The sequence below is a fragment of the Nocardia jejuensis NBRC 103114 genome (assembly GCF_001613145.1).
Taxonomy (GTDB): domain Bacteria; phylum Actinomycetota; class Actinomycetes; order Mycobacteriales; family Mycobacteriaceae; genus Nocardia; species Nocardia jejuensis.
This window is the reverse complement of sequence record NZ_BDBU01000012.1, coordinates 170,196-284,005: the sequence shown is the minus strand read 5'-3', so window position 1 is coordinate 284,005 and position 113,810 is coordinate 170,196. Positions and strand designations below refer to the sequence as shown.

Genomic DNA, 113,810 nt, shown 5'->3' with positions numbered 1-113,810 from the left:
AGCCCGGCGTCAGATCGGCGCGACCTGCCACCATTGATCTCGCGTCTCATCGAAAGTATGGCCGGGCCAAGAGATTTCGATGAGAGTCTGGTCGAACGCGGGCGCTGTCGAATAACCGGCCAGCGTGAACGGTGAACCGGCGCCGGTGGGCCGGTACAGCCCCAGGTTGCCCGCGGTCGAGAACTCGCGCTCGCTCACCCGCGCCGCGCGCGCGTCCAGGTAGCCCTGGACGTCCTGCGCCCGGCTGTACCGCGTGTACCAGGCGATCAGGCCGTCGGAATCGGTGCACATGATCTGACGCTCGGGCACCGGATCACCCGGTTGCACCACCACCATGCCCACCGCCGAGCACTGCGCCCCGCGCCACCCGGCTCCGGCCGGGTTCGCCGGAATCAGCTGCGGTAGCAGTGCCGCGATGGATTGGTGCGCACCCCAGGGCATCGCCTCGGGCCGCGGCCGCAGATACTTCCAGTACACCCCGGCCGCCCCGACCGTCGCGACGGCCAGCAGTGCCAGCACGATGAGCAGCACCGACACCGTTCGCCACCTCCGCGACACCGCGTCCGGCCGCACGCTCGCGGCTCGGGTCGCCTCGGAGGTCCACCCCGGCTGCCGGGAATCGTACGTCGGCCCCACCGGATCTCCGGCAGACCGCTGCGAGGCGTCTCGCGCGGATCGATCGGTGAATTCGTCTCGGTTGTCGGCGATTTCCTCGCCGAGGTTGTTTCCGAGGTGTGCGCCGGAGCCCTGCGTCGATCGGGGGTGCGAGGGTACGGGCCCGCTTCTCACCGTCACCGCCGACCGCGTCGTCGCATCGCTCCGAGGCGATGCGTGCGGAACGGGTTCGGCACGCATCGAACTGTCGGCCGGGTGCGCGGATTCGTTCGACCATGCACCGACCGGGGCGCGCGGTATGCCCTGCGGTGGAAGGCGCTCCGTCGCGGGACGATCCAGCGCTTCCACCGCCGCCTCGGCGAATTCGCTGCAGCTGGAATATCTTTCGTCGGGAGTCTTCGCCATCGCCCGCGCGATCACCGCGTCGATCGCGACCGGCAGCCCCGGCACCATCGCACTGACCGCGCGCACCGGATGGGTCAGATGCGCGACCACCATCGCGCCCGGGTCGGTGGCCGGAAACGGCGCCTGTCCGGTCAGCAGCGCGAACAGCGTGCACCCCAGCGCGTACTGATCGACCCGGTGATCCACGATCGCGCCCGAAAGCTGTTCGGGGGCGGCATAGGCCAGCGTCGCGCGCAGATCCCCGGTCTTGGTGAGCTGATTCTGATCGTCGAGCAGCCGGGCGATCCCGAAGTCGCTCAACAGCACTCGGTCCCCGCCGCGTCCGGCGGTCAACAGGATATTGGCGGGCTTCACATCTCGGTGCAGCACACCCCGCTCGTGCGCGTAGTCCAGCGCTTCGGCCGTCTGCCCGATGATCCGCGCCGCGCGAACCGGATCCAGCGCGCTCCCGCCGAAGGCGGCCGCGTCCGACCCGTCGACATACTGCATGGCGATCCACAGCTGTCCGTCCTCGACTCCGCGATCGAGCACCGCCACGATATTCGGATGGTCCAGTCGCGCGGCCACATCCGCTTCCCGCGCGAATCGCCGCTGCACGTCCTCCTCGCCCTGCACGTCGCGATTGAGCAGCTTGAGCGCGATGAGGCGCGGCAGCCGAGGGTGCTGCGCCAGGTACACGGTGCCCATTCCGCCCCGGCCGAGCACCCGTTCGATCCGATGCCCCGCGAACACCGCACCGGCGACGAGCCCCAGTTGCATCGAAAACCCTCCCCAGCCCGGTGAACCGCCTCCACCCTACGAGGCCACCCCCGCAACCGCGAACTCTCCCGGGTCCCGCGAACGCCGTGCGAACCGTCCCCGCCGTGCGGACACCGACTTCCCCGTGAGCGAGCGGCCGAGCCGACTGTAACCCCGACCGGGCGGACGTCGATGACGTGGTCGGCCTGGGCGATGGGCTCCGACGATGGCGAGTTGGCGCCTTCGGCGGCGGAGGGACTGATGGAGGTGGCCACGAGCAGGGCGTGTCAACGCCGCGGCAGCGCGTGCTGAGGAGCCGCTTGCGCCGACTCGAGCGCTCCTTCCGGTTGCGCCGCACGGACTTTGCGTCCTTGCTCACCGCACGGACTCCAGGCACGTCCGCTCTGGCCGCCCATAAACTCGGCGCTGCGGCGGGTGCGGGTGTGCCGCTCAGCCGGTGCGGGAGAGGCGGAAGGGCCCTCGGTCCCAACGCCATCCGTGCCGCAGCACCATGGCGGACAGATCGAGCGGGTCGATCCCGGTCTCGTCCCGGTACCGGCGCAGCTCGTCCCAGTCGAGCGGTCCCTTCGCGAGCCGGTTGCGCAGGATGTTCTCGTGGCGGGTGCTCACCTTGCGACCGGCCAGGTCCGCGACGCCCAGCGCGCTGCCGGTCCACACCAGCCACCCCCACCCGTGTGCGTGCGCGTACGCGCGCCCCGCGATCGATTTCACTCGATTCGGATGGAATGCCACGTGCGGCAGTGGAATCACGTCGATCAGCGCGGTGCGCCCGTCGGTGAAGCGGGCCGCCACGGTGGGATGGTGCAGGCGTTCGAAGCCGTCCACCTCGTAGGTGACGGCGGCGGGTAGCTCCTGGAACGTCTCGACCTGCTCGCTGGCATCGAGCAGCCGCAGCAGTCGCGCTTGCAGCGCCGAGTCGAAAGTGATTTCCCGCGAAAGCTTTTCGGAGAACGTGGAGCCACGCCCGTCATCGTCCAGATCGAGCGTGCGGGCCGGAGCGGCGGGCAGGGGAGCGGGGGTCCCCGCACCCCATTCGACCCGGCTCAGCCACGGATTCAGCAGCCCCTCGGGTAGCTCCTGCGGATGCACCGGCGGCAACAGATGCCAGCGCCCCTTCTGCTGCCACCCCGCGATGCGCTGGAACACGAACCCCGCCATGCGTTTCGCGTCCTGCAGGTCGTGCCCGGCGAGGCGGAGCTTCAGATACGACCAGTCCTGCGCGGCGATATCGGTGTCGGAGGCATAGGTTTCCGCGAGCAGCGTGCGTACGAGGCGCTCGTCGCTCCAGCCGAGCGGATAGCGCTGGGCGAACACCGTCAGATCGGGGAGCCCGGTGGCCTGCGCCTGGCGCACGAGGTTGCCGATGGCGCGGGTGTAGAGCTGACGCGCCCGATCCCGGGACACCCCGAACCGCGCGCCCAGCAGGGTCAGCGTCTCGGGATTCTCCCCGTCCAGCCCGAGCCGGCAGGTGATGAGTTCCCCGTCGCGCGGCCGCTCGACCGCCGCTTCGCCCACCATGGCCGCGAGCACCTCGGTGAGGTCCTCGAGCCCGAAGGACGCCTCGTCGGCGAGGTCGTCGCGCAAGCCGCCGTCGCGCCCCAGCGCTCCGCCGTGCCCGAGTCCGCCGCCGGAAGCCCGTGCGCCACCCACCTCGCCGCGTGCCCTGCCCGTCTCGGGCGCACCCGTGCCGCTCGTCGTCAACGTGGCCCCTACTCTTCGCCAGTCTGTTCGACCCAGTCCGTTCGACAGAGCCTAGCGCCGGGCACCGACAGTTCGGGACGACCGCGCCGAGCGGCGGGTCAGGTGATGACGGCGTTCATGATGGTTCCGGCGCTGGTGGCGATGACGCCGCCGATCATGGCGCCGGCCACCATCTTCGGCGAGGCCAGGCCGCCGCCGCTCCACTTCTCCCAGGCGAAGCGACCACCCGCGTAGGTGATGCCCATGACGCCGGACAGGATAACGAACCAGGTGAAGTAGCGGACGAGCTTCATGAGCTTCTCCGCCGCCGGTGGCGCCTCGGGGGTGGGGTTCCCGACCTGGGCGAGCACAGTGTCGTGGAAGGCGCTGAGCAGGGTCACGGTCACACTATGACCGTACCCTGAAGTCGGACTTCAGGCTTGGGGAATGTGTTCGAGATCTACTGTGCGCGAGCAGGATTCACCGAGGATTCGGACACCGCTCATAGGAGACCGATCGGTCGGGGCAGTCGCGGGAAAACAGGAAACCCCGGACCATCGAATGGTCCGGGGTTTCATTGAGCGGATGACGAGATTCGAACTCGCGACCCTCACCTTGGCAAGGTGATGCGCTACCACTGCGCTACATCCGCATGCAGTCCCTACGGGGCGTTTGCCCGTTCGGCTTACGAGAAGAAACATTAGCCGACCCGCTGCTGAACTTCCAAAACGGCTGGTGAACGGCCATCCTCGCGGATTTACGCCATCGCGGCCCGATCTGTGCATCCGGTCCCCGTGCTCGCTGCCCGCCGAGCACCACCTGCTGCCGGGCAAGCATGACCCGCTGCCCGGTGAACATGACCGTCGCGACCACGATCGCCGCACCGGCGAGCCCCGGACCCCCACCCGCTACCGGGGCGGCGCGCTCTCGTCCGACGCGGGCACGATCGCCGAGATCAGCGTTCGATCCCCGCTCACCGTCGTGATGACCAGCTGCGCCGGCCAGGTCTTGCGCGAGGCGTCCGGATGCGTCTCGCTGACCACCATGATGTGCTGCCCGTCGAACGGCCCCGGCGCGATCTGCACGCAGTACGTGGTGCCCGCCGGAACGGTGTCGATCCCGGCCTGGATCTGTGCCGCCGTGGGCGCGGCGGCATCGGGTGCGAACATCTCCCGCACCGCCTGCCCGGACCGATCCACGTAGTACCGGTTCTGCAACGCCAGGATGGCGTTCGGCCCCGAGGTGGTGCCGCCTGGTCCGTTGCCCCGCAGACTGGCTCCGCTCGCCTCGTTCGGGCACAGCTCGGCCGGTGCGGCGGCCGCCGGTTGCGCCGTGGTGCTCGCGGGCGGGGGAGTGGCGACCCCGGGCGCGCGCTGCGCGGTATCGGAGGAGCCGGATTTGGCGATCTGCACACCCACCGCCGCGGTGACCGCGAGCACGGCCAGCACCCCGAGCAGTGGTGCGAGCCAAGCCTTTTCCCCGTCGGACTCCGGTGACGAGGATCCCAACCGGCGCAGCCCGTCCCCGAATCGTTCCCGGGTCGTCGCCGAGTACTGCTGCGTCCCGCCGCCGCGCCGATGCCGAGCCGCCGGTGCGAGCCGCCGCTGCGCGGCCAGTCGCTGCTGCGCGGGCGACCCGAGCCGTTGCGGCGCGGTCGAATCGGTGTGCCGGCGCGCTGCCACCTCGACCCGCCCCTGCCCGTCCGCTCCGGTCCGCCGCTGCCCGCGGTCCCCGGTCCGGTCCGCCGCCGATCCCGCCGGGGCCTGCGCCGTGCGATGACGCCGCGTCGGCACCAGCCCGTCGAACGTCTCCTCGTCCTCGGCCCGGCGATCGACTCCCGGCCCGTGCCCGGACTCGAATTCCGGTTCCTCGTACTCGGATTCGCCCCATGCGGGCTCGTACGAGGCGCCGTGTGCGCCCGTCCCGTGCCCGTAGTCGTCCTCGTCGTCGTAATACTCGTCGTCGAATTCCGAATCCCCGTATGCCGGAGCCGATCCGGAGGGTGCGCGCGCATCACCTCCCGCCTTGATCCAGTCGGACCAACTGCCGGTGTATTCCTCGGAAACCTCCGCTGGGGCAAGCGGTTCCGCCTCGGATGTACTCATTTCAGCACCTGCGGTTGCGAAGTCGGGACGACGATGAACCCGCCGAGTTCGGGCGCGCTGGTGGTGGTGAGCGGCGGTGCGCTGGTGGTCGCCCCGGACTGCTCCCCGCCGAGCGGGAACTGCCCGTTCGAGGTGGTGGTGGGCGCGGTGGTGGTCGGCCCGAAATCCAGTCCGGAGCTGGGCTTGTCGCTACCGCCGCGCGGGACGTCCCCGGGCGATTTCGTACTCGCCAGATCGTGCGCGAGCGCCGCGAACCACGCGCCCGCGTACTGCGCCGGGCTGTCGCCGAATCCGGCGCCCTGCGCGTGCGTGTAATCGTGCTTCTGCGCGGTGTTCCAGTACCGCGCCCAGGTGGTGATATCGAGCAGATCCTTGTTGTCGGTGACATTCTTGACGATCGCGGTGTACGCCTGACCGGTCAATTTGCTGATGGTCGTGGGCGGCACCAGATCCACCACCGCCGAGACCACTTTGGTGCCCAATACCGCGAGTCCCGCGAGCGGATTGGCGAGTCCGGCCGTGGCGATCTCGGCGATATTGTTCACGGTGAGCACGTTCTTCACCACGGCGATCACCGAATTGAAGGCTATGGTCCCGATTTTCACCAGAGCCTGCAGCGCTCCCGGCAGATTCACCGAGGTCGCCGGATTCGACGCGTCGGCGATCCGTTCGGAGATCGACTTCTGCGAGGAGATCGACAGATCGGTCACCGTCGTGCCGGAAATATCATTGTTCACGACCGAGGTGAAAGTCTTGATCGAGGTATAGGCGACCGCGTCGACAATGGATTTGAGCGAGGCGATCGGATCGCCGCCCGACAATTCCACCTGGCTCGCGAGATTGGCCACGGTGCGCACCAGCGGCGAGTCGGTCGGTGCGTCACAGGCCAGATCGCCCGAGGTGCAGAAGCTCGCGACCCGTCCGGCCAGCGTGCCGAAACTCGTCGAGATCTGCTTGTCGGTGCCGATTCCCGCACCGGTCGCGGGCTGATCCGGCGACATCGGCGTGGTCAGCGCCGCCACCGCCGTGCCCTGGGTTCCCGGTGCGGCATCGGGCGCGGTCTTCCCGGCGGCCCCGGGAAACAGCGAGGATCCCGAATTGCGCGTCGGGTCACCGAACAGCGCGACCCCGGCGACCTTGTCCGCCGTCACCGCGCCCTTGCTCGCCCCGACCTTCTGGGCGAACAGCGAAACCACATGCGCGCCCTGCGAATACCCGGCCAGCGCGAGCCGCGTGTTCGGGCAGCGATCCACCACCTGCTTCGCCATGGACTCGAGCCGGGTGAGCCCGTCGTCCACCGATTGCGAATACGGGGTGAGACTGCTGGCGACCGCACCGCCGAACGACGCCTCGTACGGCACGTACGCGCGATCGACGAGTCCGGCGTCGCTGGCGTCGGCCAGCATCGGCCGGAACACCGCCGACAGCATGCCGGTATCGGTGCTGACGGCCGCGTCCGGTGAGGATTCCCCGGTGCCCTGCACTCCGAGCGCGTAGAGCGCCGGACAGGTGTCGATCGAGAGCTGAGTACTCGGCGCGTTGTCGGCCATGGCCACGCCGATACTGGCCACCGTGAGACCGCAGACGGTGACGAGCAGCGCCGCGGTCCGAATCCTTGCCCTGGTCAGCTTGTATGCCCTGGTCAGCAATTTCCGACCCTCCTCGTGAACCTGGTGATCAGCGGCGTGAGCCCGCGCGGTGGCCTCAGCCGGCCTCGCGGTGTAGAGCGTGGTTCCCGGAGTGCTTGCCTCCGGAGTGCGCCGGGCGAGCGGCGGGCGCCGGTTCGCTCGGGGGGTGCACCGGTTCGCTGTCGAGTCGTGGTGCGTCATCGGGTAGGTGGGTCAGCAAGAGCGCGCCCGCGTCGCGGGCCGCGGCGAAGAGCGCTCCGGCGACCTGCCGGACCGGGGCGGGCGGGGTGCGCGTGGCATCGACGTCCTCGATCGGGCCGGGGCGCGAATCGGGTGACCAGGTGGCGAGTTCGTGCGGTTCGAGGCCGCGCCACTGTTCGATCCACGGCAGCTTCCACACCGGCGCACCGATCTCCGCGGCCATCGACTCGATGACCTGATGGCGTTCGGCCGCCGAGGTGGGCAGCGGCCGTGCGGAATCGGCGATGGTGATGATGCCGACCACCAGTGTTCCGGCCGGAGTGGCTTGGTGCGCATGCGATTCCAGCGCGCTCTCGAGGGCGATCAACCCGCTCAGATGGGTGCGCGCCACCAGCACCACCAGCGGCGAGTCCATATCGCGGACCAGTCCGATGCGTCCGGGCCAGCGTCGCCCGGCGTCTCCGGCCCAGCGCAGCGTCGAGGCCAGCGAGGTCACGCCCGCACCGCCGTGCACGCCGATCAGCCACACCAGCGGTGGCTTGCCGAACTGCCCGGGGACCGCGCGATGCCACATCGGCACCGGCGGCCATTGCGGATCGGTCATCGCAGCACCCCCAGCAGGGTGAGGTACGCGTCCCGGGTCTCGGCCGCGAGCCGATGCCAGGAGATGAGCCCGCCGCCGGCCAGATGCATATCGAACGGGACGGTCACCACCGAGCGCACGAAATCCCCGAGGTGGGTGCGCACGTGCGAGGTCGCGGCGGCTCCGGAATCCTTGACCTGCTCGGTCAACACGATCACCGCGTCCCCGATCAGGAATTCGCCGTACTGCTCGTCGAGCCAGCGCAGTGCCGGTTGCAGCCGGTTGATCGCGTCGGGCCGGGCCGCCACGGTCAGCACCAGACCCATGCGCGGATCGGCCAGCAGCGGTGCGGCCTGGCGGCTGGTCACCGGTGCGCCCGCGTCGAAAACGGCCAGCAGCCCGGCGGTTTCGAGATGCCGAGCCGCCGAGACCAGGGTTTCCCGGCGCGGCAGCGGATCCGGACTGCGCGGCAGCACCCGCACGCCCGTGGAGGTCTGACCGCTGCACGCGCCGACCACGGCGGGCAGTTCCGGATGCGGGCTGTTGAGCCATTCCTGCAGGGTGCTCACCGGCACCGCGGCGTCGCAGCCGCGCAGTGCGGTGTCGCCGCCGCCGAGCGTGGCGTCCACGACCACGGGCCAGAGTTCGCCGTCGCTGTCGGCGACGGCCGCCGCGGCGAGTCCGAGGGCGGTGGTGGTCGCGCCGGACGCGCCCGCGCTGCCGAGCACCACCATGGCGGGCATCTCCGCGCGCACCAGTCGTCCGCGTCCGCCGTGCAGGGGGACCGAATCGGTGGGGGAGCCGGGCGTGGGAGCCGCTGTGAGCGAGACGAAGTCGGCGCGTTCGCTCTCGGCCTTCTTATCGGCCAGGGTCTCGATCAGGTCGGGTATTCCGGTCATCGCTCATCCTCCCGACGAGACGATGGACGTGATCAGGGCTCGCCCGTCCCGCACGGTCGTGGTGACGACCTGCTCCCAGGACACCAGCGTTCCGTCCGTGTGCTTCTCGTCGATCTTCACGCTCCACCGGTCGACGCCGAGCGCGGCCACCGCGACACAGTGCTGCGTGCCCGCCGGAATCGACGCGATGGCATCGCGGGTCGCGGCTTCGGAGGCGACCCGGGCATCGGGGGAGAGCATGCCGCGCACGGCGATCGGATCGCGCAGGACGTACCAGGCGTACTCCAGATGCAGGATGACCCCCGCTCCGGTGGAGGGGTCGCCGTCCTCGGCACTCACCAGGCGGTCGGCGTTCTCGCTGGGTGCGCACCATGCACCGGTGGCCGAGGCGTCACCGGAGAATCCGGCCGAGCTCGCGACAGTCTGGGGCTGGGCCGTGGTTCCGCTGTCCCGCATGGAGATCCAGATGACGCCCGCGACGATGGCCAGCACCGCGGCCAGCCCGCCCGCGAGCATGGCGCGGGTGAGGATGCGCTGACGCCTGCGCATGGACAGGGTGCGACGGCGCGCGTCGGCGGCCAGCGGAGCCATCGGATCCTCGACCTGCAGCCGTCGCGGATCCATCGAAAGGTACTGCGTCTTCTCGAGATCCACCGGCTGCTGCGCGGTGGTCTCCGGCTCGCGCGGGTCCCCGTCCTCGAGCCACACCGACCACGAGGCCGTGTCCGGACCCGCCGACTGACCCGAACTGTCGGGGGTCAGGGCGGGCATGGTGGCCCGTCGGTTCGTGATCTCGCGCTCCTCGGGCACCGTTCTCACTCCAAAAAAGTCGTCACTGACCGCTCGGCGCCTGCACGGCCGCCACCAGGCCGTTGACGACATCCGCGGCGGCGCCGAAGGTCTCCGGGCTCAAGGTGGGCATGTTCGCCACGGCGGACCGCAGCGAACTCACCGCAGCCTCCCCGATCGGGGACGAATCGGCAACAGCCTCGACGGTGTCCGAAACCTGGTTCGACACAGCGGCAATGGGCTCGGCCAGCTGCGGGGCAGCTACCTCGACGGGGGCGTAGACGGGCTGGGCGGCCTCGACCACGGGAACTTCGGCTGCGACAGGAACTTCCGCGGCTGCCTGTTGCGGCGCCAGCGCACCACCGGCAGCTCCGCCTGCTGCTCCACCGAGCAATCCGCCGCCTACCGCCCCGAGGCTTCCGCCGAGGGCCGAGCCGGGTACACCGCCGATGAGGCAACCGGCGATTCCGCCGATGATCGCACCCGGGATGGCACCGACACCGCCGGTCGGGAGCCCGCCGATCGCGAAGCCCGCGACGCCGCCGACGGCAAGACCTGCGGCACAACCGCCCGCCCAGCCGATTCCCGCACCGACGCCGCCGGCCGTGATCGTGCCCGCGGATGCGCCGATCCCCGCACCCGTCAAACTCGATGCCGCCATGCGGTCGGAATCTTCCCGGGAGAACCCGAGATTGTCGTACGTCGCGGCGATGTGCCATTCGGCGGAATCGACGTCGGCTTGCAGCTTGTCGCGTGAACGGACATCGATCACGTCCGGCAATTGCACGGTGTTGAGGCCGACTCGAAGCTTGTGCGGATCCGACGGGATGACGACCGGCGCCTCTTCGGCGGGTGCGGCTTCTTCCGGCTCGGTGTCCGCCTGCGGCGTCTTCGGCTGGACCAGCGTGTCCACATCCGGCTGCGTCTGCTGCTTGGGACGCGGGCGCGCGGGCGGAGCGGGCGGGTCGGGAATGAAGTCGGCCAGGCCCGGACTCGGTGCCGGCGGCGCGGCCGCGGGCGGCTGCGCGGGCACGCTCAACCCCGGTTGCCCGTCACCCGGTACCGCGAGCCCAGGTTGTCCGGGCGCGGCAGCGGCAGCGCCGGTTCCCGCCGCGAGCAGGGCGGGCAATACCGAGAGCACCGACAACTTGCGTGTGGTGTTCATTCCGAATCCCCTTTTCCCGGCGCACGCGTGCCGAGTGACATAGGTGTCGTCATACCCATTCCCCTTCCCGAATGGACAGCGCCGAGCCGCTTCGCCCGAAACCCCCGGACGCCTTGGCTTTCCACACCGCTGGCCGACACCTCAGGCAGTCCACCGGACCGCGATCGCGATGACCCATGATTGACCCCACCACCTGCGATGATCATGTTGCGCTCCGATCTTACCCGGATCCGTGCCCCTCACAACCTGATACGGGACAGTCGGGACGAAGAATTCACCCTATTCGACCATGCGCTTACGATCGACCCGATCCTCCCACAAGCGCGGTGTCGCGCAACACCTCTCAGACGCCGACCGTCGCACCGAAGGAATCCCCATGCGCGCCAACCCCGCACACTCCGCGCAACTTCTGGCAGCGCTGCTGCTCGCCGCGACTCTATCCGCCTGCGGTGCCACGAATTCCGCCGTGACGACCCCCACCACCGCACCGGTGGATCCCACTCGCCCGCCCGAAAACCTGCGCTGGGAGCCATATCAGGGCGTCTCGCTACCGATCGGCGCACAGGACGGCCCCAAGCAATTGGCGACCATAGCCTCCGGCTATTCCCACACTCCGCAGGGCGCGGCGCTGGCCGCGATCAACAGCAGCACCCGAATGTCCCTGGCACCGGACGACACCTGGCCCACGGCGGCCTCGCAATCACTGATGCCCGGCCCCGGCAAAGACGCCTGGGTGATGGCCCGCGCGCAGATTTCCATCACCGCCCCCGCCGCCGCGGCAACCGCCCCGCACATCACCGCGTACAAGGTCGTCAACTACACCCCCGCCACCACCGACCTGGTCGTCTACGCCACCTACTCGGACAACAGCATCACCGCATCGGCCCAAACCGTCACCTGGTCAGCGGACGACTGGCGACTGGTCCTCCCGAACCCGGCGTCCAAACTCCAGACCATTCATTCGATCCCGGCAATCCCCCCAGACGCCGTGAACCTCAATCCCCCGAAATAGCGCACAATCCGTGCGCATTCTCCGGCGCGCAGATTCGGCCCGGCCGAATAGCGCGCACAAACCGTCCGCCCCGAATTCTCGAGCCGCCAATGCGGCTCGGCGGTTCACCGCCGCCGATTCACCCACGAATCGAACAGCACCAGCAAAACCCCCGCCGACACCAACCCCGCCGGCAACCCCACCGACCCGAAGATGATCGCCGAAATCACGGTCGGCAAAACCAGTGCCGACACCGGAGCCCATACGAACGGGTCAGGCCTCCCGAAGACCTGTCGAGAACGCCCATCTGCACCAGCCATACCGCACCACCTAACAAAGTCGATCTTCCCCAAACCATAGCCACTGCGCTCCGACCCCGCCGCCCACGACCCATCCGCCCAGCTCGGGTGGATGAGTCGCGAACAGGCGAGACCTGCCGCGAGTCGCCCCTCGGCAACGGCCCGGGATCCCGCGTGCGCCCCTGGCGGGTGGCCAGGCATCCCGCCGCCGCCTGCCAGGTGGCCTGTGAATCCCGTGATGCGTCCTCGTGGCGGGTGGTCTGAGATCTCGTGATGCGTCCTCATGGCGGGTGGTCTGAGATCTCGCGATGTGCCCTCGTGGCGGGTGTCCTGGAATCTCGTGATGTGCCCTCGTGGCGTGCGACCTGGGATCCCGCGATACGCCCTCGTGGTGTGCAGCCTGTGGATTCCGTGATGTGCCCCGCGGCGGTGGTCCTGGATCCTTCGAGTTTCCCCGTCGCGCAGCCCTTTCCGTCCCGAGGTGTCGGTCACTGTCGCACCCGAGCCCGGCCACCGGAAATTCCATTCGACCCGCTCAGTGTCCGGTCGGCGGCCGAATCTCCAGGGCTCGGCGCAGACGCGGGCACTCCCGCTCGCAACTCCTGTGCAGCGCAACCACTTCCAGCGCCTCCCGGTAACTCATCACGTCCCCCGGTCGAATCTCGCACCCCGCCAACTCCAGCGCTCGGGGACTCACGTACTCCATGACGCCCTCAAAACCGTGGAGTCGCGGGCACCAACTGCCCCGCCTCCACCAGTCGAGTCCGAGCCTGCGCCTTCCGTCGGCAGGTAAGCACCAGACACAACAGATGCTCCTGCATGTCCGAATGCGCGAGTTCAACAGTCATCACAGGTCGGGCGCTGTGATCGATCGGTGGGAGAGTGCACATGGCGATCCTCCAGTTCGTCGAATTGCATTGTGGTGGAAAGGGTGTGACGTCTTTACGAAACGGTGACAGACCTCAGTACACACCTGTCAGAATCGAAGTGGCTTATCCACGACAGCTAATCCACCACGTGAAAGCCGAACTTCCATTGCGGGACATTCCATGTGCGGCACAACCGGATAGGGAGGCTAACGAGATGAACACCGGCAGTACCCTCGCGCGCAGGGCGATGGGTCGTGAATTGCGTCGAATGCGAGAATCCGCCCGTCTGTCTCAGGCGGCGGCGGCCCGGGTTGCCGAGGTATCCCAGCAAACGATCGGGCGAATGGAGGAGGGGCGACCGACGCAAGTGAGCGGGCTGCATATCAATGCGCTGTGCAACGCTTTCGGAGCCTCCGACGAGGAGCGCCGGACGGTCCTGGACCTTCTCCGGGAGGTCAAGCAGGCACGGGAGTTGGGCGGCGGGTGGTGGAAGAGTTTCGCTGACACCACGCCCGAAGGGTTCGATCACTACCTCGGCCTCGAAGACGCTGCCAGCAAACTGACCACCTGGAAGATCGCGGTGGTGCCCGGTTTGCTGCAGACCCCGGAGTATCGACGCGCGCTGATCTGGGCGGAGGATCCCGCACGCTCGACCGGGGAGGTCGAAAAGCGCATCGCGATGGCGACTCAGCGTCAAATACGTTTACAGGAGCCAGGTTTCACGATGGAAGTCCTACTCGCTGAGTCGGTGCTTCGTGACGAGATCGGCGGTCGTTCCGTGATGGGGGCGCAACTACGACACCTGTCGGCCGCCGCGCTCCTGCCGAACGTATCCATTCGAGTCGTCCCCTTCGCCGCCCCCGGTCATCTCGGCTCGTTCGTTGGTTCTTTTGTGCTGCTGCAGTTTCCGCCCCTGGTCGTATCGAAGCTGAACGAACCTCCGATCGTGTACGTCGAGGGCTACGTCGGAGATCTGTACCTGGAGCGTGATCGCGAGGTGCGTCGATATCAGGATGCGCTGACGGAGATTCGCCGTGTAGCTTTGGACGAAACGGACACCAGACAGCTGATATCGGCCGTGGTGAAGGAGTTCGGGGCGTGAATGTCGACCTATTCGAGGCGAACTGGTTCAAATCGAGCCGCAGCGGCCCAAGTAAGGAATGCGTCGAAGCCGCGCACCTGACGCGAGGCCGCGTCGGCATCCGTGACTCCAAGGACCCGACCGGCCCAGCCCTGATCTTCACCCCGGCGGCGTGGGACACCTTCCTCGTATTCGTATCGTCGGCCGAATCCGCCGCGTAAGGCCCGGCTACACAGCTTCACTTCCCGGCCGGGTGGCGCGTGATCACCGGCGGGCCTAGCGTCGGGGTATGACCCAGAGCGGCGCAGCGCCTGTCACGTTGATCACCGGCGGTGGGAGCGGGATCGGAGCCGCGACCACCCGCCGATTGCTGGAGCAAGGCCATCGGGTGGCGATCACCGGGAGGCGTAAGGAGCGGCTCGACGAGTTCGCCGCCGAGGTCGGGGCGGGGGAGGCGCTGCTCACCATCGCCGGGGATGCCGCGGACCACGAGGCCGTGCAGGCCGCTGTCGATACCACTGTCGCCACGTTCGGCCGGCTCAGCGGGGTCGTCGCCAATGCGGGCATCTCCACTCATGACTCACTCGTCGACGGGGATCCGGCCGAGTGGCAGGACATGCTCCTCACCAATGTGCTGGGTCCGGCGGTTCTCATCCGTGCGGCCCTTCCCGCCCTGCGTGACACCCAGGGGCGAATTGTGTTGGTGGGCAGCACCGCCGGTGTCAAGAACACCCCCGGAAACATGTACTCCGTCACCAAGTGGGCGGTCTCGGCGCTGGCGGAGAACGCCCGTGTCCTCGTCACGGGCTCCGGCGTGGGCGTAACCCTGGTTGCTCCCGGCCGGGTCGACACTTCCTTCTGGGATTCTCGCCCTGACGGCGTCCCCGATGGCCCCATCATGACTCCCGAGAACATCGCCACCTCGATAGTTTTCGCGCTCTCCCAGCCACCGGGCATCGAAATCAACTCCTTGGTCATCCGCCCCTCCGGTCAACTCTTCTGACCCGCGGAATCCGTGCGCAGATGCGCGAACCGGCTCGACCGACCGGGCGGCGTGACTACCATCGAAGTCGATTCTTCCCGTGGCATCGATGGTCCAGGAGGTCGTGCGATGGTGACTACCAAGTTCGCGCTGATCGCAGCCGCGGCGGTGGCGGCGATGACGATATGCGCGCCGTCGGCGGGCGCGGCTCCCGAGGACGAGTTCATCACCTTGAATTCCGTGGTCACCTCCGCACCGGATGGCCTGCAAGCCACCGGCACCTACCGCTGTGAGGCCGGTATCGGCTTTCTCGACGTCTCCGCGCAGATGAACACCAGCGGCAGCGGCACGATCGCGCTCACCAGCTCCCCGCCGGGGGCGACCCTGCAGTGCACGGATCGCATCGAGACCTGGTCCGCCGTGCTGAAGCCGTCCAACGGCCAACCGGTGCTCGTGCCCTACACCGAGGGCACCGGTACCGCGCAGCTGAACAGGAAATACTGGAAGACCGATTCCGGTCAGGTCGCGCTGCACCTGGGATGATCCGGTGCGCACGCGGCGCGGCCGGTCTACCAGCCGCGCCGCGTGGCCAACGGCCCCTGGCTATTTCATCGAGAGGCTGACCTCGTGCGCCCGAAGGGCCAGATGAAGCTCGGCCGCTCCCAAGGGTGTGGACGGGTTGTGCCCGGTCAGCGTCGCGATCCGATTGATCCGGAAGCGCAGGGTATTGCGATGGCAGAACAGCTTTTTCGCCACCGCCCCCGCTTCGCCACCGCCCTCGAACCACATGCGCAGGGTGTGCAGCAGCACATCGCGATCGCCGGGAGGAAGCCCCAGTATCGGCCCCAGCCGCATATCGGCGATGCGCGCGGCGAGATCGGGCGCCCCGGCCAGCAGCACCGATAGCAGCACCTGATCGTGGCGAACGACGATGTCCGCCATCGATTCCGCGGCGATCGCCGCCAACCCGCTCTGGCGCAGCGCCTCGGGCGCCGCGGTCAGCACGGGAAACACGGCACTGATCCCGGTCCGCCCCAGTGTTCGTTCGGCCAGGAGGTCGTGCAGCCGATCGATGGTGAAAGCCGTTGTGAGAGCGACGATTCCCACATGGCTGTCCAGCCTCACCCGCCACGCCGAGCGCACGCCAAGCGCCGTGATCGCCGCGCCGATTCCCGGAATCGTCTCGGCCGCGGTGCGTGTCGATCGCGCGTACACGACGACGAAGTCGCCGTAGAAGGGCAGCCGCAGTCTGTCGATGTGCTCGCGCTGGCTCGCCACGTCGGTCGTCCCGGCCAGCACCGCGTCCACCGCGACTTCGAGCAGCCTGCCGTCGTGCTGAGCTTGTTCGGCTTGCCACTCTTGATATCCGAGCGTCAGCGCCTGGGAGTAGTCGTCGGCCAATCGCCAGATCTCGGAGGCCGATTCCAGCAGATCCTGGGTGGCCCGCGGATCGTTGCCCACGAGCACGACCAGCCGATCCCAGGTGACGCGCGTCGCGATGCGATACGCGCGAAGCACCGCCGTCAGCGGAACTCCGAGTTCTGCGCGTCGGCGCCCGGTGGCCCGTGCGGTGGCGAGTCCCAGCTGCGTATTGCCCCCCATGTACTCCAGCGCCGACTCGAGATTCTCCCGATTCGACGCCATCAATTCCTGATGCGAGACCGAATCGAACGTCCCGTACGCGGGCTCGCTCGCTTCGATCGCGTGCGCGACTTCGGCTACCAGCGAATCGATTTCGGTCAACAGCGTGCGTCGGGCACGGCCGATGAATGGTCCGGGAACGTCGCTCATGAGGCGATGCTCCCACCCTTCGCGGGCTCGCCCCGGTGCGAAACCGGAGCGAACCCGCGTGGAACAGCCATCAGTCCATGACCGGTTGGGGGCGGCTGTGCTGCTGCTCTGCCGGGCCGGAAACAGTGCCGGCAGGTGCGTGCGGCGGCAGCGGCCCAAGCAGCAGGAGCTTTTCGACCGCCGTGGGCAGATACCAGTTCCACTTGCCCATGAGCGACACCGTCGCCGGCAGCAGCAGCGAGCGAATCACCGTGGCGTCCAGCAGGATTCCCAGCCCCAGACCCACCGCCATGACCTTCTGATCGGTGCCGGGGCCGGTGGACAGCGCCGCGAAGGACAGGAACAGGATCAACGCGGCACTGGTGACCAGGCGCCCGACCCGGCTCAACCCCGCGATGACAGCCTGATCGGTGGATCCGGACGCCCGGTACTCCTCCTGAATGCGAGCGAGGATGAACACCTCGTAATCCATCGACAGCCCGAACAGGAACGCGAACACCATCGGCGGAATCCACACCGCGACCGCGTGGGTGGCGGTGATGCCGTACACCAGCTCCGAGCCGACGCCGTCCTGCCAGAAGTACACCATCGCACCGATCGCCGCGGCGAGCGAAAGCAGGTTCATCACAACGGCTTTGAGCGGCAACAGCAGCGAGCGGAACGCTCGCACCAACAGCAGGTATGTCAGGATCGACAGCACGAGCAGCACCAGCGGGAAGTTGTCGTACACCGCGTGCTGGAAGTCGGTCTGCGCGGTGCCGACGCCGGTCACGCCGACGACGCCGTCCAGTCCCGCCGCGGTGTCCTGCACCCGCTCCACGACCGCCACGGTCCGCTGATTCACCGTCTGATCACGCGGGATGGCCAGCACCATCGTCACCGTCGGCCCCGTGCCCGACAGCGGCCGGTTGAGATGCCCGTCCCCGGCCTCGGCGACCACCACGTGCGCCACACCCTCGATGCTCGCCAGCGCGTCGGCGACCGCCGGAGCCCGATCGCTGCGGGTGAGCACCTCGATCGGGGACAGCGTCCCGGCGGGAACGCCGCTGTCCTTCAACGCGCTGTACGTCTCGTACGCGGGCCCGCTCTGCGCGAGCGAATCCGCCGAGGAGAAACCGATATTGGCGTTCGTGAACGGAACCATCAGCAACCCGAGCACCGCCAGGGCCGCCGCCGCGGAGATCCACCGCCGTCGCACCACCAGGGTGGTCCAGCGCGTCCACCCCTTCCCCTCGGCCCGGTGCGGTCCCCGCGTGTCCAGCCACGGTCCCGCCATACTCAGAATCGCAGGAGTGAGGGTGAGGGTCGCGAGCACCGTCACCAGCGGAATGAGCGCGCCCGCGATGCCGATGCTGCGCAGGAACGGCACCGGGAGCACGACCAGCGACAGCAGCCCGATGGCGACCGTGACGCCGCTGTGCACCACCGCTGTTCCGGCCGTGCGCATCGCGGTGAGGATCGCCGCGTCGTTGTCGAGTCCGCGCCCGCGCTCCTCCCGCCAGCGGGTGACGACCAGCAGCGAGTAATCGATACCGAGACCGAGCCCGACCAGTGAGATCAGGTACTGCACGATGAACGAGTAGTCGCTGATGTAGGTCAGCGGCAGCAACAGCAGCAGCGCCCCCGGGATCGACACCGACGCGACGATCACCGGCAGCACCGCGAGCCGAGAGCCGAATACGAAGGCCAGCACCACGAGTGCGCCGCCGCCCGCGATCAGCAGCTCCAGGATCACTCCCAGCCCGATGCCGCTGCCCTGGCTCGCGGCCAGCGCGTCGGTGCCGGTCATGCCCAGCGTGGCCCCGACCGGCAGCAGCGGGGTGATCGCGGTGGCGACCGTATCGGCCGGTGTCGTCGGTGTGGGAGTCCGCGTGATCGGATAGAACACGTACGCCATGGCCGTGCGATCGTCCGCGGTCACGAACGCCGACCGATCCGCGCGATCGACGGTGTTGTAGGCGTCGAAAACCTGCACCGGCTGGTCGTACATGCGCACCGTCGCCAGCGACTCGAACGCCGACTTCAGTTCTCCCGCATGGTCGCCCACCCGCTGCCCGTCCGCCAGCGTGACCGCGACGATCAATGGCGAACTGTTCTGTCCCGCTGTCCCGAAGGTCGAGATCACCGCATGGGAGGCGGTGTCGCCGGGTTGACCCGGCAGCGCGAAGTCGACGGTCAGACGATTGGTGGTGAACGTCGCCAGCGCACCGCCGACGATCAACGTCAGCAGCCAGGCCGCGATGATCCGCCGGCGATGTCTCAGCGCCGCCTGGGCGATTTTCTGCACGATGGTTCCTTCTCGGTGCCGGAGTTCGGGACGCTGCCGCGGGTCGGGACGCCGCGGTTCACGACGCCCCCGCGGTGCAAGACACTGCCGCGGTTCAGGACGCCGCCGGAGCGGGGTCGCGCCGCCCGGTGACGGTGCCGGTCCCCGGGATGATGCGGGCCCGCACGGTCCCGGACAGCTCGTCCCCCTCCACGACGGTGGTGAAGATCAGGTTGAGCCGCATGGGATTGCGGATCGACTGATGCCAGACGAGCGAGTTGCCGGAGACCTCGACCTTCGCCAGCGGCGCGAGTTCACCGGATTTCGGATGACGCGCATTGCCGCTCACCGAACCGTCCGGGGCGGTGGTGAATTCGATGATCGCGGTCTGGCGGCCGATCTGCGAGTCGATGGACAGGGTCCAGGTGCCGTCGAGTGTCATGATCGAATGTCCTTTCAGCGCAACGTGAGCGAGTGGTGGTCGGTGAGGCCGGCCACACTGTCGTGCAGGGCCTCGACGTGCTTCTCGAAGCCCAGCCGCAAGGGCGTCCGGTCATCGAGACGCAGGGTCAGGGCGAGGCAGTCGTAGCGGCACCCGTCCTCGCTGTGCCAGCCGGGAAGGTAAGCGCTGGCGACGAATCCGCGGCCGCGGGCGTCCGGCGTGCAGAGTTCGGCGATGACGTCGCGCTTGTCGGCCAGCACGTACACCGTGAGGTGCTCGACCAGCGCCGGCGCGTGGTCGACGACCTCCCACAGCAGGCGCCGCACGTCCGCGGGGCTCGTCGCGTCGATCTCGCCGATCACCGCGGCGTTGCTGGGCTCGAAGAGCGAGAAGGCGATTCGCCCGTGCTGCGACTCGTGCAGGTATCGAGTCGAATGCGCCGCCGCGATCCGCGTCGGATAGGCGCCGGTCGCCGCGCGCCCGACCATGGCCCGCAGCTCGGTGTCCAGGAGGCTGCCCGCGATCACCAGCGGATCCGACGGCAGGATGCGCAGCGGCGGATGCACGGGATTGAAGGAGCCGCCGATCAGATGCTCCTCCCGATTGTCGCCGACCCGGTGCATACCGCCGTCGGTGCCGGTCCAGTGGATGCTGTAATCGATGCGCTCGAACAGATATCGAGCGCGCTCGCTGCGGGCGTACCCGTAGATCAGTTCGTTCTCCGGGCGCGCGATGGCATCGTCCACGGTGGCGTTGAACAGCACCGCGAAGTTGCCGCGACCGGCGTATTCCAGCCTGACCGCCGCGCGCCCGAGCTCACAGGTGCCGTTCACCGAATCGGGAACCGCGACACTGGATCCCACCACGACGCCGTCCGCCGTCGCCAGGAACCACGAGTAGTCACGTTCGGTGAGAACGGCGCTGATGACCGCCGGGTTCGTGCATTCGACGAGTGGATACCTGCCCCGGTAGACCCGGTCGTACAGCTCGGCGATGCCTTCGGCGTCGTCGGGAGTGGCGCGACGGAATTCCAGCGGGGTCGTGGACGCCTCGGCAGGGTTGAATTGAATGGTCATCGAATCACGCCGATTCCGTTGTCGCGGTGCGAATATCGAGGTGCAGGGCGAGCGGGCGGCGCGGTGCGGGCACCAGATCGGGAGTGAGGGGCCCGGCGACCGCCCGGAACACGATGGCCAGCGGCGCGTCGGTATCGGCGACCAGGACCTTGCGGAATTCCGCCATCCGAGTGTCGATTTCGGCGCGCTCCTCGGCGGTGAAGACCTCGCCCTCGGGCACGCTGAGCATCTCGGCCTCGAACATGAGCGAGGTGGTGGGATGCACGCCGACCCCGAGTGCGGTGGCCGCGAGCCACATTCGCTGCACGGCCCGACCGGCCTCCACGAAATCGCGGCGGGTGTCCCCGGCGGCGGTGATCGCACCGACCGCGGAGGCCCCGGCCGCCCAGGTGCGGGTGTATTCGAGGAGCCCGGCCCCTTCGCCGCGCTCGTGCAGGAACTTGGCGACCGTGGGGCGACTCAGGATTCGCAGCGCGATGCGCTCCGGCAGGAGGATGCCCAGATTCTCCAGTGGCACACCGTCTTCGCGGTCCGGTTCATCGGAGCGGAAATAGAATTCGTCGAAGGTCTCGGTATGCATTTCCGCCACGAGAGTGCGCAGCCGGTTGCCGACCGCGGTGCCCTCGCCGTAGACGTGCTTGACCTCCTCGTCGCCGCTGAGCCACAGTCGGGCGGAGTACGCCGCCACGGCCTCGTGCAGCGCGGATACCTCCGAGTCGGTGAGCGCCCGGCCCGCCTCACGGGTGCGCTCGCTGTAGCGGTTGCTCAGTGCCGCACCGAGTGCGACCTCCGCCGCGGTGGCCTCGGGGCCGCTCTCGCCGACCGTGACCCGGGTGTAGACCAGCGAATCCGGGCCCTCGGGGTCGTACTCGACCTCGACGGTCAGCCCCCGGGCTCGCGCGCCGACGACGATGCTCTCGGTCACCGCTCCGAGCACCACCCGGCGCACGGTCTCGCGACCGTCGAAGAGCCGGTGGGTGATCGAGCGCTCGGGCATGTGCACGACGTCGATCACCCGTCCGCACACCGCGAACCGCCACTGCTGGGTGTTGCCGCCGGACGGCGAGCGCATGGCCAGTTCGAGGATGGCGCGAATATCCTCCGGCAGTTGCCCGACCGCCGCTTCGGGCTCGGGAACCGATGCCGGGGAGAGGCTCTCGTGCGGCGTGCGCCCGATTCCGTAGGGCAACTCCACATGCCGCCGCCCCGACGGCACATCGTGACCGAGCAGGATCGCGCGCGCCACGGTGGCGACCACCGCGCCGCCGTGATTGACCTCCGAGGCGAGTTGCGGCCAGGTGGTCAGCGTGGCATCCATCTCGACCACCGATACCGCTGTGCGGTCGGAGATGTCGTCGACGCCGACGATCGTGGCCATCGCCGCGAGTTGCCCGTCGCGGTCCATGGTCGCGAGTTCTTCGGTGGTGAGGTCACCGACCAAGCCGTGCAGCAGGGGCCTTTGCGGTTCCAGGTCGAAGCGCTCGATATCGAGCATGCCGCGATCGCTGGCCTCCATCAGCACGGGAATGCCGCGCTGACGGGCATGCTCGCGCGAGAGGATCTTGATCCACGGCATATCGCACTCTTCGACCAGGATGTCGACCGCGCGGCCCGCGTCGAAGAAGGCGTCGACATTCAGATCGTCGATGCCCTCGTGGAAGACCTCGACCTGAAGGTACGGGTCGAGCTCGGCGATCTGACGAGCCGCCAGCACCGCCTTGTTCACGCCGAGATCGGAGACGTTGGCCCGCAACCGATTCAGGTTCGACAGGTCCAGCTCGTCGAAGTCCGCGAGCTTGATGCCGCCCACGCTGCGTTCGGCGGCGACGGTGAGGGCCACGGCATTGCCGACCGAGAGACCCAGGATGCCGATCGTCTTGCCCGCCAGTGCCCGCTGCTCCTGGGAGGTGAGCTTGTTGCGGTTGGCCGCGGTGCGGACCTGCACGAACTCGGGTTCGTCGAGGATGTGCACCAACTTGCCCGACCACGGGTAGAACACCCATACGCCGATCTCGTCCCGGGGCCGCCCCCCGACGAGCTGCTCGAAGACATCGTCCCGATCACCCATGCGCCCGCGTTCGGGAGTGCGGATCTTGGCCAGATTCTCCAGCTGCAGGGTGAGCATGTCGTGCCGGGCGGCGATCGCGCCGGACTGTTCGAGCTCGGTCAGCGCGGCGACGTCCGCGGCATCGGAGAGCCGAAACAGGGTTGGCGGAACATAACTTTCGATATAGTCCGACAGTGCGGGACCAGTGAATTGCATATGTTTCCTCCGAGATTCGGAGCCCATGTCATGAGCGCGTGACCGCACTGCATCGGTACCGGCATGCAGGCAGGTTTCATCGAGCACATCGTTGTGCGCCAGGAGATGTGGGATAGCTGCCGTGTGCGACGAGCGGTGAATGCTCGGCTCCGGGCGCAGGGGCTGGACTGCGTGCTGGAGCAGGGGTGGAGCGCGTGAGCTCCACTGCGCACGACGAACAAGCTCATCGTGTGTCGCCACGCGTCGCGCTGCAATGGGCCCGTGCACACCCTGCGTCGAATATCGTTGTGGTGCTTGCACAAACGCGCGGTTCCGGTACGCACGGCGTCACGGGTTCGCCCGGAGTGTGCCGCGTCACTGTGCGCGGTGACTCGGGTCCTTCGGCGGGCGCGCGAAATTCCCGGCTACCGAATCGGCAACCGGAACCCCGCGATGCGAACGCGGCCACTCTTATGCGACGGGTGACCTGCGCCGCGCAATACTGAGGACATGGGAAATCGCTGGTCCGGAGTAACGATCGACTGTCTCGACGTGACCCGGGTATCAACCTTCTGGAGCGCCCTGCTCGACCGCCCGCCGGGCCCCTCCGAACCGGGCTGGGTCTACCTCGGCCACCCCGAGGACCCCCAACCCCGCCTGGTCTTCCAGCCGGTCTCCGAGCCCAAGACCGGCAAGGTCCGCCTACACCTGGACATCACCGTCGACGACCTCGATCACGCTGTCTCCCAAGTGATCTCACTGGGCGGCCACCCCACCGGCGAACGCCACGACTACGACGAGGGCACGGTCGTCGTCATGACCGACCCCGAGGGCCACGAATTCTGCCTCGTGCACTACCGCTGATTCGCCCGGCTCGTGCCCGGACACCCACCCCGGGCCGCACATGCCCCGAAGCCCCCGGCGCAGCCGTCCGCGCGAAAGCCCAGCGATACCGCGGGCAGCTGGAGCCGGGGCCACGACATGGTGAGGCTGCGTCGATGCCTGTGGGCTCCAACGCTTTTGCCGACTCGAAGGGCCGGTTGATCCTTGTGCGGTGGTGCTCGAGCGGCCAGCCGCGGTCGACAGGTGCTTCAGTCGACGACGTAGCGGAGCATCACCGCGGTCTTGAAATTCCTCGTTTCGACCAACCGGAGCCCGACGCGTTTGTCCAGGGACGGGAACATCGGGGTGCCGCCGCCGAGGATCACGGGGGAGACGTAGACCTGGTATTCGTCGATGAGCCCGTGCGGAATCAGTGACGCCGCGAGGTTCGCGCCGCCGACCTCCATGACGCCGTCGCCCGAGGCTTTGAGCCTGCGGACTTCCTCGACGGCGTTCTCACTGATCAGTGTGCTGTTCCACTGGACTTCGGTGAGCGTCCGCGAGAACACGAACTTGGGCTTGGACGTCCAGAGTTCGGCGAACTCGTGCTGGATCGCGGGCGCGTCCTGCGGCACGTGCGGCCAGTACTCCGCCATCAGCTCGTACAGCCTGCGGCCGTTCAGCGAGATGTCGATCTCGCGGAACCTGTCGTTGTGGAATTGATGCAGCTCGTCGTCCGGATCGGTCCAGTCGATGCCCCCGTCCCGGTCATTGACATAACCGTCCAGAGACACGCCGAACCCATAGTTCAGTTTCCTCATATCGGGTAGACCTCCTCCACACTCGAAACTCATCGATCCTCACCGAATCACACCAGCAATCGCGGGATATTCGCTGGATCCGAGCATCCCGCGTTGCACGTGCCGCCGGGAAGGCCCAGTTCGTCGCTGGGTGTGTGCGTTCGGTCGACAGCGCACTACCACTCGCACCGAGCAAGCAGCGCACCCGAATTGGACAAGCCTCAGCTCACCCTTCAAGATCAGTCTGGCTTTTCATCGGAAGCCTTCTGGGAGGGGAGATCTGTGATGTCGGTATTTCGAAGGGCAGCGGCGGTAGGGGTGGCGACCCTCGCTCTGGTGGGAATGAGCGGCGCGGCGGCCAACGCCGAACGCGGTCCGGACGGAAAGTACTACGGTGCGATCGCCACCGGCGAGCTCGTCCAGGACGCGAACATCCCCGGCGGTTTCCGCAGCAACTTCGGCACCACCTGGAACTACCCCGATCAGGCATCCGCCGAGCGCGACGCCATCGCCCACTGCCGCTACAGCTGCAAGATCGCTGTCAGCTGGTCGAACGGCTGCGCCTCGGTAGCCGAAGCCGCCGGCTCCCTGGTCCAGCGCACAGGCCTGGGCGCGACCGCCGAGGAAGCCGAACGCAACGCCCTCGCCGAACTCGACGCCTGGCTGGCCCCGATGCTCAACGACCCGGTCTGGAAAACCTACGTCCGCGGCCCCAACCACGTCCTGGCCACCCAGTGCACCGGATGAACCGACCTTGCGGCCTTTACTTCTGAGGGGATCGGCGTCGACCTCGGAGTGTCAGGAGCCCCGAATCTTTGCCGTCGAGATTGGGGGAATCCGCTCATGCGGAGTGCTGCGTGAACCGTAATGCTCAGTGAGGCTGAGCATTACGGCGCAGCGAACTCGACGTTAGGACGTGCATGTCGAAACCGACCACTCCGAGATCGGTCCTTGTCACCGGTGGCAACCGCGGCATCGGCTTGGCTGTCGCCCGGCGGCTCGCCGAGGACGGTCACCGGGTCGCGGTCACGCACCGCGGACCCGACGCCCCCGAAGGACTTCTCGGTGTGCGCTGCGACGTCACCGACGCCGCCTCCATCGACGCGGCCTTCACCGAAATCGCCGAGCACCACGGTGAAGTCGAAGTGGTCATCGCGAACGCGGGTATCACCGACGACATGCTGTTCACGCTGATGAGCGAGGAGCAGTTCGAACGCACCCTGGACACCAATCTCACCGGAGCGTTCCGCGTCGCCAAACGCGCGAGCCGTTCCATGCTCCGTGCCCGGTGGGGTCGGCTGATCTTCCTCGGCTCGGTCGTCGGCATGGCGGGAACCCCCGGCCAGGCGAACTACGCCTCCTCCAAGGCGGGCCTGATCGGTTTGGCTCGATCGATCACCCGTGAACTGAGCTCCCGCTCCATCACGGCAAACGTCGTCGCCCCCGGCTTCATCGACACCGATATGACCCAGGCTCTCGACGACAAATACCAGCAGCTGGCCCAGCAGGCGATCCCCATGCAACGCATAGGCGCACCCGAAGAAGTCGCCGCCGTGATCAGCTTCCTGGCCTCCGACGAATCCAGTTACGTCTCCGGCGCCATCATCCCGGTCGACGGTGGTCTCGGCATGGGTCACTGACACTCGTCGCCGGCAACGTTCCCGAACACGGAAAGGCCCGCGCCCCGAAACCATCTCGGGGCGTGGGCCTTCCATCGAAGTCGGATCGAATCAGCCGACGCGGCACAACCATTCGGTCCCGTAGTGCGCGGCATTGCCACCGTCGAGATGCACCCAGTGGCCGCCGTTGTCCCCGCAGGGTTCGCCCTCGACGTGCGCCGGTCCGGGCGGCGGCGGGTTCGGGGTCACGCCCGCGCTGCCGGTGAACAGGCCGTCGGGCAGGGGGATCGAGATGCCGGGTGCGGGCTGCCACACATCGGCGTGTGCGGTGGTCGCCGCGATCAGCGGCATCGCGACCGCGCTCGTCACAATCGCCGTCATCAGTGCGAAACGCTTCATTACCGGGTGCCCTCCTCGGAACGGATCGATCATCGGATCAAATCGAACTGGTCGCTCATCACATCATCGTGCAGCTACCTGTCAAGCATTAGCTAATTTCACGCAAACCTAACCATGGTCCGCGTCACCGCGCTCCGACCGGCCGGGTGCGGGTCGGTCGCGAATTTCCAGGAGATGCCCCGGCCAGGCCGTGGTGAGACGGGTGCCGGTGCGCGACTCGTGCGACACGGAGGATAATGATCTTGTTTCGTTGATCTTCTGCTTGCGTTGAGTGCGTGATCCCATCCCCGAGACAGGGCGGAGCCACCGACGATGACCATCACAACGAGCACGCAGGATCGGATGAACCTTCTCGACGACCTCGACGACGCGGTGCGGCGGATCGCCGCGGGCCGGGCGGTGATCGTGGTCGATGACGAACTCCGGGAGAACGAGGGCGATCTCATCATGGCCGCCGAACTGGCCACCCCCGAGCTACTGGGATTCTTCATCCGCTACACCGGCGGCGTGGTGTGCGCCCCGATGCCGGCCGACCGCGCGGACCTGCTGGGTCTGCCACTGATGACCGATCTGCACCAGGACTGCAAGGAAACCGCGTTCACCCTCACCGTCGACGCCAAGGCCGGAGTGGTCTCGGGCATCAGCGCCGCCGACCGCGCCGCCACCGTGCGCGCCCTGTCCGACCCGGCCACGACCGCCGCGGATCTGCAGCGCCCCGGCCACGTGTTCCCGCTGCGGGCGCACCCCGGCGGGCTCGCGGCCCGGCAGGGCCACACCGAGGCGGGCGTGGAGCTGATGCGGCTGGCGGGCTTGTCGCCGGTGGCCGTCATCAGCGAGGTCTGCCATGACGACGGCTCGGTGATGCGCCTGCCCGCACTGCGCGCATTCGCCGATACCCATGGGCTGGCGCTGATTTCGATAGATCAGCTCATCGCCCGGCAAGCCGAGGTCCGGTCCCCGGCCGTCGTTCGCGCATGACCGATCGCATCGCAGCGGTCCTGTTCGACCTGGACGGGACTCTTGTCGCGACCATGGACCCATGGGACCGCTGCTGGACCGACTACGCCGCCGACCACGGCCACACCTGGACCGACGCCGACCGCACCCGAACCCACGGCCACGGCGACTGGGCGCGGTATCTCGCCGCGGTCTGCGGACTCGACTCACCCGATCGGGTGACCGAGGACTGCGTCGATCTCATGCTCGACCGAATCGACGCCGGCCAGATCCCCCTGTTGCCCGGCGTCCCAACCCTTCTCGCCACCGCGACCACTCACGTCCCCACCGGCGTGGTCTCGGCGTCCCCTCGCCGCTTCGTCCACGCGACCCTCGCCCACTTCGGCCTCGCCGACACCCTGTCGGTCATAGTCGCCCGCGAAGACCACCCCGACACCAAACCCCACCCCGCCCCCTGGCTCCATGCCGCAACCCTCCTCGGCGTGCGACCTGAATCCTGTGTCGCGGTGGAGGACTCGGCCCACGGCATCCGCTCCGCCCACGCCGCCGGCATGCGGGTCTTCGCCATCCCCAGCTGGCCCGCGACCCGCCGACCTCCCGAGTCCGACCTGGCCCATCACCTCGCCCCCACCGCCGCCCGGGCCACGCTGTGGCTGCACGGAGCCCTCACCGAAATGACCCCCGCCCGCTGATCCAGCACGCAGTCTGCGCCCGCCTCAGGAACCTCCCACCCGTGTGAGCTGGTGTCGCAGCCACATTCGATACTCGTCGTCGGACCAGCCGCAGGTAAGAACGAAATGCTGGTAGGCGTTCGTATCCGTGACGAAGGCGAGAACGTCGGCGACCGTGCCCTCACGACCGGGCTCGGCGAGACCGTGCGCGACGAACCATGCGGCCGCCGTGTGCAATTCGTCTCTTCGCATGCGTTCGAGTTCTTCCAGGCGCCGCGCCACGGTGGCGTCGATTCCGGCCGCGTCGCGCACGACGCCCCACAGTCGAGCGGACCGGGCATGCGCCGAGGTGAGGAAGGCGGCGGCGGTATCGAGGGCGCGGCCGGTGTCGGGATCGGCGAAGGCGCCGCGCAGGTCGTCCGTGTCGAGAACCGCTCCACCGCCGGTGAATTCGCGCATGACGACCTCGAGGAGGAGCGTGCCCTTCGTGCCGGCCCCGTGGACCGTGGCCCCCGCGACTCCGGCGCGGTCGGCGATGTCCGTGACGGTCGTGGCGGTGAATCCTCGGGTGGTGAACAGCTCGCGCGCGGCATCGAGTATCCGCGTGCGGGTGTCGGCGGCCCGGGCCGCGCGTCGGCTCCTGTCGTAACGGCGTGGCATATGTCCTCACTTTCGATATAGTCGACTCTATCGAAAAGGGGGTTGGGATGAGTCGATACCTGTTGTGCGCCACTCCGGCTGGGGGACATGTACATCCGGTACTGGGCGTCGCGTCCGGTCTGCGGGAGCGTGGCCACGAGGTCACCGTTCTCACCGGATCGCGATTCCGTTCGATTGTCGAAGACGCGGGAATCGACTTTCGGTCCTCGAGCGGTGCCGCTGACATCAACGACCGTGACCCCGACTCGTTCCTGCCCGATCGTGATCGCTACCGCGGGCTGGGGCTGGCCCGGTATCAGTTGCGTCGAATGTTCATCGACCCGATCCCGGCTCAGGCGCGGGACGTCGCCGCCGCGGTCCACGACCTCGACCCCGACGCCGTGGTCGTCGATTCCATGTTCCTCGGTGCGCTGCCCATGCTGCGCGGTCCGGGGCGTATGCCGGTGATCGCCCTCGGCGTGTCCCCGGTGTCGATGCCGGGACCTGATGTCCCGCCGTACAACTCGGGCCTGGTGCCCGCAGCGGGCGCGCTGGGGCGAGTCCGCAATCGCACCCTGAACGCAGTCACCGCCATGGCATTCCGGAGTGTGAATCGCGCCGCCGACGATGCGGTCCGATCCGTGGCCGGGCACGGGTTGGACGGCGGGCTGTTCGGCATCGCCCGGCACTACGACCGTTACCTGCAGTTGGGACCCGCCGAGTTCGAGTATCCGCGCCGCGACCTGCCGCCGGGATTCCGATTCGTCGGCTCCCTCGGCCTCGATTCCGCACCGGCGCGGGTGGCCCTTCCGCGGTGGTGGTCCGAGCTCCCGGATCGCCGCGTCGTGCACGTCAGCCAGGGAGCCGCCGCGAACGCGGATCTCGCCACGCTGATCCGCCCGACGATCGACGCACTCGCCGACTCCGATCTGCTCGTTGTCGTCACCACCGGAGGTGAACCGGTCGAGCGCCTCGGCTCACTTCCGCCCAATGTCCGTGCCGCGGAGTTCATTCCGCACGCGGCGCTGTTTCCGTGCACCGATCTCTTCGTCACCAACGGCGGCTACGGCGGTGTGACCACCGCGCTGGCTCACGGCGTTCCCGTCCTCGTCGCCCCCGGTGGCGAGGACAAACGCGAAGTCGCCGCACACGTTCGCTACTTCGGTGTCGGGATGGACCTGTGCACCGAACGCCCGGCCGTCGAACAGATCCGCGCGGCCGTGCGGCGGATTCTCGACGAGCCCGAACACCGCGCCGCCGCCCGCACCCTCGCGCTCTCGTGTGCCCGATATCGCCCACACGACGCGATCGCCGAGGAACTCACCGCAGCCGTCGCCGACCGGCAAGGCACCACCTGACCGATCCGCCGTCGCTCGGCGCACCTCTGGCAAATTCGGGGGTGGACGGCGTCGACCAGCTCGACTACATTGTCTGGGACAGCATGTCGCAGCCGGTTCCGGCCTGATGTTTGCGGGGTTCAGGCCGGCACCCGTGGCGAGCGAGCCACCGGCAGGGCCGGGACTCGTGCTGCTCAGCGGAGTTCCTCGACCAACCCGATGATCACCCCGGCCGGTCCGCGAAGGTAGCAGTAGCGGCAGATGTCCTCGTATTGCGCTATCTCACCCACGAGTTCGGCACCGTGGGTCCGCAGGCGCCCATAGGTCTCCTCGACGGCGTCGACGACGAAGGTGAGGCGGGGGATACCCGGGACGTTGACCGGTGCGCGAGGTGCGGGGGTACTGGTCCGCGGGGAGTTGAACGTGGAGAGTTCGACGCGGCCGTGGCCGTCGGGAGTGCGCACGAAGGCCAGGTCCGCGCGCACGTCCTCCAGGCCGATGAGTTGGTCGACCCATTCACCCTCGACGTTCGTGCGGCCCTCCAGCTCGAGCCCCAGTTCGAGGAAGAAGGCGATGGCGGCTGCGAGGTCCTCGACCACGATGCCGACGTGATCCATGCGATGGACGGTCATGTTTTCTCCTGGGTTCGTTGCGGCTCGTTCAGGTTTCAGGCGTGCTGACGCTCGGCGCGCTGCTGGATCAGTTCCTCGACCGCGCTGGGCAGCGTGGTCTCGAAGTCGATGAGCTTCGCCCACGTCGGGGTGATGACGATCCGGACCATCCCGTCGTACAGCGAGCGCACTTCGGCCTCCCACTCGACACGCTGCTCGGCGCTCATCTCGTAGCTGCCGTTCATCTCCAGGTACTCGTGCGGAATACCCTCCACCACATCCAGTTCGGCCCGCCCGCGCACGAGCAGGATCTTCGGCGGATGCACCTCGGTGTCGATCGTGAGCGCGACCTGCGGATTGTGCCGCAGCGCATGCAGTTTCGCGGCGTTCTTCGTGGTGCACAGCACGATCTCCGAGCCGTTCCACGCGAACGCGATCGGGATACTGCGCGGCGTGCCGTCCTTGGCGACGTACGCCATGCGCAGCAGGTCGCGGGCCAGCAACTCCTGACTGATCGGACGGTCCAGGATCTCGGTGATCCGGTGCTGCTCCATGGCGATCGCTCCTTCGTCGGTATCGATCAGGCTCTGTGCCTGTTCCTACCCCTGGGACGGAGCCCCTCGACGGTTCTCGACATCCACGGCGAAAAAACTTTTCGCGCAGACGTCATCTCGCCGCTGCCGCAGGTCCGCGAACTACTTCGCGACGCTGATGTCGTGCGCGTGCAACGCCAGATACAGTTCCGCGGCGCCCAACGGCGTAGCGGGATCGAACCCGGTCAGCTCGGTCACCCGATTGAGCCGGAAGCGCACGGTATTGCGATGGCAGAACAGCGTTCGCGCCACGGCCGACACCTCGCCCGCGCAGTCGTACCAGGCTCGCAACGTCTGCAGCAGCACGTCGCGATCATTGCCGGACAACCCCAGCAACTGCCCGAGCCGTGCGGTCGCGATGCCGCTCGCGAGATCAGGCGCGCCCGCCAGCAGCACCGGCAACAGCGCCTGTTCGTGACGCACGACCAAATCAGGCATGGATTGCGCTGCGAGAGAGGTCAATTCGGCGAGCCGCAGGGCGTCGGAGAGTCCGCTCAGCCCCGACTGCGCCGGGCCGATGCCCGTGGGTCCGAGCGTGCGTTCCGTCAGCGCCGCCTGCAGACGTTCGACGGTGAAGGTCGCGGTCAGCGCGACGATCCCGACCTGGCTCTCGGGCCGGACCCGCCAGGCCGAGCGGACCCCGAGCGCGGTGAGCGCGGCCCCGATCCCGGGAATCGTCTCCGTCGCGGTGCTGGTGGAGCGCGCGCAGATCACCACGAAGTCCCCGGTCTGCGGCAGCCGCAACCGATCGGCGCTCTCACGCCGGCGAACGGCGTCGGCGTTGCCGGACAGCAGCACGTCCACCGCCGCGTCCCGCAGCCGCGCGTCATGATGGGCCTGCGCGGTGACCCACTCCTGGAACCCGAACGTCAGCGCCTGCGAGACATCGTCGACCAGTCGCCAGATCTCGCTCGCCGAGTCCAGCAATTCCTGCTTCGCATCCGGATCGTCCCCGGCCATCGTCACTATGCGGTCCCACACCGCCCGCGTGCCGAGCCGGTAGGCCCGCAGCACCGCCTCCAGCGGTACACCCAGCTCCGCCCGGCGGCGCCCGGTGGCACGGGCGGTGTCCAGACCCAGCTGTGTGGCTCCGCACAGATGCTCGAGCACCGCCACCAGATTCGCCCGATTGGACTCGGTCAGTTCCCGATGGTCGATCAGATCGGATGCTCCGTAAGCGGGTTCGGTGCCCTCGATGACCGCGGCCACCTCGACGACCAGATCGTCGACTCCGGCCAGGAGCGTGCGACAGGCACGGACGGTGAAGGAGTCGGGGTCGTCGTTCATGGGCGCGATGCTATCGCCGCAGCTCTGCGACAGTCCCTACGGCACCGGTGATCGAAGAGGGCGGCATTGCGGGGAGGTGATGGGAGCCGAATTCGAAACCCGAGCGGACTCGTACCCGCGGAATCTCGCCGAAGCGAACGAAAAGTGGTGCGCGATACTGGGATTGAACCAGTGACCTCTTCCGTGTCAGGGAAGCGCTCTCCCGCTGAGCTAATCGCGCGGGTGTGGGTGTTTCTAGAGCGGATGACGAGATTCGAACTCGCGACCCTCACCTTGGCAAGGTGATGCGCTACCACTGCGCTACATCCGCATTCGCTTGCCGGGGCTCCGGGGGCCGATCGGCTTGCGAGAGAGAACATTAGCGTACAACCGGGTGATGATTGCAAATCGCCTGGACAGCGGGGGAATCGGCGTGTCCTGCGAGGCAGCCACTTCCGTGATTCCGGTAGTCGCGCCGACTGCCGATCAGCGCAGCGCCCGGGCGGAAAAATAGAGCCCGGCCCCGGCCGAACTCTTTCTCCCATTTCACTGTATATCGCACCCGCCCCCTTGTGGCAAGACCCCGGTGGAGGTCTATAACTGCTGGTCGAGACGAAATCGAGAGGGGTTCCGATGCGTGTTCTGCTGTCGACCATCGGGTCGCGCGGGGAAGTGCAGCCGACGCTGGCACTGGGCGTCGAATTGGTGGCGCTGGGCGCGGAGGTCCGCGTGTGCGCACCACCGGACTTCCGCGAACTGATAGCGGGATTCGGGTTGCCCTTCGTGCCGGTCGGGCCCGAGGTGCGCAAGGTCGATCAAACGCGAGGTCTGCCCACGCCCGAGGAACGTCGCGCGATGATTCGGGGCACCGTAGAGGATCAGTTCGACGCCCTCGGCCCGGCGGCGCGAGGGTGCGCGGTCGTAGTCGGTTGCGGCGCACTGCAGATCGCCGCGCACACCATCGCCGACCAGCTGGGAATCCCGTACGTCTATGCCGCCTTCGCGGCGAACACCTTGCCCTCGGACCACCTGGCGCCGCCCCCGCTGGGGCTGGGCGTGGACACCACCGCCGACATCCCCACCCAATGGCAGCAGGACGCGCAACGCTGGAACGACGTCTGGTTGGAGGCCTTGAACCTCCACCGCGAGCAGGCCGGATCCGAACCGATCACCGACGTGCAGCCCTACATCTTCACCGACCACCCGTGGCTCGCCGCGGACCCCGTTCTCGGCCCCTGGCCGACGCCCTCGGCGCTGAACGTATGGCAGCCGGGTGCCTGGCTGGCCCACGACGAGCGCCCGCTCTCGAGAGAGCTGCAGGACTTCCTCTCGGCAGGAGATCCGCCGATCTACTTCGGCTTCGGCAGCATGCAGGTCGCCCCCGAGACCGCCCGCGCGGCCATCGACGCGGCCCGCGCGCTGGGCCGTCGCGCGATAATCCTGCGCGGCTGGGCCGAACTCGGCCTCGTGGACGACGCACCCGACTGCCTGGCGGTCGGCGAGGTCAACCACCGCGCCCTGTTCCCTCGAGTCGCCGCAGCCGTGCACCATGGCGGAGCGGGCACCACCGCGACGGTCGCGTCCGCGGGAGCGCCCCAGGTGGTAGTTCCCCAGCGCTTCGACCAGTTCTACTGGGCGCAACGAGTCGAGGACCTGGGAATCGGCGTCGCCCACGCGGCCGGGCAACAACCCACCACGGACTCGCTCACCGACGCCCTGCGCCGAGTCCTGACCCCGGAGATCGGCGACCGCGCCCGATCCATCGCGCCCACCGTGCGTGCCGACGGTGCCGTCCAAGCCGCGAAACGAGTAGTCGAACTGGGAACCCGCTGAGCCGCAACGGATCTCAGGTCCGGCGCTGAACCGGTCCCGACATGCGCAACGCGGGTCCCCGGAATCGAACCTGAACCCGCGCCGGGCGCGGGGGAGGGGGCGCATCCTGCTTGGGCACCGCCGGCCCGGGAACCCGTTTGGGGGCAACCTGATTCGGCTGCGAGTCGCTCACCCGGCGCACCTCGTAGCCCAGCAGGTGCTCCGCCTCCTCGATCCCGCCCTGCAGATCGCCGACGATATTCATCTTCGACAGATCCAGGTTGATGGTCACCAGCGTCAGCGCGATCTCCGGAGACACACCGGTGATGATGATGCTCGCACCCATCAACCCGGAGGCGTCGATGGTCTGCGCCAGGTGATTCGCGACCGTCGCGTCGATCGTCGGCACACCGGTGATGTCGATGACCACCACCTTGACTCGATTACCCCGAATCGCCGACAGCAACTGCTCGGTGAGCTGCCGCGCCCGCTGACTGTCCAGCACCCCGATGATCGGCAGAATGAGCAACTGCTCACGCACCTGAAGCATGGGCGTCGACAGCACCCGAATCGCTTCCTGCTGTTGACGAATGATCCGCTCGCGTTCCTCCACGAACGAGACGTCCACGGTATTGGCGATGCGATTCGCGGCCGGCTCGTACGCGTCCAGCACCCGGTTCAGCAGCTCGAAGTCGGACTGATACTTCTCGAACAGGCTGCGCGCCAGCACATCCCGCAGCAGCAGGATGATCCCCAGCACCTCGTCGGTCTCGACGCCGCGCGGAATGATCCGCTCGGACAGGTTCCGCGCGTAGTTCCGCAGCGCCTCGACCGCGCCGGTCTCGAGCACCTCGACGTAGTTGTCGTACACCGACGTCGCCTCGGAGAAGATCTCCTCGGCGGTCATGGCGGTGAGCAGTTGCGCGTCCTTGATCCGCATCGCCCACTCCTGACGCAGGGCGGTGCGATTCTGGCGCAGGTGCTCGACGAGCTCGGAGAGCAGTCGACTGGGCGCGGCCGGGGGCGTGGCGTCGGAGGGCATCACTGAGGAAGGTACCTGTCTCGGCACATCCGGCATCGTCCGTCTCTCTGTAGAGTCCGCTCCCAGTATCGCGGTTCGGCGGCGGGCGAGGTCGAGCAGCCCACCGACCCGCGGCACGGCACCGTGCTGGTCGACGCCGAGAATCCGCCGTCCGATCGAGGTCATCCTTGCAGGCATCCTAAGCCGCCCACCACACGGGCCGTCCTCGTTTCCGATGCCGAACGGTCGGAATCGGTTCCCGGACAACGAAAAGAGCCCCAGTCGAAACCGGGGCTCTTCGTTTTACTGTGCGCGATACTGGGATTGAACCAGTGACCTCTTCCGTGTCAGGGAAGCGCTCTCCCGCTGAGCTAATCGCGCTTGCTTGTGCCTCTAAAAGAGGCGGCGACGGGAATCGAACCCGTGTGCACGGCTTTGCAGGCCGTTGCCTCACCACTCGGCCACACCGCCAAGCAAGGCCGGGTTATGGCCTTCGAGCGGATGACGGGATTTGAACCCGCGACCCTCACCTTGGCAAGGTGATGCGCTACCACTGCGCTACATCCGCATTCGTCCCCGGGGGGCCTCTCGGCTGGTCCCGCTGACGGGATAGAACATTAGCCGACTACCTGTGTGGACAACAAATCGCCTGGTGAGAGGGGGTGAATATGAACTACAGGGGTGTGGTTCGGTGGGTTCTGGAAATCGAGTTTTCCGGTTAATGCCTATTGATCCGGTGGGTCTCCGGAGACGCGGTCACGCGTGCAATGCCGGGTTTCCTGAACGTGTGCGAGCCAGCCGGGCGGGCATCGGCGCCGGGTCGGATGTCACTGTCAGGGGTTCGCCAGGGATGCAGGGGAGTTCGGCGGCTGGTGCACACGGCGAGGTGCGCATCTGCTGCGCAAGGGTTGGGCTGCATCTACTGGGCAAGGGGGCGGCCACTGCACAAGCCGGGGCGCGACCGGAACATGAGGCGAATCGCGCGGACGCTGCGCAAGGCGAGCCCCAATCGCCCGCAGGACCCGCGCGTCCCTCCCTCCCGCCCACCGTCTCGAAAACCGGTCAGTCGCATTCATCCCACACCGCGTGTCCCACCCGATCCCCCCGTGAAAGCCCGGTTTCACCCCGTTTTCCAGCCGATTTGGTAGCACGCGGGTGGTGCATGTTAATGTTCTCTCCCGTCAGGAACGGCACGAAAAACGCCGCGAAAGACACCCGCCTCGGTCTCATAGCTCAGCGGGAGAGCACTCGCCTCACACGCGAGGGGTCGCTGGTTCGATCCCAGCTGGGACCACTCTAGAAGAAGCCGCAGGTCACTGACCTGCGGCTTCTTTTGCAATATTTCGGGCTAATTGTCCCTGAGTCGCAAGAATGGTGGCCGGTCAGGTAACCAGGCGGGTTTGCGACTCCCAGGTTCGGTACGCCTGTTGGGTTCTAGCCGAGTGCGGGCTACAGCCCGAAGGCCGTAGCGCGCTGGTGGCTTGCGGAGGGTGCTCTCGAGCGTCACTTCCCGACCATCGATCGATGTCTAGGCACCTGTGAGCGCTCGGATCGCGCGTGCGATCTCGGGTGCGTCGGTGAGGTCGACGAGAACCACGTCGGCTGTTGTCAGCTCCGCAGTGGGCGTTCCTCCTGCGGCAACGGCTATCACTCGTGCGCCGCCCTGGTGCGCGGTCTCGATATCGCCGAGGCTGTCGCCGATCAATACGGTGTTGTGTCGGTTGAACAAGCCGCCGTTGCGGCGGGCCGCACGGGCTTGTGCGATCGGGACCAGTGAGGGTCGGTGTCCGTCGTCGTCGCCGTACGCACCGGTCTCGAGGTCGAGGTATTTGTGCAGCCCGAAGGTTTCGAGCTTGATTCGTGAGACCTCACGCGTATTGCCGGAAAGCACCGATTGTCGGATTCCGGGCAGTGAGTCGAGGTGGGCGAGTGCGTGTTCGGCGCCGGCCGTAGCGCGCCCTTGTTCGTGTAGCTGCTCCTGTCGCTCGATATAGGCCGCGGCCAGCGCCTCTGCGAACAAGGGGAACGGCGGCGGCTTTTCGAGACCGTGCAGGGTGGCGGTGGCGGCGTAGATGTCGGGCTCGGTGCGGCCGGTGATGTGTGGCATTCGTTCCAGAGGACGGCCGGTTACTTCCTCGAATGCGGCAGCGAAGGATGCGCGTCCGACACCGCGTGTTTCGATCAGCGTGTGGTCGATGTCCCACAGGACAAGGACGCTATCGATCCTGTTCCGAGTGAATTCCATACGGATCGGCACCTCCAGTCTTACTGTGGCGTACATGGCCAAAGCGCCACGGCCCAATGACGATATCGGTGCACGGGTACGCCTGCACCGCGAGCGATCGGGCAAGTCGCAAGCCGTCGTTGCCGGGCTCGCGGGCATCAGCGAGGACTATCTCGGTCAGATCGAGCGCGGCCGAAAACGCCCCAGTGCCTGCGTGATTCAGGCACTCGCGGCCGCTCTTCGTGTTCAATCGGGTGTGCTGCTCGGTGACGTATTCACGGACACGGCGGCGCCTGCGACAGGAGGCGGTGACCGCCTGGCGCTCGCGCTCATGTCCGGCGGAGGCGAAGTCGTCGACCTACCCGAACTCGCGACGCGCATGCAATCCGCGTGGACGACATGGCAGAGCAGCGGCCACCGCTACAGCGAGGTGCTGCCCGTACTGCCCGCATTGATTCGGGATACCGAAGCAACATTGCGAGGCCGACGCCATGATCCCGAGCACCACAAGGTCGCCGCAGTCGCCAGCGACCTGTACGGCCTGCTGCGCACCGTCACACGCCGAGTCGGGCGATCCGACTTGTCCTACCTCGTGGCCGATCGCGGGCTTCGAGCGGCCGAGGATACCGACGACCCGATTCGACACGCGGTGGCACGCTGGAATCTCGGACACACACTGTTGATCTCCAATGAGCACGAGGCCGCAATCGAACTCGCCACGCACGCCGCGGCGATCGTCCTTGCCGAGGCTGGGGCGACCCCGGCGGCGATTGCCATGACGGGTGCTCTGGAGTTGGTCGCAGCGATGGCAGAGGCTCGGGCCGGTCGCCTGTGGGCTGCGCGCGAGCGATTGAACAAGGTGCGTCCAGTCGCGGTGCTGGCGTCCCCGGCCGGCAATGTCGGACACACCATGTTCGGCGCGCTGAATGTCGGTTTGCACGCCATTGCAATCGAACTGCAGGCCGGGGATGCGATCGAGGCGCTACGAATTGCCGAGCACCTCGACACATCCGAATGCCCTTCGGTAGAGAGGCGATTCACGTTCGCGCTGGACCTGGCGCGCGCCTATGAGCTCCGCCGCCAGGAAACGGGAACGCTGCTTCATCTGCTCGATGCCGAGCAGGTCGCGCCCGAGGATCTGCAGTACAACCTGGCCGCGCACGACATGGTGCGCCGGCTTGTTCAGGGCACACGCTCTCCCATGCGCTCGCAAGCCGTACAGCTGGCTGATCGTCTCGGCATTCCGGTCTGACCCGGTCTACGAGACAACCCGGTCTCAGGGACCGGGTCGTCACTTCGTCCTCGGCCTACCTTTCATTTGTCCCCGGTGCGCGGAGCGACCAGACAACCCTCTGCGGTCATCGTGACTGCCTCGCAACCGTCGATCGGAGAGGCCCTATTCGCCGGCACCGGGCAGACATCACTGCCCAATTGCCGAGACCTTCTGGGAGGGAACAGAAATGGACGCAATCGTTGTGCTTGCCGGCGGGCTATTCGTCCTGATCTTTGCGATCCTGGCCGTCACGCATTTCCTGGACCGCACGGCGCGCCATCGCGAATCTGGCACCGCTTCGACCGTCAGCCAAATTCGGTCTCGTCTCGCGACCGAAGCCAGGTACGCCGCGATTCCTGTCGCTAACCGCTGGAGGCAACAGCCATGGCGCTGACAGAACACGAAGCAAGGGTATTGGGTGCGTTGTCCGGCGCCGTGCTTCCCGGCGCGAAAACCGTTCGTGAGTTGAGCTATTCGACCGGCTTGACCGAGAGTTCGACTCGCAAGGCGCTGATGCGACTTTCGCGAACGGGGCTGGCTCTGGGAACGCGGCAAGGGTTGGCCAGGTGGCGGCTTACCGATCGGGGGCGACTCACGATCAAACTGCCCGCCTACAGCGAGTACGGGCCGGGGCAGAAATGACGATCCGGCCGGCAATCGGGCATATCCAGCGCTGTCAGACCGCAGTCGGATACATCCTGCGTGCGGCATCGGGCGACCACCGCCAGCATGATGAGATCGAGATACACAATGCAGCAGGGAAACTCGGGTATGTCGTAGCGGCGATCGTCTACGACGTGTCTCGTCGGGGTGACCCGCTGATGCAGTTGAAGAACATCGTATGGAGCGAGGACGCGGCGGCGATCATCACGCCCAGCTCCCGCCATCTCACGCGCCGCGACGTCGACGAGATTCTCATCTCGACATCCGACGTGATCTACCTCGACCTCGCTCAACGCATCAAACAAGAACGAGGAGAGGTGAAAGTCATGGATCTCTGGAGGCAGGGACCGAACGGCTGGAATCGGGCCGTGAACGAAGCTGCCGACGGTCAGGACGGGGCCGAGCAAGTCGGGCGTCTGTAGAACGTATCGCCTGCTCGAGAACCCCTGGGGTCGTGTCCTCATGGAGGAGCTTGGCTGTGCAGCATCGATGACGGCTCTCCCGCGTTTGGTCCTCTACCACGAGATGGCTTACATCTACGACTATATGAACGGCGACTTCGATGCAGCCACGTACGCCGGAGACGACCTGCGCGATCCCGGGATCAGTCAAGGAGAAGGAGTCGCCGCCGGCCTACCGGTCGATCACGATCACGATCCGAATACCCGGAACGTATCGACCCCGACCACGCTTCGAGCTGACCGAGAACGGGTTACACCAGGAGATGGGTGCACCACATCGTGAAAAGTATTGATTTGCGTTCGGCCGAAGGACAGTTCGGTGCGAGGATACGGGCCTGTGCGGCGAGTATTTTCTGTGCAGTGCTGCTCACCGCTTGCGGCACCTCAGCAGGCGGCGGATCCGAGCCGGGTTCGCTAGCAGGCGGAGCCCCACTCCCCGTCGAGATAGCGTTCGATGCCGACATGACAAGCGTTGCCGGGGACCTTGCCATTACCTGGCGCGTGGTCAACCAGAGCAACCTCGAATTGGTAGTCCCAACGCTCGTCTCACATAAGGGTATTGCGCCGGAGGGGACCGCATATGTTGTCCCGGCCGGCGATAAGGTTGAAATCGCGCAGCGGTTTTTCGATTGGCCCGACGAAGTTCATGAACTCGCGACGTCGCCGTCCGTGGGGGTACTGCGCATTCGCCCCGGCACCACGGAATCACGCACCATCCGTGTGCCCCGTCCCTTGACGGCCTACCACCCTTTCGGTGGAGGCTTCGATAGCGGTTCACCTGAACTTCCGTCCGACCCTGTGGGTGTCGTCTTCTGCCTCGGGGTCGTACCACAGCCATACCCGCCCGCTCTGGGACTCGAGGAGGCGGGCGGTGTCGAGTTCGCGGTCCACGGGCGGGTTTCCTACACGCAACAGCACCGGTTGTGCACGGACCCAGTGGCTTTCAAATGATCACCGAACCGTGTTGTGCCGGGCGAATCGCTTGCCGGTTACGGGTTGTTCGGATCGGTCGAGAACTGCTGGCGCAGTTTGAATTTCTGCAGTTTCCCGGTCGCCGTGCGCGCCAATTCGGTGCGGAACTCGATGCGCTTGGGGCATTTGTAGCCCGCCAGATGGATGCGGCAGTGCGCGATGAGCTCCTCGGCGGTGATCTCACTTGCGGTCACGACCAGGGCGGTGACGAGCTCGCCCCACTTCTCGTCGGGTGTACCGATGACCGCGGCCTCGCGGACCGCATCGTGCAGCAGCAGCGCGTCTTCGACCTCGATGGAGGAGACGTTCTCACCGCCGGTGATGATCACGTCCTTCTTGCGGTCGGTGATGGTGAGGTAGCCGTCGGCGAGGGTGCCGCCGTCCCCGGTGTGGAACCAGTTGCCCGCCAGGGCTTCTTCGGTGGCCGCAGGATTCTTCCAGTATCCGAGCAGGTTGTGGTTGGACTGCGCCAGCACTTCGCCGGTCGGATCGATATCGACTCGCACCCCCAGCACCGGCGCCCCCGCGCGGCCCAGCAGCCGGGCCTGCTGTGGTGCGGGTAGCTCGTCCCATTCGCCGCGCATGCGCGACATGGTCAGCAGCGGTGAGGTTTCGGTGAGCCCGTAGATCTGAATGAACTCCCAGCCCAGTTCCGCGCGCACCTGTTCGATGACCCGGGTGGGCGGCGGGGCGCCCGCCACGATGGCCCGTACACGGTCACGACCGGGGATCTGTCCGTCCCAGGTGCGTGCGGCCTCGAGCACCGCGCTGATCACCGCGGGTGCGGCACACAGGTAGGTGACGCCGTGGTCCCGGATCCGGTGCAGGATCTCCGCGCCGTCGATCTGCCGGATCACCACCTGCTTGACGCCCATCGCGGTCGCCGCGAACGGCTGACCCCAGCCATTGGCGTGGAACATCGGCAGTGTGTGCAGGTACACGTCGCGATCGTTGACCCCGACGTGCCAGCCGAACACGCTCGCGTTCAGCCACAGATTGCGGTGCGTGAGCTGTACGCCCTTGGGTCGTGCGGTGGTGCCGGAGGTGTAATTGATTGTCGCGGTGTCGGATTCGGCGATATCGGGCCGGACGAGCGGCTCACCGGTGTCGTGCCAGATCTTGTCGTCGTCCGCGCCGAAGATCAACTTCGCCCGGCAGTCGACCTGATCGACGACCTCTTTCAACGCGGGGTCCACCAGCAGCACCTCGGCCCCGGAATGCTCGACGATGTAGGCGATTTCGTCGGTCCCGAGTCGGAAGTTGACCGGCACCAGCACCCGGCCCGAACCACTGACCCCGAAGAAACTGCTCAGCAGCCGCGCGGAGTTCTGCGAGACCACGGCCACCCGGGCCCCGATGCCCACGCCGAGCCGATCCAGGCCGCGGGCCTGCGCAGCTGCCCGGTCGGACAGCTGGGCGTAGCTGATCTCACCCCACGATGTCGCGGGCTGGTCCGGTTCGTCGACGATCGCCACGCGGTCCGGATAGACGGTGCGTGCGCGATCGAGGAAGTCGTTGACGGTGAGCGGAAACTGCATCGGGAGTCCTCCGAACAGGGTTGTGCAGGTGGGGTATTCGCCGGTGCGGCCGACCGTTCACAGTGTCGCCCGACTTCGGCCCATGGACTGCTGAATGAACGGATCGTGCTGGGCCGGTCGGTTGATCGCCGCGTGATCGTCATGGTCGCTGACGGCGGCAGCTGGTCCTAGCGACGCGGGGCTCGGCCACGGCGACGATTCTGCCGACACGGGCGTCGTCGCACGCCTCCATCAGCGCGCGTCATCCGCTCACATCCGCTTCGGTGAGATCTCGCACGGGCCCGTCTCGCCGAAGCCGCGGATCGCCGATCGCCGATCGCTGATTTTCGGCCGACTCTTGCGCACCCGTCTGAGACGGTTTATTTTGATGATGAAACCGTCCACTAATTCAGTGCAGATCACGATGCTGTCGGCACCGGTCGTGCACTTCCGACAAAGGGGTCGATGCATGGCATGTTCGAATCTGGCTGCTGTTGGCCGATGGGTGCGTCAGTCATGACGGTCGTGGTGGTGACCGGTGCCGGCAGTGGGATCGGCCGCGCGATTGCGGTACGTTTCGCCGCCCGGGGAGCGACGGTGATCGTCGCCGATATCGACGAGCGCGGGGGCAACGACACGGTGGCCCGGGTGCGGGAAACGGGTGGGCGAGCAGAATTCCGCCGCCTCGACGTGGCCGACGCCGCCGGGTGGGAGGACTTCGCCGAGCGAATCGTGCGCGATCACGACGTCCCGGACGTGGTCGTCAACAATGCCGGGATTCTGATCTCCGGGGGATTCCTGGAGCAGAGCGGCGAGAACTGGCGGCGCATGATCGCCGTCAACATGATGGGACCGCTGCTGGGTTCACGAGTGTTCGTGCAGCGCATGGTCGATGCGGGCAAGGGTGGCGCCATCGTCAATATCTGTTCCGTCGGCGCTTTCCTGCCCACCGCCCTGGGACCCTCGTACGTGACGGCCAAGGCCGGTGCGTGGATGGGCACGCAGGCGTTGCGTGCCGAGTTCGCCGGGCAGGGTATCCGGGTGAGCGCGGTGTGCCCCGGGCTGATCGCCACCGATCTCTCGGCCAACGGCACCAGGGCGGGCGCGGATGCCGCCGCGGAGGCGGATTGGGCCGCGAAACTCGCTCGGGGACAACAGATATTCGGCCGGTCTCCGGATCGGGTGGCGGCCGCGGTCGAACGCGCGATTCGCTGGAATCTGGCGACCGTTCCGGTGGGCATCGAGGCCTGGGCCGGGTGGTACCTGTCGCGACTGTCACCCGGTGTGATGCGCGGGGTCACCGGACTGGCGCAGATGCCGTTGGCGGAGAAGGTCATTCGGATGTCGAGCCGGGTGCTGGGTGGTCAGCGATGAGAACTGCGATCGTGACAGGCGGCGGTGCGGGTATCGGGCGCGAGACCGCGCGGCTGCTCGCCGAAAGCGGCTATCGGGTGGTGGTGGCCGATATCGACGAGACGGCCGCACAGGCGGTCGCCGATGAGATCACCGCCGCCGGTGGGCGCGCCCACGCCTATCTGCTGGATGTGGCGAGTGAAGCCCAGTGGGACAAGGCCGCGGAGTGGGTGCGCGGAGAGTTCGGACCGGCGCATGTGCTGGTCAACAACGCCGGGATCATGGATACCGGCGGATTCGTGGAAACCGGTGCGGCGCAATGGCAGCGCACCGTCGACATCGATCTGATGAGCGTGATCTACGGCTCCCGCGTGTTCGCCCGGCAGATGATCGACGCCGGCATCGAAGGCCACATCGTCAATCTGGCCTCCGGCGCGGCGTTCTTCCCGGCCCGCTACATTCCCGCCTACGCCGCGGCCAAAGCCGCGGTGCTGATGGCCAGTCAGGCGCTGCGAGTGGAGTTGCGCTCCAAGCGGATCGGTGTCACCGCCATCTGTCCCGGGGCCATCCGCACCGATCTGCTCGCGCACGGCACGCGGGCCGGGCTCGATGCCGCCGAACAGGAGGCCTGGCGGGCGCAGTTGGGCAAGGTCCAGTCCCTGGCGTTCGCCACGCCGGACAAGGTCGCCCGGGTCGTCGAGCGGTCGATTCGCCGCAATCCCGCCGTGGTGCCGGTCAATCCCGAAGCGTGGATCGGATACGGACTGTTCCGGCTCTCGCCCGGCCTGGTCCGCGCGGTCGGCAGCGTGGGCTCCTTCGACCTCGCGGACCGTCTGATGCCTCGTATCCAGCCACTGCTGAACCGAATCACGAAGTGAGACAGGCATGAACAACGTGGACCGGCCGGAATTCGAGGTCGCCGTCATCGGTGCGGGATTCGGCGGCATCGGCACCGGGGCGGCACTGCGCCGCGCGGGGATCGAGAACTTCCTGATCATCGACAAGTGGCACAGGGTCGGCGGCACCTGGAACGCCAACACCTATCCCGGTGTGGCCGTCGACGTGCCCTCACCGATCTACAACTTCTCCTTCCAGCAGCGTTCGCGCTGGTCGCGATTCTTCGCGCCCGGCAACGAGATTCAGCGCTACGCGGAGGAGGTCGTGGACCAGCAGGGGCTGCGCGGAAAACTGCGGCTGGGCTGCGGGGCGGTACAGGCCCGCTTCGACGAAGCCGCGGATCTGTGGCGAGTGCGGACCACCGATGGCGACGAGATCACCGCACGATTCCTGGTGAGCGCCGTAGGAGCTCTGGAACAGCCCAAGCCGCCTGCGATTCCCGGCATCGACAGCTATACCGGCCGGCTCATGCACACCGCGCGCTGGGATCATTCCTTCGACTACACCGGTAAGCGGGTCGCGGTGATCGGCACCGGAGCGACTGCGCTACAAGTGATTCCGCAGTTGGCTGAGAAGGTCGAGCAGCTGACGGTGTATCAGCGCACCGCCATCTGGGTCGCGCCCAAGCCGGACTTCGCGATGGGCGCACGGAGTAATCGGGCCCTGGACTTCCCGCCGGCGCAACAGGCGGTGCGGTTCATCGGCAATGTCGCGGTCAACGCCTTCCTGGGGTTGGGGCTGGCGCTGTCGGATTATCCGCGCCTGACCTCGGCGGTACTCGGCTCCGGTGAAGCGGCGCTGAAAGCGTATCTGTTCAGCCAGATTCGAGATCCCGAACTGCGCCGCGCGCTCACCCCGACCTATCGGCTCGGCTGTAAGCGGCCCTCGATCTCGAACACCTACTTCCGGACCTACACCCAGCCGCACGTCGATCTGATCACCGACCCGATCGAGAAGTTCACCGTGGATGGCATCGTCACCGAGGACGGCGCCCTGCGCGAGTTCGACATGGTGGTGACGGCCACCGGTTTCCAGGTCATGGACAAGGGCGCGACCCCGCCGTATCCCGTACACGGTTGCGGCGGAATCGAATTGGGTGAGTTCTGGGACCGGAACAAATACCAGGCCTACGAGGGCGTCTCGGTGCCGGGGTTTCCCAATATGTTCCACATCTTCGGCCCCTACGGTTACGCGCCGGGGTCGGTGATCCCGCTCATCGAGGCGACCGCCGCGCACAGCGCCCGCGCGATCAAGGAAGCGCTGCGCCGCAAAGCCACTCGCGTCGAAATCCGCCGGCAGCCGCACGACGAGTACTTCGAGCGTATGTACGCGCGCAACAAGAACACCTATCTGTTCAAGCAGGGCTGCGCCGACTCGCGGACGTACTACATCAACTACCAGGGTGACGGGCCCGCGTTCCGCGCCACCACCCAGGCCAAAATGTATTGGAGCAACCGGCATTTCCCGCTGGACCACTACCGCTACACCACGACGCGAGCCGCCGCCGTCGCCGCCCACGCGGACCTGGCGCAAGCATTGATCCCGCACTCCTGATCCGGAGACGACCATGAGTATTTCTTCGTTCCTGCACACCCAGCACGCCGCCTCACAACCGGCGATCGACGACACCCTGTTCGATACCGCCGGGCTGGTCATCACCGTCGAGAAGACCTTCGACGCGCCGGTGGAGGCGGTGTGGACCGCGATCGATGACGAGCACGCGTGGAAATGGCTGCCGTTCCCCTGCACCGGCGTGAAGTACGACTCGCCCGCCCGTGGTGTCGGGATCGTGCGCGAAATGGGTTCACCGTTCGAGCCGCTGCGCTTCCTGTGGGTCGAGAAGGAGAAGTTCTGGCGGTATGAACCGAACCAGCGCATCGCCTTCGGTGTGGTGAGCGGCAATTGGCTGCAGTACCTGCTGGTACGCCAGTACGGCGAGGACAAGACGTTCACTGACCTCGGCGACGGCCGGACCAAGGTCACCTGGACGATCGCGGTCACCCTGCGCTGGCCGTTGCGATTCGTCACCTGGTTCCCGCCGCTGTGGCGAGCGGCCTACCGGGTCGTCGGTATCGGCCCGCTGTTCGAGCGGCGCGTCGCTGAGGTCGCGCGCACCACCAGACCGCCACTGCGGTCGATCAATACGAATGGCATCGCTTCGGCCGCGCCGAGCAATCACCCGGCCGATAAGGAAGGCACCGAATGAGTCGCGACAATGGATCGAACGCCGCGCGCATCAGCCCGAGCGAAAAGCCGCACCACGAGGTCGTGGTCATCGGCGCGGGCATCGGTGGTATCTGCGCCGGAGTCAAGTTGCAGGAGATCGGCGTCCATGATTTCCTGATCGTCGATCGCATCGCCGGGCTCGGCGGCACCTGGTACAGCCATAGCTATCCCGATGCGGGCTGCGATATTCCGAGCACCACCTACCAGTTCTCCTTCGCGCGCAAATCCGACTGGGATCGGCTCTTCGCCAAACGCGACCAGATTCTGGAGTACCTGCGCGAAGTCGCGGCCGACTACGACCTGCCGCGCCGAATGCGGTTCGACACCACCATCGTTCGCGAGGAGTGGGACGAGGACCACGGGTTGTGGCGGCTGCACGTGGACACCGGCGAGGTCATTACCGCGCGGTTCGTCATCAGCGCCGTCGGTGCGTACATCAACGCGAAGACCACACCGGACATCCCCGGATTGGATTCCTACACCGGTGTTTCCATGCATCCGGCGCAGTGGAATCACGACTACGACTTCACCGGCAAACGGGTCGGCATCATCGGCGTCGGCGCGAGCACCATGCAGATCGCGCCGAAACTCGCCGCGCAGGTCGAGCGGCTCGATATCTACCAGCGCACGCCGCAGGTGTATCTGCCCAAGCCGGACTTCGTCCTGAAGCCGTGGATGCAGAAGCTGCTGGCCCTGCCCGGCGGATCGGCGGTCGCCAACGGCGTCGCGCAGACCGTGGTCGACCTGTTGCTGCGCGTCGCGATCTACACCCCGGCACCGCTGTGGCGCGGCGGCTCGCGGGCTATCGATTTCGCCGGCCGCCACGCCTACGCGGGCTGGGTGCGATACAAGGTGAAGGACAGGGAGATTCGCAAGCAGCTGCGGCCCGACTTCGGCATCGTGTGCATTCGCGGCGGGGCGGGCGGTGACTATCTGCCCACCCTCAACCGCGACAATGTCGAGCTCGTCACGGCCGGAATCGCCGAGATCACCCCGACCGGTATCCGCAGCGCCGACGGTGTCGAGCGTGAGATCGACGCCCTCGTGGTGTCCACGGGCTACGAGGTCTTCTCGGATCCGGAAAGCTACAAGCCCGGAACCGTCCTCGGCCGTGACGGATTCGACCTCGGCGTCTTCTACAACACCGAGGAGTTGAAGGCCTACTTCAGCACCTCGGTCGTCGGGCTGCCGAACCGGTTCATCATGATCGGCCCGTACTCCTGGACCGGCACCGCGTTCCACTACTTCGTGGAGAACGCCATGCGCCACATCGCCACCGTCATCGACGAGACCCGTCGCCGCGGGGCCACCATCGTGGAAGTGCGGCCCGAGGCTCAGGAGCGCTTCCATCAGGAGATGCTTCGCAGCGGCCGGAACCTGGCCTACTACTTGGAAACTCGCTGCGAGGGCTCCAACAGCTACTTCGTCAACTCCCAGGGCAAGTCCCCGTACCTCCGGCCCTGGTCACTGTGGAAGACCTACCGCAAGGCCGTTCGCTTCGACCGCGAGGATTACAGCTACCGCAATCCCGTCGAAGTCGACGCCCCGGCGGACTCGGTGTCGGCCCAACTCACCGAAGCGTGAGCTCGGATGGCCTGATCCGCAATTCGAGACGGGCGCGGCCACCGGTTCGATGACAGATGGCGGACGACTCGCCCGGACCTACCGTGTCGGATTCTGGGGGGTCTCGCCCGCAGATCGATACGGCGGAGTCACTACCGTCCCGGCGTCGGCGGCCGAACGCCTGAAACTGTTGGTGGGGCAGGTCCGAACGAGTCGAGTTGAGGGAAGTGCCTTCGATCGAGGACCTTTGACACTGCTACCTGTCGGTCCACACGGGCATGATGTGTCCGTGATCGAACTCGAGGTAGCGGGGCAATCGCGGACGACGCGCGAACAGCGCGTAACCGATCAGACGGTTGATCGACTGCTATCGGAGTTCGGCGACCAGTACTCCCGGTGGTGGGTGGCCGGGATCGTCCGCGCCTGTCTGCAGGATCTGGCGGGCATTCCGCTCGACGCCATGGGCGAGCTGGGGGAGCGCTCGGCCCGGCAGCGACTGCTGGACATGAGTTCCAGCAGTGCTCGCCTCGGCGGCTACCGCTCGCCGCACCTGGACCGGACGGTGTAGATCGCGGCTCCGATCGCCACGACCGCCGTCCCCGTCAGCACCGAGATGATCGGGAGTGTGCAGGCGAGGATCAGGCAGCCGAGCACACCGAGCGCGGGGATCAGCCGAACCGGACGTCCCTCGGGCACGGTCAGCGTCCAGGCGGCCGCGTTGGCGATCGCGTAGTAGAGCAGCACGCCGAAGGACGAGAACCCGATCGCGGCACGGACATCGGCGGTCGCGGCGGCGACGGCGACGATCGCGCCGACGGTGAGTTCGGCGCGGTGCGGCACCGCGAATCGGGGATGCACCGCTGCCAGGGCGTGGGGCAGGTGGTGGTCGCGAGCCATCGCCAGGGTCGTGCGCGAGACGCCGAGGATCAGGGCCAGCAGCGAACCCAGCGCGGCGAGGACGGCTCCGACCCGCACCACCGGTTCCAGCCAACCCGCGCCGGACGTGCGCACCACGCTCGTCAAGGGTGCGGTCGTCTCCGACAAGCCTTGCGGCCCGAGCACGCTCAGCGCCGCGATCACGACGGCCGCGTACACGCACAGGGTGATGCCCAGCGCGAGTGGAATCGCGCGCGGAATCGTGCGGCTCGGGTCGCGGACTTCCTCGCCGAGCGTGGCGATCCGCGCATATCCGGCGAAGGCGAAGAACAGGAGTCCCGCCGCCTGTAAAACTCCGAAAACGGTTATTTCGGAACCGAATTCGAGCCGCGTGGCCTCGGCGGTTCCGGAGGTGACTGCCGCGACCACCACCGCGGCGAGCACGGCCAGCACGATCGACACGATCACCCGGGTCACCAGCACCGACTTCTGCACGCCGCGATAGTTCACCGCGGTCAACGCGACAACCGCCGCAGCGGCCACCGCGTGCGCCTGCTCCGGCCACGCGTACACCCCGACTGTCAATGCCATTGCCGCACAGGACGCGGTCTTGCCGACCACGAAACACCATCCGGCCAGATAGCCCCAGAACTCGCCGAGTCGCTCGCGCCCATACACATACGTGCCGCCCGACGCCGGATACCGCGCGGCCAATCGCGCCGACGAAGTCGCGTTGCAGTACGCGACCACGGCCGCGACCGCGAGCCCCAGCACCAACCCCGAGCCCGCCGCCCGCGCCGCCGGAGCCAGAGCCGCGAAAATCCCCGCCCCGATCATGGAGCCGAGTCCGATCACGACGGCATCGGTCACCCCTAGACTTCGCCGCAGTTCAGAGGGGGTGTTCGTATGCGTTGTCTCGGGCACCATGCTCCTGTCGCGAACCCTTCGGTCGATGTGAATCTATGCGGCCGCGGGCTGACCGAGGAATCGTCGCCGCGCCGCACGCTGGAACGCCACCGCCCGGTTTTCCGAATGAACGGTGGATGAACCATGATCGATCGGGACTGTGTCGGCCGACGGAACAGGTGGAGCGCGAACCTTGACAGCGAATCACCAGTCGGCGCACCGCATCTCGGATGACCACTGGAGGCCGATGTGAGACCACACTTCTCGCGCAGCGTATTCCTGCGTAGCGCTCTCGGACTCGCGGTCGCCGGTACGGGTTTAGCCGGGGCAACTCGACTCTCCGCCTCCAGCGCGGCGCCCGCCGCGGGATCCCTCGTCGCGGACGCTGATTCGCCGGCCGGCGCGTTCGGTCGCGGCAACGCCGAGTCGAAGTGGCGTGCGCTGCGGGGTGAGTTGCGTGGTCGGCTGATAGTGCCGGGCGATCCGGAATATCCCGTGGCCAGACAGGTTTTCAATACTCGTTTCGATGACCAGGAGCCGTCGGCCGTCGTTCAGGTCGCCGATGCCGAGGATGTGGCCACGGCCTTCGGTTTCGCGGCCGAGAACGATCTCGAGGTGGCGGCGCGGGCGGGTGGGCACTCCTACGCGGGGATTTCCACGGCGACCGGATCGCTGATCATCGACGTACGGGGGCTGCGCGGCGTACGAACCGACGCCGGGCAGGCCGTCGTATCGCCGGGTCACACCCTCTACGAGGTGTATCAGGAACTCGACCGCTCCGGCCGGAGCCTGCCGGCGGGCGCGTGTCCCAGCGTCGGTATCGCGGGTCTGACCCTGGGCGGCGGGCTCGGAGTGGAATCGCGCGCTCACGGTCTCACCTGTGATCGGCTCACCGCTGCCACCGTGGTCCTGCCCGATGGCACCATCACCGAGGTATCCGCCACGGTCCGGCCCGATCTGTTCTGGGCGCTGCGCGGCGGCGGCTCGCTGCTCGGCATCGTCAGTTCGATGACCTTCGACACCATCGAGGCGACCACGAAAGACGTGGTACGCCTGACCTTCCCGGGTGAGCAGGCCGACCGCGTCATCACCGGCTGGCAGGAGTGGCTGCGGTCCGCCGACCGCGAGCAATGGGCGAATGTGAGCGTGGACGCGGACGGCGAGGGCGGCCTCACCTGCTGGATGCAGCTGGTGTGCCCCGCGGGCGCGGGGGAGACCGTCACGGCCGCGCTCACCGATGCCATCGGCCTCAGCCCCGCCGCCACCGACGTCCGCACCCTCGGGCACATGGAGACCGTCCTGTATCTGGCCGGCGGTGCCGTCGATCAGCCGCGCGCCGCCTTCACCAACGGCTCCGACATCGTCTCCGCTCTCACTCCGGACATCATCGGCACAGTGCTCGAATCGCTCACCAGGTTCTCCAGCGTCGGCGGCACCGGCTGGGTGCAGATCAACACCCTCGACGGCGCGATCGCAGACCCGTCTCCCACCGCCACGGCCTTCCCCTGGCGCGACCACGCCGCCATCGTGGAATGGGGCGCCTACGAACCGATTCCGCACGATTCCGCCCTGACCTGGATCGCCGACTCCCATGCCGCGCTCGGACCCGATTCGGTCGGCGGATACGTCAACTACCTGGAGTCCGGAGATTCGTTGTCCCGCTACTTCGGCGACAATCACTCTCGACTGGCCCAGCTCCGCGCCCGAGTGGACCCGGACAATCGGATTCGGTCCGTGCTGACGCCCTGACCACCGTCACAGGATCTCCACGAATCGATCGACCAATCCGCACACCTTCTTCCTAGGCTCGAGGATCGATCCCGATCCGGGGACCGAACGGGAGGAGCGTCATGGGGCGTCACAGCGATTTCATCCCTTGGACAAGGGAATTCGAGGCGAATGTGCTGGCGCGTTCCGTCGCCGAAGATCCGGAGTGGGACAGGGGTGCACGACTCGATCCGGTTCTGGCTCGCAGCGTGCAGCGTTTTCAAGTCGGCGAAAGCGGCGACGGCGGGAACCTCATTCGCAAGGCCGATGGTGCCGGTGATCCGGACTACGCGACCGCTGCTCGTCTGTTCGTCGCGGAGGAGATCAACCACGCTCGACTGCTGCGGAATCTCCTGAGTTCCGCGGGCTACGAGACGATCTCGTCCCATTGGACCGATGTGATCTTCGTGCGTTTGCGCCGCGCCTTGGGCCTGCGCCTGGAACTGATGGTGTTGTCCATCGCCGAGGTCGTGGCCCTGCGCTACTACCGGGCGTTGCGCGACGGCACGACCGATCCCCTCACCACCGAAGTGGCCCGTCTGATTCTCGAGGACGAACGCCGTCATGTCCCCTTCCACTGCCAGCGCCTGCGGGTCGCCTTCGCCCCGACGCCGCGTCCGGTTCAGGTCGTACTACTGCTCGCCTGGTGGCTCGTCCTGTTCGGCGCGACTCTCGTCGTTGCCGTCGATCACGGTCCCGCCCTGCGTCAATTGGGTGTCACCCGAACGGCTTTCACCCGCGATGTCATCGCCTTGTTCCAGGGCGTGGCGGCCGACACCATCGGTGCGTCGAAGGGCAGCGGTAGTCAGCCCTCTCGGTGAGTGAGGTCGCGCTCGCGATGGGTGGCGGGGTGGGAGAGAGGAGTTCGATGCCCGTCGGCTCGCACCGATCGGATCTTGTCGAGTAGTCCTGCCTGGAGTGAGCCTGTCCGGCAAAATGACGACATGTCGGAACCTCACGGCCAGTACACCATTCGAACCAGCGGTGGCCCGGACGAACTGCTGCAGCTGTTGGACTGGTTCCGTCACGACGACGCGCTACGCGGCCGCATCGGTCCATCGCCCGCGCGCATTCGTGACGGGCAGATGGGCGACCTCTACGACGTGCTGGTCATCGCGGTCGGCGCCGGCGGGCTCGCGCCCGCCTTGACGCGATCGCTGACGGCCTGGTTGACCCATCGCCGCTCCGATGTCACCGTCACGGTGCAGCGCCCCGACGGCACCGCGGTCACTTTCGACGGCAAGCGCATCAAAACGCCGGAGGCACTGCGCGAACTCGGGAATCTGTTCGAAGGTCCGGACCCCTTGCCATGACCGAATCGTTGGACCGCAACAGGTTTCGGGCGGTGCTGATCGGGACCTCTCGCTACACCCATCCCGACATCCCGCCCATACCCTCGGTGGTATCCAACCTCACCGATCTAGCGCGGCTGTTGACCACCCCCGACGGCGCGGGGTTGCGCAGTGAACACTGCGCCCTGGTCGCCGAACCCGATCACAGCACCCAGATCGGCACCGTGCTCGCTCGAGCGGCCGGTGAAGCCGAGGATGTCCTGCTGGTGTACTACACCGGCCACGGCATGCTCGATCGACGCGGACGCCTGCACTTGGCATTGACCGGCAGCGATCCGAACCAGGTGGGCTGGACCGCGACTCCGTTCACGATGCTGCGCGAGGAGATCGTCGAAAGTCCTGCCCGCGCCCGGATTCTGATCTTGGATTGCTGCTTCTCCGGCCGTGCGTTCGAGGCCATGGGCGATGGTCCGGCCGTCGTCGCGGGCCAGGTCGATATTCACGGGACCTACACGATCGTCTCGTCCGCGGCGAACGAAACCTCCTTCGCGCCGGCGAAGCAACGCAATACGGCCTTCACCGCGGCGCTGCTGGCCGCAGCGACAGTACCGGGTCTCACACTCGATGAGCTGTACCGCAGGATCGACCGAGACCTATTGCGCTGCGGCCACCCCCGCCCACAGCGCCGCAGCGTCGATATCGCGGGGGACATCCGATTGTTCCGCGGACGTGTCGCAGCATCACCGTCCACAGTCGGCGCCATCGACCGCACACAGGTGCAACAACCCCGAAGCGGCGCGCACGGGCCCGCCACGCCACCTTCTCGATCACCCCGTGACGCCGAAACCCGGACCGGCTCACCTGCTTCCGGGATCGATGCGTTCGACAGCGCCGCGACGTTCCGCCGTGGCCTGGCGCTCTACGCGCAAGGTGAGTACCGGGAGGCCGCGGCGTGTTACCTCCGTGCCGCCCAGGACGGCAATATGGATGCGGCGAAGCACCTCGCTGCCTCGTTGGACACCCAAGGCAAATACGAGGAAGCCGAATCGTGGTATCGGCGTGCAGCCCAGACAGGTCATGTCGACTCGATGGGCGGCCTCGGACGGCTGCTGCACGACCGGGAAAAGCTCGACGAGGCCGAATCCTGGTACCGCCGCGCCGCTGATCTCGACGACACCGAGGCAATGTTCAACCTCGGCTTGCTGCTGCTCGAGACACGCCGCTACGACGAGGCCGATGCATTGCACATTCGGGCAGCTGACGGCGGCAATGTACGGGCGATGAACTTCCTCGCCGAATGTCATGCCGACGCGGGCGGACTGGACAAGGCCGAACATTGGTTCCGCCGTTCCGCCGCTCGAGGTGACCGCGACGGCATCCGCGGTCTGGAGGAACTCGACAACCGACGCGACGTTCTCGGCGGGCGCGACGCGAACTAGCACCTACCGACAGCGCCACCGCGGCGACCCGCGTCCGGCCGTCGGGCTCCGTCGACCGGACATTTACGACGACTTCGGAGATGTTGTTTGCCGCGTGCTTCCGTGGGCATCGCCGCGGTGTCTCGATCGGTTCGGACCACGGTGCGCCCACGGCATGCCTCGCATGCGGTGACCGAACGAGCCGAGCGCGGAGCTTCACACCGGTATCGAACACACCACGGAGGGTTGATGAACGTCACGACGTCGAGTGCGGGTAGCGCAGTGCGGTTCCTGACGGAGATTCTGGCTCGATACGGCGATGTGGATACATTCCTGGCGAAGATCCGGCAGGGCAGGGACGACTATCCCACCGTCATCCTTCCCCGTGTGCAGTCGCCCACCATGACGGCCGCCGAAACATTCGCACGGCCACTGCCGATGCGCCGCCCTCAGAGTCGATTCGCGCTGTCCTACAACGGGTTCGGCGCCGTGTGACGGGTCGGGGAAGGCCCCGCAGCTTGCCGCGGGCTCGGTCGACGCGAACCGTTCACGCGTGTCTCGACCCACACGATGGCCGGTTCGAAGTCTGGTCACCGGCCCGGTGGCGGATTGTCCGGATCGGTGGTGATTCCCGAGAGGATGATGTCGGCGATGGTCTCGGCGTGGCGCTGTAGTTCGTCCGGTGTATCGAGAGGATCGGCCCCGAGCAGGCGCGCTTCGACGCTCGCGGCGAGTTGGATCGATCCCGCGGAGGTGATCAGAAAGTGCAGCGTGGCGTAGGGCAGGGCGCGGATCCGGCCCGCGGTCACGAGTCGATCGAGTAGCGCCTGGACTCCGGGGCGCAGGGGATCGACGAAGCGCTCGACGATGAAGCGGATGCGGGGGCTGTCGATGGCGCCCTCGTGGTTCATGATTCGCACGACCTGCGGGTAAGAGGCGGCGAACAGTACCTGCCGAACGATTCCGCTTCGGAGAGCGGTCAGGTCGTCGTGTCCACCCTCGTCGGTGGCCGCGCGCCACGCGCGCTCCACCTCGGTCAGCGCGTGTTCCATGGCGGCGAACCACAGTTGCTCTTTGGAGCCGTATCGGGCGATGAGCAGGGCGTGCGAGATGTGCAGTCGCCGACTCAGCGCGCGTACCGACATGCCTTCGTATCCGGCGTCGGCGAACGCGTGCAGGGCCGCCTCGAGCAGCGGACCCGGGTCGATTTCCTCGCCGGTACGGGGGCGACCTCGGCCACGAGCGGTCGTGCACTCGTGGGGTCGCTCTCGCTTCATCCGTTGCTCTTTTCCGTATCCGAGCTGCTCCATTCAGGAGGGCCGGCGTCGTGATCGCCCGTCGTCGATCCAGGCCCCGGTGACCGGATCGGTCGGTCGGTTGCGACGTCGGCGCGTGGCGTTGTTGCCGTGACCATGCCAGGAGAGCATACTCGTAAAAAATAGACAACTGGATATTATTCGGTATACCCGCAGATCAGGTCGAGTAGGCGGACTGCTCGATGCCACCACGGCGGATCACTCGGAAGGGCAGATACATGTCACCTCGGACAATCGACATCACGATCCCCGATCTGTCGGGCAAGCGCGCAGTGGTCACCGGAGCCAGTGACGGCATCGGCCTCGGGATAGCCACTCGTCTCGCGGCGGCCGGTGCGGAGGTCGTCATGCCGGTCCGCAATCGCACCAAGGGCGAAGCGGCGATGGCCGAGATCCAGCGACACACCCCGACGGCGGCGGTATCGCTGCGTGAACTCGACCTGTCCGCCCTCGACTCGGTCGCCACACTGGGTAGCACCCTGCGCGAGGAGGGTCTGCCCATTCATCTGCTGATCAACAATGCGGGCGTGATGACCCCACCGGACCGGCAGAGCACTGCCGACGGCCTCGAATTGCAGTTCGGCACCAATCATCTCGGCCATGTCGCGCTCGTCGCGCAGTTGCTGCCCCTGTTGAAGGCCGGTCGAGCTCGGGTGACCTCCCAGATCAGTGTCTCGGCCGATCGCAATGCCATCAACTGGGCCGATGTGAACTGGGAACATTCGTACAGCGGTCAACGTGCCTACAGTCAATCCAAGATCGCACTGGGGTTGTTCGGCCTCGAACTCGACCGGCGCAGCAAGGCCGAGGGGTGGAATATCACCAGCAATTTGTCCCATCCCGGCGTCGCGCCCACCAGCCTGCTGGCCGCGCGACCCGAGCTCGGCCGGGACAAGGACACCCTGGGTGTACGCGTGATTCGCGCGTTGTCAGCGCGCGGCATCCTGCTGGGTACCGTGGCGACCGCCCAGTTGCCCGCCCTCTATGCCGCCACGTCTCCCGACGCGGTCGGCGGTGGTTTCTATGGCCCCAACGGGTTCGGGCACCTGGGTGGCCCACCGGCGGAACAGAAGCTCTACAGCCGCTTGGCCAGTGCGGACGACGCTCGCCGGATATGGGATCTCTCCGAGGAGCTGGCCCACGTGCGTTTCCAGGCGTAGCGGGCTACGTACCCGGCCGGATATCGGATGGGGTCGGCGGACAGCTTCGTCGTGAAAAGTGCACGTGGGGAACATGTTCGGGGCTGAATGGCTCGGGTCGGTGAGCGGGACCCGGTGCGCTCACTCCTGCGGTGGCGTGGACAGCACGGCGGCGATGGCCAGCGCTGCCGGGCGTGCTTCCAGATGCACTCGTCCGAGCACGGCCTCGGCGTCGGTCAGAACTCCCAGCAGTGCCGTGGGTCCCGCCGCGTAGATCACGATATGTCCGGAGCCGCCGTCGATGACCAGCTCCTGCAGGTGTGTGCTGTGCGTCGCCGCGACGAAGGTCTGTGACAGCGACAGCTGGGCGGCGGCCAGCGCCGCGATACCGGTCGGCTCGATCGTCGCGGGCAGATCGTGCGCGATCAGTAATCCGTCGACGGTCGCGGCGAGTGAGCCGATCAGATGGGGAACCTTCAGGCGAAGGGTGGCGAGGTGAGCTTCCACGGCCGGATCGGATGGCTCCACATTCAGCGCGTGCACGCCGTCGCTCCCTCGTTCGTCATGGATCTCGCCGTCGCCGCTACCCGTGGCCACACGGCGGCGGCCGAGCCCGAATCGTCGCGCGAGTTCTGCGAAGACCAAGTTCACCGTATCCGAATGTGTCGGGATGTCGATGCTTGCGAACAGAGCGCATCATAGCGACTCTCTTGTCGTTCGCGCAGCCGAAAACACGTGCGGCACTGAGAGTTACCTCGGGGAGGCCCGACGGCCACGACGAGATTCAGGACAACCGCACCGCGCCACCGCAAATGCGCGGTAGTACGTCCATCCGCTCAGCAGGGGTGCGATCGGCAACCCTGCCGGCGATTTCGAGAGCATTCGAGCTATTTGGTGTTGAGCGTGATCGTCGCGATGCCGACGAGCAGGCCCGCTTTGACCGCGTCGGTGCTGAACGTCTTGTTCAGTAGTGCGGCAGCATCGGAGGACACGAGCACCCGGGTGCCCTGCAGGATCGCGGTGTCGTCAGCCCCGGTCTGCAGCGGCTTCAAGGTGCTGCCGTCGAGGTTGAACAGCAGCGCATGGGTCGCGGCCGAGGTGCCGTTGACGCTCACATCGCCGTAGAGCACCGAGGCGCCCGGGTCGATGTCGAAATTGTTCAGCTGGACCGTGGTGGGCCCGGCGGTCAGCGACAAGCCACTGCCGTTGTGGTTGATGTCGCCCTGCACATAGGGCTCGACTGTGCCGGGGGTGTAGTACTTGACGTGACCTCCGGTGATCGGGAAGCTGACCGACCCGTTCTCCAGGGCGGCGGTGCCGAGCACGCCGGGTGTCAGTCCGAGAGTGGTGAGCGCGTCGGTGAAGCCTTTGTCCAGCGCCACCGCGGTGCTCTTGCCGGTGATGGCGTCGATCTGGGCGACGGGCTGTGCGGCGGCCGAGACGGACGAGCTGCTGGAACTGCTGGAGCTACTGGAATTATCGCTGGAACATGCGGACAGCGGCAGCAGCGCCAAAGCGGAAATAGCGGCGATCACAGTAATCTTGCGTAGATGGAACATTCGTTCTCAACCCCTTGTCGGTTGTCGTATTTGTATTGCATTGAGGGGTTCGTCCTGGTCGGTGACACGGTTTGGAAATTACGGAAATAACCTCTGAAACGGTGCCTTCGGTACAAATAACGAATTTCCCGGAGTCGTTGGCGCAGATTTTCGCAATGTGGACAGCGGTGAATGTTTGAAGGATTTTCCGCCGGGTAGTCACACGGGCTTCGTCTGCGATTTGCCGGAGCGGCACTATTCGAAGAAGCTGAACTGCTCGCGCCGCACCGGTTCTAACCCTCTGCTGTGCGAGAGTCCGCGCTCATACCGGGACTACCGTCCGCGATGCGCCCGGTGACCCGCCGACGAAAGCCGGGATCACCGTCGGCGGTGATCGCCAAGTCGTACCACCCGTGGTGGGTCGGCCACTCGAGCCGCTGCTCGGTGCCCGCGGCCAGCTCGACACGGCGCGGCTCGCCCCCGTAGCGCAGCGGAGTGACGGACAGCATCACCACGCTCGCACCATGATTGGCGAGCACCAGAACGGCGGCCGAGTGCGCCGCAGCCTCGGTCCCGATGCGGACGGCGGCCGCCGAACCGCCGACGGTGCCTCGCAATTCGTGCCAGAACCGATTCGGCCCCTGGATGACCAGATCGTATTCGCCTGCGACGGAGAACGTCTCGGTGAGAGTGCCCGAGACGTCGTAGTGACGCGGCGGCCCGGCAATGCCCGCGAACGGGTAGATCATGAAGTGCGAGGACGACTTTCCGGTATCGGCGAGCGTCACCGACAACTCCGAACCGTCCATGCCGCTGGAGACCGCCGGTCGGTACGGCACCGGCCTGCTGGGGCGCGTGCCGGGCTCGGGCACCGGAAGAGCCGGTGCGCCGGGAGGTTCCGGCTTCCAGCGCGCGATCGCCGGTGGAATCGGGCCGGGTGTGGTCAGGCGCGGGGTCTTGCCCGCGGAGTCGAAGTCGAAGACCGAGGTCATGTCCCCGCAGACCGTGCGCCGCCAAGAACTGATATTCGGCTCCCGAACCCCGGTCCACAATTCCAGGAATCGCAGCACCGAGGTGTGATCGAAGACCTCGGAGGAGACGAAACCGCCCATGGTCCAGGGTGAGATGACCGTCATCGGCACCCGCACACCGAGTCCGATGGCCTTGCCGTCGTACCAGTCCTCGCCATTGCCGGAATCGGGCCGGGGCGGCACCGGTGAGGGCACATGGTCGAAGTAGCCGTCGTTCTCGTCGAAGGTCAGGAAAATCGCCGTCTTGGACCAGGTGTCGATATCGGCGCCGATGATATCGAGCAGTCGGTGAATGAAGGTCGCGCTGGCGACCGGCGTCGATTCGGACGGGTGCTCGGAGTAGCGGGCGGGCGGCACCAGCCAGCTCACGGCCGGAAGCCGTGCTGCGGCAATGTCATCGGCGAAGCGGCGCAACAGGGTGTCGGGTTCGCTTCGGTACATGGCGCGGTCGAACAGACTGCGCTCGCCGGCGGTCAGTGTGTCGCGGGCGGCCGCGAGTTGCCCTAGCAGTCGCTGCTGTGCGGCAGGCGACCTACCGGCCAGGGATTCGTAGAACTTCTCGGTGGTGGGGTAGCGGTCGTCGACTTCGGTCAGCAGTCGATGCCCGATTCGCTTGAACGGCAGGAAGTATTCGACCGGGTTGTCGGTGAAGTTGTCCCACTCCTGGTAGATCTGCCACGTCACGCCCGCGGCTTCCAGGCGTTCGGGGTACGTGGTCCAGTCGTAGCCCGGATGGTCACCGTCGTAGGCGGCATTGTCGACCGCGCGCCGGGTACTGCCCGGCTCGAATCCGGTGGTGCCGGTGAAGAAGTAGTTGCGATTGGGATTGGTGCCGCCGAACAGCGAGCAGTGGTAGGCGTCGCACGTGGTGAAGGTGTCCGCGAGCTGGTACTGCAGCGGTAGATCCCGGCGCTCGTAGTAGGTCATGGTCGCCGGGCTCTTGGCCTCGATCCAGCGATCCCACCACCCCTGCGACCAGGCCAGGGTGCTGCCCTTCCATTCGTGGTCGAGGCTGTCCAGATACTCGATATCGCTGTCTGGACGTCCGGCTCGCTCGGCCGCGACACGCACCGAGAACGGGAGCACCTCGAATGGTGAGCCGGGTCGGAGCGGCTGCTGAAACACGGTGCGCCCGTTGCGCAAACGTAGCGGGCTGTCATCTCCGAACCCGCGGACCCCGGCCAGCGACCCGAAGTAGTGATCGAAGGATCGGTTCTCCTGCATGAGCAGCACCACGTGTTCGATAGCGCCCAGACCGCCCGCCCGCGCCGGTGTCGCCATGGCCTGTTGCAGCGACAACGGCAACAGAGACATCGCCGTCGCACCCGCCGCCCTGGCCGCCATCGAGCCGAGCATACGCCTGCGAGAAGCGCCGACAATGGACGCCGGTGGGGCAGCGGCGCGGCAACTATGAGTGATCGCCGAGTAGTCGCGTGATCGAGAGGTTCGACGGCCCAGGAAACCGGTCAGCCCTGCGGCGAGTAGCCACGACCCTCGGAATCGAGCGGTCCCGTGCCGGGCGCGGGCGTGCGTCTGTGCCCGAACGCGCGCAGTGCGGGGAGTGAGGCCAGCATGAGTGCCGCGGGTGCGAGGGTGAAGCCCAGGAGCATGCCCAGCCGCGCGCCGTCGCTCTGGATCAGCGGGACGTCCCAGGTGGTCGGGCTGTATCCGGAGATCGCGAGCACCACGGAGAAGAGCCCCGGACCCAGTGCCATGCCCGCGGTTTCGCCCGCGGTCCACAGCCCGGTGAACGTTCCCGCCTGCGACTGCCCGGTACGGTCGGCGTCCGCCAGCACGGTGTCGGGCAGCAGTGCCAGTGGTAGCAATTGCAGTGCGGCATAGCAGATTCCGAGGAAGGCGATCAGTGCCAGCGCCGGAGCTCGCCCGCCGAAGGCTATGCCGGGCAACAACAGCAACGCGCCGACGGCGTAGCCGACCGTCGCGATGGCCAGGCAGCGCAGTCTGCCGACGCGGCGCGCGAGCTTCTCCCAGACCGGAACGGCCAGTGCGCTCGGTGCGACCAGGCAGACGAACAACACCGACGTCAGTCCGTGACCGCCGAGCCAGTAGGTGGCGATGTAGGGCGCGGCGGCCAGCATGGCGGCCACCGCGACGGCGTGGACGACATACGCGATCAGCAGTGCGAAAAAGGCCCGGTTGCCCCGGGCGGAACGCACGGCGGCAACCAGCCCGAGCGATCGGCCCGGACTCGACGGCACCCATCGGGTGCCGAGCGCGGCAGCGAGCAGTGCGCCCAGCATCAGGACACCTATGACCACGCCCATCAGCAGGTATCCCGCGCGGCCCCCGCCGCCCGCCGCCGCCAGCGCCGGGGCGAGCCCGCCGCCGAGCAGAATGCCGATGGTCAGGTAGATGACGCGCCGCGCGGTCACCGCGGTCCGCGCGGCCGGATCAGCGGCCATCTCCGCGGGCAACCCGACATATGGCACCTGGAACAGCGCGTAGGCGGTGGCGGCCAGTACGAAGACGGCCGCGACCCACACCGCGCCACCGGCACCGGTGAACGGCGACATGAACATCACCGCGAACAGAACGGGCAGCGCCACCGCACCCCGGAGCATCAACCCGGTCCGGCGGCCGGTGCGGACCGCCTCGCGATCACTGGCCGCCCCGACGATGGGATTGAAGATCACGTCCCAGAGTTTCGGAAGCACGACGACCAGCCCGGCGATGCCCGCGGCCACACCCAGAATGTCGGTCAGGAAGTACAGCAGCAGCAGGCCGGGGACCGTCGCGAACACCGCGGTCCCGACCGAGCCGACACCGTAGAGCGTGAGCCTGCTCCGGGTGAGGCTTTCGACTCGGCCGTCCCGGCTATCGAGCGACATGGCGACGTCCGGCGATCGGCCCATCCGCACTGTGGTTCGCCCACAACGGCATACGGCCGTCATTCGGGTCGACTGTGCGGTGCGCCCGGGAAAGCCCCGGGAGGTACGCCCGACCTACGATCATCGTGCGACTCCCACTAGAACAAGCCGATCACCCGTGCGGTGCCGACTGACGCCGAACTGTATGCCGACCGCGACGCGGACCGGCCGGATTCGCTCAGCTTGATTGTTTCGGTTGCCCGCGCCGCCCGAAACGCCCGTGGCCCAACCGGATAAGAACCGCGGTGACCACAATCGGCGCTTCCTGGTCGGTTGACTTATACCGTGTGCACGGTGCCCCCACGTCGACGGCTGATCATTGCCCTGATAGCGCTCGCCCTCGCCGCATCGGGCACCGCGCCCGCGGCCCACGCCGCACCCGATACCGGCACCGGCCACGGCTCGGTGACCGCGGCATACGTGCAAGGAGCCACACCCGGAGCGCGGGTGGAGTTGCTCGACGCGACCGAGCGGATCGTCGGCCGCGGCAGCATCGATCAGCTCGGCTCGTTCCTGGTGCGCGATCTGCGACCGGGGGAGGGCTACCGGTTCCGGGTCGATGGTCAGCGCGGCAACAGTTTTCCCGTGCTGGACACCGCCGCGCCGCCACAGTCGCAGTACGACGAACAGCGGTTGCAACCGGGCATGAACTACCTGCGCATGCGCGACGGCATCACGCTGGCGGCCTTCGTGCGGCTGCCGTTCGGAAAGACCTTGGCGGACGGACCTTTTCCCACCGTCATCGAGTATTCGGGCTATCAGACCGCCGCACCGAATCCACTGGTCCTGGGTGCGGCCACGGGGCTGCTGAAGGCCCGCGATCCGCTGGCCCCGGCGAACGGTGTGGTCCTGGGCGCCGAACTCGCCCCGGACATCGGGTTCGCGTCGGTGAGCGTGCAGATGCGCGGCAGCGGATGCTCCGGCGGGGCCTATGACCTGTTCGATTATCCGACCGTCTACGACGGCTACGACACGGTCGAAACCGTTGCCGCCCAGCCCTGGGTCGCCGGGCACAAGGTCGGATTGGTCGGCATCTCGTACTCGGGGATCTCGCAGATCGCCGTCGCCGGAACCGAACCACCGAGCCTGGCCGCCATCGCCCCGATGAGCCTCACCGACGATCTGCACTCCACCGGTTTCCCTGGCGGGATCTTCAATACCGGTTTCGCCGACACGTGGCTCACCGAGCGGCAATCCGATGCCGCGCCCGGCCCGTCGGGCGGACAACCCTATGTGCGGCAGTTGATTCAGCGCGGCGATCAGGCGTGCGCGGCGAATCAGTCGCTGCGACTGCAGACCCCGAGTCTTCGGCAATTGGTCGCCGACAATCCGGACCGGAATCCCGAGGTGTTCGACCACCGCTCCCCGGCGTGGTGGGCTCCGAAGGTGCGGGTGCCGGTCTTGCTGGCGGGTCCGCTGCAAGACGAGCAGGTCGGCCCGCAGTGGACCCGCATCATCGACAAGTTCGACGCGAATCCCGATGTGTGGGTGCGAATGATCAATGGCGCGCACTTCGATTCGCTCGGCCCGCAGATCTTAAGTCAGTGGTGGGAGTTTCTGAACATCTTCGTGGCGGACCGGGTTCCGCCGCCGTCCCCGGCCCTGGAAGCGCTCAGTACCGTCATGTACGCCGCCATCACCAACTCTCCGGCGATCCGGGTCGACAGCGCCCGGCTGTCGAACGCACCGTCGGTGCCCGCTGCCAAGGCCGCGTTCGCGGACCAGCCGCGCGTGGAAGTGTTCTACGACAACGGCGCCGGGGCCGCGGGGGTGGGTGGACTCGCGTCGCCGTGGTCATTGGGGTTGGAAGGGTGGCCGTCGACGCGGATCGCGCCCACCACATGGCATCTGGGTGACGGCGGCAGTCTGACGGTCGATTCCGGCCGGTCCGAGAGCCTCGCATTCCGGCCCGACCCGGCGGCCCGCCCTGCGGGGACCCTGGACGTGGTCGGTCCCTCCGACCTGCCCTGGCGACCGACTCCGCCGTACAACTGGGCTCCGCTGCCGGGACAGTCCGGTGCCGGGTTCACCTCACCGGTGCTGGAGCACGATGTGGTGACGGCCGGACCTGCCAGTCTGGACCTGCAGTTGGCCAGCACCGCCCCGGTCACCGATCTGCAGGCGACGGTCAGTGAGGTTCGCCCGGACGGCCAGGAGACGTACGTCGCCACCGGCTACCTCCGGTCGTCCTACCGCGCCGTCGACGCGAATGCGACCGCGCTGCAACCGTTCCGGTCCTACCTCGATCCCACCGATCTACCACCCGGATTCAGCGAGGCACGTATCTCGATCGACCCGCTGGTGCACGCGTTCCGCGCGGGTTCACGTATCCGGGTCACCCTCACCGCGCCGGGCGGCGACCGCACGTCGTGGCGATTCGACACCCCCGCCACGGACGGCCTCGTGATCGACACGATCCTGCTGGGATCCGGCGGTTCGTCGCTGGTATTGCCGGTGATCACCTCGGCCGCCGCCGGCGCACCGCTGCCGCCGGTATGCGCCGGACTGCGCGGTGAGCCCTGCCGGACCTACGAGCCCGCGTTCAACGGCGGCTGACCGGCCGCCGTTGAAAGTCCCTCCGCTGCTTACTTCGTGACCAGCGGAAGGACGCCTTCGCCGAACCAGTACGCCTCTTCGATATGCGGCTGGCCGGACAGGATGAAATGGTCGACCCCGACGGCACGGTACTGCTCGATGAGGTCGGCGACCTCGGCGTGGCTGCCGACCAGCGCGGTGCCCGCGCCGGGCCGCACGAGTCCGTACCCCGCCCAGAGTCCGGGGTACACCTCGAGGTTGTCCCGATCGGCATTGAGTTCCAGCTGCCGGCGCTGCCCTTCCGATTCCCCCTGCGCCAGGCGGGCCCGCGCCAGCTCTATGATCGCCGGGTCCATGCGGGACAGTAGGTTTCGCGCCTCGGCCCAGGCCTGTTCGTGGGTGTCCCGGGTGATCACGTGTGCCCGGATGCCGAAAGTCAGCTTCCGGCCGTACTTCTCGGCCCGGGCCCGCAGATCATCGATCAGTTCGCCCACCGCGGCGGGAGGTTCGGTCCAGGTGAGATAGGTGTCGACGTTCTTGGCGGCGACCTCCCGCGCCGCCTCGCTCGCCCCACCGAAGAACACCTCCGGAACCGGCGACGGCGCGGGCAGCACCATCGCGCCGGTCACGTCGAAATACTTGCCCGAGAAATCACTCGGCCGGCCGGTCCACGCCTTGCGAATCACCTGGAGGAACTCGTCGGTGCGGGCGTACCTCTCGGTCTTGGAGAGCCGGTCACCGAACCGGGCCTGCTCCTCGGCGTCCCCGCCGGTCACCACGTTCAAAGCGATTCGGCCACCGGACAATTGGGCGAACGTGGCCGCCTGCTGGGCGGCGAGGGTCGGGGTGATGAGTCCGGGCCGGAACGCGACGAGGAACTTCAGGCGGGACGTCTGCGGAATCAATGCCGCCGTCGTGATCCAGGCATCCGCGCACCAGGTCCCCGTCGGGGTCAGCACCGCCTCGAACCCCAGTTGCTCGGCCGTCTTCGCCACCAGGGTCAGGTAGTCCAGACTCGGCGCCCGGTGTGCCGACGCGGTGCCGATGACGCCCGCGGACTGCAGCGCACCGATCACTTCCCGTCCATCGCCCGAGGTCGGGAGGTACCAGTGGAAGTGCGGGTCACCCATACGAAACTCTCCTTCGTGAACGGCCGACGAGACTCGTTGCGGCCGCGGCGTCCACCATTCCACGCCGACGTCGACACCCCGGAGGTTTTCGGCCGGGCTGATCCGAACTGACGCGGGTGCGTGAGCCGAGGTCAGGCCACGTCTCAGCGCTTCCGGCGGCCAGCGCCGGAAGAGTGGGCCCTACGCAGGGACGAAGCCCCGCCTCGAACCGTCCGATCGAAGGGATATCCGAATGCCGCGGCATATCGCTTACTTCCGTGCCCCTATATTTCGGGGCGCTGCCTCATTGAGCGAGAAATCTGAATCAGGCTCCTGTGCAGCGTGTTTCGACTAAAGTTGCCACACGTTCTAGTGCCGTCGGTGGCGTCCGGCGAAACGTTCTGGGGGAAGATCGTGGCGGACTATATCGTCGTCGGTTCCGGCAGTGCCGGAGCCGTCATCGCGCGGAGACTGGCCGATACGGGGGCCGAGGTCACCCTGTTCGAGGCGGGTCGTCGGGACAACATCAGGCTGGTGCGCAAGCCCGGATTGATCGGCCCGATGCATGCGGTGCCGCAGCTCAAGAAGATGGTCGACTGGGGTCACCACACCGTCGAGCAGAAGCATGCGCTGGGTCGCAGAGTCCCGCAGACACACGGAAAAGTCGTCGGCGGGTCGAGCTCGGTCAACGGGATGGTGTTCGTTCGCGGTAACCGGCGCAATTTCGACGACTGGGCCGCCGAGGGCAACACCGGGTGGTCCTACGAGGAGGTACTGCCGAGCTTCAAGAAGTTCGAATCGTTCGAGGACGGCGCGAACGAGTTCCGCGGTGGCTCCGGCCCGATCAAGGTGATTCGCTCGCGTGCTGTGGCGCCCGCATCCGAGTCGTTCATCCAGGCGCTGACCGAAACCACCGGCGCGGCACGCAATCCCGACTACAACGGCGCTGAACAGGACGGCGTCTCGCTCTTCCAGCAGAGCAACAGCGATGGATTGCGCTACAGCACCTCGGTCGGATATCTGGAAGATCGCCCGAAAACCCTGACCGTGCTGCCCGATACGCACGTGATGCGTGTGGTGATCGAGAACGGCCGCGCCGTCGGGGTGGAGTACCGGACCGCGCACGGAACCGAATCACTGCGCGCCGAGCGCGAAGTGATCGTCAGCGCGGGCACTTTCGGGTCCCCGCAGTTGCTCATGCTCTCGGGCATCGGACCGGCCGACCACCTGCGCGCGTTCGGTATCGATGTCGTCGCGGACCTCCCGGTGGGCGACAACCTGCACGACCACCTGTTCGTCCCGATGACCTTCGCGATGCCGACCGGCGTGCACCGTCAGTCGCCGGGGTACATCGCCCGCTCCTTCCTGCGGGAATCCCTGCGCAACAACAGCACCTGGATGGCGCGCAGTGTGTTCGAGGTCGTCGCGTTCCTGCGCACCCCGTATGCGGCAGCGGTGCCCGATCTTCAGCTGCACGTCCTGCCGTGGGGATATCCCAGTCCGAACCAGGATGCCCCGATCAGCCGCCTCCCCGACGCGCGCCGCGCCCTGACCGTCATGTCGACGCTGATCTACCCGCAGAGCAGGGGCTCGCTGCGACTCACCTCGGCCGACCCCACCGCGGCGCCGGCCATCGACCCGAACTATCTCGCCGAGCAACGCGATGTGGACACCCTCGTGTACGGAATGACGTTGATCCGAGAAGTCATGGCCGCCAAGTCGATTGCGGGCGCGGTGGACACCGAGATCTCTCCCGGCCCGCAGCACCCCACCCCCGCGGACCTGGCCGCCGAACTCCTCAACCGGGCAACCACCGTCTATCACCCCGTCGGAACCTGCCGGATGGGTGTGGATGAGCGCGCGGTGGTGGATCCGATGCTGCGGGTGCGCGGAGTCGAAGGACTGCGGGTTGCCGACGCCTCGATCATGCCGAGCATCGTCGGCGGCAATACCAACGCGGCCACCATGATGATCGGCGAACGCGCGGCCTCGCTCATCCTCGGATGAGCCGCCGGGACCACGGGCGTGGGGCGCTGATTCGCTCGCTCGTCAGCGGGCCGCGGGATGCACGCCGGGGTTTTCGGGGTGGATCTGTTCGACTCGGTTTCGGGTGAGGTACATATCCCAGTAGTGCTCCGCGAGGTCGTCCGGGTCCACGACGGGAAGTTCCGAGTCCGTTGCGGCGAGCGCTGATTCGGTGATCTCGCTGTGGGCGATATATGCGGCGATGGCCAGTGTGCCCACGTAGATACCGGTCTCGGCCAGCTCTCCGTGCAGCGAGTAGGCGTAGTTGCGTGCTGCGGCCATGACCGGTCCGACCCCGCTCAGGTAGGGAAGGGCCTGCACGGCCGAGTAGCCGTGGGTCAGCAGGAAGGCGCCGTCGCCGCGTTCGGTCCATTCCGGCAGCACGGCGCGCACCACTTCGATCGGGGTGAGCAGCAACAGCGGTATCAGCTCTGCCATGGTTGCGGCGTCGAGTTCGGCTGCGGGAGTGAAGGCATGGTCGCCGCCGATAGGGCCGTATTCGACCACGTCGATCCGGCCGAAGTGGTCGCGGATGGCCGCGATCAGGGCGGGCACCTGCGCGGGGTCGGACAGATCCGCGGCGAAGGGGACCGCCTCGATCCCTTCGGACGCGAGCTGCTCACCGAGCCTGTGGAGACGGTCCGGGCGTCGTCCTACCAGAGCGACCCGGAAACCTTCGCGCCCGAAACGCTGGGCGACCGCGGCTCCGAGTCCGGTGCCCGCGCCGAGAACTGCGATGACTTTCGACATGAGACTCTCCATTTCCTACTTTTGGTGTGGAGCACCAGGATTGGTCATCGGGAGAGTCCATACAAAAGGCACATTCATGTCCGTGCCGGAGGGAAATGTGCGTAATGGAAGACAAGCTCGGAGCTGTCGGCGCGGCCGGGATCGGGCCCTGCGCGGGCCTGCCCGCCGGACGAATGGATTCCATCCGCGAGGTTCTCGACCGGGTGGGGGACAAGTGGAGTCTGCTGGTGATCTCCGTGCTGGAGAACGGTCCACGGCGCTACGGCGATCTGCACTACGCCGTGACCGGTATCTCCCAGCGCATGCTGACCTTGACTCTGCGCCAGCTCACGCAGGACGGGCTGGTGAGCCGAACCTCCTACCCGGAAGTGCCGCCCCGAGTGGAGTACGCGCTCACTCCGCTCGGGCAGGGGTTGTACGAGATCGTTTCGGCGCTGATCGAGTGGACCATCGCGCACCACGATGAGATCCAGCGGAATCGCAGCCGTGATGCCGAATCGGCCGCGACAGCGCGAGAGTTCTCGACGGCCGGGATTCCTGACGTGGCGGCGTTGTCGCGTCCGGAATTCGACACCAGGTCCTAGGACCGGAAGGAACGCGTCTCGTGTCACAGGGAGGGTGTGAACCCCGGGATGAACTCTTCACCGAGTTTCATGCGGGATCGTTGTAGCTGCGGGGTCAGTTCTGCTGATCCGTGCGCACCGGTGTGCCCAGTTTCACGCGGGTCGTACCCTTGGACCGTCGAAGCACGGTGAGGGGCCAGACGGTGGCGGGGATCTCGGTGCCTGCGCGAGTCCGGTAGGCGTTCACGTCGAGGCCGAGATTGCCTGCGGGATCGGTGACCTGGGACGCGTCGGTCTCGGCGCCGTCGGAGAAGGTGACGTCGAAGGTGTCCTCGGGAAGGTCGAGCTCCAAGCCCGCGAACAGGTGGGAGTACGCGACGGCGACTGCGGGTTCTGCCGATCGGTCGGACATCACGGGTTGCTCCATTCATTCGATGGTGCGGTGAGTGAGGTCAATTCCTCTGCGTGAGGTTCGAGTCGGTGAGGTGATCGCGCAGGTAGGGCGCGGTCTTGCTGGCCGATGTGTTCGCGACCTGTCGCGGGGTGCCCTGGGCGATGACCCGACCGCCGTTGCCACCTCCGCCCGGGCCGAGATCGATGACGTGGTCGGCCTGGGCGACCACGGGCATGTCGTGTTCGGCGACGACGACTGTCGCACCACCCTCGACAAGTGAATTCAGCTGGCGCAGTAGCACATCGGTGTCGGCGGGATGCAGTCCCGTGGTCGGTTCGTCGAGGAGGTAGACGGTGCCGGTGCGGCGGGTGCGCTGCAGTTCGGTGGCGAGTTTGACCCGTTGGGCCTCTCCGCCGGACAACTCCGTCGCGGGCTGGCCGAGGGTCAGATAGCCCAGTCCGACATCGACCAGGGTGTGCAGCGATCGCGCGGCGGCGGGGATGTCGGCCAGGAATTCGGTGGCGCGATCGACGGTCATGTCCAGGACCTGGGCGATGGTGGTGTCGCGGAAGGTGATTTCGAGGGTCTGCGGGTTGTAGCGGGCGCCGTGGCAGGTCGGGCACGGGGTGTAGGTGGTGGGCAGAAACAGCAGTTCCACCGAGACGTAGCCCTCGCCCTGGCAGGTGGGGCAGCGGCCCTCGGCGACATTGAAGGAGAATCGCCCGACGGTGTATCCGCGGTTGCGGGCGGTGTCGGTGTCGGCGAAGAGCCGGCGCACGGTGTCGAACAGGCCGGTATAGGTGGCCAGGTTCGAGCGGGGCGTACGGCCGATCGGCTGCTGGTCGACCTCCACCACCCTGGTCACCGCCGGATCGGTCTGCGCGAGTTCTGAAATAGCATGCAGGAGTGTGGTTTTACCCGAACCGGAGACGCCGGTGACCGCGGTGAACACGCCGAGCGGGAGATCGATGTCGATCCCTTGCAGATTGTTGCCGTCGAGGCCACGCAGTGCGAGATGGCTTGTGGCGGTGCGCGTCCGATGTTCGGGCCGGTGCATCTCGCCGAAAAGGTAAGGCCGGGTCACCGATTCGGTGACCGCCCGGAGCCCGTCCACCGGTCCGCTGTAGAGGACCTGTCCACCGTGCACGCCCGCGCCGGGGCCGATATCGATGATCCAGTCCGCCTGCCGCACCACGTCGAGGTCGTGCTCGACCAGGAAGACGCTGTTGCCGGAGTCCTTGAGCCCGTTCAGGACTGCGGTCAGGGCGACGGTATCGGCGGGATGCAATCCGGCGGACGGTTCGTCGAGCACGTACACCACCCCGAACAGCCCCGAGCGCAACTGGGTGGCCAGGCGCAGGCGTTGCAGTTCCCCGGCCGAGAGCGTGGGGGCTTCCCGGTCCACGCTGAGATAGCCCAGGCCCAGGTCGTCCAGGACGTTCAGGCGGGAGGTCAGGTCCTGGGTCAGCAGGCCCGCCGCGCCGGAGCGAGAGGTGTACGGCCGCAACACTTCCGACAGGCCGGTGAGCGGCAGCCGAGCGAGTTCGGTGATGTCGTAACCGGCGAAGGTGACCGCGAGCGCCTGCGGGTTGAGGCGTTTGCCGTGGCACAGCGGGCAGGTGCGGGTGTCGAGGAACTGCGCCGCACGGGTGCGGGTGCTCTCGCTGCGGGATTCGGCGTAGGAGCGCAGCAGCAGGTCCCGCGCGCCGGTGTAGGTGCCCTGGTAGGGGCGCTGAATTCGGCCCGCTTCGCGTTCGGGCTCGACCGTGACCGTGGGCCGCTCGTCGGTGAACAGGATCCAGGTGCGCGCGGATGCGGGCAGCTCGTGCCACGGGCGGTCGATGTCGTAGCCCAGGACCGCCAGGATGTCGCGCAGGTTCTTGCCCTGCCATGCGCCGGGCCAGGACGCGATGGCGCCATCGCGGATGCTCAGCGCCGGGTCGGGGACCATGGAGGATTCCGTCGCCTCGTGCACCACACCTTGACCGTGACAGCGCGGGCAGGCGCCCTCGACAGTGTTGGGGGAGAACGAGTCCGAGTACAGCACCCCTGCGCCCGCGGGGTAATCGCCCTCGCGGGACATCAGCATGCGGAGCGAATTGGAGACGGTGGTGACCGTGCCGACCGTCGAGCGTGAGGAGGGAGCCGAACGACGTTGCGACAACGCGACCGAGGGCGGCAATCCGGTGATCTCGTCGACGTCGGGAGCTTCGACCTGGTGCAGCAGGCGTCGTGCGTACGGAGCCACCGAATCCAGATAGCGTCGCTGGGATTCGGCGTAGAGCGTGCCGAAGGCCAGAGATGACTTACCGGACCCGGACACACCGGTGAAGGCGACCAGCGCGTCGCGGGGCAGGCTGACCGTGACATCGGCCAGATTGTGAACCCGGGCGCCGCGTACTCGGACCTCGGAGTGCCCGGCTGAACTCACGCTCGGACCCTGATTGGAACCCACCGTGTGTCCTACCTTCGAATCGACGCGCCAGCGTGCCGGGCAAGGGCGAACGTAGACCCAGTGATATTAGCTGAACGGATGCTGGTCGCAGACGACCGGTCGATTCCGAGACAGAAGCGACGCACCCGGAACACGCCCCGGCGACGGTGCGGGAAACGCGGTATGGATCGTTCGGCCGGGTCGTGGTGAGGGGGACGGATCTTGCCTCCCGCACGGTTCAGTGCCGGGGAGGCCGCTGATCCACGGCCACCGATTGACGCGCACCCCGTGTGGCCGCCGGCGGGAAGACCGCAGTGCCGCCTGCATGTGCGACGGAGATCGCTGAGCCTGGTCCCGTGTGCGCTCAGCGGAGCAAAATCCGCACTTGGCGCCGCCCGGAGCTGCCGGGTTCGACGTCGTCGTCGGGTTACGCGAAATGAGAAGTGCCGCTGATTCCAGGAAATGCGCTGACACGGATGGTCAATCCAGCGATGATCGTTCAGGTTGGTCCCGCTGGTACCAGGAGTGTTGTGTGTCAATAGATCTCGACCAGGTACCGAGCTGGATGCAAGGGATCGGCTCCTTGCTGGCCCTCGTCCTCGCATCGGGGGCGGTCGTGGTGGCGAGCCGTACCTTTCGCATCGAGTCCGAGCGCGACCAGGTCGATGCTGAACGGCGTCAGAAGCAGGACCTCTTCGAACGACGAAGCCAAGCGGCGCTCATTTCGGCGTGGTGGGGGCAGTCGCAGTCCGGTGAATTCGGCATCTTCGTGCGCAATGCCTCCGAAGCGCCGGTGTACCAGCTGTATGCGACGATCCTGTCGGCCGATGATCGGGAAGGCGGCACCGGGGCGAAGGTGCAGCATCTGGTGGTGCCGCCCGCGCCGGAGGCAATCTTCTACCCACACGCAATCTCCGCTGCCGCCAGGCAATCGATCGTTCGACGAGTGGTATTGACCTTCACCGATGCCTCGGGCGTGCGGTGGCAACGAAACCAGTACGGCCGTCTGGACGAGCTGCAGCCAAAGCTGACGGTATTGGCCGACGACATGCGATCGCAGGCATTATCGAAGTTCAAGGACGACTTCCGTGACACTTACGGGGTCAGTGTCTCCTTCGACTCCGAAACCCTGAGCCAAGGGTTGGCCAGGGTCACGGAAGTGCTCGCGAGTAGACCCGACGTGGACGCCGTCGTCCTTCCACACGACTGGCTCGGTGATCTGATCGAGCAAGACTCGATCGCATCGATATTGCTGGCCGACCACCATCGTGCCGCGTTCTCACCCCGGGCGTTACAGGGACTCACCGTCGACGGTCGGCTCTATGGGCTGCCCACCACCATGGACACCACGGCCCTGATCAGGAATACCGATCTTGTGCCCAATCCGCCGCCGACGTTCGAACGCCTGCTCGAGGCGGGACTCGCGTTGCGGGCCGACGGCCGGGTTACCGAGGCGCTCGCCTGCCGAATCGGGACATCGGGGGACCCGTTTCAAATGTGGCCGTTGTTCACCGGCGGTGGTGGCTGGCTGTTCGCCGAGGCTGCCGACGGCAGCTGGGATTCTTCGAGAGTCGGCGTGGCCACAGCGGAATCCATTGCGGCCCTTACCCGGATCCGTGCGCTCGGCGAAGCCGGTACCGGAGTGTTGCGCCGAACCATGGACGCGGAAGAAGCATTCGACCTGTTCTGTTCCGGTCGCGCGCCATTTCTCATCTCGACCTCGGATGCGATGATTCCCATTCGGGCGGCGGGAATTCCGGTGGCGGTGAGCGCCGTCCCCGGCTTCGCGGGTGCACCGCACGGGCGAACCTTCACGGCTGTACACGGGCTCATGTTCGCCAAACAGGGCCGGAATCGGGTTACGGCGCTGGATCTGTTCGCTGATTACCTGGCCCACGAGGATGTCATGGACGCATTGCGCCGCAGCGTCATCGCTCCGGTGTGCAGCCGCAGCGCATCGGGCGATCCAGCGATCACGCAGTACACCGCCCTGTGCGATGCCGGTCGACCGATGCCTTCGATGCCACATATGGACGAAATCTGGAACATCTTGGCCCGCATGGAGGTATCGACCATCGCGGGAGGTGATCCGCGCGAGATCGCCACGATCGCGGCGCGCGATATCGGCAGGCTGCACAGAGGCTGAGGTGGCCTTGTTTGACCGTGCAGGTTCCGAGGTTCGGGACCGCGACGTACGACTGGACGCGGCGATGTGTCCGGTCCGAACGCTCACCTGGATGGCGGCGAATTCACCAGCGCAGCATGGGTGCGGGGTTGGTCGGGTGTTTCAGGGCGTGGCGAACGGTGCCGCGGACGACGATCCGGTGGAAGTGCTCGTAGGGCAGGTCGGCGACAACGGCTTTGACGGTGGCGCGCGATATCTTGTCGCGCCAGATGCCGTGGCTGGCGTCGACGCGATCGGCGATGCGGAAGGTCTCGACGAGCCTGTCCTGTCCGACCGGGCGAATGCGGTGATGATCCATCACCATGCGGCGAACGAGCGCGGCGTCGGTGATGCCGAAGTCGTCCAGGAGGTCATCGGCCAGGGCGGCGGAGGGTTCCAGGTAGTCCATCGTGCCCGCGGTCCACACCCCGAGGTCGTGGATGGCCCACGCGAGTGCTGCCGCGTCCGGGAGGGTTTCGGTGTCCAGCAATATCGAGTGATAGTTGAAGCAGCGCAGCACGTGATTTCGGTAGGCGGCATACTCTCCGCCCAATTCCGCTCGATATCTGTCGAGAACGGCATCCACGATCGGATGGCTCGTGACTGTCACACGTGAGACTGCGAACGACCCCATATCGGTAGCCTACTGCGGTCGTCGTGATTCACATAGCCTTGCTATCTGGTTGCGCCCTGTCCTTCTCTGATACGCAGAGGAGGACAGGGCGCGGCTGCGCCTCGGACCGTCGGATATACCGGTGGTCTCCGTGCGCCGATCCCGTTAGTTGAAGCGCCCGAGCGGCGTGCGGGCGGCTCAGACGCGAGGGTGGTAGCGGCACCAGAGTTGCCATGCACCAGTGGTGTTCCTCTGGCTCGGGCCTCACGGACGGCGCACGCGTCCACGGGCGACGAGCTCGATCGTTGTTGCCACCGCGCAGGATTGGGCCAGTAGCAGTGCGAGCAGCACCAGCACCTGCACCGCCGCGGCCTGCACCGCGGACCCGCTGGCGACCAGTACACCCACGAAAGCCCCTGGCAGCGTGACCAATCCGACGGTGCGGGTCTGGTCGACGCCGGGCAGGAGGGCGTCGGTCGCGGTGGTCCGGATGATCTCGAGCCGGGCGTCTCGATCGGTGAAACCCAGGCTCATCGCCGCCTCGACCTCCCCGGCGCGTTCGGCCAGGGTGTCGAGGGCGCGGCGGGCGGACAGTGACGTCGCGGTCATGGTGCCGCCCACGATGATCCCGCCGATCGGGACGAGCGCGACGCCCGTCAGCGGGACGACGCCGCTGACCAGGATTGCCGGGAGGGTCGCGGTCATACCGGCGCCGAGGCTCAGCGTCAGCCACAACGCCGAGCGCCCCGCCTGGGCTCTGCGTGCCGAGGTGAGGACCGCTGCCACGAACATGAGCGTCAAGACCAGAACCGACGACCACAGGTGTGCCAGCGCCGCGACCAGAACCGAGGCGAGGACCGTCAATTGGATCACCGCGCGCGCGGCCGCACGCGGCGCGGTGGCGACCGGCCCGAGTTCGGCGATCCAGTAGACACCGGCGGCCGCTGTCACCAGGACCAGGCACAGCATCGCCAGCGCGAGGCCGGGAGTGGCGACCGTGTTCACCCGCACCTCCTAGGAGCTCGGCCCCATGACCGAAGGTCCGCCAGTGCGCGGCCACCTGCCCTCATCGCTCGACGCTACAAACATTCACCCCTCGGCGCACCGGTGGGAAACGGACGAGGTCATCTGAGCGGCTCGAGCACGCGCTCGACCAGTGCGGTGTCACAGTGCTCGATGATCTCCACGATCTGCCCGTCCCGAATCCGGAAGACGAAGCAGTAGGTCTGGTGGTACGGTTCGCCGCTCACCGTGGTGGCATAGCCGCGAGCCTGCACGACCACCCGATCACCGTCGGCCACGACGAAGTCCGCCTCGTTGCGATAACCGTCGGCGAACTGAGCCATCAGCGGGCGCAAGAGTCCGTCCAGTACCGCTGAGCGTGGTTCCCACACTCCGGACCAGGACCACGAACCGGGAAACACCCAGCGGCAGTCCTCCGCCATGGCCGTGCCGAGTGCGCGCGAATTGCCTTGTGCCAGTTGCTGAAAGATGCCCTCGATCAGTTCTCTGTTCTCGTTCACCGCACCGACGCTACGGCCGATCGACCCACGCGACCAGCGACGACCTCGCACAGGTGGTATCAGTGCTGTGCATGGGTGAGTTCACGGTGACGGGTTTGCGGGTCGTGCGGGAGGCGGCGCGCGCCGGGTCCTTCTCGCGTGCGGCGGAGCGGCTGGGATACACGCAGTCGGCGGTGTCGCGCCAGGTGACGTTGATGGAGCAGGTGGCGGGCCGACCGTTGTTCGAACGGCTGGCGCGCGGGGTGCGGCCGACCGCGGCGGGGAATGTGGTGCTGCGGCATGCGGAGTCGGTGCTGGAGAGCGTGGACGCCGCGCGGAGCGAGCTGCGCGAATTGACCGGCGGCACCCCGGCCAGGGTCCGATTGGGGGCCTTCTCGACGGCGAACGCGGTGCTGGTGCCGCGAGCGATCGCGGCCGCCGGTCACGAGGTGAGGTTGCGTGAGGGGGCCAGTGCCGGGCTGTTGGGGGCGCTGGGACGAGGCCGACTGGATCTGGCGGTGATCAGCGGCCGCACCGTGGTGCCGGACAATGTGAACACCGAAGTCCTGCTGGAGGATCGGCTCTTCCTAGCGGTTCCGCGCGGTCATGCACTGGCGAGCGCGGGCGCGGTCGGCCCGGAGCGACTGCGGCGCGAGCGGTGGATCACCGGAAGTGAGGACCCGGCCACCTCATTGGTGTTCGGAGCGTGGACCGCACCGCCGAAACCCGCCTTCGTCGCCCGCGACTGGGTGGCCAAACTGGGGCTGGTCGCGGCGGGACTCGGGATCACGGTGGTTCCCGGCCTGCTCACCCCCGCGCTCTCCCGGGCGGTGGCGGTGGTCCGGATCGATCATCCGGCCGCGGTCCGCCCGACCCTGCTCGCCACTCGCGCCGGGGCGTCGGCGCACGCGGTGGCCGACGCACTCCGGGACGCTGCGGCTCAGCTGGCCGATGAGATCGAGACTCGTTGCAGCGCTGAGCCATAGCCTCAGCCACACCCTCGCCGGGGCAATGGTCCCTCCGGCATACGCCCGTCTCCGGAGGGCCTGTGTCATGCCCCCAATACACGCTCGTGCCGGGGGAGAGGTGTTGGCTGCCTGGTTGCAGAAATAGTGAATTGCATACCTAGTGGAATCCTTCGGCAATCGCCGTCGATTCGACGCGGGTCGTGTGTAGCGTCACCGAACGCCGAAGCAGTCGGCGATGTGAGAGAGGAAAACCCATGGCGGACATGGAAGTTGCGCTCAAGGACATGATGAATCTGGATGGCGCGCTGGGGGCGGCGATCGTCGATTACGGCAGCGGGATGCCGCTCGGGATGCTGGGCGGGTCGAAGAGCCTGAACCTGGAAATCGCCGCGGCCGGCAACACCGAGGTGATTCGGGCGAAGTTGCGCACGATCGAGCAACTCGGGCTCAGCGAAGAGATCGAAGACGTGCTGATCACTCTCAGTAGCCAGTACCATCTCATTCGTCCGACGCGTGGTCGCAGGGCCGGAGGGTTGTTTCTGTATCTCGCGCTCGACAAGAGCCGCGGCAACCTCGCCCTGGCTCGGCACCGGCTGAAAGACATCGAGAACGAGCTCGAACTCTGACCTCACCTGTCGGAAGGGGTGGCCCGCAATGCCATCGATGCAGCGGCCGCTCTATCAGATGAAGGCGGAGTTCTTCAAAACCCTCGGCCACCCCGTGCGTATTCGCGTCCTCGAATTGCTCAGCGCCCGTCCCCATCTGGTTTCCGAGCTGCTCGAGGAGATCGACGTGGAGGCGGCGAACCTGTCTCAGCAACTCTCGGTGCTGCGCCGCGCGGGATTGGTCCGGGCCAACCGCACGGGGCTGTCCGTCACCTATGAGCTCACCTCCCCGCAGGTGGTGGAACTGCTGGCGGCGGCCCGGGCCATTCTCACCGGAGTGGTCGCCGGTCAGGTCGAAGCACTTGGCTGACAAGGGTTCTTCCTCGTCGGCTCGGCCCTCGCGCGCGGAACTGGTCGCGGCGCAGGACAAGACCATTCCCGATGTGATCGGGCCCGGCCTGCGGGTGCTGTTCTGCGGAATCAATCCGGGTCTGTGGTCCGGGGCCACCGGGCGTCATTTCGCTCGTCCGGGAAATCGGTTCTGGCCGGTGTTGCATCGGTCCGGCTTCACCCCGCGCCTATTGCGGTCCGACGACCAGCGAGAACTGCTGGAGCTGGGCTTGGGGATCACGAACGTGGCCGCACGGACGACCGCCAAGGCCGAGGAGCTGACCCCCGACGAACTGCGCGCCGGCGGACGCGCGCTCGTCGAGCGGGTCGAGCGATACCAACCGCGCGTGCTGGCCGTACTCGGTATCGGCGCCTACCGCACCGCCTTCGGTCGTCCGCGCACCACGGTCGGCCCTCAGCCCGAGCGAATCGGTGACACCGCGCTGTGGGTCCTGCCCAACCCCAGCGGGCTCAATGCCCACTACACGCTCGACGCGCTCGCCTCCGAATTCCGCGCGCTGCGTGACGCGGTCGAAACCGGCTGAGCACGCTCCGGCGAGAGTGCGGGCCGCCCCCACCGCGAGCGGTCGAGGCGGCGCGGCAGTATCCACAACGTCCTTGAATCCGAGAACGCATTGCCATCGCGGAGCCTTCACCTGCGCATATGCCCTGTTCCGGACAATGCGGCAGGATCTCGGACATCCGAGGAATTCTGCTCCGGGCCCGCTCTACACTTTCTCCGCGAGATCGCGTCACCCCAGTTCGGCATCCATGTACCGGCCAGGAATCGGAGCGGATGATGACCGTAGTGGAACAACCGGTGCAGGACAATGTGTTTCGGCCCGCGGGCACCCTGGTTCGCAGCGATGATCTGCCTGCGTCGTTCTGGCCCGCGCACACCGCGGCGGGGTACCGCGTGTGGTACCAGGGAGTCGGCTACGACGGGTCCGGTCGCATCGTGTCGGGGTCGGTGTTCGTGCCGGTGGGTGATCCGCCCGACACCGGCTGGCCCGTGGTCGGTTACGCGCACGGGACGACCGGCCTGTCGGACCGCACCGCTCCCTCGGTGGCCGGGCTGTCGCGTCCGGAGAGCCGCCACGTGGCCACGTGGCTGAACGCCGGATATCTGGTGACCGTCACCGATTACGAGGGCTTGGCCTCGCCCGGCCCGCATCCCTATTTCAACGGTGAAGCCGCCGCCGACGACATCGTCGATATCGTGCGCGCGGCCCGGCACCTCGGGCATCGGGTCGGTTCGCGCTGGGTCGCGGTCGGTTTCTCCCAGGGCGGCCACGCCGCGCTGTTCACCGGGTTGATGGCCACGAAATACGCTCCGGAACTTGACTTTCGGGGAACGGTGGCATTGGCCCCGCCGGTCGAGGTGCCGATGATCATCGGCATGCAGACCGCTCACGACAGCGCCGCGGTGACGCTGTTCCTGCCGTACCTGCTCGCTGGGCTGCGCACCACCCGTGGCCTGGCCACCCACGAGTTCATGACCGGACTGGGGCAGCGACTGGTCGAGTTGGCCGAGCACGCACCCGTCCGCGACATCCACTACGCGGTGGCCGTGCTGACCAATCAGGACATCGGCACCACCGGCCTGGACCGGCGACCCGGCGTCGATGACATGCTCAGCGCCTGCCGCGTCCCTTCGGCGCGATTCGACCGGCCCGTCCTACTGGCTGTCGGCACCGCCGACACCGTGCTGCCGCTCGCGGCGGTGGAACGCTTCGCCACCGAGATCCGCAGGGCGGGAACCGATCTGCACCTGACGATCTGCCAGGGCGTGGACCACTCCGGCATGCTGTCCGCTGCGCCGCAGGCACTCGACTGGGTCGCCGAACGGATGGCCGCGGCGGTGCCGGTCGAGGCGCCGGAACCGGCGAGCGCCGGTGGATTCGGACTGCTCGACATCACCGGCGACGGCTACCTGACCGCCGACGACTACGAGGCCTTCGGGCTGCGGCTGGTGCAGGCCTACGGTGAAGCGCCGGGCTCGGCGAAGGCGGCAGCCGTCCGGGCGGGATACCGCGCCCTCTGGCGCTCGATGTCGCTTCGAGCCGATGCGAACGGAGACGGCCGGATCACCGCGTCCGAGTTCCGATCCTGGCTCGAAAGCCACAGGGACAATGCGGAATTCGATCGATCCATCGCACCGCTCGCGCGATCGGTGATCGATCTGGCCGACGCCGACGGCAACGGGGAACTGAGCCGAGAAGAACTGATCCGCCTGCTGCGCGGCTGCGAACACTCCCTCAACGAGGCCACCATCGTGTTCGACCGGCTCGACACCGACAACTCCGGAGCCGTCACCACCTCGGAACTCATCACCGCCATCCGCGGGTTCTGCCTGGATCCGACCCCGGACAAACCCGGGGCCTGGGTGTTCGGCCGGTTCCGGTGAACCGCATCGCGCCGGAGTCCGGTCCGGGTCGGCGGACGGGGGCGGCCGCCTACTCAGGCACGTGCGTGACATCCGGTCGCGCCGCGAGCCACTCATGTTCGAGTACACCGAGTTCCGTGCGCGGAGGCTCGCCGTAGAACCATTCCCGGCCGACGCGGTGCCAGTTCCCGCTTGCGCGGAGCCGGCCCAGCAGCGCGAGCGTCCCCCACTCGACCCGGCGGGCGAGCGCGTGCTCGGCCGGGGCGTGTTCCTCGCGCCAGTACTCGAAGTAGCCGCGGCGCGGATCGAGGAAGGCCAGCAGGGCGTTCGCGCCGGCGTCCTCGCTGACGCGGATCTCGGCGTCGGTGAGCAGCCAGCCGGACACCTCGTGCAGCATTCGCAGGCACTCGGACGCGCCGAAGGGTGAATCCTGTTTCAGCACACCGTAATCGACCATCAGTGCGCGCAGGTCCTCGCCACGGTATTCCGCTCCCGCACGGGCGCAGTCGAGTTCGAAGGTCACCGCGGTCTCGTCCATCTGTTTGACCAGGCCGAAGTCCAGGAACACGAGCTTCCCGTCGGGTGCGAGCAGGATATTGCCAGGGTGGGGATCGCCGGTGAAACGCCGTTCGCGCACCATCGAGCCCATGTAGAAGCGCACCAGGATCTCCCCGGCCCGGTCGCGCTCGACCGCGGGCAGTGCGGCGATCTCCGAGAAGGACACGCCCTCGGCGAGTTCAGTGACCAGCACCCGCGCCGTGCACATCGGAGTCTCGATTTCGGGAACGCGAATGAACGGGTGGTCCCGGAAGATATCGGCGATGGCCCGGTGGTGCTCGGCTTCGATGCGGTAGTCGGTCTCCTCGGCCAGATGAGAGGTCAACTCGCGCAGCAGGGCATGATCGGAGATCGCGGGTGCGACGCCGCGCAGCATCCGGATCACCAGGCCGAGGTTCTTGAGATCCGCGCGGATGGCGACATCGATACCGGGGTACTGGACCTTGACCGCGACCGCGCGGCCGTCCGTGAGCCGGGCGCGGTACACCTGCCCGATCGAGGCGGACCCGATCGGCTGCTCGTCGAATTCGGCGAAGACCTCGCCGAGCGGGCGCGCGAAATCGGTCTCGATGACCGTGCGCATCTGCGCGAACGGGATGTGCGTGCTCTGGTCGAAGAGGGTGGCCAGGGTCTGCTGGAAACGCTCGCGCTGGCGGGTGGGTATGGCGTCGCTGCCGAACGCGCTCAGCAGGTCGAACATCGACAGCAGTTGCCCGGCCTTCATGGCCAGGCCCTTCATGGTGCCGAGCACGTTGACGATGTCCTCGGCCGCGTTCAGCAGAGCCCTCTCGGTGCGGGCATGGCGCTGCTCTTCGGTGTCGCGGACCATCGCGAGCGTCACTCCGGTTCCGCGAACGACCTGTCCGGCAACGAGTTTGCCCAGTTGGGCGCCGCGCTGCGCGCGGGAAGTCGGGATCTTCTTCGACATCGGACCAGCCTCCTCGACAGCTGTCCGAGATTAACAGACGCAAGCGTCCGCTAATTATGCGTTTCGGACCCGCGCAATCCCCGCGTGAGCACAGCGGTCGCCGTCTCGACGTAGCGCCGCCGATCCTCGTGTCCCCGGCCCTGCAACGTTCTCATCACCGGCGGGATGGTCAGGGCCAGCAGCATCCACCCCGCGTCCTCGGTGTTCACGTCATCGCGCAGCACACCCGCGTCGGCGGCGCGAGAGAGGAATCGGCCGACGGTCGCGGACAGGATGCCGCCCAGGCCCAGGATGCGGGTGTTGAGTTCGTCGTCGATTCCGGGCAGCTCGAACAGCAGCGCCTGCATCAGCGAGGGCTCCGATTCGGCGATGTGACACATGCGCTCGACCGCGTCGGTCCAGACCTCGACCAGCTCGTCGAGGGTGATTTCCCGTTCGAAGGACGAGGGATCGAACGCATCGCCTGCGATCTGGGTGATCAGCCGGTCGAGTCCGAAGTCCACGACGTCGTCCAGGACCGCGCGCTTGCTGTCGAAGTACCGGTAGAACGTGCCGTATCCCACGCCCAGCTCGGCGGTGATGTCCGCGGCCGTGGCGGCGGCGTAGCCCTTGGTGGTGAACACCCGGTAGGCGGCCTCGATCAGTTCGCGCCGGCGTCGCTCGGTGTGCTGTTCGTTGCGGGGCCTGCCGGGTCCACGCTTGGCTGGTTCGGTCATCGAGCACATCGTATGCGCCCGGCGCCCCAGCCAGCTCGAACGCGCCCTGTCGAATCGACTCTCGCGCGGCCGATGAGGCGCCGCACGAGCCGAAACAGCACGGCCGCAACCGAATCCGTCGCGCGAGTCGAACAGCAGGCGCCCGAGGCGCTCGTCATCGGGTGGGTCGATCAGCGCCGTCCACCGCGTGGACCCGCGGATCGTGCGCGGCGCGCGCACAGACCCCGAGCATGCCCGCCCCGCAGGACCCGAGTGGGTGTCATGAGTGCACGTGTTCGAGAACGGTCGGATAGATGTCCGGGTTCTGGCTGTCGCCGTCGAGCGTGCGCCGAACGAAGGCGCCGATCTCGGCGATCGCGGTGCGGGCTTCGGGCAGCAGGTCGGCGCCGGCCTGGAACACGTGGATGGCGTTGTCCCAGATCTGCACGGTGAGAGGCACATTCGCCGCCAGGTGGCGATCGGCGAGCAGCTCGGTGTCCGCCAGCAGCACCTCGGTGTTTCCGACCTGGATCAGGGCCGGGGGCATACCGGTGAAGTCCTGGTTCACCGGCGACCATCGCGGATCGAGTCCGCCGTCGCGGGCGAAGCCGAGGGCCGGTGGCACGGACAGGCCGTGTGCGGTGAGCACGGCGTCGCTCTCGTTGTTGGGATGCGCACTGCGCGTGGCGGAGTCGAAGTCGGCGTAGGGCGCGATGGCGGCGATCGCGGCCGGAGTCCCGAGGCCCCGATCGCGAACGGTCAGTGCGGCCGCGAAAGCGAGTCCGCCACCGGCGGAGTCACCGGCGAACACGATCCGTTGCGGGGCGAACCCCCGTGCCAGCAGATGCTCGTACGCCGCTACCGCGTCGTCGATGCTGTCGAGCAGGTGGCCCTTGGGCAGCTGGGTGTAGTCCACATTCAGCAGTGCGACCCCACTCGCGCGGGCGATGCGCGCGGCGAGACGCCGATGGCTGTTGAGCCCGCCTGCGACGAAAGCCCCGCCGTGGAAGTACAGAATCGCGCCGTGGCCGACCGCATCGGGGCCCGGATCCTCCCGGTGCCACAGCCACTCGGCACGGAAGCGATCGAACGTGACCGATCGGCGCAGCGTTCCGCGCGGTGGAATCAGTGGCGCGGCAAGGAGATCGGCGAAGTTCGCCACCCTGAACGCGCGGGCTCCGCGCAGCGGGCCATCGCTGTCGGCCACTCCGAAATACCACTCCACGAACGGGCGGATCGTCGCCTTCGCGACCGAATGCGCGACCCGCATCCGCACGCTCGCCCGGTTGACCAATTCGATCCGGACGGTGTTGTCCGCGGTCGTCTCCGCCCCGGTCATCGTGCGTCTCCCACTGCCGGGCAGGTCACTCTCGCCGCTGCCGTTTCATCGCGCGTCGTCATAAGTCCTCCAGCGAAGCATGTCGATTTTCAGATACCCCGAGGCTTAGGATTGCAGCAATATTCGCATAACGCTACTATCTGAAGAAAACAGCCTCGACGAAGCGACAAGGGAGTCGACGATGGCCGATCCGTACAGAGCCAGCACTCGTGCCGGGGGGTTCGTGTGAGCGTGACAGTGGTGACCGGCGCGGGAAGTGGAATCGGGCGGGCGACCGCACGGCGGTTCGCCCGCCGCGGGTCCACGGTGATCGTGTCCGATATCAACGACACGACCGGCAACGAGACCGTCGAGATGATCCGCGCGGCGGGTGGCAATGCCGTGTTCCGCCGTCTGGACGTGGCGGACCCGGAGGACTGGGAGCATTTCGCGGCCTGGGTGTGCGGTGAGTTCGGCGTCCCGGACGTGCTGGTGAACAATGCGGGCATCCTGATCGGCGGCGGCTTCCTGGAGCAGTCCGGCGACGACTGGCGGCGGATGATCCAGGTCAACATGATGAGCCCGATCTTCGGCTCGCGAATCTTCGTGCAGCGCATGGCCGATGCCGGAAAACGCGGGCACATCGTCAATGTGGCCTCGGCGGGGGCGTTCCTGCCCACCGGTGTCGCGCCCTCGTATGTGACCGCGAAGGCCGGCGTCTGGTTCGCCTCGCAGGCGCTGCGCGCCGAATTCGGCGGGCAGAAGATCGGGGTGAGCGTCATCTGCCCGGGAGTCATCCGAACCAACTTGGCGGCCAACGGAACCCGAGGCGGTTTCGACGACTCGGGCAGCAGTGCGTGGGCGGACAGCCTGGCGGCAGAACAGCGCTGGATGCTCCGGTCCCCGGAACGCGTCGCGGCGGCCATCGAACGCGCCGTGCGATGGAACCTTTCGACCGTTCCCGTCGGCACCGAGGCGTGGCTGCTGTGGTACACCAGCAGGCTCTCGCCCGCCACCGTGCGCGGGCTCAGTGGGGTCGTGCGAATGCCCTTGGTGGACAAGGCGATCGAGATCACCGGCAAGGCTCTGGGAGGCGCACGATGAAAACCGTCATCATCACCGGCGCGGGTGCGGGCATCGGCCGCGAGACCGCGAAACTCTTCGCGGGCAAGGACCATCGTGTCGTCGTCGCCGACATCGACGAAGTGGCAGCGGCGGGCACCGTCGAGCAGATCAAAGCTGCCGGGGGAGAGGCGATCTCGTATCGCCTCGATGTGCGCGGCGAACGCGAGTGGGAAGAATTCGCGCGCTGGGTCGGCACCGAGTTCGGCAGCGCGGACGTGCTGATCAACAATGCCGGAATCATGGATCTGGGCGGATTCGTCGAGACCACGGTGGCGCAGTGGCAGCGGGTGGTCGATATCGACCTGATGAGCGTGATCTACGGCTCCCGGGTGTTCGCTCGCCAGATGATCGACGCCGGGGTCCGCGGGCATATCGTGAACATCTCCTCGGGCGCGGCCTTCATGCCCTCGGGTCTCGAGCCCGCGTACGGCGTCGCCAAAGCCGCGGTGCTGATGGCCACGCAGTCCCTGCGCGTGGAGTTGCGGGGCCACGGCATCGGTGTCACCGCGATCTGCCCCGGGGCCATCCGGACCAACCTGCTCGCGCACGGGGAGCGCAACGGACTGAGCGAGCAGGAGCGCGAGTCGTGGCGCGCGCAGATCGACGCGGTGCAGTCGACCTTCGCGCTCGCCGGGCCGGACAAGGTGGCCCGGGTGATCGAACGCTCGGTGCGCCACAACTGGGCGGTCGTGCCCGTCAATCCGGAGGCCTGGTTCATCTACGGGCTGATCAGGCTCTCGCCGACGCTGGCCCGCGTCGTTCCCTCGGTGTTGTCGTTCGAACGGGCCGATCAACTACTCGCCATCGGCAAACCGCTGCTCGATCGGCTCTCGAAAGGCAAGGTCAGCGCATGAGCGTTCACATCGACCACGAGGTGATCATCGTCGGAGCCGGTTTCGGCGGTATCGGCGCCGCCGTCCAGTTGCGCAAGGCCGGCATCGAAGACTTCCTGATCATCGACAAGAACGCCGGCATCGGCGGCACCTGGTGGGCCAACACCTATCCCGGTGTGGCCGTGGACATTCCGTCGATCTACTACAGCTTCTCCTATGAACCGCCCAAGAAGTGGACGCGCATGTTCGCGCCCGGTGCGGAGGTGCAGCAGTACGCCGAACAGGTGGTCGATTCGTTCGACCTGCGCTCGCGCATCCGCCTGAACACCGCGATCGTCGCGACGAACTGGGATGAGCAGCACAATGTCTGGCGCGCGGAACTGGCCGATGGCGAAACCCTGGTGGCGCGGTACGCGATCGGCGCGATCGGTGCGCTCGAGGTGCCCTCGCTGCCCGATATCCCCGGCTTCGACAGCTACGGCGGAAAGGTCGTGCACACCTCGCGCTGGGATCACGACTTCGACTACGCGGGCAAGCGGATCGCGGTCATCGGCACCGGAGCCACCGCGCTGCAACTGATCCCGGAAATGGCCGACGTCGCCCAGCAGTTGACGGTCTTTCAGCGCACACCGATCTGGGTCGCGCCCAAGCCGGACTTCCCGATTCCGCCCGCGGTTCGCTCGGTGCTGCTGAACGTGTCGCCGCTGCGGCGCGCGGTCCGTGCCGCGGTCACCGTCGGCATCGACTTCGGCCTCACCGGGATCGGGGTGTTCCACGACCGAATTCCCTTCCTGGCACAGGCGCTCGAGCGCGGCGGCGCGGCCGGGTACCGGGCGTGGCTGCGCGGGGAACCCGAACTCGCCGAACAGCTGACCCCGCATTACGCGCCGGGTTGCAAGCGTCCCTCGGTGTCCAACCGCTACCTGAAGACCTTCACTCAGCCGCATGTGCGGTTGGTGACCTCGCCGATCGCGAAGATCACCGAGAACGGCGTGATGACCGAGGACGGCACCGAGCACGAGATCGACGTGCTGGTGTGCGCCACCGGGTTCAAGGTCATGGGCAAGGGCACGACCCCGCCGTTCCCGACCCGCGGCGTGGGCGGCACGGATCTCAACGGGTTCTGGGACGAGCACAAATTCCAGGCGTACCAAGGTGTTTCGGTTCCGGGCTTCCCGAACTTCTTCATGATCACCGGTCCTTACGGGTTCGCCGCGGGCAGTTACCTCGCGATGATCGAATGCACGAGCCGCCACGCCGCCCGGGCGATCGCCGAGTCTCGTCGTCGCGGTGCGACCCGGATCGAGATCAAGCAGGACGCGCACGACGCGTACTACGACAAGTATCGGCAGCGCGCGGAGAAGACGCTGTGGCTGTCGGAGGCGTGTGAGGGCTCCAATACCTACTACGTGAACTACCAGGGTGACGCGGCGGCGATCCGCCCCAGCACGCACCTGGAAATGTGGTGGGGCAACAAGCATTTCCCGCTCGATCACTATCGGTACGCGCGCAGCATGGTGTCGGGTGAGGCGGGGGACCGCTCGCTCGCTTCTGTGTGAGGGCTCGCTGGTGAGCGGCACAGCATGACCGTGATCGCCGACTCCATGGGGTCGGCGATCCCGTCTGTGGAGCCGTCGGCACCCGGCCGGTACGAGTCCGGTCGGCTCGAGTTCGTTCGACACCGACTCGAGTCAGCTCCCGGGAGGGCTCACGATCAGCGGACGGGATTCTCGCTGTGCGGGATGGACGCGCGAAGCCCCTCGATCCACAGCGTGATGGTGTCACTCAGCAGCCGTGCCGACTCCTCCGCGGTGATGATGCCCGACGCGCTGCCGATGGACAGCCCCGCGCCGGTGGCCACGATCGCGCGCACGGCCGCTTCCACCCGCGTCCCGGACAGCGGAATGTCCCGCGGAACGAACTCCTCCAACAGGATTCGCCCCGAGGCGATGACTCGTCGGAGCACGGGTGCCGTGGTCTCGTGCTGCTGGCCGTGGCGGAAGATCGTGGTCAGGTACTCGGCGCCGAGGGTCAGTAGTTCGGTATTGGTGGAGGAGCGGGCCCACCAGTTCGACAGCACCTCCAGTCGCTCCCGATCGCCCTCCGGCGCCGCCATGAGCGCGGGCGTGAGCTTCGCGAGTTCCCTCGCGAGCGCGCGCTGGATCACCTCCAGGCACAGCGCCTCCTTGTTCTCGAAGTTGCTGTACAGCGCACCGATGGTGCGCCCAGCCTCGGCGGCGATGGTCGTGATCGACGTGGCGTGACAACCCTGCGCGAAGAACAGTCGCTCGGCGGCGTCGAGCAGATCTTCCCGGGTCTGGGCCTGGCTTTCGGCTCGCGTCATTACTTTTCGACCAGCCACGATCTTTCGACCTCCCTGTACGAGTGCGACTCGCAGCTCACCGCTTCGTTGCCGCTCTGTTGACGGCGCTCCATATTGGGATAATACTACTATGTGAATAGCAACAGTATTCTGATACTGGATGAGATGTGAGGAGCTTCGGATGATCAGCAACGACGCGGTCGCCGTACCCGGAACGACGGTCATGGCCCAGCTGCCGCGTCGCGCGAGCCGCCGGCAGCGGGCCGTACACGCGCTGTCCCATGCCACGCTGCGCCGATTCTTCGATCTGAGTGTCCGGGTCGACGAACGCGGCTGGCTCACCCCCGCGCAGATGCTCTTCGTGACGAACCGCTTCGACCCGGTCGTCGCGCCGCTGCGCCCGCCGCGCGGCACCCGGCTCACGCCGGTGCGGTTCGAGAATTTCCGGGCCGAATGGGTGGCGCCGCGCGGTATCGAGGATCTGGACGCGATGCGGGAACCGGCCGCGATTCTCTATCTGCACGGCGGCGGCCTGGTGGCGTGCGGGCTCAACACCCATCGAAGGTTGGTCGCCCGCATCGCCGCGACGGCCGGGGTGCCGCTGCTCAACGTGGATTACCGCCAGATCCCGAAGGCTCACGTCACCGAGACCGTCGAGGATTGCGTCACCGCGTACCGGTACCTGCTCGCGCAGGGTGTCCCCGCCGAGCGCATCATCGTCGCCGGTGACTCCGCCGGTGGCGGGCTGGCGTTCTCGCTCGCGCTGGCCGCGCGGGACCGCGGCCTGCCGATGCCGTCCGCGATCGTGGCGATCGCGCCCTGGGCCGACTACGACGCCACCGGCAAACGGCAGCACCCCAACGACCGGACCGAGGCAATCCTGCGCGGGGCCGTGTTCGCCATGCCGACCCGGTGGGGCATCGCCAGGGACGGGTGGCTCGATCCGCGCTGGTCCCCCGTCAACCACGACTTCACCGGTATGCCAACGGCTTTGATTCAGGTCGGCTCCGGTGAGGTGCTGCTGGCCGACACCGAATTGCTGGCCCGGCGCTACGCCGAGGCCGGGGTTCCGCTCGAGCTGCAGATCTGGGAGGACGCGGTGCACGTGTTCCAGGTCGCCGCCGACGTGCTGCCCGATGCCCGCGACGCGATCGCGGAGATCGGCGTCTACATGCGCGGTGTGTTCGCCCGTGCCGAGGCCGCCGAATCGACCGCATGGTCGCAGAAGACGCCGGCGTGACGCGCACGCCTTCATCGAAAACCGCTGTGCGGTAGAGCCATTCGACAGGCCCGCTGACAGGGCCGACGACAAGAAGGGGGATGTGTCGCGATGACAGACCATCGAGCGGCCTTGCGCGCCGCGCTGGGCCGGTCCGGGGATGTGGTGCAAGCCCTGACGCCGGAGGAATCGGAGCGGCTGCTGGGCCTGCTGCGCCGGGCACAGGCCGCCCAGCGCCGCAGTCTCGACGCCTCGATCGACGAAGCCCTGAAGGTGCTGCCGCGCTTCGTGCGGATTCCCGCCCGCTCGATCCTGTTCGGAAAGTGAGCTGACATGGCCGATTTGGTAACCCGCGCGCAGATCACGATGCTGGCGCAGCTGCTCGATGTCGAACCCGGACAGTTGCGCGACCTCGAGCGGCTCGGCGCACCGGGGCTGGACGAGCTGCGCACGGCCCTGTCCGCGGCGCTGTTCGACTCGATGGCCCCGGTGTTCGCGCGGGTCAGCAAGCTCGCGCCGCTGGTTCCCGACGCGCTGGCGGCGACCGTGGCGGTCAAGGCGGTCCCGCCTGAGGTCGCCGGGCGGGCCGGGGGCGCCATCGGTATGGACCACCAGCATCGAGCCGCGAGCTTGATCACCCGGCTCACACCGGCCTATCTGGCCGATGCCGCGCCGTACGTCGACCCGCGAGTGATTCCGTTCTTCGCGCCGAAACTGCCCTTCACCCTGTTGGTTCCGGCGGCGGACGAGTTGCTGCGCCGCCGTGACTACCTGACCGCCGCGCGATTCGTCGAGTACGCCACCGACGAGCTCATCCGGGAGTTCGAACGCCACGTGCAGGACGACGCGGCGATCGTGCTCACCGGGGCGATGGTGACGCGCACCGAGATCCTGAACAAGATCCTGCGGGTGGCCGGACTCGAACGGCAGACCCGGCTGATCGAGGCCGCGGTGACCGCCGGCGGAGAGACACTGGTGGCGCTGCTGTCACTGCTGGGCCGCATCGCCGCGGAGTTCGCGGGCCCGATGAGCAATGCGCTGTTCGAATCCCGTGGCGAGCAGGAGCTTTCACGGATCTGTGCGCTGATCGTCGAGGGCGGCGCGGGCGCGGAACTGCTCGACGTGCTGGGTTACTTCTCCGACAACGCGATTCGTGCGCTCGTGGCCACCGGGCAGCTGTCCGATACCGTAGCCTTCGAGCAGGTCGCGACCACCGAACGGCGGCGGGCCGCGTGGCGCAGGCTGGCCGCGGTGTCGGCATCGCCGGACTCGGCTACCGGGTAGCGGAACGACAGGGGAGAGCACGATGGCCGAGCGCATTCCGAAGGGCCGAGTCGCGCGGGGGCGCAAACTCGGCATGCTGGCGGCCGGGCAGGCCGCCCGGGGTGCGACGGCCCGGCTCTCGATGATCGGGCGATCCGAACGGGCCCGGGAGGTGCTGGCACAGCGTTCCACCCTCGATGCGGCCGAGCAGCTCGTGGATGTGCTCGGCGCGATGAAGGGTGCGGCCATGAAGCTGGGCCAGATGCTCTCGGTGCTCGATCTCGAGCTGGTTCCCGAGTCGCATCGCGAGCGCTTTCGCACCAAGCTCGCGGTGCTGCAGGATCAGGTTCCGGTGCTGCCCTTCTCGGCCATGCGCGACGAGCTGGAGGCCGAATACGGTTCGCTGTCAACGGTATTCCGGGCGTTCGACGAGGAGCCGATCGCCGCGGCCTCGATCGGACAGGTGTATCGCGCCGTCTTGCGGGACGGTCGCCGGGTCGCGGTGAAGGTGCAGTACCCCGGGGTCGAGAAGGCCATCAAGTCCGACCTGCGCAACCTGGCGTTGTTCGCGAAGCTGTGGACGTCGATGTGGCCGGCCCTGAGCGGGGGAGGGGTGATCGAGGAGGTGCGCAAGAACCTCGAATCCGAACTCGATTACCGGCGCGAGGCGCGGATCCAGCATCAGGTCGCCGCGCAGTATCGCGGGCATCCGTTCATCGTGATCCCCGACAGCGTGCTCGAACTGTGCCGGGACCGGATCCTGGTCACGGAGTACCTGGACTCGAAACCGTTCTCGCACATGAGAACTCTTCCCGATGCCGAGCGCGACCGCATCGGTGAGCTGATCTACCGCTTCTATCTCGGATCGCTGTTCGAACGCGGCGAGTTCTGTGGCGACCCGCATCCCGGCAATATTCTCCTGACCGCCGACGGGCGAGTCGGGTTCATCGACTTCGGCCTCTACAACCGAATGGATGCCGCCGATATCGAGTTCGAGCGTCAGGTCGCCCGGGCCGCGAGCGAACGGCGTGCGGAGGATCTGCACGCGCTGTTGAGCGCGCGCGGCATCATCGACCCCGCGGTCGAGGTGGCGCCCACCGAATGCCTGGAGTACATCTGGGCCGCGTCGGCGTGGAACCTGGCCGACGAGGAGGTCACCATCACCTCCGAATTGGCCACCGGCGCACTGGTATCGGCCATCGATCCGCGGGCGAGCGAGTTCAGTGCCATGCGCCATCAGATGCTGCCGCCCGAGCACGTGTTCTCGCGCCGCGCGGATTTCATGACCTTCGGTGTGCTCGGGCAACTCGTGGTGACCGGCAACTGGCATCGCATCGCGCGCGAGTGGCTCTACGGCGAACCACCGGTCACCGAGATCGGGCGAGTGCTCGCGGAACGCGCGAATGTGTAGAGTCTGCCCGATCATCGGCCCGCCACTTTGGTCATTTGCCTAAATCTGGATAATGTCGGTACCTGGAAAAAGCGATGCCGGTACGCTCCGCATTCGCTCGGGAGTATTCGACAACGGAGGAACCGTGGCCGCTCGTAAAGTGCTGACCCGCGCGGAAAGTCAGGCGCTGACGCGGGAAGAGCTCATCGAGGCCGCCGAGCGGCTGTTCTACGCCAACGGCTACCACGCGACCTCCCTGGCGGCGATCGCGGCCGAGGCCGGTCGCACGATCGGCGCGGTTTACAGCAACTTCGATGCCAAGGAAGACCTCTGCCTCGAGGTGCTGCGCGGGTGGGGCAGCAAGAAACTCTCCCGCCTGGCCACGGCCATCGCGTCCACCGACGGTTCGGTCGAGGAGCGGCTCGCCGCGATCGCCCACTGGTGGGATACCCAGCTCATGTCGGAGGACGCGGCGTTGATCCTGGCCGCGGAGTACGGCATCAGTGTGGTCCGGGATCCGGAGCAGCGTGCGGCGGCGGTCGCGGCCTGTGAGCGTTTCGTCGAAACCGGGCGGGTCCTGCTGGTCGAACATCTGCCCGAGGGCACCGCCCACAGCCAGGAGGTGCTCGAGGACGCGGTCTACGGCGTGCTCGGGACGGCGGTCGGACTCGCCGTGGGTCACGTCACCGAATTGACCCCGAGCGAGCGCAGTACCACCATCCTCATCGCGACTGTCGAGTTCTGGTTGCGCCGGCTCGGGGAATCGGTGAGCGCGTCCTGATCCCGAGCGCGGGCCCGCGTGGACCGGATTGTCACGCGGCGTCGGTGCTTTCGCGGTTCTGCTTGGGAACGGCCGCGCGGAATGTGTAATCCGCGGCGGGATCGAAACTTTCGCTGTGATTCCACAGCGAATCGCGGAATCCGGCCGAGGGGCGCAGGATCGGTGCTTCGCCACGGCTGTTGGAGAAGTAGCTGTGCACGTTGTGCCGCTTGCGCTGAATCTCGACCAGGTATTCCTGCGCGACCGCGGTGAACGGGCTGCTCGTCATGGTGCGGTGCCAGGACTCGTGCGCCTGCGGCGTGACCTCGACGACCTCGGTCTCGCCCGCCTTGGCCGCGGCGATGACCTTGGCCACGTGTAGCGCGGAATTCTCCATCATGCTCACCCAGGTCACCCCGTTCCAGCCGTAAGGGCCGTAGAGGAACCAGCGGTTGGGCATCTTGGGAATGGTCACTCCCGCATAGGCCTGCATCCCGTTGGCGCGGTAGAACTCTCCGAGGTCGAAGCCGTCGCGGCCCAGCACCGCGCCGGTCGGGAACGACTCGGGTTCCGAGGCGGGGGTGAAGCCGGTGGCCAGGACGATCATGTCGTACCCGTGCTCGACGCCGTCGGTGGTGCGGATGCCGTTCGCGGTGAAGCGTTCGATCGGCGTGGTCACCAGATTCCCGTTCTTGCGACTGAACGACTGCAGGAAGCCACGGCCGAAGGTAGGCATATTGGCCATGAGGCCGTGCCTGGGCACCAGGGCACGGCGCGCATCGGGGTCGTTGACCAGGGCCCGCAGGTAGAGACGATAGGCCGCGCGCAGAGCACCTTCCAGCCCCTGCAGCAGCGCCAGCGAGACGCGTGGGGGCACCTTCTCGGCCCCCACGACAATCGCCTGGTAGACGTACCAGTTCGCCATATAGGCGAAGGTGTGGAACCGCTGGGAGCGCATGAGCCGCCGCCCGATCCGACCGAAAGCGAAGTCCGGCTTGGGGAAACACCAGGTCGCGGTGCGCTGGTACACATCGAGATGGCCGACCTTCGAGGCGATCGACGGCACGATCTGCATCGAGCTGGCACCGGTGCCGATGACCGCGACGCGCTTGCCCGCGTAGTCGTAGTCGTGATCCCAGCCCGCGGAGATCATGAGCTTTCCGGCGAACTCGTCCACACCGGGAATGCCCGCGTTCGACCGGGGTTCGAGGAAGAATCCGGTCGCGCACAGCACGTACCGTGTGGTCAGGACCGAGCCGTCCGCGAGATGGACGTTCCAATAGCCGTTGTCGTCGTCCCAGACCTCACGCCGCACGTTCACACCGAAGCGTGCCCGCTCGTAGAGGCCGTGCTCACGCGCGACGCGCTGGCAGTACTCGCGTACCTCGGAGCCCTCGGCGAAGACCCGCGTCCACTGGTTCGGCGCGAAGGTGAATTCGTAGGAGGTGGACGGGACATCCAGGGCGACACCGGGATACGTGTTGGCGATCCAGGTGCCGCTGAAGTCGGCTCGGCGGTCGAGGATCACGAAATTGTCGATCCCGGCGCGACGCAACTGGCAGCCTGCCGCGATGCCGCCCACTCCGGCGCCGATGATCACGGCGTCGAATTCGGGTAGCGACTCGGGTGCGGTGTTGTCCACGGTGTTCGAACTCAAGGTGTGCTCCGTTCTCGATCTCACTCGACGCGGGGTGGCCCGGCGGTGAGAAGGTCTGGGTTTCGTGGGTGCTATCGGGCGGCTGCGGCGGGAGTGGAATCGCCGGCGGCCGTTTCGGTGTGCCCGGACCCCGTGGCCGGCGCGGGCTCGTAGCGGTAGTCGTCGAGCGGGAATTCGCGGGTCTGTCTGCGGGCTTCGAAGTAGCTCGCGGGGCGGATATAGGTGCTGTCGCCCTGGGAATTTCGGTAGTAGGTGGGCACGTGCCCGTTGAGCTCGGTGAGGTAGTAGCGCACGCCCTCGGCCCGCTTGTGCACCTCGCGGTGATAGGCGTCGGCGACGTCCTTGCGGACCTCGCAGATGGCCGCGCTCCGTCGGCGGGTCTCGGTGATCGCTCGCACGGCGTGGTCGGAGGTCGTCTCGACGAAGGCGTGCCAGCTGGTGCCGCTCCACGAGTACGGGCCCACGAGCGTCCAGCGGTTCGGCAGACCGGGCACCGAGACACTCTGGTAGGCCTGCAGTCCCTCGCTGTTGTAGAACTCGGCGAGGTCGAATCCGTTGCGGCCCACCACGGTTCCGGGTCGGTAGGTCTCCGGATCGGAGAACACCTCGTACCCGGTGGCCAGGATCAGCACGTCGAACTTGTGGAGCACGCCGTCGCGGGTCTTGACCCCGGTCGGGGTGATCTTCTCGATCGGGTCGGTGATCAGCGTGACGTTGTCGCGGTTGTAGGCCGACAGGTACCCGGTGGACATGGTCGGTCGCTTGGCGAGCACGCCGAAGTTGGGACTCAGCTTGGTGGCGGTGGCCGGATCCTTGACCACCCATCGCACGTATCGGGCGTAGCCGGCGATCATCCAGGCGTCGAATTTGTCGGCGATCGGGCGGAACGTCGCGATCGGGGTTTTGCTGACGAATCGCAGCAGCACGTCGACCGCCACGAACGCCGCGCCGTTGATCGATGCCGAAACCCCGGGGATCCCCAGCACCACCTTCAATGCCTTGGGCACGACGAAGTCCGGCTTCGGCACCGACCAGACGGGTGTGCGCTGGAAGACCGTGAGGGCGCCGACCTCGGGGGCGATGGCCGGAATGATCTGCACCGCACTGGCTCCGGTGCCGATGATGCCGACCGTCTTTCCGGCCATGTCGTAGTCCTCGTCCCAGGAGGTCGGTCGCTGGACCTTGCCCCGGAACGACTTGGCGCCCGCGATGCCGACGTCCTCCTTGGGGCGCACGAACGACCCGATGGCGCTGATCACGAAGCGCGCGGTGACGGTGGAACCGTCGTTGAGATGCAGTGTCCACCAAGCGTTGTCGTCATCCCACGTCTCGCGCTCCACAGTGGAGTCGAAGCGGGTCCGCTCGTAGAGGCCGTACTTGCGCGCCACGTCGGCGTGGTACTTCTTCACCTCGGGCCCGGGGGCGAAGAAGCGGGACCAGTTCGGGTTCCGCTCGAAGGAGTACTGGTACGTGGTGGACGGCACGTCCACCGCGATGCCCGGGTAATGGTTCTCGTGCCAGCTGCCGCCGACGTCATCGGCGCGCTCGAGGATCACGAAGTCGTCGATCCCGGCCATACGGAGTTTCGCCCCAGCGGCGATCCCGCCGGGGCCGGCGCCGATCACGGCGACCTCGAATTGCGGGTGGCGGGTGGTCTCGGTCATGTCGTTCTGCCTTCCTGAACGTCGTGTGGTCCTGTCGATGTCTGTCAATTGCTCGTCCGCGCGGAGCCCGGCGACAGCGTCCGGACCCGGGCCCATTCCACGACCTCCCAGGCGATGGCTCCACCGACCCACACGACCGGACTCAGAACCTCGAGCCGACTCCCCGGCGACTCGGATTGCGCGGTGGCGGGTAGGTAATCCCGCCCGTCGTAGACCTTCGACATTGAAGAATCTCCTTGTGAGCAACCAACGCAAGCCAATAGGAATATCGACTCACCTTGGATAAGCAGTTTATTCAGATAGTAGTGCTATTGCAATGGTGAGTGGGTGAATGGATAGAGTCGGTAAGGGTGCTGGCGACCATGGGAATTGGCGGCGTCTGTTGCGCCGCTTCGCTGAGTGCGCAGAGGTGCGCCGATCGGTCCGGCGGTGAATTGCCCACCTCGGGCAGCTGAATCCGCGCGAACCGCGTTGCGAATATCGGCGGGGCCGGGCGATGCGGTGTGGACACGCTCGAGCCGGGCGCTCCGGCCGGTCGGAGACGGCGGGAATCGTGGGTGCGCGCCCGTGCGGGTGCGCCGATCATCCGGCCGGCCGCTTATGGCCGGCCGGATGTGTACTACTTGAGCGGCAGTGCGCCGTCCATCCCGCCGACGTCGGTGATCTTCCAGTCGGAATTACGGTCGATCGCGACGTTGTAGGTGACGGTGGTCTGCGCGCCGTCGGGGTTCTGGGCGTTGCTCGACGTGACGTTCACGAACACGTTCACCTTGTACAGCCCATCCGATTCGCTGATCACCTTCGCGGTGATCGGCGTGGCGGTGGAGGTCCACTTCAGCGGTGTGAGGATCTCTTGCAACTTCGGTGCGGTGGTGTCGAACTTGTTCGCCAGTGCCGGAGTCGTATTGGCCTTGAGCTTGCCGACCCAGGAGTTGAAGTCGGCGAAGTTCACCGTCGCGGCGCCGACCGCGTAGTCGGTGGCGATCTGCTCCGCGTGCTTGTCGTCGGCCGCGGCCGCGTCGCGGGAGGAGATCTCGCTGTGCGCGGACACGAGGAAGCCCGCGAGCGTGAGCGCGGTCAGCCCCAGGGCTGCCGTGGCGCCGGCCCATGCCATCGTCGAGACCGAGACGGATACCGAGCGGCGGGTGGGGGCGGTCGTCGCCGGCGCGGGTTCGGGCGCTGAAGTTGTTTGGAGCGTAGGTGAATCGGTACTCATTTGTGGGTTGTCCTTGTTCGGGTGGGCACCGTCGGGTGGCGGGCGCATCAGCTCTTGGTCGCGGTGATGGTCTGTGCCAGGCCCGCGGTCACCTGTTCGATCTCGGTGAAGCCCAGCCCGCGCAGGAGATCGGTGATCTCGTCGCGGCCGAACATGTGCACGGTGCTGAGCTTTTCCATGACCGCGACGTGCGGGCGGTCGCGACGTCCGCCGGGCGCGAGGCTGGTGAGCAGCACGATCCGCCCGCCGGGCTTGAGTACGCGCGCCATTTCCTCGATGGCCCGGAACGGTTCGTTGATCAGGTACAGCGCCGCCAGGCAGCTGACCGCGTCGGCGACTTCATCGCGGAACGGCAGGTTCTCCGCGTCGCCCGAGAGATAGGCCACTGCCTGGCCCGGGTTGTCCGCGACGGCGCGCGCGAGCATCGGGTGCGACGCGTCGAGACCGATCGCCAGCCCGTCGGGACCGACGACCTGACCGTATGTTCCGGTGAAATTGCCTGGACCGCAAGCGATGTCGAGCACCGTCTGCCCCGTGTGCAAGCGGAGCGATCGGGCCGTGCGAGCGCGGTCCTCATCCTGTCCGGGTGCCTGCAGCGCACTGGCCACTCGCATGCCCAGCGGGCGGCCCAACTGGTAGATGCCCGCGTAGAACCGGGTGCGCATGAGTTGCTGGCCGAAGCCCTGCGTCGCGGGAATGTCGATGCCGGCGGTCTGCAGATAGCCCGCGGCATGGGTGATGAGTCCACGACAGCGCGCCGGATCCAAGAGTTCCCGCGCGCGATCCGCCGCCGTCGGGCGGGTGGTGAGCGGGCCCTCTGTCGGGTCCAGGTTTCGGGTCATTGCCGTCTCCACATCCTCGTCGACGCCGGGGTATAACAAATAGCAGTTATCTTGGGATAATACCGATATTTGGAGTGGCATGGCAATGGTCATATGCACAACCCGCCACACTCCGCTCAGGGCACAAATGTGGATTGCGTCACTATCCGCATAGCACTAGTATCTGCCATAGCGGGAGGGGATCAGGATGCCAGAAGAGAAGAATCTGCCCACATCACGCGTCGTACGCACCGCGATGTCGGGTGGGGTCGTCGCCGGTCAGGCTGTGCGACACGTGGGGACGAAGGTCGCGGTCGCCGGGCGCGGTAGCGAATATCGCGCGGCGAAAATGGAGAAAAGTAAGGTGCAGGCCGCCAAGGCCGACACAGCCCGCAGGCAGGCCATGCCCGCCGATCAGGCGGTGGTGCTGCATATGACGGAGATCCTGGGGCGAGCGAACGACCTGCGCGACGCCGTCGCGGAGCCGGCGTGGTGAGCTCGACCGATCCCGATGCACCGGCAGTGAAAAAGGCTGCCGCGAAACGCGATTCCCTTCCGCTCGTGCTCCGCCGGAATGTGTCGGACACGGTCTTGTCGAGCGTGGAGACCCTCGGCCGCTTGGTCGCGCTCGCGTTCGAGGCCGTGCGCGGCGCGATCACGGATCTGGTGTCGGGAAAGTTCCAGTGGCGCGAGACTATTCAGCAGGCCTGGTATCTGATCACGGTGACGGCCATCCCGGCCGTGCTCATGGCGGTTCCCTTCGGCGTCGTGGTGTCGGTCCAGGTGGGCAACCTGATCCATCAGCTCGGCGCGGATTCGCTGCTCGGTGCGGCCGGTGGGCTCGGGGTCATCCAGCAGGGTGCGCCGCTGGCCACCGGACTGTTGCTCGGCGGTGCGGGCACCGCCACCATCGCGGCGGATCTGGGCGCGCGCACCATTCGTGAGGAGATCGACGCCCTGCGCACCATGGGCATCAGCCCGGTGCACCGGCTGGTCATCCCACGGCTGGTCGCCATGCTCTTCGTGGCGCCGCTGCTCAATATCCTGATCATCTTCGTGGGTGTGCTCGCCGGTTACGCGGTCGCCACCGGCGTGCAGGATGTGACGCCGGGCAGCTACTGGGCCACCTTCGGCGCGTTCTCCACGCTGACCGATGTCGCGATCTCGATCGGCAAGGCCGTGGTGTTCGGTTTCCTGGTGGTGATCATCGGCTGCCAGCGTGGGCTGGAAGCCAGAGGCGGCCCACGCGGTGTAGCCGACGGGGTGAACGCCTCGGTGGTGCTCTCGGTCGTGGCGATCGCCGTGGTGAATGTCGGTATGACGCAACTGTTGTCGATGTTCTATCCCACGAAGGTGGCGTGATGGCCGCCCCCTACGCTCCTTTCGGGCTCGGCTGGGCCCGCCGCATGACGCAGCGCGCGGCACCGTGGGCACCCTTCGAGGCGATCGGTTTCGCGGTCGCCTTCGTGTGGGAGGCCTTCGTCTCGATTCCGGTGACCATGCACCGCTACCGCGCGCAGACCATGCGAATGATCACCGATATGACCTGGGGCCGTGGCTCGCTGATCGTCGGCGGCGGTACGGTGCCAGTGCTGATGATCCTCGGCATCGCCATCGGCGGCGGTGTCGGTATCCAGGGCTATATGGCCTTGAACCTGGTCGGGCTCGGGCCGATGACGGGTGTGGTCTCGGCGTTCGCCAATACCCGCGAGCTCGCCCCGATCGCCGCGGCGGTCGGCTTCGCCGCGCAGGCCGGCTGCCGCATGACCGCCGAGATCGGGTCCATGCGCATCTCGGAGGAGATCGACGCACTCGAATCGCTGGGCCTGCGCTCGATTCCGTTCGTGGTGACCACCCGCGTGCTCGCCGGCGCGATCACCGTGGTGCCGACCTTCCTGGTGACCCTGCTGCTGAGTTACTTCTCGTGCGCGGCGGTGGTGCTTGTCGTGCACGGGCAATCGAGCGGGATCTACGACCATTACTTCTATCAGTTCGTCAACCTGCACGACATCGTCGCCGCGACGATCAAGATGCTGGTGTTCAGTGTCGTGGTCATCCTGATCCATTGCTACCAAGGGTTTTTCGCCACCGGCGGACCCGAGGGCGTGGGGATCGCGAGCGGGCGCGCGGTGCGGGCGAGTTTCATCGCCATCATCACCCTGGACATGCTGCTGACGGTCGTGCTGTGGGGTATCAACTCGTCGATCACGTTCTCGGGGTGAGCGCGATGCCCGCCTACGGATTGTCCGGAGTTCGCACCACACGCCGCGCCGCGCTGCTGATCGGGGTACTGACCCTCGTGGTCGTCGTCGCCATGGCCTTCACCTGGAACGCCGTCTCCGCCCGTCGCGGCGACGGCGAGTTGCAGATCCAGCTGCGCACCAGCCGAACCGGGGACGGCGTGGTCTCCGGCGCCGGTGTGCGCTTGAACGGAGTACAGGTCGGGCGGATCAAAGAGGTCGAAAGTGCCACGGGCGGAACGCAGTTGATCACCCTGTCGCTGGACGGCACCCAGCTGTACGGTCTCAGCGACAGCCTGCGTGTCGAATACGCGCCCTCGAACCTGTTCGGGATCAGTGAGGTCGTGCTGCGACGCGGTGACGGCGGCAATCCGCTGCGCGACGGCGCGATCGTGGACCTCACCGCGGCCGACCGGGTCGACGATGCCACCATGGGTACGCTGCTGCGGTCGCTGTCGGCGACCACCTTGACGGTGCTGACCCCGCAGCTGACCGAGGTGATGAACCAGATCGGCACGGAAATGCGCGCTTTCGCGCCGCTGGTGCAGGCGATGGTCGGGGTGAGCCGCGCGATCGCCGACGCCCAGCGCTATCCGACCTCGTTCCTGATCGAGCAGTACGCCTCGTTCTTCAACGGTGTCGCCAAGTTCGGCGACGGCTTCGTGAAGCTGATCGCGAACATCTATCACATCGACGTGCTGCGCAATGATCGTGCACATTTCGACGTCGGCGTCTCCCTGGTGGTGGATCAGTTGTTCCCGCTCATCAGCCGCGTACTGGGCACCGCGAACGGTCAACTGGGCGGTTACGCCGACAGCCTCACCGTCCTGCTGACCCAGTTGGTGCGCACGGTGCCCGATCCGGATCGTTCGCACGCGGATCTGTCCGAACTGCTGGACCGGCTCGATCGCACTTTCCAGGACACCCCCGATGGCCCGCAGGTCGGTCTCGACGTGGTGCTGCGCGGTATGCCGGGGCTGGCGGTGCCGCTGCTGGGCAGCGCGCTGCCGCAGGCGGGAGGAGAGCGGTGAAGACCACAAGTGTTCGCGCAGTCGTGGTTCGGCTGGTGTTGTTCACCGCGCTCATCGCGGCGTTGCTGGCGGGGATCGTCGTGGCCATCCAGCGGCCGATCGACGGGCGCACGATCACACTGGAGGCGACGTTCACCGACGCCAGCGGGCTGCGCGCCAATGACGATGTGCGCATGTTCGGTGTGGCGGTCGGCAAGGTGAGCGCGATCGATCTGGTCGAGGGCCGAGCGCGCGTGCGGTTCACCGTGCAGCGCGACCGCTCGGTGTACGACAGCAGCACCCTCGCCATCAGGTATCAGAATCTGACGGGCCAGCGGTATGTCGACATCAAGCAGCCCGAGCATCCGGGAAAGCAGTTGCCGGAGAACGCCACGATCGGGACCGACCACACGATTCCCTCCTTCGACATCACCGCCCTGTTCAACGGGATGGAACCGGTGCTGGCCAAATTCTCCCCGGATGCGCTGAACCAGTTCATGTCCCACGCGATCGCGGTCATCGAAGGCGACGGCTCCGCGGTGGGCGCGACCCTGGACGCGATCGAGAAGCTCTCGGCCTACGTCTCGGATCGCCAGGCCGTCATCTCGCTGCTGCTGCGCAATTTCGAGCAGGTCGCCGGCCAGATGGGCGGGAAGTCTCCCGAGGCCGCGACTCTGATCAAAGGCATCTCCGATGTGTTCGTGAACCTGCAGAAACAGTTCGAAGGACTCATGGATTTCGTGAACGTGGCCCCGTCGGTGCTGGGACCGCTCAACAGCCTGCTGGCTCGGCTCGGTTTCACGCAGCCGGACAATCCGGATCTGCAGCAGGATCTTCGCTACCTGTTCCCGGATCCGCAGACCACCGTCGATCTGCTCAACCGGCTGCCGGGCCTGCTGCAATCGCTGACCGCGCTGCTGCCCGCCACTGCGTCCGGGGTGGACCTCGCCTGTAGCAAAGGCACTGCCGACGTGCCCGGCCCCTTGGCTGTTCTCATTGCCGGACAGCGGGTTTCGGTATGCAAGGGCTGAGGCGCGCGGGGCGCTTGCTGCGTGATCTGCGGTACGGGACCGACACCGACCCGCGCACCCAGCGTCTGCTCGGTGTGGTCGGACTCGTCGTGGTGGTCCTGGTACTCGCGGTCAGCGTCGTGATCTACGTGGTGCCCCTGGGCAAGCGCACCTACACCGCGCTCGCGCAGGACGCGGGAACGATGGCCGTCGGGGACGACGTGCGGATCGCGGGCGTCTCCGTCGGCTCGGTCACCTCGCTGGAATTGACCGACGAGGCCGTGCGCATGGAATTCACAGTGAAGAACAGTATTTCGATCGGCGCGGACACCAGCCTGGATATCCGCATGCTCACTCCGATCGGTGGCTACTACGTGGCGCTCACCCCGGCCGGCACCACGCCGCTCGGCTCGAAGATAATTCCCGCCGATCGGGTTCGCCTGCCCTACAACCTGATTCAAGCCATCCAGGACTCGCAGCGGCCACTGGCCGGGGTGGACGGGAACACATTGCGCCACAACCTGAGCGATCTGACCGCTTCGCTGCGGGAGAGTCCGAATTCGGTCAGTACTCTGACCGACTCCCTGAACACGATGGTCGGGCTGTTGAACACGCAGAACCGCGATGTGAGCCGTGCGCTCGATGTCGCCGACGAATACCTGAGCATGCTGGGAGATTCGCGCAAGGTCATCGGCGCCATGCTCACCAAGATCGGACTCATGGAGACGCAGATCCTGGATCGCCGAGCCGATGTGCAGGAAGCGCTGCGAGTCGGGACCGAATTGCTCTCGCGCATCGCAGCGATCGAGCCGGCCTGGAGCGAACAGCTCGAGCCCCTGGCCGACCGCATCCTGGCCGCCGAACCGCAATTGCAGCAACTCGGGCAGCGGCTGGGCGAGGTCGCCGATCAACTGGCGCAAGCCGGGGACCGGCTGCGTGCCCTCATCACCCCGCAGGGCATCCCGGTCGATCGATCCGGCGTCACGGTCACCGCGCCGGCGCTGTGCGTCCCGGTGCCGGGGAGGGGATGCTGATGCTGCGCACGCTGTTCGCCTCCCGCGGATTCGTCTCCGCACTGGGTGTGGTGCTCGTCGGCGCGCTGGCTGTGGTGGCCGGTTTCGTGATGCTGCGACCGACCGCGGCGCGGATCGGATACTGCGCGATCCTGCCCGATGCCATCGGTCTGTACGTCGGCAACGACGTGACCCTGCGCGGTATCAAGGTCGGTTCGGTCACCGGCCTGAGTAACGAGGGCCCCGCTGTACGAGTCGATTTCCGGATCGACGCGAAGCATCCACTGCGCGGCGAGCCCACCGCCACCACGCTGTCGGACACCATCGTCGCGGACCGCCGGCTGGCCGTGAACGGGAATACCGGCCCCGACTGGAAACCCGGCACCTGCCTCACGAAAACCGCTACGCCCAAGAGCATCACGCAGACGTTGGACGCGATGTCCACGCTCGCAGACGAGCTCGACGGCGGCGCCGACTCCGCTCGTCACGGCACTCTCAGCGCCGCCGTCTCGGAGTTCGACCGGGCCACCGTCGGAACGGGTCCGACCCTGAACTCGATCGTCACCCAGCTCGCGGCCGCGCTGCGCAGTCCCGACAGTTCCATCGCGCATATCGGTTCCCTGATCGACACCATCTCGGCGCTGTCCAAGAGCGTCGCCGACGGCTGGGGTGATCTGCGGCAGATGCTCGACGGGTTGTCCCCGATCCTGCAGTTGGTCAACAACGTCTGGGACCAGGTGGTGCAGATCGTGCACTCGGTCGTGGTGCTCCTGCCGTGGTTGAACGACGTCACCAGCAAGTACGGCGAACCCATTCTGGGACTGCTGGATCGGACGGTCCCGTTCCTGGATCTGGCCGCCGCGCACGTGGGCTCGCTACAGCAGATCATCGACATGATCCCGGTGGTCGCCGACGGCTTCCGCACGGTGACCGATCCGGCGACCGGAGCGATCATGATGTCCTACAGCGCTCCCCGGGTCGCACTGGATCAGCCGGGAGCCGAACAGGTGTGCGGGGCGATCAATTCGTTGATCCCCGGACACTGCGCCGATGCCGGCACTGGGTTGGCCTCCACCGATCTGACCACCCTGGTACTGAGCCTGGCGGGAGGCGCCCGATGAGCACGCGCGCATGGATGTCCCGGGTCCTGCTGGCCCCGGCGGTCGCCCTGGTGGTGCTGCTGCCCACCGGATGCGGGGTGGACCCGTCGAGTCTGACGCTGCCCGGTTCGGGCGTGCACGAGGACACCTACGTGATTCGGATCCAGTTCGCGAACGCGTTGAACCTGCCCTCGCACGCGCGGGTCATGGCCAACGGTGCACAGGTCGGCACCCTCTCGAAGGTCACGGTGGTCGATCCCTCGCCCGATGTGGGCGGCTCGGTCATCGCCGAGGTCGAGATCGGCAAGTCCGTCCCGGTGGCGACGGACGCGAAAGCCCAACTGCGCCAGGACACCATCCTCGGCGACATCTACATCGGACTCGAGCTGCCCGCGTCGATAGGTGGGCCGATGCTCGCCCCCGGCGATCTGCTGCCGATCACGCAGACCGAACCCGCGTTGCAGATCGAGGATGTGCTCTCGGGGCTGGCGACGTTCGTCTCCGGCGGCGCGCTGCGCTCGGTGCAGGACACGGTCAACCAGATCAATGCCGCGCTGCCCGCCGACCCCGCCGAGACACGCCGCCTCGCGGACGTGCTGAAGAACGACCTCATCGACGTGGCCGCGCACTCCGGAGACCTTGGGGCGTTTCTGGATTCACTGGACGTGAACGCGAGGCTGCTGCTGGACAACAAGGCGCAGTTCGATGAGATCCTCACGCCGCAGGGCGTCGTGGACATCACCGGTATCGCCCAGACTCTCATCCACGTCATCGGTGTCATCGGGGCGCTCGGCGGTATCGCGCACGCGCTGGCGTGGCTCGCGCCGCTGCTCACCGCGGGCGACGCGACCGCGCGCGCGTTCGTGCCGATGCTGTTGAACACGGGCCGTCCGCTGAATCTGTCGGCGCCCTCGAATCTCAATCGTCTGGTGGATTTCTTGCGCGACAAGCTGATTCCGTGGGCCGAACGTCCGACGGTGAACGTCCTCGGTGTCCGTGTCGAGAGTTCGGCTGCGGCACAGCGGCTCTCGGTCCAGGAGCAGACAGACGGCATCGTGGCCGCATTGCGGATGATCGGCATGGTGCGATGAGGCGCCCGGCCCTGGGTTCGGTGCTGTCGCTTCTCTCGATCGGTGTGGTCGCGGTGCTCAGCGTCGCGTACCTGTTGTTCGGCGTCGCCCGCGTGGACTGGTTCGAGCAGCGCGATTCGGCGGTGATGCTCATCCCCGACGCGGCGAATCTGGTGCCGCATTCGCCGATCCTGTTGTCCGGGGTGAAGGTCGGGCGGATCACCTCGGTGCGCAATATCGCCGACGGGGTGCAGGTGCGCTTCGACATCGATTCAGGGCGGCGCATCCCCGCCGACAGCACGGTCGTCATCGAAACACTCTCCGCGCTGGGTGAGCCGTACGTGGACTTCCGTTCCCCGACCGGCAGCGGCCCCTATCTCGCGGACGGGCAACTCGTGCACACGCAGGCGATCCGCACGCCACGCTCGATCCCGGAGGTCGCGCGCACGGTGACCGAGTTACTGCGGCAACTGGATCCGCAGGCCCTGGCCGGACTGGTGACCACGTTCTCCCAGGCGATGGCAGGCACCGACGCGGTCGTTCCGGAGTTGACCCATGCCACCGATCTGCTCGCCTCCACGCTGATCGCCCGCATCCCGAGCATCCGTGCGCTGCTGACCGATGCGCAGGTGCCCGGACCCGATATCGCGCAGGCCGGCGCCGACATGGCCGATGGCGGACCGCAATTGGATCAGTTCGGCATCAAGGTGCAGCAGGTGGTCGATTCGCTGCAGGATCTGCTCAACGCGCGCCCGGTTCCCGAGGCGTACAGCGAGGGCAGCGGACTGCTGCCCTTCCTGAACAAGGTCGATGCCTACATCGGACGCATCGGCCCGGATGCGCAGCGCCTGTACCCGGTGATCGGGCCGCTGATCGAACGCGGCGGGAACTCCGTGCAGGGCCTGGATCTGTCGGCGTTGATCTCGCAGGCGGTGAACTCGGTATCGCCCGACGGCAGGATTCGATTGCAGATCACGCCTCGGTGAGAAGCCCCGGGGGAGTGGGGCTTTCCACACGCGGGGCGGTCACACGCGCCAGCGAGGCACGGTCACGTGCGCAGAGATCTGCCGCGAGTCAGCCGATTCTGTGATCATGCGGGCTCGGAAACGGTCTGTCGCGGACCGGTGGTATGCCCGGCACAAAGTGGTAGCCCGAAGGATGCCGACATCGGACAATCCACCGAACGCCGCCGTGCATCAGATGTACCAGTGGGCCGCACGGGCGGCTTCGTAGACGCGACGTGCGCGGCGTGAATGTCCACTCGGTCCCGGTGTGTCGGTCTCCGCCGTGGTCGTCGCGTACGGAACACCCGAGGGTGCCGGCCGCTCGTGCGCGCCCAGATGGATGCGCTCGATCAGGGTGATGACGGCGTCGGCGGCGTAGTGCAGGCCGTCGATCAATGCCCACACCGACGGGATCGGCTCGGGTAATCGGCGTATGCGCGCGGTGATCCGGCGTCGGAACTCGGGCTGAGGCATTGAGCTGCTCCTGTTTCATGGGCGGTTCGAACTGCGGCGGAGGTGTCCGCTACGATCCTGCATCGCCTCATTATTCACATGAGAATCATATGTGAATAGTAGAGATATTTGTAATATCGGGTGCATCCACTCGCCCTCCACGGCAATAGCTCGGCGGGTCCTCGGTCGTATGACTGCCGCCGCATCGGCAACGGGCGAGGGGCATCTGCAGAGTCCGTGCATGTGCACAATCGGCGGCCGAGTTTTTCTCGGTGCCGACACTGGTGGAGGTAGTTCGCTGGTGATGTGCTGTTCCCGACGATGTGGTCAGCGCTTGCGCGTGCCCGCCGTCGTGTCATCCGAAGTCATGAAAGGGGCCGACCTCGTGGTTGGGCTTAACGGTTCGCGCGGGCAGCGCGAGCTTCCGGGAAATCTCCGCCGATTCGCGGCCCTCGCGGTCGCCGCAGCCGCGACCGCGATCGCGCTGCCGGTGGGTACCGCCGGCGCCGAGGAACCGGCTCCCGTCGGTGTCGCGACCGATCGTCAGGAGCAGGTGCTCGAAACTCGTGACGGCGTAGTCATTTCCCACGTCACCTTCGCACTGCCGCTCCCCGCGGGCGCTCCGGCCCATCCGGCCGCGTGCAACCGGGTGGGGTATCTGCGCTATCGCCCGGTCGGGGGACCGGAGAAGTCCAGTGACGCGGACAAAGTCATCATTCAGCAGCCCGGCGCCATCGGCGGCGCGGTGAACAACGACAGCGTCGCGGCCAACACCGTCAGCTCGGCTCGGTCGCTGGGGCAGAACGTCGAATTCTGGGCCCTGGCGCGGCGCAGCGCCTGCCTGGACGAGAACACCGGGTTCGACTACGCCCTGCGCACCGGCAACTACCTGGACGCGGTCGACTACTACTTCAACCGCAAGCCGATCGACGGCCAGATGTTCGGCGGTTTCAAGGAATCGCAGGATCTGGCCGTGCTGGATCTCATGGGTATGGAGCGGGTGATCCGCGACGAGTACGAGATCATGCTCGCGGAGATCCCCGATCAGGTTGTGCGCCAGCAGAAGTACGTGTGCACCGGTATTTCGCTCGGCGGGCTGGTCACCGGCTTCTTCAGCGACTGGGACTTCGACGGCAACCCGGCCACGACCCGCGACGCCGGGTACAACCAGTGCGCGGCGTTCGCCGCGCAGGACACCATGATCTCCTCGGATCCGGTGGCGATTCAGAACACCCCGTTCCTGCACGATCTCACCAACGCCATTGTCGGGCCCATCAACGACGTGGTCAAGGCGGTCGCGAACGTCGGTGTGGTGCCGCGTTCGCTGGTCTCGATCCCGGTGGTCGGTGCGCGCACGTTCATGATCTACCGCCTGGCCGGCCTCGCGGCTCACCTCGAGCCGGACGCGGAAAGTCAACTGCTGGCGCACCTTCCGCACGATCTGGATATCGACGCCTCCCTCGATTTCATGTTCTCCGGGACGCTGGCCTCGTTCGCCACCAATGGCGCGGACGGGTCGGGCACCATGCGCGACTACCGATTCACCAACACCGCGCTGCTGGGTGAGTTCATCGACAACAACTCCGGCAACTTCGCGCTGTTCCAGCAGGGCGTCGGTGCGCTGGCCGGGGGACCGGTGAGCGAGAAGAGTTTCCCCGTACCGGGTTCGGTCACGCAGGTGCCGCTGATGGGCGGATTCCTGCGCACGGTGGCCGGCTCGCAGACGCGGGTGCGTCCCACCGATCGCACTGCCCTCTACACCTGGCGCAACTACGACGACGTGCAGGGAGTGCCCTACACCGCGCCGAACCACGAGATGTCCGACATCCGTGACGCGGCACGGCAACTGGGCACCGGCGGCCCGTACGCGTACTGGGAGACCTACTTCCCCGCACGCCTGTTCATCGATATCGGCGCCGGCTACGGCGGTGCGCGCAGTGGTGACATGACCAATCTGCGGTATCACAACATGGCCAACACCAAGCCGCTGTACATCGCTTATGCGGGAGACGGTTTCGTGCAGCTGGGCGCCACCCTGGCCGTACCGGCCCCGCCGACCGCTCAGGTCGTCACCCTGCCCGGCTACAGCCACGTGGACACGATCGGCGCGGCGCGGGTGCAGAACAACGGCCGGCCGGACGCGAGTGCGCAGACCCTCGCCGAATTCGTCAAAACCCTGCCATGACCATCGAATTCATCATCACGCAAATTCCGAAAGTGGGAGCAATGAGGCTCACCAGGCGGATCAGACCGCTGCTGTCCATGACCATTCCCCTGGCCGTCACGGCGACCCTCGTCATCGCCGGCGCGGCCCTCCCGCAATCGGCTGCGGCTCCGGCAGCGCCGGGCAACGCCGATCGAGAGACCGTCACCCCGATCACCGGTGACCCGCCCTGGGCGACGATGTCGAGGCGACCTATGTGCGCCTGCACTATCCGAGCCCGTACTCGACCATGGCGCATCCCGAGGCCTGCGACTGGATCTCGTACGTGCGCTACCGGTCCAAGAAGGGACCGGAGAAGAGCTCGGACGCGGACGCGGTGCTGACCGTGCAACCCGGCACCTTCTCGGGGGCCGCGAATCTGAATCCGCAAGGGCCGCAGGTGGTTCGCAAGGCCGCCGCGACCGGTAAGTTCGTGGAGTACATCTCCCTGGATCGGCGGGCGAACTGCGCCGAGGATCGCACCGGATGGGACGCCGCCCAGCAGGCGGGGGACTACCACGTCGCCGCGGACTACTACTTCGGCGGCAAGGCGATCGACGGAAAGTCCTATCACTATCAGACGCCGCAGGATCTGAACTATCTCGGCGAATACGGTCTGGCGCTGACCATGGACGACTGGCGGGTGGTCATCGAGAATCTGCTACCCGATCCCGGCGCCCGGACCAAGAGTTTCTGTGGCGGGCACTCGCTGGGGGCCTTCCTGACCGGGCCGATGATGGCGTGGGACTTCGACCGGAACGCCGCCACCACCGACGACGCGGGCTTCAACCTGTGCGGCGGCGGCATCATCCCCGAAGACGGATTCGCCATGACCGATCCGGCCGGGTTCTCCGGCGCGCCGCCGCTGGACATGTTCTTCTCGGCCGTGGGCGGCGCGGTGAAGAACGGCGTGGACTGGCTGATGAAGAACGGTCTGGGTGCCGCGCAGTGGCCGGTGCTCGCCGCGAGCGAGATCATGAACGCCTACCAGCTGGCGGGCATGGCCGCGGACCAGAACCCGGATGGCGAAAGCGATCTCAAGAGCCTGGTGCCCGCGGATCTACGCACCGAACCGTGGATGCGCGCGTTCTACGGCAAGGATTATCTGGACCTGTTCACCGGCCAGAATCTGCCGCGCGATTTCCGGCTCACCAACACCTCGGCACTGGGGATGCTGTTCGACCAGAACTCGGCGGAGTACGTGCTGCAGGCGGGGCTGGGTTACTACGACTGCGCGACGGTCGGCAAGACCTACCCGATTCCGAATGGGCTCGCCTCGGTGCCGATCCTGGGACCGACACTGTTCATCATTCCGCTGCGTGTCGGTTACGGGCAGAACTACACCCCGGTCGATCACAACCAGCTCTGTGGCTGGAAGAACTACGACCAGATGCCTGCCTCCACGATCGACGGTATCGATCCGGTCCGGGGCAATCCGACCGATCGGGACCACGAGGTCACCGACATTCGCCAGTTCGCCCGTGCGATGAATCCCGGTGGGCAGCCCACCGACTTCTTCGAGGAGTACACCCCGCTGCGCATCGTCACCGACACCATCTTCGCGCTCGGCCTCGGCCGCGACGGTGAGCTGAAGCAGTTGCAGAACCGCAGCGGCGGCATCCTGAACTTCCTGCTGCACGGTGACCGCTGGCAGAGCACGCCTTCGGCCGGGCGCAACCTCACCCTGCTCTCGGGTGACTCGCCCTTGCAGAACGCGGGGTACGGCGGCATCCTGCCCGCCAACGCCAAGATCATTCCCGGCTACCGCCACTACGACGTGGTGACCGCCGCGGAACGGCAGAACAACGGAATGCCGGAAATGGCAAGCACTCTCATCGCCAATTTCCTCACCCAGCCGTGAACCGGTGCGGGCGGTCCCGGGGTGGCGCACTGCTACCGCTGGACCGGCCCGCGCGTTCGGTTTCACGCCGCGGACACCGGTGAGGCAGTACTGCCGGTGTGCCGCGGAGCCGACGCGCTGACTGCGCAGCGGCGTGATCTCTCGGCGGGAAATCTGCGGAGATGATCGCGCCGTGAGCTAGTTTCGCGGCGTCGTTCTCGCATGGCGGATGCGTCCCGGGCGGGGTGCGCGCATCCGCCATGCGGGAGCCGAGCGGAGAGCCGGTATCAGCGAATACCGGCGCCGGTTCGCCCTGTATGCAACGCATTCGGCCCCTGTCCGCGAGGCGGGCAGGGGCCGAATGCTCTCTGTGCGTGCGGGCTCGGCGCTCGTTGCTTCTGCGACGGAGATCGGAAGGCAACGGGCTGAAAAGCGTTGTGGTGCTTGTTCGATCAGTACCGGCAGAGCCCAGATCAGTGCCGGCAGAGCCATTCGGTGCCGTAGTGCGAGGCGTTACCGGCGTCGAGGTGCACCCAGGTTCCGTCACCTTCACACGCGGCCCCTTCGATCGGGGTGTTGTTGTCCGGCGGCGGGGTGGTGGTGGTCTCGGCCGGCGGCGCCGTGGTCTCGGGTCCGGCGCCGTGGTTGGGGTTGGTGCAGATGCTGCCCTCACACGGCACCCAGGTGCCGTCGCCGTTGGGGTTCGGGATGGCGTTCGGGCCGATGTAGGAGCCCAGTGGGCAGCCCGGGTCCTGGTTCTTGGCGCAGTACTCGTCGCTGAGATTGTTGCCGGTGGAGCCGTCGGCGCCGCGCTTGCCGGTGGTGCTCGGAGCCGGGCCGGGTTGCGGAACGGTGGTGGTGGCCTGACCGTGCGGGGCCGTTGTGGCGCTTGCGCTGGTTTTCGCACTCGTGGTGGTGGTTGGGGCAGGGCTGGAGTCGTCGTTCGAGCACGCCGAGGCGCCCAGGATCAGAACCAGGCCGGCGAGGACCGTCAGAGAACGCTTCATCGGTGCTCCCTTTCGTTGCAACTCGTACATGGGTGGAACGAATGAGTGACAGACTGCGTCGCCGCCCGCCTGCACGACGGGTGCGAATGGGCTGGCATCAACCACTACATTGCCAACTATCGACCAAACGGTCGGTACGCTCAAACATCAGACGTATGTCAATTGCGCTCGTGTCCGAATTTGGCACGGTATGCGGAGGCGCGGCGCGCGCTCACCCGCCGGAAACCACCAGCGGCAGCTCGAGCCGCGGGAAGCACTCGGACGGTGGAAAATGGGTGAGTGCCCCGATTCGGTCGCCTTCCGCGGTGAGCGCCAGGAGCCCGGTGGCGCGGAACTCCGATTCGCCCGCGTACTGCGCGTAAACGGCGATCGCCGGTCCGCCATTGGCGCGAGTTGTCCTGAGTCGCATCGGATTCCGATCGCGAAAGGCCGGGACGCAGCGCAGGAACGCGGCGATCGCGGTGTGCCCCTGGTACTCGTGTGGCCACGGCGGCATGGTGAGCCACGCATCGTCGGTCAGGAGTGCGACGACGGCGTCCACGTCACGGGCGGCATAGGCGCCGGCGAAACGCCGAGTCAGTTCCCGCTCGATATCGGAGCCGGGATCCGGGGGAGCGGTCCGGGCACGCCCGGCCTCGAGGGTGTCGCGGGCGCGCTGCAGGGCGGCCTTCACCGCGGTCGTGCTGGTGCCGAGCATGTCGGCGACCTCGATACCGGCGAAGCCCAGCACGTCGCGCAGCACCAGCACCGCGGTCTGGCGCGGCGGCAACTGCTGCAGGGCCGTGATGAACGCCAGTTCCACCGACTCCCTCGATTGATACAGCTGCTCCGGGTCGAGTAGCGAGTCCGGGTACGGCTCCAGCCAATTCACCACGCCCACTCGCATGGGGTCGGGCACGTCGAACGGGAGCGGCCGC

The 113,810-nt window shown here is 67.0% G+C and carries 105 protein-coding genes, 7 tRNA genes and 1 pseudogene (1 of these 113 only partly in view); 59 read left to right on the top strand and 54 right to left on the bottom strand.

Annotated features, from left to right (window positions below):
- Nucleotides 1-9 precede the first annotated feature (9 nt).
- The 10 genes from NJ1_RS10205 to NJ1_RS10160 form a co-directional block, all read right to left on the bottom strand.
- Nucleotides 10-1,779 (bottom strand): serine/threonine-protein kinase, encoded by a 1,770-nt coding sequence (locus NJ1_RS10205; RefSeq protein ID WP_067690820.1) that lies wholly within the window; start codon nt 1,777-1,779, stop codon nt 10-12.
- A 429-nt stretch (nt 1,780-2,208) separates the two neighbouring features.
- A complete protein-coding gene (locus NJ1_RS10200; protein WP_245717312.1) occupies nt 2,209-3,480 on the bottom strand; it encodes a sigma-70 family RNA polymerase sigma factor in 1,272 nt (423 codons plus the stop codon).
- Between the two features lie 98 nt (nt 3,481-3,578).
- Nucleotides 3,579-3,866, bottom strand: coding sequence for a hypothetical protein (locus tag NJ1_RS10195; protein ID WP_157573882.1), 288 nt, complete (start codon nt 3,864-3,866; stop codon nt 3,579-3,581).
- Nucleotides 3,867-4,039: 173 nt separating this feature from the next.
- Nucleotides 4,040-4,111 (bottom strand) — tRNA-Gly (locus NJ1_RS10190).
- Between the two features lie 256 nt (nt 4,112-4,367).
- A complete protein-coding gene (locus tag NJ1_RS10185; RefSeq protein ID WP_067690817.1) occupies nt 4,368-5,564 on the bottom strand; it encodes a DUF8176 domain-containing protein in 1,197 nt (398 codons plus the stop codon).
- Entirely contained in the window at nt 5,561-7,213 is a 1,653-nt protein-coding gene (locus tag NJ1_RS10180; RefSeq protein WP_245717311.1) for a cutinase family protein, read from the bottom strand. Before NJ1_RS10180 ends, NJ1_RS10185 begins: the two co-directional genes overlap by 4 nt.
- A 55-nt stretch (nt 7,214-7,268) precedes the next feature.
- Nucleotides 7,269-7,997: a hypothetical protein gene (locus NJ1_RS10175; protein WP_067690814.1), complete on the bottom strand. Its 729-nt coding sequence runs from the start codon at nt 7,995-7,997 to the stop codon at nt 7,269-7,271.
- Nucleotides 7,994-8,875, bottom strand: a complete 882-nt coding sequence (locus NJ1_RS10170) for a MinD/ParA family ATP-binding protein (protein ID WP_067690811.1) — start codon at nt 8,873-8,875, stop codon at nt 7,994-7,996. Before NJ1_RS10170 ends, NJ1_RS10175 begins: the two co-directional genes overlap by 4 nt.
- Nucleotides 8,876-8,878: 3 nt before the next feature.
- A complete protein-coding gene (locus NJ1_RS10165; protein WP_157573881.1) occupies nt 8,879-9,694 on the bottom strand; it encodes a DUF8176 domain-containing protein in 816 nt (271 codons plus the stop codon).
- Nucleotides 9,695-9,707: 13 nt separating this feature from the next.
- Nucleotides 9,708-10,829: a hypothetical protein gene (locus NJ1_RS10160; protein WP_067690805.1), complete on the bottom strand. Its 1,122-nt coding sequence runs from the start codon at nt 10,827-10,829 to the stop codon at nt 9,708-9,710.
- Between the two features lie 376 nt (nt 10,830-11,205).
- Here NJ1_RS10160 and NJ1_RS10155 point away from each other — a divergent pair, with 376 nt between their 5' ends.
- From NJ1_RS10155 to NJ1_RS10135, 5 genes are all read left to right on the top strand, one after another.
- Entirely contained in the window at nt 11,206-11,841 is a 636-nt protein-coding gene (locus tag NJ1_RS10155) for a DUF8175 domain-containg protein (protein ID WP_067690802.1), read from the top strand.
- A gap of 1,361 nt (nt 11,842-13,202) precedes the next feature.
- A complete protein-coding gene (locus tag NJ1_RS10150; RefSeq protein WP_067690799.1) occupies nt 13,203-14,090 on the top strand; it encodes a helix-turn-helix domain-containing protein in 888 nt (295 codons plus the stop codon).
- A complete protein-coding gene (locus NJ1_RS10145; protein ID WP_067690796.1) occupies nt 14,087-14,290 on the top strand; it encodes a DUF397 domain-containing protein in 204 nt (67 codons plus the stop codon). The genes NJ1_RS10150 and NJ1_RS10145 overlap by 4 nt, the downstream gene beginning before the upstream one ends.
- Nucleotides 14,291-14,358: 68 nt before the next feature.
- Nucleotides 14,359-15,072, top strand: a complete 714-nt coding sequence (locus tag NJ1_RS10140) for an SDR family oxidoreductase (protein WP_067690793.1) — start codon at nt 14,359-14,361, stop codon at nt 15,070-15,072.
- A gap of 108 nt (nt 15,073-15,180) precedes the next feature.
- Complete coding sequence (locus NJ1_RS10135) at nt 15,181-15,594, top strand: hypothetical protein (RefSeq protein ID WP_067690790.1); 414 nt, start codon at nt 15,181-15,183, stop codon at nt 15,592-15,594.
- A 60-nt stretch (nt 15,595-15,654) separates the two neighbouring features.
- On the opposite strand, the gene NJ1_RS10130 is transcribed toward NJ1_RS10135, so the two are convergent.
- From NJ1_RS10130 to NJ1_RS10110, 5 genes are all read right to left on the bottom strand, one after another.
- On the bottom strand, nt 15,655-16,842 hold the full coding sequence (locus NJ1_RS10130; RefSeq protein ID WP_067690787.1) for a PucR family transcriptional regulator: 1,188 nt from the start codon (nt 16,840-16,842) through the stop codon (nt 15,655-15,657).
- A 70-nt stretch (nt 16,843-16,912) separates the two neighbouring features.
- Nucleotides 16,913-19,129 carry an MMPL family transporter gene (locus NJ1_RS10125; RefSeq protein ID WP_067690785.1) on the bottom strand — a complete coding sequence of 739 codons (2,217 nt, stop codon included), beginning with the start codon at nt 19,127-19,129 and terminating at the stop codon, nt 16,913-16,915.
- Between the two features lie 94 nt (nt 19,130-19,223).
- Nucleotides 19,224-19,550 carry a hypothetical protein gene (locus NJ1_RS10120; RefSeq protein ID WP_067690782.1) on the bottom strand — a complete coding sequence of 109 codons (327 nt, stop codon included), beginning with the start codon at nt 19,548-19,550 and terminating at the stop codon, nt 19,224-19,226.
- A 14-nt stretch (nt 19,551-19,564) separates the two neighbouring features.
- Nucleotides 19,565-20,626 (bottom strand): hypothetical protein, encoded by a 1,062-nt coding sequence (locus NJ1_RS10115; protein ID WP_067690780.1) that lies wholly within the window; start codon nt 20,624-20,626, stop codon nt 19,565-19,567.
- Nucleotides 20,627-20,630: 4 nt separating this feature from the next.
- The gene (locus NJ1_RS10110) at nt 20,631-22,889 is read right to left on the bottom strand and encodes an Rv1355c family protein (protein ID WP_067690777.1); all 2,259 of its coding nucleotides are present in this window, start codon (nt 22,887-22,889) and stop codon (nt 20,631-20,633) included.
- 489 nt (nt 22,890-23,378) lie between these two features.
- Between NJ1_RS10110 and NJ1_RS10105 the strand changes: the two genes are divergently transcribed.
- Nucleotides 23,379-23,732, top strand: a complete 354-nt coding sequence (locus NJ1_RS10105) for a VOC family protein (RefSeq protein ID WP_067690774.1) — start codon at nt 23,379-23,381, stop codon at nt 23,730-23,732.
- A 227-nt stretch (nt 23,733-23,959) separates the two neighbouring features.
- Here NJ1_RS10105 and NJ1_RS10100 read toward each other — a convergent pair whose 3' ends face one another.
- Nucleotides 23,960-24,511: a dihydrofolate reductase family protein gene (locus tag NJ1_RS10100; protein WP_067690771.1), complete on the bottom strand. Its 552-nt coding sequence runs from the start codon at nt 24,509-24,511 to the stop codon at nt 23,960-23,962.
- A gap of 264 nt (nt 24,512-24,775) precedes the next feature.
- Between NJ1_RS10100 and NJ1_RS10095 the strand changes: the two genes are divergently transcribed.
- On the top strand, nt 24,776-25,237 hold the full coding sequence (locus tag NJ1_RS10095; protein WP_084477944.1) for a DUF4189 domain-containing protein: 462 nt from the start codon (nt 24,776-24,778) through the stop codon (nt 25,235-25,237).
- 173 nt (nt 25,238-25,410) lie between these two features.
- On the top strand, nt 25,411-26,130 hold the full coding sequence (gene fabG1, locus NJ1_RS10090; protein WP_067690765.1) for a 3-oxoacyl-ACP reductase FabG1: 720 nt from the start codon (nt 25,411-25,413) through the stop codon (nt 26,128-26,130).
- 90 nt (nt 26,131-26,220) lie between these two features.
- Here fabG1 and NJ1_RS10085 read toward each other — a convergent pair whose 3' ends face one another.
- On the bottom strand, nt 26,221-26,508 hold the full coding sequence (locus tag NJ1_RS10085) for a hypothetical protein (protein ID WP_067690762.1): 288 nt from the start codon (nt 26,506-26,508) through the stop codon (nt 26,221-26,223).
- A gap of 312 nt (nt 26,509-26,820) precedes the next feature.
- Here NJ1_RS10085 and ribB point away from each other — a divergent pair, with 312 nt between their 5' ends.
- Together ribB and NJ1_RS10075 are read left to right on the top strand one after the other, a co-directional pair.
- Nucleotides 26,821-27,486: a 3,4-dihydroxy-2-butanone-4-phosphate synthase gene (gene ribB / locus NJ1_RS10080; protein WP_067690759.1), complete on the top strand. Its 666-nt coding sequence runs from the start codon at nt 26,821-26,823 to the stop codon at nt 27,484-27,486.
- A complete protein-coding gene (locus NJ1_RS10075; RefSeq protein ID WP_067690756.1) occupies nt 27,483-28,157 on the top strand; it encodes an HAD family hydrolase in 675 nt (224 codons plus the stop codon). Before ribB ends, NJ1_RS10075 begins: the two co-directional genes overlap by 4 nt.
- A 24-nt stretch (nt 28,158-28,181) precedes the next feature.
- On the opposite strand, the gene NJ1_RS10070 is transcribed toward NJ1_RS10075, so the two are convergent.
- Complete coding sequence (locus tag NJ1_RS10070; protein ID WP_067690753.1) at nt 28,182-28,796, bottom strand: TetR/AcrR family transcriptional regulator; 615 nt, start codon at nt 28,794-28,796, stop codon at nt 28,182-28,184.
- Between the two features lie 47 nt (nt 28,797-28,843).
- Here NJ1_RS10070 and NJ1_RS10065 point away from each other — a divergent pair, with 47 nt between their 5' ends.
- Complete coding sequence (locus NJ1_RS10065) at nt 28,844-30,133, top strand: glycosyltransferase (RefSeq protein WP_067690751.1); 1,290 nt, start codon at nt 28,844-28,846, stop codon at nt 30,131-30,133.
- 173 nt (nt 30,134-30,306) lie between these two features.
- Here NJ1_RS10065 and NJ1_RS10060 read toward each other — a convergent pair whose 3' ends face one another.
- The 5 genes from NJ1_RS10060 to NJ1_RS10040 all read right to left on the bottom strand — a co-directional run bounded on the left by NJ1_RS10060 (nt 30,307) and on the right by NJ1_RS10040 (nt 32,913).
- The gene (locus tag NJ1_RS10060) at nt 30,307-30,744 is read right to left on the bottom strand and encodes a VOC family protein (protein ID WP_067690748.1); all 438 of its coding nucleotides are present in this window, start codon (nt 30,742-30,744) and stop codon (nt 30,307-30,309) included.
- Between the two features lie 35 nt (nt 30,745-30,779).
- Entirely contained in the window at nt 30,780-31,277 is a 498-nt protein-coding gene (locus NJ1_RS10055) for a pyridoxamine 5'-phosphate oxidase family protein (RefSeq protein ID WP_067690745.1), read from the bottom strand.
- A gap of 141 nt (nt 31,278-31,418) precedes the next feature.
- On the bottom strand, nt 31,419-32,603 hold the full coding sequence (locus NJ1_RS10050) for a PucR family transcriptional regulator (protein ID WP_067690742.1): 1,185 nt from the start codon (nt 32,601-32,603) through the stop codon (nt 31,419-31,421).
- Between the two features lie 145 nt (nt 32,604-32,748).
- Nucleotides 32,749-32,823 (bottom strand) — tRNA-Val (locus NJ1_RS10045).
- 18 nt (nt 32,824-32,841) lie between these two features.
- Nucleotides 32,842-32,913 (bottom strand) — tRNA-Gly (locus tag NJ1_RS10040).
- Between the two features lie 302 nt (nt 32,914-33,215).
- On the opposite strand from NJ1_RS10040, the gene NJ1_RS10035 reads away from it, so the two are divergent.
- Nucleotides 33,216-34,415 carry a glycosyltransferase gene (locus tag NJ1_RS10035; RefSeq protein ID WP_067690739.1) on the top strand — a complete coding sequence of 400 codons (1,200 nt, stop codon included), beginning with the start codon at nt 33,216-33,218 and terminating at the stop codon, nt 34,413-34,415.
- Nucleotides 34,416-34,578: 163 nt separating this feature from the next.
- Here NJ1_RS10035 and NJ1_RS10030 read toward each other — a convergent pair.
- The 4 genes and pseudogenes from NJ1_RS10030 to NJ1_RS10015 all read right to left on the bottom strand — a co-directional run.
- Nucleotides 34,579-35,436, bottom strand: a pseudogene (locus NJ1_RS10030) (STAS domain-containing protein); the annotation flags it as partial.
- Nucleotides 35,437-35,724: 288 nt separating this feature from the next.
- Nucleotides 35,725-35,796: transfer RNA gene (locus NJ1_RS10025), tRNA-Val, on the bottom strand.
- A gap of 19 nt (nt 35,797-35,815) precedes the next feature.
- Nucleotides 35,816-35,886, bottom strand: a tRNA-Cys gene (locus NJ1_RS10020).
- Between the two features lie 25 nt (nt 35,887-35,911).
- A tRNA-Gly gene (locus tag NJ1_RS10015) sits at nt 35,912-35,983 on the bottom strand.
- A 654-nt stretch (nt 35,984-36,637) separates the two neighbouring features.
- On the opposite strand from NJ1_RS10015, the gene NJ1_RS10010 reads away from it, so the two are divergent.
- Nucleotides 36,638-36,709: transfer RNA gene (locus NJ1_RS10010), tRNA-Val, on the top strand.
- Nucleotides 36,710-36,943: 234 nt separating this feature from the next.
- Here the strand turns inward: NJ1_RS10010 and NJ1_RS10005 are convergent.
- Nucleotides 36,944-37,696, bottom strand: coding sequence for an HAD family hydrolase (locus NJ1_RS10005; protein WP_245717316.1), 753 nt, complete (start codon nt 37,694-37,696; stop codon nt 36,944-36,946).
- On the opposite strand from NJ1_RS10005, the gene NJ1_RS10000 reads away from it, so the two are divergent.
- The 6 genes from NJ1_RS10000 (at nt 37,695) to NJ1_RS38885 (ending at nt 40,987) form a co-directional block, all read left to right on the top strand.
- On the top strand, nt 37,695-38,891 hold the full coding sequence (locus NJ1_RS10000) for a helix-turn-helix domain-containing protein (protein WP_067690733.1): 1,197 nt from the start codon (nt 37,695-37,697) through the stop codon (nt 38,889-38,891). The genes NJ1_RS10005 and NJ1_RS10000 overlap by 2 nt on opposite strands.
- Nucleotides 38,892-39,099: 208 nt before the next feature.
- Nucleotides 39,100-39,306, top strand: coding sequence for a hypothetical protein (locus tag NJ1_RS38900; RefSeq protein ID WP_157573878.1), 207 nt, complete (start codon nt 39,100-39,102; stop codon nt 39,304-39,306).
- Nucleotides 39,297-39,554 (top strand): hypothetical protein, encoded by a 258-nt coding sequence (locus tag NJ1_RS38895; RefSeq protein ID WP_157573877.1) that lies wholly within the window; start codon nt 39,297-39,299, stop codon nt 39,552-39,554. Before NJ1_RS38900 ends, NJ1_RS38895 begins: the two co-directional genes overlap by 10 nt.
- Nucleotides 39,551-39,997, top strand: coding sequence for a hypothetical protein (locus NJ1_RS38890; protein WP_157573876.1), 447 nt, complete (start codon nt 39,551-39,553; stop codon nt 39,995-39,997). Before NJ1_RS38895 ends, NJ1_RS38890 begins: the two co-directional genes overlap by 4 nt.
- Before the next feature lie 40 nt (nt 39,998-40,037).
- A complete protein-coding gene (locus NJ1_RS40955; protein ID WP_084477942.1) occupies nt 40,038-40,319 on the top strand; it encodes a M91 family zinc metallopeptidase in 282 nt (93 codons plus the stop codon).
- Nucleotides 40,304-40,987 (top strand): hypothetical protein, encoded by a 684-nt coding sequence (locus tag NJ1_RS38885; RefSeq protein ID WP_157573875.1) that lies wholly within the window; start codon nt 40,304-40,306, stop codon nt 40,985-40,987. Before NJ1_RS40955 ends, NJ1_RS38885 begins: the two co-directional genes overlap by 16 nt.
- A gap of 38 nt (nt 40,988-41,025) precedes the next feature.
- Here NJ1_RS38885 and NJ1_RS09990 read toward each other — a convergent pair whose 3' ends face one another.
- On the bottom strand, nt 41,026-42,546 hold the full coding sequence (locus NJ1_RS09990; RefSeq protein WP_067690727.1) for an AMP-binding protein: 1,521 nt from the start codon (nt 42,544-42,546) through the stop codon (nt 41,026-41,028).
- Nucleotides 42,547-43,041: 495 nt separating this feature from the next.
- Between NJ1_RS09990 and NJ1_RS09985 the strand changes: the two genes are divergently transcribed.
- The 6 genes from NJ1_RS09985 (at nt 43,042) to NJ1_RS09960 (ending at nt 49,132) form a co-directional block, all read left to right on the top strand.
- Nucleotides 43,042-43,899 carry an SDR family NAD(P)-dependent oxidoreductase gene (locus NJ1_RS09985; RefSeq protein ID WP_067690724.1) on the top strand — a complete coding sequence of 286 codons (858 nt, stop codon included), beginning with the start codon at nt 43,042-43,044 and terminating at the stop codon, nt 43,897-43,899.
- Entirely contained in the window at nt 43,896-44,756 is an 861-nt protein-coding gene (locus tag NJ1_RS09980) for an SDR family NAD(P)-dependent oxidoreductase (protein ID WP_067690721.1), read from the top strand. Before NJ1_RS09985 ends, NJ1_RS09980 begins: the two co-directional genes overlap by 4 nt.
- A gap of 7 nt (nt 44,757-44,763) precedes the next feature.
- Nucleotides 44,764-46,329 carry a flavin-containing monooxygenase gene (locus tag NJ1_RS09975; protein WP_067690718.1) on the top strand — a complete coding sequence of 522 codons (1,566 nt, stop codon included), beginning with the start codon at nt 44,764-44,766 and terminating at the stop codon, nt 46,327-46,329.
- Nucleotides 46,330-46,342: 13 nt separating this feature from the next.
- Nucleotides 46,343-46,981, top strand: coding sequence for an SRPBCC family protein (locus tag NJ1_RS09970; RefSeq protein ID WP_067690715.1), 639 nt, complete (start codon nt 46,343-46,345; stop codon nt 46,979-46,981).
- Nucleotides 46,978-48,585, top strand: coding sequence for a flavin-containing monooxygenase (locus tag NJ1_RS09965; protein WP_067690712.1), 1,608 nt, complete (start codon nt 46,978-46,980; stop codon nt 48,583-48,585). Before NJ1_RS09970 ends, NJ1_RS09965 begins: the two co-directional genes overlap by 4 nt.
- A 268-nt stretch (nt 48,586-48,853) precedes the next feature.
- Nucleotides 48,854-49,132, top strand: coding sequence for a hypothetical protein (locus NJ1_RS09960; RefSeq protein ID WP_157573874.1), 279 nt, complete (start codon nt 48,854-48,856; stop codon nt 49,130-49,132).
- Here the strand turns inward: NJ1_RS09960 and NJ1_RS09955 are convergent.
- Complete coding sequence (locus NJ1_RS09955) at nt 49,099-50,367, bottom strand: APC family permease (RefSeq protein ID WP_174557063.1); 1,269 nt, start codon at nt 50,365-50,367, stop codon at nt 49,099-49,101. The two genes, NJ1_RS09960 and NJ1_RS09955, sit on opposite strands and share 34 nt — an antisense overlap.
- Nucleotides 50,368-50,595: 228 nt before the next feature.
- On the opposite strand from NJ1_RS09955, the gene NJ1_RS09950 reads away from it, so the two are divergent.
- The 5 genes from NJ1_RS09950 to NJ1_RS09930 all read left to right on the top strand — a co-directional run bounded on the left by NJ1_RS09950 (nt 50,596) and on the right by NJ1_RS09930 (nt 55,318).
- On the top strand, nt 50,596-52,095 hold the full coding sequence (locus NJ1_RS09950; RefSeq protein WP_067690706.1) for an FAD-binding oxidoreductase: 1,500 nt from the start codon (nt 50,596-50,598) through the stop codon (nt 52,093-52,095).
- 101 nt (nt 52,096-52,196) lie between these two features.
- Complete coding sequence (locus NJ1_RS09945; RefSeq protein WP_067690703.1) at nt 52,197-52,934, top strand: ferritin family protein; 738 nt, start codon at nt 52,197-52,199, stop codon at nt 52,932-52,934.
- A gap of 123 nt (nt 52,935-53,057) precedes the next feature.
- Nucleotides 53,058-53,426 carry an effector-associated constant component EACC1 gene (locus NJ1_RS09940; protein ID WP_067690701.1) on the top strand — a complete coding sequence of 123 codons (369 nt, stop codon included), beginning with the start codon at nt 53,058-53,060 and terminating at the stop codon, nt 53,424-53,426.
- Nucleotides 53,423-54,844, top strand: a complete 1,422-nt coding sequence (locus tag NJ1_RS09935) for a caspase, EACC1-associated type (RefSeq protein WP_067690699.1) — start codon at nt 53,423-53,425, stop codon at nt 54,842-54,844. Before NJ1_RS09940 ends, NJ1_RS09935 begins: the two co-directional genes overlap by 4 nt.
- 228 nt (nt 54,845-55,072) lie before the next feature.
- Nucleotides 55,073-55,318 (top strand): hypothetical protein, encoded by a 246-nt coding sequence (locus NJ1_RS09930; protein WP_067690696.1) that lies wholly within the window; start codon nt 55,073-55,075, stop codon nt 55,316-55,318.
- A gap of 95 nt (nt 55,319-55,413) precedes the next feature.
- Here NJ1_RS09930 and NJ1_RS09925 read toward each other — a convergent pair whose 3' ends face one another.
- Nucleotides 55,414-56,100: a TetR/AcrR family transcriptional regulator gene (locus NJ1_RS09925; RefSeq protein ID WP_067690953.1), complete on the bottom strand. Its 687-nt coding sequence runs from the start codon at nt 56,098-56,100 to the stop codon at nt 55,414-55,416.
- A gap of 257 nt (nt 56,101-56,357) precedes the next feature.
- Here NJ1_RS09925 and NJ1_RS09920 point away from each other — a divergent pair, with 257 nt between their 5' ends.
- Complete coding sequence (locus NJ1_RS09920) at nt 56,358-57,299, top strand: SDR family oxidoreductase (protein ID WP_067690693.1); 942 nt, start codon at nt 56,358-56,360, stop codon at nt 57,297-57,299.
- 120 nt (nt 57,300-57,419) lie between these two features.
- Here the strand turns inward: NJ1_RS09920 and NJ1_RS09915 are convergent, their stop codons facing one another.
- From NJ1_RS09915 to NJ1_RS09900, 4 genes are all read right to left on the bottom strand, one after another.
- Nucleotides 57,420-57,929 carry a roadblock/LC7 domain-containing protein gene (locus tag NJ1_RS09915; protein WP_245717309.1) on the bottom strand — a complete coding sequence of 170 codons (510 nt, stop codon included), beginning with the start codon at nt 57,927-57,929 and terminating at the stop codon, nt 57,420-57,422.
- Nucleotides 57,930-58,165: 236 nt separating this feature from the next.
- The gene (locus NJ1_RS09910) at nt 58,166-58,813 is read right to left on the bottom strand and encodes a hypothetical protein (RefSeq protein ID WP_245717308.1); all 648 of its coding nucleotides are present in this window, start codon (nt 58,811-58,813) and stop codon (nt 58,166-58,168) included.
- A gap of 296 nt (nt 58,814-59,109) precedes the next feature.
- A complete protein-coding gene (locus NJ1_RS09905; protein ID WP_084477941.1) occupies nt 59,110-61,203 on the bottom strand; it encodes a phosphocholine-specific phospholipase C in 2,094 nt (697 codons plus the stop codon).
- Nucleotides 61,204-61,313: 110 nt separating this feature from the next.
- Nucleotides 61,314-62,696: an MFS transporter gene (locus tag NJ1_RS09900; RefSeq protein ID WP_067690687.1), complete on the bottom strand. Its 1,383-nt coding sequence runs from the start codon at nt 62,694-62,696 to the stop codon at nt 61,314-61,316.
- A 333-nt stretch (nt 62,697-63,029) separates the two neighbouring features.
- Between NJ1_RS09900 and NJ1_RS09895 the strand changes: the two genes are divergently transcribed.
- Nucleotides 63,030-65,291 carry a CocE/NonD family hydrolase gene (locus tag NJ1_RS09895; RefSeq protein ID WP_067690944.1) on the top strand — a complete coding sequence of 754 codons (2,262 nt, stop codon included), beginning with the start codon at nt 63,030-63,032 and terminating at the stop codon, nt 65,289-65,291.
- 29 nt (nt 65,292-65,320) lie between these two features.
- Here NJ1_RS09895 and NJ1_RS09890 read toward each other — a convergent pair whose 3' ends face one another.
- Nucleotides 65,321-66,400, bottom strand: a complete 1,080-nt coding sequence (locus NJ1_RS09890; protein WP_067690684.1) for an LLM class flavin-dependent oxidoreductase — start codon at nt 66,398-66,400, stop codon at nt 65,321-65,323.
- Between the two features lie 393 nt (nt 66,401-66,793).
- Here NJ1_RS09890 and NJ1_RS09885 point away from each other — a divergent pair, with 393 nt between their 5' ends.
- On the top strand, nt 66,794-68,386 hold the full coding sequence (locus NJ1_RS09885; protein WP_245717306.1) for a GMC family oxidoreductase: 1,593 nt from the start codon (nt 66,794-66,796) through the stop codon (nt 68,384-68,386).
- Between the two features lie 42 nt (nt 68,387-68,428).
- Here the strand turns inward: NJ1_RS09885 and NJ1_RS09880 are convergent, their stop codons facing one another.
- On the bottom strand, nt 68,429-69,154 hold the full coding sequence (locus NJ1_RS09880) for an SDR family NAD(P)-dependent oxidoreductase (protein WP_067690938.1): 726 nt from the start codon (nt 69,152-69,154) through the stop codon (nt 68,429-68,431).
- Between the two features lie 104 nt (nt 69,155-69,258).
- On the opposite strand from NJ1_RS09880, the gene NJ1_RS09875 reads away from it, so the two are divergent.
- Nucleotides 69,259-69,738, top strand: coding sequence for a winged helix-turn-helix transcriptional regulator (locus NJ1_RS09875; RefSeq protein ID WP_067690681.1), 480 nt, complete (start codon nt 69,259-69,261; stop codon nt 69,736-69,738).
- Between the two features lie 94 nt (nt 69,739-69,832).
- On the opposite strand, the gene NJ1_RS09870 is transcribed toward NJ1_RS09875, so the two are convergent.
- Nucleotides 69,833-70,144 (bottom strand): hypothetical protein, encoded by a 312-nt coding sequence (locus NJ1_RS09870; RefSeq protein WP_067690678.1) that lies wholly within the window; start codon nt 70,142-70,144, stop codon nt 69,833-69,835.
- Nucleotides 70,145-70,169: 25 nt separating this feature from the next.
- A complete protein-coding gene (locus tag NJ1_RS09865; protein WP_067690936.1) occupies nt 70,170-72,542 on the bottom strand; it encodes an ATP-binding cassette domain-containing protein in 2,373 nt (790 codons plus the stop codon).
- Between the two features lie 535 nt (nt 72,543-73,077).
- Here NJ1_RS09865 and NJ1_RS09860 point away from each other — a divergent pair.
- Nucleotides 73,078-74,691, top strand: coding sequence for a sugar ABC transporter substrate-binding protein (locus tag NJ1_RS09860; protein ID WP_169813119.1), 1,614 nt, complete (start codon nt 73,078-73,080; stop codon nt 74,689-74,691).
- Between the two features lie 103 nt (nt 74,692-74,794).
- On the opposite strand, the gene NJ1_RS09855 is transcribed toward NJ1_RS09860, so the two are convergent.
- From NJ1_RS09855 to NJ1_RS09845, 3 genes are all read right to left on the bottom strand, one after another.
- Complete coding sequence (locus tag NJ1_RS09855; RefSeq protein ID WP_067690671.1) at nt 74,795-75,343, bottom strand: hypothetical protein; 549 nt, start codon at nt 75,341-75,343, stop codon at nt 74,795-74,797.
- 243 nt (nt 75,344-75,586) lie between these two features.
- Entirely contained in the window at nt 75,587-76,291 is a 705-nt protein-coding gene (locus NJ1_RS09850; protein ID WP_067690932.1) for an ABC transporter permease, read from the bottom strand.
- 155 nt (nt 76,292-76,446) lie between these two features.
- Nucleotides 76,447-76,845 carry a nuclear transport factor 2 family protein gene (locus NJ1_RS09845; RefSeq protein ID WP_067690668.1) on the bottom strand — a complete coding sequence of 133 codons (399 nt, stop codon included), beginning with the start codon at nt 76,843-76,845 and terminating at the stop codon, nt 76,447-76,449.
- A 71-nt stretch (nt 76,846-76,916) separates the two neighbouring features.
- Here NJ1_RS09845 and NJ1_RS09840 point away from each other — a divergent pair, with 71 nt between their 5' ends.
- The 5 genes from NJ1_RS09840 to NJ1_RS09820 all read left to right on the top strand — a co-directional run bounded on the left by NJ1_RS09840 (nt 76,917) and on the right by NJ1_RS09820 (nt 81,194).
- On the top strand, nt 76,917-77,810 hold the full coding sequence (locus NJ1_RS09840) for a LysR family transcriptional regulator (protein ID WP_067690665.1): 894 nt from the start codon (nt 76,917-76,919) through the stop codon (nt 77,808-77,810).
- 236 nt (nt 77,811-78,046) lie between these two features.
- Nucleotides 78,047-78,418, top strand: coding sequence for a hypothetical protein (locus tag NJ1_RS09835; RefSeq protein WP_067690662.1), 372 nt, complete (start codon nt 78,047-78,049; stop codon nt 78,416-78,418).
- Nucleotides 78,419-78,446: 28 nt separating this feature from the next.
- Entirely contained in the window at nt 78,447-78,767 is a 321-nt protein-coding gene (locus NJ1_RS09830) for an ArsR/SmtB family transcription factor (protein ID WP_067690659.1), read from the top strand.
- The gene (gene mug / locus NJ1_RS09825; RefSeq protein WP_067690655.1) at nt 78,760-79,332 is read left to right on the top strand and encodes a G/U mismatch-specific DNA glycosylase; all 573 of its coding nucleotides are present in this window, start codon (nt 78,760-78,762) and stop codon (nt 79,330-79,332) included. The genes NJ1_RS09830 and mug overlap by 8 nt, the downstream gene beginning before the upstream one ends.
- A 254-nt stretch (nt 79,333-79,586) precedes the next feature.
- On the top strand, nt 79,587-81,194 hold the full coding sequence (locus tag NJ1_RS09820) for a lipase family protein (protein WP_169813118.1): 1,608 nt from the start codon (nt 79,587-79,589) through the stop codon (nt 81,192-81,194).
- Nucleotides 81,195-81,243: 49 nt separating this feature from the next.
- On the opposite strand, the gene NJ1_RS09815 is transcribed toward NJ1_RS09820, so the two are convergent.
- The 3 genes from NJ1_RS09815 to NJ1_RS09805 form a co-directional block, all read right to left on the bottom strand.
- Entirely contained in the window at nt 81,244-82,659 is a 1,416-nt protein-coding gene (locus tag NJ1_RS09815) for an ABC1 kinase family protein (protein ID WP_067690649.1), read from the bottom strand.
- Nucleotides 82,660-82,709: 50 nt separating this feature from the next.
- On the bottom strand, nt 82,710-83,375 hold the full coding sequence (locus NJ1_RS09810) for a TetR/AcrR family transcriptional regulator (protein WP_067690646.1): 666 nt from the start codon (nt 83,373-83,375) through the stop codon (nt 82,710-82,712).
- Nucleotides 83,376-83,634: 259 nt separating this feature from the next.
- Entirely contained in the window at nt 83,635-84,693 is a 1,059-nt protein-coding gene (locus NJ1_RS09805; protein WP_067690643.1) for an alpha/beta hydrolase, read from the bottom strand.
- A gap of 225 nt (nt 84,694-84,918) precedes the next feature.
- On the opposite strand from NJ1_RS09805, the gene NJ1_RS09800 reads away from it, so the two are divergent.
- From NJ1_RS09800 to NJ1_RS09790, 3 genes are read left to right on the top strand one after another with little or no spacing between them, the layout of a single operon-like run.
- Nucleotides 84,919-85,776: an SDR family NAD(P)-dependent oxidoreductase gene (locus NJ1_RS09800; RefSeq protein WP_067690640.1), complete on the top strand. Its 858-nt coding sequence runs from the start codon at nt 84,919-84,921 to the stop codon at nt 85,774-85,776.
- Nucleotides 85,773-86,651: an SDR family NAD(P)-dependent oxidoreductase gene (locus tag NJ1_RS09795; protein ID WP_067690636.1), complete on the top strand. Its 879-nt coding sequence runs from the start codon at nt 85,773-85,775 to the stop codon at nt 86,649-86,651. The genes NJ1_RS09800 and NJ1_RS09795 overlap by 4 nt, the downstream gene beginning before the upstream one ends.
- A complete protein-coding gene (locus NJ1_RS09790) occupies nt 86,648-88,189 on the top strand; it encodes a flavin-containing monooxygenase (protein ID WP_067690632.1) in 1,542 nt (513 codons plus the stop codon). Before NJ1_RS09795 ends, NJ1_RS09790 begins: the two co-directional genes overlap by 4 nt.
- 155 nt (nt 88,190-88,344) lie before the next feature.
- Here the strand turns inward: NJ1_RS09790 and NJ1_RS09785 are convergent, their stop codons facing one another.
- Nucleotides 88,345-88,974 (bottom strand): TetR/AcrR family transcriptional regulator, encoded by a 630-nt coding sequence (locus NJ1_RS09785; RefSeq protein ID WP_067690629.1) that lies wholly within the window; start codon nt 88,972-88,974, stop codon nt 88,345-88,347.
- A 160-nt stretch (nt 88,975-89,134) separates the two neighbouring features.
- Between NJ1_RS09785 and NJ1_RS09780 the strand changes: the two genes are divergently transcribed.
- The 5 genes from NJ1_RS09780 (at nt 89,135) to NJ1_RS09760 (ending at nt 93,606) form a co-directional block, all read left to right on the top strand.
- Nucleotides 89,135-90,193: an alpha/beta hydrolase gene (locus tag NJ1_RS09780; RefSeq protein WP_067690626.1), complete on the top strand. Its 1,059-nt coding sequence runs from the start codon at nt 89,135-89,137 to the stop codon at nt 90,191-90,193.
- A gap of 90 nt (nt 90,194-90,283) precedes the next feature.
- A complete protein-coding gene (locus NJ1_RS09775) occupies nt 90,284-90,499 on the top strand; it encodes a hypothetical protein (protein ID WP_157573870.1) in 216 nt (71 codons plus the stop codon).
- 6 nt (nt 90,500-90,505) lie between these two features.
- The gene (locus NJ1_RS09770) at nt 90,506-91,456 is read left to right on the top strand and encodes a hypothetical protein (RefSeq protein ID WP_067690618.1); all 951 of its coding nucleotides are present in this window, start codon (nt 90,506-90,508) and stop codon (nt 91,454-91,456) included.
- A gap of 22 nt (nt 91,457-91,478) precedes the next feature.
- A complete protein-coding gene (locus NJ1_RS09765; RefSeq protein ID WP_067690615.1) occupies nt 91,479-92,846 on the top strand; it encodes an ABC1 kinase family protein in 1,368 nt (455 codons plus the stop codon).
- A 124-nt stretch (nt 92,847-92,970) separates the two neighbouring features.
- Nucleotides 92,971-93,606, top strand: a complete 636-nt coding sequence (locus NJ1_RS09760; RefSeq protein ID WP_067690612.1) for a TetR/AcrR family transcriptional regulator — start codon at nt 92,971-92,973, stop codon at nt 93,604-93,606.
- A 31-nt stretch (nt 93,607-93,637) separates the two neighbouring features.
- Here NJ1_RS09760 and NJ1_RS09755 read toward each other — a convergent pair whose 3' ends face one another.
- The 5 genes from NJ1_RS09755 to NJ1_RS09735 form a co-directional block, all read right to left on the bottom strand.
- Nucleotides 93,638-95,242 (bottom strand): flavin-containing monooxygenase, encoded by a 1,605-nt coding sequence (locus NJ1_RS09755; protein ID WP_169813117.1) that lies wholly within the window; start codon nt 95,240-95,242, stop codon nt 93,638-93,640.
- A gap of 71 nt (nt 95,243-95,313) precedes the next feature.
- A complete protein-coding gene (locus NJ1_RS09750) occupies nt 95,314-96,906 on the bottom strand; it encodes a flavin-containing monooxygenase (protein ID WP_067690606.1) in 1,593 nt (530 codons plus the stop codon).
- Between the two features lie 44 nt (nt 96,907-96,950).
- Nucleotides 96,951-97,130 (bottom strand): hypothetical protein, encoded by a 180-nt coding sequence (locus NJ1_RS09745; RefSeq protein ID WP_067690603.1) that lies wholly within the window; start codon nt 97,128-97,130, stop codon nt 96,951-96,953.
- A gap of 395 nt (nt 97,131-97,525) precedes the next feature.
- On the bottom strand, nt 97,526-98,020 hold the full coding sequence (locus tag NJ1_RS09740) for a hypothetical protein (protein WP_157573869.1): 495 nt from the start codon (nt 98,018-98,020) through the stop codon (nt 97,526-97,528).
- A 149-nt stretch (nt 98,021-98,169) separates the two neighbouring features.
- Entirely contained in the window at nt 98,170-99,057 is an 888-nt protein-coding gene (locus tag NJ1_RS09735) for a class I SAM-dependent methyltransferase (protein WP_245717304.1), read from the bottom strand.
- Between the two features lie 94 nt (nt 99,058-99,151).
- On the opposite strand from NJ1_RS09735, the gene NJ1_RS09730 reads away from it, so the two are divergent.
- From NJ1_RS09730 to NJ1_RS09690, 9 genes are all read left to right on the top strand, one after another.
- The gene (locus NJ1_RS09730) at nt 99,152-99,439 is read left to right on the top strand and encodes a hypothetical protein (RefSeq protein ID WP_157573868.1); all 288 of its coding nucleotides are present in this window, start codon (nt 99,152-99,154) and stop codon (nt 99,437-99,439) included.
- Between the two features lie 65 nt (nt 99,440-99,504).
- A complete protein-coding gene (locus NJ1_RS09725; RefSeq protein WP_339380957.1) occupies nt 99,505-100,305 on the top strand; it encodes an MlaE family ABC transporter permease in 801 nt (266 codons plus the stop codon).
- Nucleotides 100,302-101,165 carry an ABC transporter permease gene (locus tag NJ1_RS09720; protein ID WP_245717303.1) on the top strand — a complete coding sequence of 288 codons (864 nt, stop codon included), beginning with the start codon at nt 100,302-100,304 and terminating at the stop codon, nt 101,163-101,165. The genes NJ1_RS09725 and NJ1_RS09720 overlap by 4 nt, the downstream gene beginning before the upstream one ends.
- The gene (locus tag NJ1_RS09715; protein ID WP_169813116.1) at nt 101,129-102,214 is read left to right on the top strand and encodes an MlaD family protein; all 1,086 of its coding nucleotides are present in this window, start codon (nt 101,129-101,131) and stop codon (nt 102,212-102,214) included. Before NJ1_RS09720 ends, NJ1_RS09715 begins: the two co-directional genes overlap by 37 nt.
- A complete protein-coding gene (locus NJ1_RS09710) occupies nt 102,211-103,224 on the top strand; it encodes an MlaD family protein (protein WP_067690591.1) in 1,014 nt (337 codons plus the stop codon). Before NJ1_RS09715 ends, NJ1_RS09710 begins: the two co-directional genes overlap by 4 nt.
- Entirely contained in the window at nt 103,212-104,237 is a 1,026-nt protein-coding gene (locus tag NJ1_RS09705; RefSeq protein WP_067690588.1) for an MlaD family protein, read from the top strand. The genes NJ1_RS09710 and NJ1_RS09705 overlap by 13 nt, the downstream gene beginning before the upstream one ends.
- A complete protein-coding gene (locus tag NJ1_RS09700) occupies nt 104,237-105,337 on the top strand; it encodes an MlaD family protein (protein WP_067690920.1) in 1,101 nt (366 codons plus the stop codon). The genes NJ1_RS09705 and NJ1_RS09700 overlap by 1 nt, the downstream gene beginning before the upstream one ends.
- Nucleotides 105,334-106,407: an MlaD family protein gene (locus NJ1_RS09695; RefSeq protein WP_157573866.1), complete on the top strand. Its 1,074-nt coding sequence runs from the start codon at nt 105,334-105,336 to the stop codon at nt 106,405-106,407. The genes NJ1_RS09700 and NJ1_RS09695 overlap by 4 nt, the downstream gene beginning before the upstream one ends.
- Nucleotides 106,404-107,372, top strand: coding sequence for an MlaD family protein (locus tag NJ1_RS09690; protein ID WP_067690585.1), 969 nt, complete (start codon nt 106,404-106,406; stop codon nt 107,370-107,372). Before NJ1_RS09695 ends, NJ1_RS09690 begins: the two co-directional genes overlap by 4 nt.
- A 210-nt stretch (nt 107,373-107,582) precedes the next feature.
- On the opposite strand, the gene NJ1_RS09685 is transcribed toward NJ1_RS09690, so the two are convergent.
- Nucleotides 107,583-107,864, bottom strand: a complete 282-nt coding sequence (locus NJ1_RS09685; RefSeq protein ID WP_067690582.1) for a hypothetical protein — start codon at nt 107,862-107,864, stop codon at nt 107,583-107,585.
- A gap of 364 nt (nt 107,865-108,228) precedes the next feature.
- On the opposite strand from NJ1_RS09685, the gene NJ1_RS09680 reads away from it, so the two are divergent.
- Nucleotides 108,229-110,028: a hypothetical protein gene (locus NJ1_RS09680; RefSeq protein WP_245717302.1), complete on the top strand. Its 1,800-nt coding sequence runs from the start codon at nt 108,229-108,231 to the stop codon at nt 110,026-110,028.
- A 235-nt stretch (nt 110,029-110,263) separates the two neighbouring features.
- Nucleotides 110,264-111,907, top strand: coding sequence for a hypothetical protein (locus NJ1_RS09670; protein WP_067690572.1), 1,644 nt, complete (start codon nt 110,264-110,266; stop codon nt 111,905-111,907).
- Nucleotides 111,908-112,359: 452 nt separating this feature from the next.
- On the opposite strand, the gene NJ1_RS09665 is transcribed toward NJ1_RS09670, so the two are convergent.
- Together NJ1_RS09665 and NJ1_RS09660 are read right to left on the bottom strand one after the other, a co-directional pair.
- Nucleotides 112,360-112,893, bottom strand: a complete 534-nt coding sequence (locus tag NJ1_RS09665; protein ID WP_067690914.1) for a hypothetical protein — start codon at nt 112,891-112,893, stop codon at nt 112,360-112,362.
- Between the two features lie 211 nt (nt 112,894-113,104).
- Nucleotides 113,105-113,810, bottom strand: the 3' portion of a protein-coding gene (locus tag NJ1_RS09660; RefSeq protein ID WP_067690569.1) for an RNA polymerase subunit sigma-70. The gene runs 266 nt beyond the window's last position; 706 of the gene's 972 nt are visible here — the last part of the coding sequence; its start codon lies beyond the right edge, outside the window; its stop codon occupies nt 113,105-113,107.

Coding starts and splice junctions, on each gene's coding strand:
- NJ1_RS09780 (WP_067690626.1), top strand. CDS start 89,135: ATGATCAGCAACGACGCGGTCGCCGTACCCGGAACGACGGTCATGGCC.
- NJ1_RS09835 (WP_067690662.1), top strand. CDS start 78,047: ATGGCGGACATGGAAGTTGCGCTCAAGGACATGATGAATCTGGATGGC.
- NJ1_RS10175 (WP_067690814.1), bottom strand. CDS start 7,997: ATGACCGATCCGCAATGGCCGCCGGTGCCGATGTGGCATCGCGCGGTC.
- NJ1_RS09940 (WP_067690701.1), top strand. CDS start 53,058: ATGTCGGAACCTCACGGCCAGTACACCATTCGAACCAGCGGTGGCCCG.
- NJ1_RS10095 (WP_084477944.1), top strand. CDS start 24,776: ATGTCGGTATTTCGAAGGGCAGCGGCGGTAGGGGTGGCGACCCTCGCT.
- NJ1_RS09685 (WP_067690582.1), bottom strand. CDS start 107,864: ATGCCTCAGCCCGAGTTCCGACGCCGGATCACCGCGCGCATACGCCGA.
- NJ1_RS09830 (WP_067690659.1), top strand. CDS start 78,447: ATGCCATCGATGCAGCGGCCGCTCTATCAGATGAAGGCGGAGTTCTTC.
- NJ1_RS09920 (WP_067690693.1), top strand. CDS start 56,358: ATGTCACCTCGGACAATCGACATCACGATCCCCGATCTGTCGGGCAAG.
- NJ1_RS09900 (WP_067690687.1), bottom strand. CDS start 62,696: ATGTCGCTCGATAGCCGGGACGGCCGAGTCGAAAGCCTCACCCGGAGC.
- NJ1_RS10035 (WP_067690739.1), top strand. CDS start 33,216: ATGCGTGTTCTGCTGTCGACCATCGGGTCGCGCGGGGAAGTGCAGCCG.
- NJ1_RS09980 (WP_067690721.1), top strand. CDS start 43,896: ATGAGAACTGCGATCGTGACAGGCGGCGGTGCGGGTATCGGGCGCGAG.
- NJ1_RS38900 (WP_157573878.1), top strand. CDS start 39,100: ATGGACGCAATCGTTGTGCTTGCCGGCGGGCTATTCGTCCTGATCTTT.
- NJ1_RS09735 (WP_245717304.1), bottom strand. CDS start 99,057: ATGACCATTGCCATGCCACTCCAAATATCGGTATTATCCCAAGATAAC.
- NJ1_RS09985 (WP_067690724.1), top strand. CDS start 43,042: ATGACGGTCGTGGTGGTGACCGGTGCCGGCAGTGGGATCGGCCGCGCG.
- NJ1_RS09840 (WP_067690665.1), top strand. CDS start 76,917: ATGGGTGAGTTCACGGTGACGGGTTTGCGGGTCGTGCGGGAGGCGGCG.
- NJ1_RS09695 (WP_157573866.1), top strand. CDS start 105,334: ATGAGCACGCGCGCATGGATGTCCCGGGTCCTGCTGGCCCCGGCGGTC.
- NJ1_RS10085 (WP_067690762.1), bottom strand. CDS start 26,508: ATGAAGCGTTTCGCACTGATGACGGCGATTGTGACGAGCGCGGTCGCG.
- NJ1_RS09820 (WP_169813118.1), top strand. CDS start 79,587: ATGACCGTAGTGGAACAACCGGTGCAGGACAATGTGTTTCGGCCCGCG.
- NJ1_RS09785 (WP_067690629.1), bottom strand. CDS start 88,974: ATGACGCGAGCCGAAAGCCAGGCCCAGACCCGGGAAGATCTGCTCGAC.
- NJ1_RS09990 (WP_067690727.1), bottom strand. CDS start 42,546: ATGCAGTTTCCGCTCACCGTCAACGACTTCCTCGATCGCGCACGCACC.
- NJ1_RS10060 (WP_067690748.1), bottom strand. CDS start 30,744: ATGACCGTCCATCGCATGGATCACGTCGGCATCGTGGTCGAGGACCTC.
- NJ1_RS09870 (WP_067690678.1), bottom strand. CDS start 70,144: ATGGAGCAACCCGTGATGTCCGACCGATCGGCAGAACCCGCAGTCGCC.
- NJ1_RS09740 (WP_157573869.1), bottom strand. CDS start 98,020: ATGGCATGGGCCGGCGCCACGGCAGCCCTGGGGCTGACCGCGCTCACG.
- NJ1_RS10205 (WP_067690820.1), bottom strand. CDS start 1,779: ATGCAACTGGGGCTCGTCGCCGGTGCGGTGTTCGCGGGGCATCGGATC.
- NJ1_RS09805 (WP_067690643.1), bottom strand. CDS start 84,693: ATGACCGGGGCGGAGACGACCGCGGACAACACCGTCCGGATCGAATTG.
- NJ1_RS09705 (WP_067690588.1), top strand. CDS start 103,212: ATGCAAGGGCTGAGGCGCGCGGGGCGCTTGCTGCGTGATCTGCGGTAC.
- fabG1 (WP_067690765.1), top strand. CDS start 25,411: ATGTCGAAACCGACCACTCCGAGATCGGTCCTTGTCACCGGTGGCAAC.
- NJ1_RS09775 (WP_157573870.1), top strand. CDS start 90,284: ATGACAGACCATCGAGCGGCCTTGCGCGCCGCGCTGGGCCGGTCCGGG.
- NJ1_RS10055 (WP_067690745.1), bottom strand. CDS start 31,277: ATGGAGCAGCACCGGATCACCGAGATCCTGGACCGTCCGATCAGTCAG.
- NJ1_RS09850 (WP_067690932.1), bottom strand. CDS start 76,291: ATGCTGTGCCTGGTCCTGGTGACAGCGGCCGCCGGTGTCTACTGGATC.
- NJ1_RS10050 (WP_067690742.1), bottom strand. CDS start 32,603: ATGAACGACGACCCCGACTCCTTCACCGTCCGTGCCTGTCGCACGCTC.
- NJ1_RS09810 (WP_067690646.1), bottom strand. CDS start 83,375: ATGACCGAACCAGCCAAGCGTGGACCCGGCAGGCCCCGCAACGAACAG.
- NJ1_RS09970 (WP_067690715.1), top strand. CDS start 46,343: ATGAGTATTTCTTCGTTCCTGCACACCCAGCACGCCGCCTCACAACCG.
- NJ1_RS10150 (WP_067690799.1), top strand. CDS start 13,203: ATGAACACCGGCAGTACCCTCGCGCGCAGGGCGATGGGTCGTGAATTG.
- NJ1_RS09890 (WP_067690684.1), bottom strand. CDS start 66,400: ATGGGTGACCCGCACTTCCACTGGTACCTCCCGACCTCGGGCGATGGA.
- ribB (WP_067690759.1), top strand. CDS start 26,821: ATGACCATCACAACGAGCACGCAGGATCGGATGAACCTTCTCGACGAC.
- NJ1_RS10185 (WP_067690817.1), bottom strand. CDS start 5,564: ATGAGTACATCCGAGGCGGAACCGCTTGCCCCAGCGGAGGTTTCCGAG.
- NJ1_RS09700 (WP_067690920.1), top strand. CDS start 104,237: ATGCTGCGCACGCTGTTCGCCTCCCGCGGATTCGTCTCCGCACTGGGT.
- NJ1_RS09965 (WP_067690712.1), top strand. CDS start 46,978: ATGAGTCGCGACAATGGATCGAACGCCGCGCGCATCAGCCCGAGCGAA.
- NJ1_RS10115 (WP_067690780.1), bottom strand. CDS start 20,626: ATGACCATTCAATTCAACCCTGCCGAGGCGTCCACGACCCCGCTGGAA.
- NJ1_RS10160 (WP_067690805.1), bottom strand. CDS start 10,829: ATGAACACCACACGCAAGTTGTCGGTGCTCTCGGTATTGCCCGCCCTG.
- NJ1_RS10005 (WP_245717316.1), bottom strand. CDS start 37,696: ATGTACGCCACAGTAAGACTGGAGGTGCCGATCCGTATGGAATTCACT.
- NJ1_RS09945 (WP_067690703.1), top strand. CDS start 52,197: ATGGGGCGTCACAGCGATTTCATCCCTTGGACAAGGGAATTCGAGGCG.
- NJ1_RS10170 (WP_067690811.1), bottom strand. CDS start 8,875: ATGACCGGAATACCCGACCTGATCGAGACCCTGGCCGATAAGAAGGCC.
- NJ1_RS40955 (WP_084477942.1), top strand. CDS start 40,038: ATGGAGGAGCTTGGCTGTGCAGCATCGATGACGGCTCTCCCGCGTTTG.
- NJ1_RS09770 (WP_067690618.1), top strand. CDS start 90,506: ATGGCCGATTTGGTAACCCGCGCGCAGATCACGATGCTGGCGCAGCTG.
- NJ1_RS09875 (WP_067690681.1), top strand. CDS start 69,259: ATGGAAGACAAGCTCGGAGCTGTCGGCGCGGCCGGGATCGGGCCCTGC.
- NJ1_RS10000 (WP_067690733.1), top strand. CDS start 37,695: ATGGCCAAAGCGCCACGGCCCAATGACGATATCGGTGCACGGGTACGC.
- NJ1_RS09795 (WP_067690636.1), top strand. CDS start 85,773: ATGAAAACCGTCATCATCACCGGCGCGGGTGCGGGCATCGGCCGCGAG.
- NJ1_RS10100 (WP_067690771.1), bottom strand. CDS start 24,511: ATGAGGAAACTGAACTATGGGTTCGGCGTGTCTCTGGACGGTTATGTC.
- NJ1_RS09815 (WP_067690649.1), bottom strand. CDS start 82,659: ATGTCGAAGAAGATCCCGACTTCCCGCGCGCAGCGCGGCGCCCAACTG.
- NJ1_RS09790 (WP_067690632.1), top strand. CDS start 86,648: ATGAGCGTTCACATCGACCACGAGGTGATCATCGTCGGAGCCGGTTTC.
- NJ1_RS09935 (WP_067690699.1), top strand. CDS start 53,423: ATGACCGAATCGTTGGACCGCAACAGGTTTCGGGCGGTGCTGATCGGG.
- NJ1_RS10155 (WP_067690802.1), top strand. CDS start 11,206: ATGCGCGCCAACCCCGCACACTCCGCGCAACTTCTGGCAGCGCTGCTG.
- NJ1_RS10075 (WP_067690756.1), top strand. CDS start 27,483: ATGACCGATCGCATCGCAGCGGTCCTGTTCGACCTGGACGGGACTCTT.
- NJ1_RS10140 (WP_067690793.1), top strand. CDS start 14,359: ATGACCCAGAGCGGCGCAGCGCCTGTCACGTTGATCACCGGCGGTGGG.
- NJ1_RS09765 (WP_067690615.1), top strand. CDS start 91,479: ATGGCCGAGCGCATTCCGAAGGGCCGAGTCGCGCGGGGGCGCAAACTC.
- NJ1_RS10135 (WP_067690790.1), top strand. CDS start 15,181: ATGGTGACTACCAAGTTCGCGCTGATCGCAGCCGCGGCGGTGGCGGCG.
- NJ1_RS10120 (WP_067690782.1), bottom strand. CDS start 19,550: ATGACACTCGACGGCACCTGGACCCTGTCCATCGACTCGCAGATCGGC.
- NJ1_RS38890 (WP_157573876.1), top strand. CDS start 39,551: ATGACGATCCGGCCGGCAATCGGGCATATCCAGCGCTGTCAGACCGCA.
- NJ1_RS09975 (WP_067690718.1), top strand. CDS start 44,764: ATGAACAACGTGGACCGGCCGGAATTCGAGGTCGCCGTCATCGGTGCG.
- NJ1_RS09750 (WP_067690606.1), bottom strand. CDS start 96,906: ATGACCGAGACCACCCGCCACCCGCAATTCGAGGTCGCCGTGATCGGC.
- NJ1_RS10105 (WP_067690774.1), top strand. CDS start 23,379: ATGGGAAATCGCTGGTCCGGAGTAACGATCGACTGTCTCGACGTGACC.
- NJ1_RS09745 (WP_067690603.1), bottom strand. CDS start 97,130: ATGTCGAAGGTCTACGACGGGCGGGATTACCTACCCGCCACCGCGCAA.
- NJ1_RS38895 (WP_157573877.1), top strand. CDS start 39,297: ATGGCGCTGACAGAACACGAAGCAAGGGTATTGGGTGCGTTGTCCGGC.
- NJ1_RS10130 (WP_067690787.1), bottom strand. CDS start 16,842: ATGAGCGACGTTCCCGGACCATTCATCGGCCGTGCCCGACGCACGCTG.
- NJ1_RS09665 (WP_067690914.1), bottom strand. CDS start 112,893: ATGAAGCGTTCTCTGACGGTCCTCGCCGGCCTGGTTCTGATCCTGGGC.
- NJ1_RS10070 (WP_067690753.1), bottom strand. CDS start 28,796: ATGCCACGCCGTTACGACAGGAGCCGACGCGCGGCCCGGGCCGCCGAC.
- NJ1_RS10110 (WP_067690777.1), bottom strand. CDS start 22,889: ATGCAATTCACTGGTCCCGCACTGTCGGACTATATCGAAAGTTATGTT.
- NJ1_RS09855 (WP_067690671.1), bottom strand. CDS start 75,343: ATGGGGTCGTTCGCAGTCTCACGTGTGACAGTCACGAGCCATCCGATC.
- NJ1_RS10065 (WP_067690751.1), top strand. CDS start 28,844: ATGAGTCGATACCTGTTGTGCGCCACTCCGGCTGGGGGACATGTACAT.
- NJ1_RS09955 (WP_174557063.1), bottom strand. CDS start 50,367: ATGGTGCCCGAGACAACGCATACGAACACCCCCTCTGAACTGCGGCGA.
- NJ1_RS09880 (WP_067690938.1), bottom strand. CDS start 69,154: ATGTCGAAAGTCATCGCAGTTCTCGGCGCGGGCACCGGACTCGGAGCC.
- NJ1_RS09930 (WP_067690696.1), top strand. CDS start 55,073: ATGAACGTCACGACGTCGAGTGCGGGTAGCGCAGTGCGGTTCCTGACG.
- NJ1_RS09690 (WP_067690585.1), top strand. CDS start 106,404: ATGAGGCGCCCGGCCCTGGGTTCGGTGCTGTCGCTTCTCTCGATCGGT.
- NJ1_RS09925 (WP_067690953.1), bottom strand. CDS start 56,100: ATGAAGCGAGAGCGACCCCACGAGTGCACGACCGCTCGTGGCCGAGGT.
- NJ1_RS09905 (WP_084477941.1), bottom strand. CDS start 61,203: ATGCTCGGCTCGATGGCGGCCAGGGCGGCGGGTGCGACGGCGATGTCT.
- NJ1_RS09730 (WP_157573868.1), top strand. CDS start 99,152: ATGCCAGAAGAGAAGAATCTGCCCACATCACGCGTCGTACGCACCGCG.